The sequence below is a fragment of the Bacillus sp. EKM501B genome, from assembly GCF_011800505.1.
GTDB lineage: Bacteria > Bacillota > Bacilli > Bacillales > Bacillaceae_G > Bacillus_A > Bacillus_A cereus.
On the sequence record NZ_JAALFZ010000001.1, the window covers coordinates 632,465 to 747,807 of the forward strand.

Sequence of the window (115,343 nt, forward strand, 5' to 3'; positions counted from 1 at the left end):
AATAAAAGACTATTCGAATTTTAAAGCGTCTCCGTCAAATGATTCGTCAGCAACTTTAATTGAGTCAGTTGGACAGCCTTCGAATGCATCCATCATATCTTCAATTAATACATCTGGAATTTCAACGATACCTTGGTTATCATCTAATGTTACAAATGCAATACCTTCATCATCATAGTCATAAATGTCTGGTGCAGCAGCGCCACAAGCACCACATGCAATACAAGTATCTTTATCAACGATTGTATATTTTGCCATCTTTTTTCCCTCCTGATAATATGTATGTGAAAAGCTCGCCATAAAAATTATAACCTTATTGTAAAACGGTTTGTAAAACTTTTCAACATAAAATTATAATGATAATGCTTATCAATTAGAGTGTCAACTTATTTTTGAATTATGTCATAAGATTTTCAAAATACGTAAATATGATTTCGTTTGATACAATAGAATATATACAAGTATATAGTTCTTATATGATAAGTTTAATGAGCGAAAGTAGATAGTGTAATTGTACTGAAAAGAATGAAGTTAAGATTGGAAGGTGGAAGCGGTCATGCAAATACAATATACTTTGTTGCATTGTTTAAAACAATTGAATGGTGAAAGAACCGTTTCTTCTATTTATTATTTACTAAAGGGCAAACGTTCTTCGCAAACTTTACAAGATGGAAATATGTTCCGAATTTCTTTTTTGTTCGGAATATATAAATCATTGAATAGAAATGACTATGATGGTGAAGTTGCAAAGTTGTTGCAAGCGAATTTTATTCAAGAAATACATGAAAATACATATGTGTTAACACCTACGGGTAAAATGCAGTTACATAAATGGGGGGAAGTTTATGCTTTTCCGGCGCATTTGCATGGTTTACATTATGGTGAATTAGGTGAAACATTTTGGAAAAGATTATCATTAATTATTCAAACCATATCAAATTTACAACAGAATAATACGAAGTTTATCCCAATTCAGCAAGATACAGAAATAATGATGTGGGTGAAACGTTTTCTAACAGGAATACCATATAAGAGAAGTGAGTTGGCGAGAAAACTATGGACGGAAGTACATAATCTTTTAGAAAAGAGCAATACGATAGAAGCGACGATTGTAACATATCGACTAACGGGTTATGAACGTATTGGTTGTACATTGCAACAATTAGCAGAAATTACGAAACAAGATATATTCAGGGTGTATTTTTTATTTTGGGGTACAATGCATTTCTTTATACAAGAAGTTCGTGATAAAGAAAATGAATTTCCACTATTAGCTGAAATTATATCTTATCCAAATGAGAGAGCTGAATTATTTAGTTTATCCACGAAAAAAACATATAATTTTTGGAGACAAGGACGTTCTTTAGAAGAAATAGCGACGATTCGGAATTTAAAGGTTGCAACGATAGAAGATCATTTTGTTGAAATTGCTTTGCGAGAAAAAGATTTTTCTATTGAAATGTTTATGGAAAAAGAAAAGATAGACAAAGTAATAAAAGTAATTGAAGCATTGCAAACGCGGAAGTTACGTGTTTTGAAACAAGCGGTTGGAGAAGATATCTCTTATTTTGAAGTTCGTCTTGTATTAGCGCGGATGGAGGGTGTAAATGAAACTTGAAGAATATTTATATAAGTGGTTTGGATATTCTGAATTTCGTCCAGGTCAAAAAGGAGTTATTACAGATTTATTAGAAGGAAAAGATGTGATAGCAATGCTTCCGACTGGAAGAGGGAAATCTATGTGCTATCAGTTTCCGGGGCTTATGCGAGAAGGAACAGTGCTTGTTGTATCACCGTTATTATCTTTAATGGAAGATCAAGTGACACAATTAAAGTATGTTGTGAAAAACCGAGTAATAGCATTTAATAGTTTTCGGACATTAAATGAAAAAAGAGAAGCGATGAAAAAATTATCTTCATATAAATTTATTTTTGTTTCACCAGAGATGTTACAGTCGGAGTTATTAATTAGGGAATTGAAGAAAATTCATATTTCATTATTTGTTGTTGATGAGGCTCATTGTATTTCTCAATGGGGTTATGATTTTAGACCGGACTATAAAAAACTAAATGTAGTTATTGAAAATATTGGTTCTCCTACAGTATTAGCATTGACAGCCACAGCGACAAAAGGGGTACTGCAGGATATCGCAAATAGTTTAAATTTAAAGGGTGCCGCGGAACATGTATACTCTATTGATCGTCCTAATATTGCAATGGATGTGCAATTTGTAGAGACGATAGAAGAAAAGAAAGAGGCGCTTTTAGAGCAGGTGATGTATTTACAAGGGCCGGGGATTGTATATTGCTCAAGTAGAGCGTGGACAGAAAGGTTAACGGAATACTTGAGAGGGAAAGGTGTTACTGGTGTAGCTTTTTATCATGGTGGTATGGAACATGAAGAGCGTATGTTAATTCAACAGCAGTTTATGAACGATCAATTGCAACTTGTAATATGCACAAGTGCATTTGGTATGGGGGTAAATAAGGCGAATACGCGATATATTATTCATTTTCATTATCCAACTAATATAGCTTCTTACTTACAAGAAATCGGAAGAGCTGGAAGAGATGGCGAACCGAGTATAGCTATTTTATTATGTAGTCCGTTGGATCATGATTTACCAATTTCAATCATTGAGGATGAATTGCCAAGTAAGTCACAAATACAATTTTTATTTTCTTTACTACAAGAAAGAATGTTTCAAACGAAAGAATTACCAATAGAAGATGTAGAAGAAATTTGTTATAATGCAGCAAGATTTAATGAGCAATATTGGCGTTTCGTTCGTTATCATCTCGAACAGGTTGGAATTATACAACAACGAAGATTATTATTAGAAGGTTTGTCAGATGAAATTATGAACCGATTAATAGCTGAAGTAGAAATAAGGTTGCGTAATAAATATAGTGAGCTAGAAAATATGAAATCATGGATACAAGTTAAAGGGTGTAGACGTGAATATGTGCTGCAACAGTTCGGTTATAGGAAAGAGCAAGAGTTAATTAATTGCTGCGATTATTGCGGTATTATAAAAGAAGATTATAAAAAAAGACGAGCGCAACAATCGGATTTCGACTATAATTGGGAAACAGAGTTACAAAAGCTTTTCGGCCTAGAAAAGATGGAGGAATGATGAACATTCAAAGGCATAATGTTGAAGATATGAGTCCGCAGGAAATAAGGCTGAATCTATATATAACACAGTTAATTATTATCGGTATTGGCTGTTTACTGGCATATATATTATTTCAAGATGTAAAAGAAGTCTTTAATTTATGGAAATGGGAACCAGTATCTATACTTATTATAGGTGGTTTGTTAGCGATTGGTATTGTGTTATTAGATTATGTTGCAATGCGAGTGTTTCCGGAGTCTTGGTTTGATGATGGTGGTATTAACGATAAGATGTTTCGAGGAATGTCCGTTCTACACTTACTCGTTATTACGTTCTTAATTGGTTTTGCAGAAGAATTTTTATTTAGAGGTGTAGTACAGACTCATTTTGGAATTGTAATTGCGAGCTTCGTATTTGCACTGTTACATATTCGTTATATAACAAAGCCATTTTTGTTTTGTTTCGTCTGTTTCATTAGTTTTGTCTTTGGTTATGTATTTGAATGGACAGGAAATTTGTTTATAACAATCTTTGCACACTTTCTTGTTGATTTTATAATGGGACTCCAATTAAGAAAATAAATGGAAGGTGGTGGTGAACAACATGAGGAAACGAATTCCTGATTTTGAAGAGGAATTAGAAGTTGAGCGAGTGGAAGAAAAAGAAAGTTTACCGCCGCGTAGTGAAATTCATAGAAATAAAGAAAAAAAACAAAAGTTTAAAATAAATCACATTTTCGTCCGGGTTTTAACATTTCTATTCATTCTGCTGCCGATTAGTATTTTGTGGTACACGGATAAATATATTCAGGTGAAGGGTGATAGTAATAATGCCGGAAAAAGTGCGTTTGAAGTAATCTTCTTTGATTCAGCTAAATCTGAGTCGCAGAAACATTCTGAAAAAGTAATAACGCATACTGTGAAAGAGGGAGAAACTTTAGAAAGTATAGCGAAGCAATATTTTTCAGATGGAAATGGAATTGAAGTAATTAAAAAGTATAATAACTTGCAAGAAGATGAAGTGAGTGCAGGTCAAGAATTAAAAATTCCGATAAAAGATAAGTCCACAAAGCAAGAAAGCTAGTGAGTTAAGCGATCACCGTTTGTTATAAAAGCCTAGGATTATCTTTATGAGGAGGGGAGTCAAAATATGATATGGATTATATTATTCAGTACTCTCATAGGCATGGGGATTTTATTGCTTCTTGTGATGTATAAAGAAGCGATGCGTAATACGGTGTTGGAACATACTTTAGTATTTAAAGAATTTCCGAAAAGTTTTCAAAAAGTAAATGTGTTTTTTATTTCTGATATTCATAGAAGAGTCATTTCGAATTTGTTAATTGAACAAGTAAAAGGAAAAGTAGATCTCGTAATTATCGGAGGAGATTTAGCAGAGAAAGGTGTCTCTTTATCAAAAATCTCTGCGAATATTCAAAAGTTAAGAGAGATAGCTCCTGTATATTTTGTGTGGGGAAACAATGATTATGAGATAGAATATCATGAATTAGATGCGTTATTATTAGAAAATAACGTAAAAGTTTTAGATAATACAAGAGTGGTATTTGAGTCTGAATTAGGCGAGAAAATTTGTTTGCTCGGTATAGATGATGTTGGATTGCACCGTGATCGTCTAGATTTGGCATTGGCGGATTGTAAAGAAGATGGTTTTCGTATCCTAGTTAGTCACAACCCTGATATAATAAAAAAAATGTCTGGAAATGAACAGATTTCACTTGTGTTAAGTGGCCATACGCATGGAGGGCAAATCCGATTATTCCCATCTAAAAAATATTTAAAAGGTGGCGTATATAACCATTTAAATACGATTCTCTTTGTTAGTAATGGGTATGGAACAACATTGATACCACTTCGTTTCCGAGCACCTGCTCAAACACACATCATTACATTGTGCGGAGGGAAATGATGCCAACTCTTAATGGGAAATACAATATAAAAGCCGTTTCGAATATAATTGGAGTTCAGCCGAGTACGCTTCGTGCATGGGAAAGACGATATCAAATTATTGCCCCAAAGCGGAATCAAGCTGGGCATCGTTTATATACAGAAGAGCATATTCAAATTTTAAAATGGTTAATGGAAAAAGTTTCTTCCGGTATGATGATTGGACAAGCAGTTCGATTATTAGAAGAGAATCGTTTGCAGAGTACAGTTCAAAAAGAGATACATTTCGATAAAGAAGTTGTTTTAGTGGACGATTTGCTACAAGCTTTGTTAAAATTTGATGAAATTACAATTGCTGCATTATTAAACGAAGCTTTTAGTATATATTCAACAGAGAAGGTTGTTGCCAGTATTGTTCTTCGAGTGACAGACAAATTATTAACGTCAAAAAATAATAATGAGATTTCAATGGTGCAATTTCAATATGCACTATCATTTTTACAAACGCGTCTAGGGATGGTGTATCACAATGCCTCAATGTTTTCCTCTTTACACAAAGTTATTGTGTTAGAAAAGGATGCATTGAAAGGATTTATTTTTTCAACTTATTTACGCTTAAAAGGATATGAGGCGATATATATTAGGACAAGCTTAGCTGAAGATGGTATGTTATCAGCGGTAGAGGAAATACAGCCGAAATATGTATTTGTATCTTTTGCTGACGAACAAGAAATGAAAAAGACGATGAACTTTATAAATTTATTACAAGAAAAAAGGGAATCTCTTTTAGTTGGATTTATCGGAAAGCTAGGCGTTCTAAACCAGTTGGACATTGAAACAATCTTAATTGGTGATACGAAAGAAGAATGGGATGGATGGTTAAAAATGTCGGAATAGTTGTTCGAAAAGAACCATCTATTTTCTATTTCATATAATAAAAATTAGATGCATTGGTTACGTAGGGAGGGTATGAGATGAGGCTGGAACGATTAAATTACAATAAGATAAAAATTTTTCTAACATTTGATGATTTATCTGAACGAGGATTAACGAAAGAAGATTTATGGAGAAATGCACCGAAAGTACAGCAATTATTTCGTGATATGATGCAAGAAGCAAATAAGGAATTAGGGTTTGAAGCAGATGGTCCGATTGCAGTTGAAGTGTTTTCTCTACAAGCACAAGGGATGGTTGTAATTGTAACGAAAGAAAATCAAGAAATGGATACAGATGATGAGTTCCGTGACGAGTTTATTGAAATGCAAGTGACTCTAGATGAAAGTGAGCATATATTATATGAGTTTGCTACGCTAGATGACGTAATTAACCTGTCGAATCGCTTATATAACCTTGGTGTAACTGGCGGAAAGCTATATACGTGGGATGAGCGCTTCTATCTTTGGGTGGAAGAAGAGGAACAAATTCAATTGTTAAAGGCGGATTTTATAGCTATTTTAGCGGAATACGGTAATCCGTCTACAGCAACCATTTATCGCATCATGGAGTACGGTAAAGAATTAATGGATGTTAACGCGATAGAGCAAATACACAATTACTTCGTGAAAAAACAAAACCTCAGCTAATACAACATAGCTGAGGTTTTGTTTTTATTTGGAGAAGGGAAGGGATGATTGTAAATACTCGAACATACTTTTTGAAAATAAAATATGCAGTTTTATGGGAGTGTGGTTGATGAAAATAAAAAATATTTAAATATTTAAGTATTTTACTTTTCTAAAAGTAATAAAAGGACTATAATAATAGTGAAAACGCTTGCAACAGAAAATAGTTTGTATATATTTGTTAGCGTTTTCTATTGCATTCCAAATTTAAGGGTGTATACTAGGCAATGAAGGTTTACTAAACAAGTGAAATTACAGGGGGTTTACTTACTATGGTAGCCGAAAAGGGAACTCAAACAAAAACACAACAACAAAGGGAACAACATTTTGAACTATTGAATTCAACACAAATTGTTATTAGTGAAGCGTTAGAAAAATTGGGTTATCCAAACGAAGTATATGAATTATTAAAAGAACCAATTCGTATGATGACAGTGAAAATACCAGTTCGTATGGATGACGGGACTGTTAAAATATTTACAGGATATCGTGCACAACATAATGATGCTGTTGGTCCAACGAAAGGTGGAATTCGCTTCCATCCGAATGTAACAGAAAATGAAGTGAAAGCACTTTCAATCTGGATGAGTTTAAAATGTGGTATTGTTGATTTACCATATGGTGGAGGTAAGGGTGGAATTATTTGTGATCCACGTGAAATGTCATTCCGTGAGTTAGAAAGATTAAGCCGCGGTTATGTACGAGCAATTAGCCAAATCGTAGGACCGACGAAAGATATTCCAGCTCCAGATGTATTCACAAACTCTCAAATTATGGCATGGATGATGGATGAGTATAGCCGTATTGATGAATTTAATTCACCAGGATTTATTACAGGTAAACCGCTTGTACTAGGTGGATCACATGGACGTGAAACAGCAACAGCGAAAGGTGTAACAATTTGTATTCGCGAAGCTGCGAAAAAACGTGGCATTGATATTAAGGGTGCACGCGTTGTTGTTCAAGGATTCGGTAATGCTGGTAGCTTCTTAGCTAAATTTATGCATGATGCAGGTGCGAAAGTTATTGCAATCTCAGATGCTTACGGCGCGTTACATGATCCAAACGGATTAGATATTGATTATTTATTAGACCGTCGTGATAGCTTCGGTACAGTAACAAAGTTATTTAACAATACAATTTCAAACAAAGAATTGTTAGAACTTGATTGCGATATTTTAGTTCCAGCTGCAATTGAGAACCAAATTACAGAAGAAAATGCTAATGATATTAAAGCGAAAATCGTTGTTGAAGCTGCAAATGGTCCAACAACATTAGAAGCGACTAAAATTTTAACAGATCGCGGAATTTTACTTGTTCCAGACGTGTTAGCAAGTGCTGGTGGTGTAACAGTATCTTACTTTGAGTGGGTACAAAATAACCAAGGTTACTACTGGACTGAAGAAGAAGTAGAACAACGTTTAGAAAAAGTAATGGTAAGATCATTTGATTCTATTTATGAAACAGCACAAGTTCGTAAAGTGAACATGCGCTTAGCGGCGTACATGGTTGGCGTTCGTAAAATGGCTGAAGCAAGCCGCTTCAGAGGTTGGGTATAAAATATTATATCTTGAGAAAACGTGATTTCCTTTCGAGGGAATCACGTTTTTTTGTTGAAGTATTAAATGAGGTGTTGTATATGGAGAATGAAATGTTGGAACGAGTAGAACAATTAGAAGAAAAGGTTAATAGGTTAGAGGGAGAACTCGCAAGAACGATGAAAGCTCGCAAAATAAGTACCGTTCGGATGTTCGGGGAAGGGCTACTGTTTCTGATATTTGGTGTGGTTGTAGTAGGGCCGATTATTGCCGTTGTAATCTCAATTTTTACTTGGCTTGCTGAAAAATAAAATAAAAATAAAAAAGAACGCTTGTTCTACACGAACAAACGTGCTATACTCTCCTTAGATAAACAAAACGGAAATGATTTTAAGGAGAGATAAATGATGAAAATGACAGTAGACCAAAGATTTATGATGCCAGCAGATGTTGTAGAGCGAGTGGAAGTATTACGAAACAAACAAAGCAAGCGTGGCACATTATTACAATCGGTAAATAAATTTTTCGGTTTAGATACGAAAGAAGATTGTGTTTGGTTTTACGGTTTTTATGGAGTGGCTGTAAGTATCTTGTTGTTTATGGTGTTCACTTCAAATATTTTCGATTTTCTCTTCGCGTAAGAAATATGCGATAAGGACATTGCTACCGAATACATATATAAGGAAGTAAGGTAATCTTCTAGAGCGGGAGTTGGTAGCAATGGCGATGTTTCCTATAGAGCGCAATTATATTGGATATGGAAGTTCACGACCGGGGATTCCTCTGACTAAAGTGAGATTTATCGTAAGCCATGATACGGGGAATCCTGGAAGCAATGCGATAGGCAATCGAGATTACTTTAATGAATTACAACCGAAAGCTTCGGCACATACATTTATAGATGATAAAACAATATTGGAGATTATTCCTATAAATGAAGTTGCGTATCATGTTCGATATGGTGTGCCGACGGATAATGACTTATATGGCTATGACGCGAATAAGGCGGCCATTGGAGTGGAACTTTGTTATGGTGGTGATGTTAACTTTTGGGAAGCGTATAATCGTTTTACATGGTATCATGCGTATTTATGCCAAAACTTTGGCTTAAATCCGAAAAAAGATATCGTGTCACATAAAACGCTTGATCCAGCTAGAAAGATTGATCCTGAGAATGTATTAGGGAAACAAGGTATTAAATTTCAGCAGTTTTTAGCAGATGTCTATCGGATGTACGTTTCGTTTAGATGACAAATATATGAAAAATGAATACAATAAAGATAGGTGCCTACTGCTGTAAGTAGGTTTTTTCTTGTTTTTATAAATAGTGCATTGGTAGAAGACTAGGAGTGGACGAGTATGCAGAAAGAAACAGTTATTATAATCGGAGGCGGTCCGTGCGGATTAGCGGCTGCAATTTCGTTGCAAAAGGTAGGGATAAATCCGTTAGTAATTGAAAAAGGAAACATTGTAAATGCCATTTATAATTATCCAACTCATCAAACATTTTTCTCTTCTAGTGAAAAATTAGAAATTGGTGATGTAGCTTTTATTACAGAAAATCGTAAGCCATTTCGAAATCAAGCGCTTGCGTATTATCGTGAAGTAGTAAAACGTAAATCTGTACGTGTAAATGCTTTTGAGCGAGTGGAGAAAGTTCAAAAAGATGGAGAAGTTTTTCAGGTTGAGACGACAAAGCGTGATGGAAGTAAGGAAATGTATATAGGGAAATATATTGTTGTAGCAACTGGATATTATGATAATCCAAATTATATGAATGTTCCAGGTGAGGAATTGAAGAAAGTAGCTCACTATTTTAAAGAGGGGCATCCTTATTTTGATCGAGATGTAGTAGTTATAGGTGGGAAAAACTCGAGTGTAGATGCCGCGTTAGAACTTGTTAAATCTGGTGCACGTGTAACGGTACTGTATCGTGGAAGTGAGTATTCACCAAGCATAAAGCCTTGGATTTTGCCGGAATTTGAGGCGTTAGTACGAAACGGTACAATTCAAATGCATTTTGGAGCTCATGTGAAAGAGATTACTGAGCATACATTAACGTTTACAGTTGATGGTGAAGCTTTTACAATCAAAAACGATTTTGTATTTGCGATGACTGGTTATCATCCTGATCATAGCTTCTTAACGAAGATGGGTGTTCAGATTGATGAAGAAACAGGACGTCCAATTTATACAGAGGATAGAATGGAAACGAATGCTGAAAATATTTTCATTGCAGGTGTCATTGCTGCTGGAAATAATGCAAATGAAATATTTATCGAGAACGGTAGATTTCATGGAGATGCGATTGCGCAAACCATTGCATCAAGAGAAAAATAAAAAGGAGCTGTCGGGAAAATCTCGACAGCTCCTTTTTATTCGTGCATAAACATATTTTGAATGGATTCATGAGAATTTGTATTCTCTAATGCAACAAGTAATTTAATGCGTGCTTTTTGTGCATTTAAGCCGTATGTGAATACAATGCCCATATCTTTTAAGTGTTTACCGCCACCTTCATACGAATATACGTCTTGAACGATACCGTTGAAACAGCGAGAAACCAATACGACAGGAATACCTTTATTTAATAATCTTTCTAGGCTAGGTAGTGTTCTTGGAGGGAGATTACCTTGTCCAAGAGCTTCGATAACAATGCCGTCTACAGGAAGATTTTCGATTGCTGCTAATAATGTATCATCCATGCCAGCATATGCTTTTAGAACAACTACATTTTTAGACACTTTATTTATCGTATATGATTCGCGATGTACTAAAGCGTGATGGAAGACAACGCCGCGTTTTGTTACCATTCCAATTGGTCCGTATTGTGGACTTTGGAATGTTGCGACATTACTTGTATGTGTTTTCGTTACATTTGTAGCGCAATGAATTTCGTCGTTTAATACGACTAAAACACCTTTTTCTGCAGCTTCATCACAACTAGCAACTTTTACAGCTGATAAGAAGTTATATAGACCATCAGCACCTAACTCATTGCTAGAGCGCATTGCACCTGTCACTACGATCGGAATAGTTGCTTGTACTGTTAAATCTAAGAAATAAGCTGTTTCTTCTAATGTATCCGTACCATGCGTAATAACTACGCCATGAATGTTGTCTTGTTTTACTCTTTCATCAATGATGACTTGTAATTGTAACATTTCGCTCGGTGTCATATGAGGAGATGGTAGATGGAACACATCTTCAACGATTAAATCAACATCGCCTTCTAAATCAGGAATGAATTTTAAAAGAGGATTTTTTTTACCTGGTTGTACGACCCCAGTTTCTTTATCTTCCTCCATTGCAATTGTTCCACCTGTGTGTAAAACTAGGATTCTTTTCAATGCTTATACCCCTTTCAAGTAAAAAAATACATTTAGAACATAACATGTTTTGAGTAAATTCGACAATGGAAATGTATAAAAGTATGCCTCGAAAATGACAATAAAATTAACTGCTATATGTACGATGTATAAAATTACGAAACGAAATGTGCAAATATAGTATAGGAGGGAGAAATTACGGTGAAAAAGATGGAGAGAATTTTTATTCGTATATTAATAATACAATTCATTTGTCTTTCTGTTGTACAATTGTTATTTATACATAAGTCATCAGTGAAATATTTATCTAAAATTGTTTATTATGAGGGTGTTATGGTAAAAAACAAAGTGGAAATCTTGCAGGTGAATCGGTAGTTTTCATTTTCTTCTATGAAGGATTATGCTACAATAATTGAGGATTTAATGACGCGAAGCAAATGAGAAGAAGCAGGGTGAACACCTGCTTTTCGTTTTGTTTTATAAGTGAAAAAATGAGGTGTTACAATGGATAAACGAATTTCAATTGCTATAGATGGTCCAGCAGCTGCAGGGAAAAGTACAGTGGCAAAAGTTGTTGCGAAGGAACTTTCTTATGTTTATATTGATACAGGCGCAATGTACCGTACGCTTACATATGCAGCCCTTCAACAAAAAGTAGACATTGAAAATGAAGAGCAGTTAATGGAAGTTGTAAAGAATGTAAATATTGAGTTTCAGCAAGGAGAAAATACACAGCTTGTATTTTTAAATGGACAAGATGTTTCTGAAGTAATTCGTACACCTGATGTGACGAATCGAGTATCTATTGTAGCGAAACATCGCCTTGTTCGTGAAGAAATGGTACGTCGTCAGCAAGAGTTAGCGAAAAAAGGCGGCGTTGTAATGGACGGCCGTGATATTGGTACACATGTATTACCGGATGCTGAAGTGAAAATCTTTATGCTTGCTTCTGTTGAAGAAAGAGCGGAAAGAAGGCATTTAGAAAATTTAAATAAAGGTTTCGATTCTAATTTAGAGCAGCTAAAAGAAGAAATTGCTCAGCGTGATAAATTAGATTCAGAACGCGAAGTTTCTCCACTAAAAAAGGCTGATGATGCATTGGAATTAGATACGACTTCTTTATCAATTGAAGAAGTTGTCCAAAAAATTATGAGCATTGTTTCTGGAGTGTTTGCGAAATAAAGAAAGGGGATAATCCTCTTTCTTTTTTTGTTTAAATAGAAATGTAAAGGATACGTGAATTGTGAGTCTCTTTCCTTGACAAATGAGCTGATTTGTAAGAAGTTAGTTAAAGAGGAATAAAACTGTCAGAATATATTCGCTATTATATTTCAAAACATACTTTTTTCAAGCTGGTTTTGCTGTATACTATTTATATAGGTTTAATATATTTTCTTGTGAATGTTATTGAAAAAGAGTATGTGATGAGAAATTCTTAAACATGCAAATGAAAACTTTGTTTTCATTTCGTATATACATAAAAAATGCTTTGTCAATTCTGTAGGGAGGTATTTCCATGGTAGAGAAAATGAATGAAGAAGTTATGGATTCAAAAGAATTACAAGTTGGTGACGTTGTTACAGGTTCTGTAACGAAGGTTGAAGAGAAACAAGTGCTTGTAAATGTTGGATACAAAACAGATGGCGTAATTCCAATTAGTGAATTAGCTAACGTTCATATTGAAAAAGCAAGCGATGTTGTAGAATTAGATCAAACACTAGAGTTGAAAATTATTAAATTAGAAGAAGATGATCTTGTCTTATCTAAACGTGCTGTTGATGCAGAAAAAGCATGGGTAGAACTACAAGAGAAATTTACTTCTGGTCATGTATTTGATGTTACTGTAAAAGATATTGTGAATGGCGGATTAGTTGTGGACCTTGGTGTTCGCGGTTTTATTCCAGCTTCACTTGTAGAAGTACATTATGTAGAAGACTTTACTGACTATAAAGGTAAAACATTAGCGGTGAAAATTGTTGAATTAGACCGTGAAAAAAATCGTGTAATCCTTTCGCATAAAGCGGTAGTAGAATTAGAACTAGATTCTAAGAAAAAAGAAGCAATTTCTTCATTAAAAGAAGGGGACGTTGTTGAAGGAACAGTACAACGATTAACTGACTTTGGCGCATTCGTTAATGTTGGTGGAGTGGACGGTTTAGTTCACATTTCACAAATTTCACACGAACGTGTAGAGCAACCTTCTGAAGTGTTAGAGCAAGGTCAAAAGGTTAAGGTAAAGGTGTTATCTGTTGATGCTGATACACAACGTATTTCTTTATCAATTAAAGCAGCTCAACCAGGACCTTGGGAAAACGTTGCTGGCGAAATAAAAGCTGGAGATATTCGTGAGGGAGTAGTAAAACGCCTTGTTACATTTGGTGCATTCGTTGAGATTTTACCGGGCGTTGAAGGACTTGTACACGTATCTCAAATTGCAAATCGTCACGTGAAAAATCCGAATGAAGTATTGGAAATGGGACAAGAAGTAAAAGTGAAAGTACTTGAAGTTCACGTAGCAGAGAAACGTATTTCTTTAAGTATAAAAGAAGCGCTTGAGGAAAATAATGTAACTGAAGATTATAGTCAGTATGAGCCAAATGCTGATTCTGCTACTTTCCAATTAAGTGATATTATTGGTGAACAACTGAAAAAATTAAAGAAATAATGAGGGGTACAAGTGGTAAGGGCAAAACGTAAATTAGATCATATTGAATACGCTCTTTCTACTGGTCAGTCTCGTACGCATGGCTTTCATGATATTGATTTTGTGCATCAAAGCTTGCCAAATTCAAATTATGACACAATAACATGTGAAACAAAAATCGGCGAACTTTCACTAAGTTCGCCGATTTTTATCAATGCGATGACTGGTGGTGGAGGAGAGAAAACGTTACATATTAATGAGCAATTAGCATATGTAGCGAAACATCATAACCTTGCTATGGCTGTAGGTTCGCAAATGGCGGCGTTAAAAGATGAAAGTGAAGCTGCTTCTTATAAGGTGATCAGAAAGGTAAATCCAAATGGTATTTTCTTTGCTAATTTAGGTAGTGAGGCAACTATCGAACAGGTAGAGCGTGCCGTTGATATGATTGAAGCGAATGCATTGCAAATTCATTTAAATGTCATACAAGAGTTAACGATGCCAGAAGGAGACCGTGATTTTACTGGAGTACTTCAGCGCATTGAGAAAATTGTTTTAAATAGTAAAGTTCCTATCATTGTAAAAGAAGTTGGATTTGGGATGAGTAAGGAAACAGTGCAGCAGTTAGCGAACGTAGGTGTAACAGCAATTGATATTGGTGGGCAAGGTGGTACGAATTTTGCTGCTGTTGAAAATGAAAGAAGACAGCGAATGCTTTCTTATTTTAATAACTGGGGCATACAAACAGCAACCTCGATTATTGAAGCAACCTCTACAAATAATAACCTCTCTTTTATTGCATCTGGGGGCATACAAACAGCGCTTGACGTAGCGAAAGCGATCGCATTAGGGGCGAATACAACTGCGTTTGCTGGTTACTTTTTACGTATTTTAATGCAAGATGGTATCGAGAAGTTAGTGGATGAAATTGAGCTTCTACATACAGATTTGAAATTTATAATGACAGCTCTTGGTGCGAAGACGATAGAAGAGTTGCAATCTGTACCTCTTGTTGTAAAGGGTGAAACATATCATTGGTTAATGCAGCGTGGTATTGATACTGCGCATTATAGTAGGAGATAAAAAATCAACCGTTCGGTTGATTTTTTTTGTTCTATTCTTTTTCGTAATATAAAGTGGAGAAAGGAATTAGTATTATATAAAAATATCATTTCGTAAAAATTGCAATTGAAAAAGGGTTGAAAAATGTAGATGGTGTGTTGCCGAATTACTGGAGAGAACTTAATTTTTAATAGGAATAGGTGAAGATAAAAAGAAGTAATGGGAGGATATAGTGTGCGAAATATTATTTCAATATAAATAGAAAACATTAAACTGATTATGTAAAAGACGGTTTCGTACAATATTGAAACCGTCTTTTTGGGTTAATTAGTGCTGGTTTTGTTTTCGAGCCTGTTCTGGTGTATCAAGTCCAGTTGCACCTGGATATTGTAGTGATTGATCACGATCGGATTCAACGCGGCGTGATTCTCGTAGTTTTCGTTCTTGGCGATCTTTACCCATAATGAATAACACCTCCTTGTTAAAAGTGTTGCTGTTATAAGAAAAAACTATGCGTAAATAAAGTGGATTAACTTTCATAAAAAGTTCCCATAATGGAAAACATAGGAGGTGAAGTTGATGGATGGAAGTACTTTTTATTTTGTAGCTTGGATAGGGTGGATCATTGTAACCTTTTTTATGAAAAAGGACCTTATTCGGTGGAAGTTAGGCGCTTGTATACTGATTTTTATAATTTGCTCTCCGTTACATGTAACGATCGCCTCATTCGTGGTATCAGTAAATGCTCTTTTACTTTGTATTATTTCTTTTATAGGGATCACGCTATATTCTGTCTGGAAAAAATTATATAGCTTACTTTCGGCGCTTATTATTGCAATGTTATATACAAGTTTTCATCTGTTAGAAATATATGATCCGATTTGGATTGTGGTGGATAGAGTGTTTCTGCTAAGTAGTGGTCTTGTGTATGCATCGGTGTTATTGCATGGAGATCGCATATTACGATTATGTTCTCTATATGTAGGGATGTTACAAGGAGAGCTGCTAGTGACATTTATTTTTAGGAAATTGAATTTTCCATATGATTACGGTAGTTTAGCATTTTTTGATATCGTCGCCATTTCTACATTATTCATGGCAATATTGTTTTGGATTGCAAAAGCATCAGTATACATGGAACGGTTTAAGAGAAAAACACGTAAAAGAAAGGCGAGGGTAATACATGACTGAATATACACCAGCCATTTTATGCGGCGTAATAGCGGGGACAGTTACAAGGGTGCTAATGCTTCGGACGGATACACGGCAATATCCGACGAGGCTACATGGGAAAATTATTCATATTGCAATGGGGTTAATTGCAGCTGCTTTAGGAGCGATTGCAATCCCGTCTATTTTGAAAAAAGATTTTTCTGCCATTACATTTCTTACATTAGCAGCGACACAATTTCGTGATGTACGTAATATGGAAAGAAATACGCTTCAACAATTAGATGGGTATGAGCTCGTACCGCGTGGAAATACATACATTGAAGGAATTGCATTGGTTTTTGAAAGTCGCAACTATTTGGCAATGTTAACGTCGTTTGCAACGACGTTTGCGTATATAGGATTCCGTTCATGGATTGCAGGAGTAATTATGGCTATAATCGCATTTTTTATTGCGAAAAAATTAATGTCTGGTAAAAGGCTACATGATCTTGTTGAAATTGAGCACGTTCCGCTTCGTTTTGAAGGAGCGGGGCTTTATATTGACAATATTTACATTATGAATATTGGATTGCCAGCAAGACAAGAAGAAATTATGAAATATGGTATGGGTTTTATTTTAAAGCCGAAATCAATTGATGCGATGGTTACAATCTCAAATTTAGGGCAACGACAAGCTATTTTACACGATGTTTCAGTAGCGTTAGGGATTTATAGAGATTCTGGTACACCAGCGCTTGTACCGTTAGCAAAGCGTGATTTAGAGGATGGCAGGGTTGGGATTTTTGTCCTGCCGCAAGATCAAGATGCAGAGAAAGCGATAGGTGTCATAGGAAATGTACCAACGTTAGAAAGTGCTGTCCATATGTCATCGGAAGCCCCGAAAGGAAGGGGAGATAAGAGATGATGTTAGAAAGTGTTATTCTGGCAGTTATAACAACGACTCCAGAAAAATTTGCAGGTGGTGCTCCTTTATTCGTTTGCGAATCGACAGAGGAACTAGAATTTGTTGCAAATAATTTAGAGGCAATTTTAGATGGTATTGCACATCGCTTACAAGAGAATGTATATATTATTGTGAAACATTAGCAACGTGTGTTATAATGTGAGGTGTTTTGATACGTTGAGAAATATTCTGGAATGCAAATCCCTTCTTGCACAAAGAAGGGTTTTTTACATAATAAACAGAAGCAAGTTGAAAGGATGAAAGTATATGCCGAAACCAGTAATAGCGATAGTAGGTCGCCCGAACGTAGGGAAATCTACTATTTTCAATAGAATTGTTGGAGAAAGAGTTTCAATCGTAGAAGATATTCCAGGTGTAACGCGCGATCGTATTTATAGCGCTGGAGAATGGTTAAATCATGAATTTAACATTATTGATACGGGCGGAATTGATATTGGAGACGAGCCGTTTTTGACACAAATTCGTCAACAAGCTGAAGTAGCAATTGATGAAGCGGATGTTATCATTTTTATGACAAACGGTCGTGACGGTGTAACAGCAGCTGATGAAGAAGTTGCAAAAATTTTATATCGTTCAAATAAACCGGTTGTACTTGCAGTAAATAAAGTGGACAATCCGGAAATGCGCAGTGACATTTATGACTTTTATGCATTAGGATTTGGCGAACCATTCCCAATTTCAGGTACACACGGATTAGGGTTAGGTGACTTACTAGACGAAGCTGCACAACATTTTCCAAAGATTGAAGAAGACGGATATGATGAAGACACAATTCGTTTCTCTTTAATTGGACGTCCAAACGTAGGAAAATCATCACTTGTAAATGCTCTTCTTGGTCAAGAGCGTGTAATTGTTAGTAATGTAGCAGGAACAACTCGTGATGCTGTCGATACACCATATAGTAAAGATGGAAAAGATTATGTAATTATTGATACAGCTGGTATGCGTAAAAAAGGAAAAGTGTATGAAAGTACAGAAAAATATAGTGTACTTCGTGCGCTAAGAGCGATTGAACGTTCTGACGTTGTTTTAGTCGTTTTAGATGGTGAAGAAGGAATTATTGAGCAAGATAAAAAAATCGCTGGATATGCTCATGATTCAGGGCGAGCTGTTGTTATCGTTGTAAATAAATGGGATGCAGTGAAAAAAGACGAAAAAACAATGAAAGCATTTGAAGAAAATATCCGTGCTCATTTCCAATTCTTAGAATACGCACCAATTGTTTTCTTATCTGCAAAAACAAGAAAACGTACACAAACATTAATACCGGTTATCGATGAGGTAAATGAAAGTCATAGTATCCGTATTCAAACGAACGTATTAAACGATGTAATTATGGATGCGGTAGCGATGAATCCGACGCCAACTCATAATGGTAGCCGTCTGAAAATTTTCTATGCAACACAAGTTGCGGTAAAACCACCGACATTTGTTGTGTTTGTAAACGATCCAGAATTATTGCACTTCTCATATGAGCGTTTCTTGAAGAATCGCTTACGTGAATCATTTGGCTTCGTAGGAACGCCGATTCACATTATCGCTAGAGCAAGAGACTAATGGAGAGGATGTGATTTTATGACAAAAATCACAGTAGTAGGAGCAGGTAGCTGGGGAACAGCGTTAGCGATGGTATTAGCTGACAATGGACATGATGTACGTATTTGGGGAAATCGCCCAGAACTTATGGATGAAATTAATACGAAACATGAGAATAGTCGATATCTCCCAGGCATTACATTGCCAAGCACAATCGTAGCCTACTCTTCTTTAGAAGAAGCATTAGTAGATGTAAATACAGTACTGTTAGTAGTACCAACGAAAGCGTACAGAGATGTATTACAAGAGATGAAAGAAATTGTTACTGAACCAATTACTTGGATTCATGCGAGCAAAGGAATTGAACCTGGTACGTCAAAACGTATTTCGGAAGTGATTGAGGAAGAAATTCCAGAGCACTTAATTAAAGATGTTGTTGTACTGTCTGGACCGAGTCATGCTGAAGAAGTCGGTTTACGACAAGCGACAACAGTTACGTCTGCAGCAAAGCGTATGGAAGCGGCTGAGGAAGTACAAGATTTATTTATGAATAGTTATTTCCGTGTATACACAAATCCAGATATCGTTGGAGTTGAACTTGGTGGTGCGTTAAAAAATATTATCGCATTAGCTGCTGGTATAACTGATGGTCTTGGATTAGGTGATAATGCAAAGGCGGCATTGATGACACGTGGTTTAACAGAGATTGCTCGTTTAGGAAGAAAAATGGGCGGGAATCCGTTAACGTTTGCTGGTCTAACTGGTATGGGAGACTTAATTGTAACGTGTACAAGTGTTCATAGTCGAAATTGGCGCGCTGGAAATATGCTTGGAAAAGGACACTCTTTAGAAGAAGTGTTAGAAAGCATGGGTATGGTTGTGGAAGGTGTAAGAACAACGAAAGCTGCTCATGAATTGGCAGAGAAAATGGAAGTTGAAATGCCGATTACAGCTGCTTTATATGACGTGCTGTTCAATGGGAATAACGTAAAAGATGCGGTAGGCTCATTGATGGGGCGTGTTCGAAAACATGAAGTGGAAGCTATACCTGATTTACTGTAAAGAAAAGCGACAGAAGTACATTTGTACTTCTGTCGCTTTTTTATTTTTTGGGTCTTTTCACCATTTTTTCATTTTTGCATAGGATGAAGAGTAACTTGAGGAGAGGGTGAAAAGAATGGATAATAACATTTTTAATAATATTGAGAAGGAAGCGAAAGTAAATAAAGAGGATATTTTTAAATTAGCATCATCCGTGCAAAATGCGAATTTACGTGATGAAACTGTACTTCGTCAATTAATTCATCAAGTGGCTCTTATGGCGGGACGTGAAGTGCCGAAAGAGCAAGAGGATCAAATTGTAAAAGCGATTATTAATAATAATATGCCAACAGATTTTGGCTCGTTAAGCAAAATGTTTAAAAAATAAATTATGAGAAACAAAGAGTTTGTAGATTGCATATGATAGCCATGAAAGAATGGGAATAGAGCTGTTTTTGGGCATATTTGGTCAACCGAAGCGAGAGGTACAATCGCTTCGGTTTTATTTTTGTCTAGATTGGTGAAAAATGCTGGAAAACCTATTGATTAAAGTTATATATTCGCAATTTGTAGTAAAATGTTCTTTTTGTATTTGTTTAAAGATTTTAATTTGTTAAAATAGTATAAAAATAGATTGATAAAAAGGGGTGTGTATATGTCAGAAGGGCTTATGAAAATGTGGTTAGCTTTAGGGGCAATTGGATTTATGTTTTTTGCAGTAAGTTTTATTTTATTAAGTAGACATAAAATAAAGAATAAATTTTTGAAAGGGATTACAGCATTAGTAGCGTACACCCTTATGATTGTGTCAGGAATTGTTATTTTTCTTGTTGTATTTAGTGGACCTGTACAGCAGTAAATGGAATGGTCTCGAAAATACTACATACAGAGCAAATTAGATTAGTATGAAAAGGTGATGGTAGTGAAAAAATTACATATTATTTTAATATTTTGTTGTATGAGCCTTTTAACGGGGTGTCTGTATCCGAAAGAAAATATGAAGCAAAATGCGGTTCCTTATGAAGATCAGCTACAGGTTGTTCAAAAAGCTGTTGTGACATTTAAGGAGCAAAATGATGGGATATTGCCAATTAAGACGAGGGATATGAGTACACCTATTTATCAAAAGTATCCGATCGATTTTCAACAGATTGCCCCGCGTTACATACAAGAAGCGCCAGGGAATGCGTATGAAAGTGGAGGAGTATATCAATACGTATTAATAGACGTTGAAACAAATCCAACAGTAAAGTTAATTGATGTTAGGATGGCTGAACAAATTCAGGAACTATCTTTAAAGCTTAGGATGTATCGTGATGAACATCAATATCCACCTTTTAAAAAAGTAATTTCAGATGGTGTATATGAATTGGATTTCAAAAAACTAGGATATAAAGATGTGCCACAAGTGACAAGTCCATATTCTGGTAAAGGACTTCCTTTTGTAATTAATGAAAAAGGAGAAGTTTTTGTTGATTATAGAATCGACTTATATGACGCTTTGAAAAAAAATGAAGGGCAGTTTACGGAGGGAGAAGATATTCGAAATATACTTTCGAAAGGTTCCCCGTTTGTACCAGCTTATTCTTTACCGTACACAGTAAAGGATGGAGAACCAATTTTTTTAAAATGATAAGTCATGAACCTTTCTTTTAGTGAATAAGTTCTAGAAGAAAGGTTTTTTATGTTATACAACTTACGATGCAAACAAAAGATATTTTTTAATAGTCATATGAAATTGGACAAAATTATATGATATATTGTCCGAACTTCTAGAATACCATTATATTATATCAGATATTATAGGCAACGTTAGAGAAGGTATTAGTTGACTATAAACGCGGAATTATTCCCAAAAATTTTGAGGGAGGGAATCACTTGGAAAAGGTAGATATTTTTAAAGATATTGCAGAACGAACAGGCGGTGATATTTATTTTGGAGTTGTAGGAGCTGTTCGAACAGGGAAATCAACATTCATTAAAAAATTTATGGAACTTGTAGTTATTCCAAACATTGAGAATGAGTCTGACCGTCAAAGAGCGCAGGATGAATTGCCTCAAAGTGCTGCTGGTCGTACAATTATGACGACGGAACCGAAGTTTGTTCCAAACCAAGCGGTTTCTATCGAAGTAGATGAAGGACTTGAAGTGAATATTCGATTAGTAGATTGTGTTGGATATACGGTTCCTGGAGCGAAGGGCTATGAAGATGAGAATGGCCCACGCATGATTAATACCCCTTGGTATGAAGAACCTATTCCATTCCATGAAGCTGCAGAAATCGGCACGCGTAAAGTAATTCAAGAACATTCAACAATTGGTGTTGTAATTACAACAGATGGAACAATTGGTGAAATTCCAAGAAGAGATTATATAGAGGCAGAAGAACGCGTTGTAAATGAGTTGAAAGAAGTAGGAAAACCTTTCATTATGATAATTAATACGGTACAGCCGTATCATCCAGATACAGAGCAATTACGCCAAAGTTTATCAGAAGAATATGATATCCCGGTTATTGCAATGAGTGTGGAGAGTTTAAGAGAAACAGATGTATATAATGTACTTCGTGAAGCGCTATTTGAATTCCCTGTATTAGAAGTGAATGTGAACCTTCCGAGCTGGGTAATGGTGCTAAATGAAGGGCATTGGTTGCGTCAAAGTTATCAAGAAGCAGTTCAAGAAACTGTGAAGGATATAAAACGTCTTCGTGATGTGGATCGCGTTGTTTGGCAGTTTAGTCAATATGAATTTATTGATCGAGCGAGCCTAGCTGGCATTGATATGGGGCAAGGTGTGGCGGAGATTGATTTATATGCGCCAGATGAATTATATGATCAGATTTTAAAAGAAGTAGTAGGAGTAGAAATTCGAGGGAAAGATCATTTATTAAAGCTTATGCTCGATTTATCTCATGCGAAAATAGAGTACGATCAAGTGGCGGATGCACTGCGTATGGTTAAGCAAACAGGATATGGTGTAGCAGCGCCTGCATTAGCGGATATGAGCTTAGATGAGCCAGAAATTATTCGTCACGGTTCAAGGTTTGGTGTGAAGTTAAAAGCAGTAGCGCCATCTATTCATATGATTAAAGTAGATGTAGAGTCAACGTTTGAGCCGATTATTGGTACTGAAAAGCAAAGTGAAGAATTAGTTCGTTATTTAATGCAAGATTTTGAAGATGACCCGTTATCAATTTGGAATTCTGATATATTTGGACGTTCACTTAGCTCGATTGTTCGAGAAGGAATTCAAGCGAAATTATCTTTAATGCCAGAAAATGCTAGATATAAATTAAAAGAAACGCTAGAAAGAATTATTAATGAAGGATCTGGCGGATTAATTGCGATTATACTATAAGAAAAAATCCCTCTCACTGTAGAGGGATTTTTTGTTTTTTTGATTATAAAATAGAAAAATAAACAGTCATTATCTAATACATTGTTGTAAATTGTCAAGTTTCATCAGATTTTCACATTTTCAGAGTAACAATTTCCTTAAAAATATTGAATTATAAAGGAGAATCGTATAATATAGGCGTTGATAATGATTTATCTACATCTTTGTAGTATAGAATTTGCAAAAATTGCCTACAAATGAAAGTAAGACTCATTTTATGATCATTATACAGTCTTATCTTTGGGAGGAGGTGAATGGCATGAACAAGACAGATTTAATCAATGCTGTTGCAGAAGCAAGTTCCCTTTCTAAAAAGGACGCAACAAAAGCAGTAGACGCTGTTTTTGATTCTATCTTAGAAGCTTTAAAACAAGGTGATAAAGTACAACTGATCGGATTCGGTAACTTCGAAGTTCGTGAGCGTGCGGCTCGTAAAGGTCGTAACCCACAAACAGGTGAGGAGATTGAAATCGCTGCAAGTAAAGTACCTGCATTCAAACCTGGTAAAGCGTTAAAAGATGCGGTTAAATAATCCTTACATATTAACAGGGAAGAAGAGTTTCCTTTTTGGGAACTCTTCTTTTTGCTTTTAAAAACATAAATATGCTAGAATGTGTTCGTATCACTTTTAGGTTTTCGGGAGGGCTAGCGGATGGCAAAAGTTAATTTAGAACAAATTGAACATGCAGTACGCCTTATTTTAGAGGCGATTGGGGATGACCCAAATCGTGAGGGAGTACTTGATACACCAAAGCGTGTTGCAAAAATGTACGCAGAAGTGTTCTCAGGTATGCATGAAGATCCGAAAGAGCATTTGCATAAAGTATTCGGAGAAGATCACGAAGAGCTTGTACTAGTAAAAGATATACCATTTTATTCGATGTGTGAGCATCATTTAGTTCCATTCTATGGAGTTGCTCACGTTGCATATATTCCGCAAGGTGGAAAGGTGACAGGGTTAAGTAAATTAGCTCGTACCGTAGATACAATTGCACGTCGCCCACAACTGCAAGAACGTATTACATCAACAGTAGCGAACTCTATTATGGAAGTACTAGAGCCTCATGGTGTAATGGTAGTAGTAGAAGCAGAACATATGTGTATGACGATGCGTGGTGTAAAAAAACCAGGTGCGAAAACAGTAACGACAGCAGTGCGTGGTGTGCTTGAAAATGATGCTGCAGCGCGCAGTGAAATTTTATCGTTTATTAAAACGAAGTAAAGAAAAGCGGGAAACTGCTTTTCTTTTTTTTTTTAGTAAATAAATGATATAGTTTTAACTAGACAGAGTGAGATTAGAAAGATTGCTTACATGAATGGTAGGTGTAGCCAAGTTTTGGTTATAGAAAATAGAGTGTATGTGTTATAATAAGTTTTATGAATTAGAAAACAAGGGTGATTTTTTGTGTGTGACATCTACGGAGGGTATGCGGGTATAAAAGAAAAATTGATGGAGAAATTACGCCATCCTTACTTTATAAACTATATTGAAGAACCATTTATTGATGAAGAAAAGATAGCATTGTTATATGGTGCTTTAAAGAGTGCAAACTTACATATAGAACAAATTGAGCATTACGTAGTAACAATTATGCTTGTACAAATTGCGCTTGATACGCATGAAAGGGTATCAAATAAAGCAGGCGAGGAAGAGATTGAATTCCATAAATGTCGTCAATTAACAGTACTTGCAGGCGATTACTATAGTGGACTATATTATTATTTATTGTCTATGAATCGTGATATTGTTTTAATTCGTGCACTTGCTGAAGGAATTAAAGAGATAAATGAACACAAAATTATGTTATACCAAAAAGCGCATGAAACGACGGATGACATAATGAAAAGCATAGTAATGATTGAGTCTGCGCTCCTTCAAAAAACATGTGATCATTTTCAGTTATCACATTGGAAGCCATTTATCACATACGTATTAGGTGGAAATCGCCTTCAAAAAGAAATTCAATTGTATGCTGATAAGCAACATTCGCCTGTTTTTCAAGCTATGCAAGATGCTTTAGGGGATAAAGCAGAAGTAGTGATTAATGGTTGGATGAAGGAATTGAGAAAGAAAGAAAAAAATTTTTTAGAAAATCACACAGACATAAATGAAATAAATTCTGTGTTAAGGAATAAATAGAAGACATAAGCAATTTTACATTGGAAGAAGGTACGAGCATGCAACAATCAAAAGAAGAAAGAGTACATGACGTATTTGAAAAGATTTCTGATAAATACGATGTGATGAATTCTGTAATTAGTTTTCAAAGACATAAAGCGTGGCGTAAAGAAACGATGCGAATTATGGATGTACAACCAGGCAGTCAAGCGCTTGATGTATGCTGTGGAACCGCAGATTGGACAATTGCGCTAGCTGGAGCCGTAGGTGAACAAGGAAAGGTTGTTGGCTTAGACTTCAGTGAAAATATGTTATCTGTCGGTAAGCAAAAGGTAGAGGCGTTACAATTAAAACAAGTAGAACTTCTACATGGGAATGCAATGGAACTTCCGTTTGAAGATAATACGTTTGATTATGTGACGATTGGGTTTGGTTTACGTAACGTACCGGATTATATGCACGTATTAAAAGAAATGACGCGTGTAGTAAAACCAGGTGGAAAAGTAATCTGTTTAGAAACATCTCAACCAACAATGATTGGTTTTCGACAAGGGTATATTTTATACTTTAAATATATCATGCCGTTATTTGGAAAGATGTTTGCGAAAAGTTATAAAGAGTATTCATGGCTTCAAGAATCTGCTAGTACGTTCCCAGGGATGAAAGAATTGGCTCAAATGTTTGAGCAAGCTGGACTTGAACGTGTGCAAGTGAAACCATTTACTTTTGGGGTAGCAGCGATGCATTTAGGTATTAAACCAGAATCAAAATAGAAAAAAGAAGTTTTAGGTTAAGGTGAACAATATGAAGTTACAACTTATGTACTCTTTTTTACGATCGGATATTAATGTGATAGAAAAAGAATTAAAAAAGACAGTCGCTTCTGAACAGCCATTAGTAGAAGAGGCAGCATTACAGCTTATTGAAGCTGGTGGGAAACGAATTCGTCCTGTATTTGTGTTGCTTGCAGGGAAATTTGGAGATTATAAGTTAGATGCGATTAAGCATGTTGCTGTTGCGTTAGAACTTATTCATATGGCTTCTCTTGTTCACGATGATGTTATTGATGCTGCATTTTTACGACGCGGCAGTGCGACTGTGAATGCGAAATGGGGAGATCGTATTGCGATGTATACAGGGGACTATCTGTTCGCTAAGTCTCTTGAATGTATAACAAATATCGAAATTCCAGAGGCGCATCAAGCGTTATCACATACTATTTTAGAAGTCTGTAAAGGTGAAATTGAACAAATTAAAGATAAATACAATTATGACCAAAATTTAAGAACGTATTTAAGAAGAATAAAGCGAAAAACAGCATTATTAATTGCCGCGAGTTGTCAATTGGGAGCGATTGCTGCTGGTGCTAATCGTGATACGGTAAATCGTCTATTTTGGTATGGGTATTTTGTAGGAATGTCTTATCAAATTATTGATGACATTTTAGACTTCGTTTCTACAGAAGAGAAACTTGGAAAACCTGCTGGCGGAGATTTACTACAAGGGAATATTACACTTCCTGCTTTATATGCGATGGAAGATCCAGTACTTCGTCAGAAAATCACATCTGTACATGAAAATTCAACAGCAAGTGAAATACAAGAAATTATTGATGCTGTAAAAAATAGTACAGCAATTGATCAAGCATTTGCATTTAGTGAACGTTATTTACATAAAGCTTTAGAAATAATAAAACCACTCCCACGTGGAAAAGCAAAGTACGCATTACAAAATGTTGCAAAGTATATTGGAAAACGAAAATTTTAATGTTTATTCTAAAAAATAAAATAATCTCTCTATTTCAAAACTATTGCACAATTGTGATAAGGGTGATAATATGTGTGTGGGGATATACAATTACATACATAATTCAGAAGTGGAGAGATTTTTTATGGAAAAAACATTTCTAATGGTAAAACCAGACGGTGTACAACGTGCCTTCATTGGGGAAATTGTAGCTCGTTTTGAGAAAAAAGGCTTTCAATTAGTTGGTGCAAAATTAATGCAAGTCACTCCGGAAATTGCTGGACAACACTACGCTGAGCATAAGGAAAAACCTTTCTTTGGTGAGTTAGTAGACTTTATTACATCTGGACCTGTGTTCGCAATGGTATGGCAAGGTGAAGGTGTAGTAGATACAGCGCGTAACATGATGGGGAAAACAAGACCACATGAAGCAGCTCCTGGAACAATTCGTGGAGATTTCGGTGTAACTGTTGCGAAAAACATTATCCATGGTTCTGATTCTTTAGAAAGCGCAGAGCGCGAGATTGCTATTTTCTTTAAAGAAGAAGAATTAGTTGACTACTCAAAATTAATGAATGAATGGATTTACTAATTATTTTGAAATAATTTGTAAACGCTTTAATCACTGTGATAATAGTAAAAAGTGCAAGGAGAATAGGGGTATTCTTCTTGCACTTTTTTTATTTTCAGTTAGTTACGAAGTTTGAGCTGTTATGATATGTTGATATTTAAATTAGGCCTATCGGAAATATAGAATAAGAAAATGGTCGATTTATGATATAATTTCTTTAATATTTTTAGAATGATAAAAGTTAATATAGTGAGATAAATACATATACGAAAAGAGGAATAACGTATGCGATATATTACAGCTGGTGAATCTCATGGTCCACAACTTACAACGATTATAGAAGGTGTTCCGGCAGGATTGTCTTTAGTAGCAGATGATATAAACGAAGAGTTAGCTAGAAGGCAAAAGGGATATGGGCGCGGTAGACGCATGCAAATTGAAACGGATCAAGTGCAAATTTTAAGTGGTGTTAGACATGGAGAAACATTAGGTTCCCCTATTGCACTTGTTGTTGAAAATCGTGATTTTGCACACTGGACAAAAATTATGGGGGCGGAGCCTTTAACTGAGCAAGAAGAAAAAGAGATGAAAAGGAAAGTGACAAAACCAAGGCCTGGGCATGCTGATTTAAATGGTGCGATTAAATATGGTCATAGAGATATGAGGAATGTACTGGAACGTTCGTCAGCGCGCGAAACGACGGTGCGTGTTGCTGCTGGTGCGGTTGCTAAAAAGGTGTTAGCAGAACTTGGTATTAAAGTGGCGGGCCATGTAATTGAAATTGGCGGTGTACAAGCTAAGGAGATTACGTATAGTTCAATTGAAGAATTAAAGAGTATTACAGAAGCATCTCCTGTACGTTGCTTAGATGAAGAAGCTGGTAACCAAATGATGAAAGCGATTGATGATGCGAAAGCAAATGGTGATTCAATTGGTGGAATCGTTGAAGTAATTGTGGAAGGGATGCCAATTGGAGTAGGTAGCTACGTGCATTATGATCGAAAACTGGATGCGAAATTAGCAGCTGCAATTATGAGTATTAATGCTTTTAAAGGTGTCGAGATTGGAATTGGTTTTGAAGCAGCGCATAGACCAGGAAGTGAAGTTCATGATGAAATTCTGTGGGATGAGGAGCATGGATATACACGAAGAACAAATAATGCAGGTGGACTAGAAGGCGGTATGACGACTGGAATGCCAATTGTTGTGCGCGGTGTGATGAAACCGATACCTACACTTTATAAACCTCTTCAAAGTGTAGATATTGATACGAAAGAGCCTTTTACAGCGAGTATTGAACGTTCAGATAGTTGTGCAGTGCCAGCAGCTAGTGTCGTTGCAGAAGCGGTTGTGGCTTGGGAATTAGCGACAGCTTTAATAGAACAATTCGGATTAGATCGTATGGAACTAATTCGTGAAAATATTGAGAAACATAATGAATATGCGAGGGGATTTTAATGGGAAACATACATATTCAAACGAAATCAAAAGAATATGATGTACATGTTGGTAAAGAAGCGTTGTCAAACTTAACAACGATCGTTCAAAATATGCAGCCAGCGGTATCTAACGTAATGATCATTTCAGATGAAGCTGTTGCATCACTACATTTACAGACAGTTATCGATGCATTACAAGTAGAGCAGCACGTGTTTTCGTTTGTTGTACCAAGTGGCGAAAAAGAGAAGTCTTTCGAAAATTTCTATGCGGCTCATACGTCAGCTCTTGAAAATAAATTAGATAGAAATTCTTTAATTCTTGCACTTGGAGGCGGAATGATTGGAGATTTAGCTGGTTTTGTTGCTGCATCGTTTATGCGTGGTATTCGCTTTGTGCAGGTTCCGACAACTTTATTAGCGCACGATAGCGCAGTGGGTGGGAAAGTAGCGATTAACCATCCGTTAGGTAAAAATATGATTGGTGCATTCCATCAGCCAGAAGCAGTTGTATATCATACACCGTTTTTACAGTCTCTTCCTGAAAAAGAGTGGCGTTCAGGTTATGCAGAGGTGATAAAGCATGCTCTTATTGGTGATGTGGAGCTATACCATTGGTTAAAAGAAGAAGTGCGAACATTAGCGGATCTTCATGATGAGAAGTTAATCCATATATTAACGAAGGCGATTCCTGTAAAGGCAAATGTTGTGTCACAAGATGAAACAGAGAAGGGTGTACGTGCTCATTTGAACTTTGGACATACGTTAGGACATGCTCTTGAAAAAGAGCTAGGGTATGGAAATATTACTCACGGTGACGGTGTAGCGGTTGGAATGTTATTCGCCATATTTTTAAGTGAGCAAGTGTACAAGGTTGATCTTGCTTATGAAGATATGAAGCAGTGGTTCTTGAAATACGGCTATCCAAAAATGCCAAGGGATTTGAATGTAGAGCGCCTCGTTCAATTGATGAAACAAGATAAGAAAGCAAATGCAGGAGCAATTCATATGGTGCTTATGCAGGAATATGGGGTAGTGAATGTCGTATCTATTTCAGATGAGACTGTTCATATTGCGTTAGAGGCATTTCAAAAAGATATGGTTTAAAATGATAGCGAAGTGCTGTGAAGTGCTCATTTAGAGGTATTCTCGTAATAGTGACGGTTATGACAAAAGATTACAGTAAGGGGCTATAACCGTATTGTAATCAAATTGAATGAAATGACTGGGGGAAGAAAAATGAGAGTGAAAGAGCAATTGTTAACTTTGAGAGCGTATGTGCCTGGGAAAAACATTGAAGAAGTAAAAAGAGAATATGGTTTATCAAAAATTGTGAAATTAGCATCCAACGAAAATCCATTCGGTTGTTCAGCACGTGTGACAGAAGCATTAACTTCTTTAGCGAGCCAATATGCCCTTTATCCAGATGGATATGCCTTTGAACTTCGGACAAAAGTAGCGGAACATTTAGGTGTAAAAGCAGAACAACTACTATTTGGTAGTGGATTAGATGAAGTCATTCAAATGATTAGCCGAGCGTTACTACATGAAGGAACAAACGTTGTAATGGCGAATCCTACGTTTTCACAATATCATCACCATGCTGTTATTGAAGGAGCAGAAGTTCGTGAAGTATCACTTAAAGATGGTATTCATGATTTAGATGCAATGCTAGAGCAAGTAGATGAGAAAACGAAAATTGTATGGATTTGTAATCCGAATAATCCAACAGGTACATATGTTGAGAAACAAAAATTACTTTCATTTTTAGAATCAGTTCCTAAGTCGGCTCTCGTTATTATGGACGAAGCATATTATGAATACGCGGAAGCAGAAGACTATCCGCAAACATTACCACTTCTTGAAAAGTATGAAAATCTTATGGTTTTACGCACGTTTTCAAAAGCATATGGTTTAGCTGCTTTTCGTATCGGATATGCGATTGGGGATGCGAAGTTAATCGGACAGCTAGAAGTAGCTAGGTTACCATTCAATACATCAACTGTAGCCCAATCTGTAGCACTCGCTGCATTAGAAGATCAAGCCTTTTTACAAGATTGTGTGCAAAAGAATGCTGAAGGTTTAAATCAGTATTATGCATTTTGTAAAGAATATAACGTATTCTATTATCCATCCCAAACAAATTTCATTTTCTTAAAACTTGGTATACCGGGTAATGAAGCTTTCGAACGATTAATGAAAAAAGGATATATCGTTCGTTCTGGTGCTGCATTTGGTATCGATGATGGTATTCGTATTACTGTCGGTTTGAAGGAAGAAAATGATGAAATTATAGAGTTGCTGAAAGAGCTTGTAAATGAGCAAGTACAGAAAGAAGAAACATATTCTTAAGAGATTGTGAAGGCTCCTAGTATAGGAGCCTTTTTTATCGCATTCAAAATAAAGGTTGAAGACTGCTAATTAAGTTATTCTGTAAACCACGGTTTGTATGGCTCGATAATTAGTGAGAGAAGTTATTTGCACGGTCATAAAAGAAAGCGGTACAATAGAAGATGATGGTAAGGTATCGGTGTCATATCCGAACCTTTTGAACAATTAACTACTCTGTAAGAAGAAGTATAAGAAGAAGTATGCTCATTCTAAAGGTTGCGTTCTAACAGTGAGTTGCTTATGATAAATGAACAGAAGAGAATATTTTTTAGAATTAAAGGAGACGTTTATGCAAAAGTTTGAACAAGCTGTTTCATATATTGAAAATGGTGAAGCGGAAAAAGGATTACAATTATTAAAAGAACAATTAAAAATTGCGAATGATGAAGAGAAGTATGATATCGCTCGTTACTATCATACGCTTGGATTTACAGATGAGGCATTAGCAATTACTGAAGACTTACGTTTACTGTATCCAGAAGAAAGTGAATTCACTGTATTTTTAGCAGAATTATATATTGATCTAGATAAAGAAGATGAAGCGATTGAAGTGCTTCATGATATTCCAGAAAATGACGATTTATATGTTCAATCGTTATTACTTGTTGCAGATTTATTCCAAATGCAAGGTTTTGATGATGTAGCAGAGCAAAAACTATTAAAGGCGAAAGAAATGATGCCTGATGAACCTGTTATTACGTTTGGGTTAGCAGAATTATATAGTAGTAAAGGTGAAGAACAAAAGGCAATTACTTATTATGAATCGCTATTAGCGGAACATAAAGTAATGGGTGGTGTTGTGATCGCACTTCGCCTCGCAGAAACGTTAAGCGCGATCGGAAACTGGGAAGAAGCGATTTCTTATTATGAAGCAGGCCTAGAGGAACAAAAAGATATTCACTCATTATTTGGATATGCCTTTACATTATACCAAGGTGAAGAATATCAGAGAGCAATTGGTGCTTGGCAAGAACTAAAAGAATTAGACCCTGAGTACGCATCACTGTACATGTATTTAGCGAAAAGCTATGAAAAAGAAGGAATGCTTCAAGAAAGCTATGAAACGCTTCATGAAGGAATTAAAGTAGATGAGCTTTCAGTTCCATTTTATGTAGAGTTAGCGAACATTGCGGCGAAATTAGGGAAAATAGTAGAAGCAGAGGAAGTTCTTCAAAAAGCGCTTGAGTTAGATCCAGGGCATTTAGGTGCAACATTAAAATATGCATATATCTTAAAAGAACAAGAAAAGTACGAAGAGTTAATTGCAATTGTAGAGCGTGCTATTGATAGTGGAGAACCAGATACACAACTACTTTGGGATCTTGCGTATGCAAAAAAACAATTAGAAATGTATTCGGATGCATTAAAACACTATGAAAGTGCATATACTTCTTTTAAGAATCATCCAGACTTCTTAGAAGAGTACGGTTATTTCTTATTGGAAGAAGGAAAACGAAAAGAGGCGAAAGAAGTATTTACCCAGTTATTACAACTAGACCCGACACAAATTCATATTGAAGAATTGTTATATAATTTAGAGGATTTTTCATAAGTTGGAAGGAAACTGAATGCCGCTTCTTGAATCTAAAAAGAAAAGAGAAAGACAGAGGAGGGACTTAATTGCTATGAATACCCCTGTTTCTGTAAACGAGAAGAAGGATTTTGTAAAATGGTTTTTGAATAATTACCAACTGAAACAGCGTGAATGTGTATGGATTCTGAATTATTTAATGAGTCACGACCAATTGATGCATAAAGTCCACTTCGTAGAGCATGCAAAATATTGTCCGCGTGGCTTAGTGATGTCAGCGAATTGTGTGAAAGACACACCGTTTCACTTTTTTAAACAAAATGTTATGACAACAGATGCTGAAAAATCGTTTCATGATATTCGTTTAAATCGAGATGAGGATATTTATATTCAACTCAACTTTAAATCATCGTTTCAAAATGCGAATTATGTAGCTGTATTAGAAGAAAACCCATATCTACCAAAGCATATTGAAGTAAATGAAAAAGATCGTTTACTTGCAGAAAGGTTTTTGGAAGAAAGTGTATTTTCGTTTAGGAGAGAACGCCTTTTGAAACAAATTGACGAAGCGTTAGATAAGCAAGATAAGGAAGCGTTTCATAGATTAACGGCAGAGTTAAAGACTTTATAGAATTTATTTGGATTAATTAATTTTTACAAATTTCAGACTTTTATAAAGAAAAACTACCTATATTGGGTAGTTTTTCTTTTTTTACCTCTTTTAGTGTGGTTTAATATATATAAAGTGAAAGTTCTGTCATTTGTAAGTGAAGGAGGGAAGGGATTTGAAGTGGATTGTAAAAGATGTAGAACAGTTTGAGCAAGCAAGAGAGTATGTTGATACAGGAGTAATACCGCTGTTATCAATTTCGGCAGCAAAAGAAATGAAAATGGTTGTAGAACAAGGTGAATTTATCGAATTGTTGAGCACGGAATTGGAAAGAGAGTATAAAGGAAGAGTGCTTTTACTGCCTGCGTTTACGTATTTGGTAGAAAGTCAAAAGAATGAAAAAGGTCGTTTGCAAGAATGGACAAATCATTTACGAAGTGAAGGTTTTAAGCATATTGCTTATGTTACAAGTGATTTTTCATGGAAAGAGGATATGCAAGAGTTACAGGGAGATTTATTTTGGTTTCCTTCATTAGCGTTAGAACAATTTAGTGATCAAGCAAAAAGAGAAGTTATTCATGCGCATATAAAAAATATAATGGTGATGTTGGAAGAGAAATGGGGAAACTCGCAATAAACAGAAAGTTCTTATTATTATGAGTAGTATGATATTGACCTGTGCATGAGCGTATTATATCATGATAGTGTCCTAGTTTTTATTTTTTATATAATTTATCACGAGGGGACAATTTCTGATAGAGGGGGGAAATTTTCGTGAGCGACAAAGAACATCGCGTGTCAAGAAGACAATTTTTAAATTACACACTCACAGGGGTAGGAGGCTTTATGGCTGCCGGTATTTTAATGCCGATGACGCGATTTGCGCTTGATCCGGTGTTAAGAAAAGAAGCGGGAACAGATATGGTTGCTGTTGCGCAAGTAAAGGATATTACAACAGAGCCGAAGCGTTTCGATTTTAAAGTGAAGCAGGTTGATGGTTGGTACAAGTCTGAAGAACCAAAATCGGCTTGGGTTCATAAAGATGAAAGCGGAGACATTGTTGCGTTCTCTCCAGTATGTAAACATTTAGGATGTACAGTTAACTGGAATTCGGACAAAGCACATCCGAATCAATTCTTTTGCCCATGTCACGGGGGGCGTTATACAAAAGATGGGATTAACATTAAAGGTACGCCACCCCTTGCTCCGCTTGATGTGTACGAGTCTAAAGTGAAAGATGGAACGCTGTATCTAGGAAAAGCGAAGCCAAGAGGGGGTGCAAAGTAGATGTTAAATAAAATTTATGATTGGGTGGATGAAAGATTGGATATTACACCAATATGGCGTGATATCGCTGATCATGAAGTACCTGAACATGTAAACCCGGCACATCACTTTTCTGCATTCGTCTATTGCTTTGGAGGACTTACCTTTTTCGTTACTGTAATTCAAATTTTATCTGGAATGTTTTTGACGATGTATTATGTGCCTGATATTAAAAATGCTTGGGAATCAGTTTACTATTTACAAAATGAAGTTGCTTATGGGCAAATTGTTCGTGGTATGCACCACTGGGGTGCTAGTCTCGTAATTGTAATGATGTTTTTACATACACTCAGAGTTTTCTTCCAAGGTGCGTATAAAAAGCCCCGTGAGTTAAACTGGATTGTTGGTGTTCTTATTTTCTTTGTTATGTTAGGTCTTGGTTTTACCGGATATTTATTGCCGTGGGATATGAAAGCTTTATTTGCTACAAAAGTAGGGATTCAAATTGCAGAGCAAACACCGCTCATTGGTCCTTATATTAAAACATTACTCGCTGGTCATTCCGAAATTGTTGGCGCTCAAACATTAACTCGCTTCTTTGCTATTCACGTCTTCTTCTTACCAGCAGCACTTCTAGGTTTAATGGCCTTCCACTTCATCATGATTCGCAAACAAGGTATTTCCGGTCCACTATAAGAGATTGCTAAATTAAAGGGGAAAGAACTAAAGGAGGGAGATTATGCATCGCGGCAAAGGGATGAAGTTTGTAGGAGATTCTCGGGTACCAGTAGCTCGGAAACCAAATATTCCAAAAGACTATTCTGAATACCCAGGGAAAACAGAAGCATTTTGGCCGAACTTCTTGTTAAAAGAATGGATGGTTGGTGCAGTTTTTTTAATCGGTTATTTATGTTTAACAGTGGCGCATCCGTCGCCGCTTGAGAGAATGGCGGACCCAACAGATGCTGGATATATACCACTTCCAGATTGGTATTTCTTATTCTTGTATCAGTTATTAAAGTATTCGTATGCTTCCGGTTCATTTACTGTAATTGGAGCATTTATTATGCCAGGGATTGCGTTTGGAGCATTACTGTTAGCTCCATTTCTTGATCGAGGTCCAGAAAGACGTCCATTGAAGCGTCCTGTGGCAACTGGATTTATGCTTTTAGCAATTGCATCGATTATCTTTTTAACTTGGGAATCTGTAGCACACCACGACTGGGAAGCTGCAAAAAAACAAGGAGCAATTGTAAAAACAGCGCCAGTTGATAAAAATGATGATGGCTATAAATTAATGCAAAAAAATACTTGTTTAACATGTCATGGTGACAATTTACAAGGCGGGGCAGCAGCACCGGCACTGCAAAACTTAACTTTAAAGCCAGAAGAAATTGCTAAAATTGCGAAAGAGGGAAAAGGTTCAATGCCTAAAGGTGTATTTAAAGGTACGGATGAGGAACTGAAGAAGCTTTCGGAATTCGTTGCAAAGTATAATAAAAAATAATAAAAAGCTGACTACAAAATTTGTAGTCAGCTTTTCTATTTAGTTGGATGAAGTTTGTTATAATAGAGTAGGATTTAATGAATGAATTACTTTGCTTGAAAGGTGTTGGACATACGGATTGGTGTACTTGTATGCAATGTTAAGACAACGCTCGGTATTATTATTTTTATTAATTGTTAACATATTAGGTACAATTTACGGATTTATATGGTACGGAAATCAATTGAAAGAAACGTCACCTATATTTTGGCCGTTTGTACCAGATAGTCCTATGGCGAGTCTCTTTTTTGTCTTTGTTTTAATTGCTTTTTTGGCAAAGAGAAACTGGGGATTAATAGAAGCGTTAGCGATTGTAACTTTAATAAAATATGGTATTTGGGCTGTTGTTGTAAACGGGATTATGATTTACGTAAAAGGGCCTATTGGCCTTATGGGCTACATGTTAATGCTTTCGCACTTTGCGATGGCAGTACAAGGATTTTTATATGCTCCATTCTATCGTATAAAAAAATGGCATTTTATAGTAGCAGCTGTGTGGACGTTGCATAACGATGCAATTGATTATTTATTTTGGCAAATGCCGCGATATGGAATTATGCATTTGTTTGTAGAGGAAATTGGTTATTTTACGTTTTGGTTAAGTATTGCTGTACTATGTATTACATATTATTGTTGCTTACGTGAGCAAAGGAAACAATTTTCTTTATGATGGTTAGAACATTTAGGGGGAGAACATGGAGAAAAATAAGAGTGGTACAAAAATACTGGATCGATTGATTACTTTAGTTGTTTCATATAGCATAGCATTTTCTATTTTTGCACTCGCAACAACGGCAGTTATCTATGGAAAATGGCTGTATTATTTTGAAATTGATTTTTTAAATATTCCTGATTTAGCGGATATGACGAAGGATGAAATTAAAAGAAATTACGATGTGCTTATTACATATTTATCCCCGTTTTATGACGGAGCATTACATTTGCCAACATTAGATATGTCCACAAATGGCCGTATTCATTTTGTAGATGTTAAAAATATTTTAGTAAAGATTCAATATGTGATGTATGCGACAATTATGATTGCAGTGATAGGCGGAATTTATTTATTAAAAAAGAAAAATGAAAAGTTTTTACTGCATGGATCGATTTTAACAATCATTTTTCCGATAGCGCTTATGTTACCAATTGCTATTAATTTTGAAAAGAGTTTTGTATTATTCCATAAACTTTTATTTAGTAATGATTATTGGGTTTTTGATCCTGAAAAAGATCCAATTATATTAATGTTACCAGAAGAGTTCTTTATGCATGCTGCGTGTGCTATTTTATTATTCATTTTAGGTGGTAGTATACTTTGTTACAGTTTATATCGATATTTCGTAAAAAAGAAAAGGATGTCACAGAAAAAATTCTCTGCTTAAAGAGAATTTTTTTCTTTGTAAAATGATAATATATTTTTCGGTCTAGTTCTGTTCTATTCTTGTCCAAATTAACATATTTTGTACTAGTAGTTATAGGGGGGACCGGGATGAAGAGAACATTAATTGGATTGATAGCATTTCTAATTATAATGTTTCCGTTACGTATATATGCTGAAGAGTGGAATGAGCTAACAGGGTTGTTAGACGACTCGTTACAGTTAGTGAAGCGTAATGAAGATGAAAAAGCGGTACAAGTATTACAACATTTCTCGGAGCAATTTTTAATAAAGGGGAATGAAAAGAAGCAGGAAGTAACACCAGATCAAGTTAGAGTTATTTCTTTAGCTTACGATAAGGCGCAACAATCGCTCTCTGAAGAAGGTTTAGGTAAGCAAGCTAAAATTGATAATGTGCTGGCATTACAACTTGCTGTTGATGCACAAGTATCGAAATATCAACCACTTTGGATGGAAAGAGAAAGGAAAGTAATGGATGCCTTTTCTCAAATGGAAAAAGCGATGGAAAAAGAAGATGCTGGGCAGTTTCAACAAACGTTAAATACGTTTTTAAATGAATTCAATATTATTTATCCAAGCTTAATGATTGCTTTGCCAGAAAACGAGGTTCAGCGTGTAAATGTTCATTTATCTTATTTAGATGAATTTCGTAACGTTATGTTAAAAACGAAAGGCGGCCAAATGCAATTAGGGATTATTAAAGGGGATTTGCAAAAGATATTTCACACAGTAAAAAAAGATGAAATTGCACCCTCTCTCATTTGGTTTATGACAATTACTGGGGGACTTATTTTCTTCACATTAACTTATGTTGGATGGAGAAAGTATAAAGGAGAGAGAGAAAAAAGAAAAAGTAATGTACATTCTAAAAATAGATAATGCAATAAATAAAGATATGGATTGTAAGGTTTATTCATTGACAATAGTGGCAGAAGAAAATAGAATGAGAAGTACTATAATTAAAACTTCAATGGAGGTTCATGATGTTTTATTTAATTTACTTCGCGATCATAATGATCATACCGTTGTATGCACAGTCAAGAGTACGTAGTGCCTATAGCAAGTATTCACAAGTTTATTCAACATCAGGTATGACAGGAGCGGAAGTGGCTCGAAAAATTTTAGATGAAAATGGATTATACAACGTAGCTGTAGAAGAAACACCAGGTCATTTATCAGACCATTATGATCCAACCGCTAAGACGGTTCGATTATCAACAGATAACTATTATGGACATTCAGTTGCTGGTACAGCAGTTGCAGCACACGAAGTAGGACACGCAATTCAAGATGCAAAAGATTATAAATTTATGCGCGTTCGTCATTCGTTAGTGCCAGTTGCAAACTTTGGTTCGAATATGTCTTGGATTTTCGTCCTAATCGGTATATTTGCACAAATGTCTGGTTTGTTGTTATTAGGTATCATTTTAATGGCAGCAGGTGTTGTGTTCCAGCTCGTTACATTGCCAGTTGAGTTTGATGCGTCAAAGCGCGCAATGCAACAAATTGAAGCGTTAGGTATTGTATCAACAGATGAATATGGGCAAGCTCGTAAAGTATTAAATGCGGCAGCATTAACATATGTAGCAGCTGCAGCTGTAGCGGTATTTGAATTATTACGTCTCGTATTAATGTATACTGGTATGCAGCGTAGCGACGACTAAAGACTATCAATTTTGATAGTCTTTTTTTGTTGTATGGATTGAATTATATAATGTATTGCAAATAGAAATAATAGAAGTAATGCGGAAAGGCGGTGGGGGGAAATGAAATATCCAGACCATTTAGTAAAACAAGTGCAAGAGCGCGGTGCTCCTTATCAACTAGAAGGTTTTTTGAGTGGACAAGGTCCTGAAAATCCCAAATTTATGTTGTTAGGAGAAGCGCCTGGTGAAACAGAAATTCATAATGGGATTCCGTTTAGCGGGAGGGCGGGAAAACAATTAATGGATTTTTTAGAGCGTATTGATGTTACAAGGGAAGAAGTATATATTACGAGCGCTGTTCGAAGTAGACCTTATAAATGGCGAGAGAAAAAAGAACGAAATGGTGAAATCATACAAAAAAAGTATAATAGAACGCCAAATCAGGGAGAAATAGTTGCCCATGCGCCTTTGTTAGATTATGAATTAGAGAAAATACATCCGAAGCTTATCGTCACGCTTGGAAATATCGGTCTTCAACGTTTAACAGGAAAAAATAAAAAAATCACAGATGTACACGGGCAATTATTAAAACAGCCTATTCAAAAATTAAAGGATATGCAAAGTGCAGAGTTTACATGGTCAGAGAAAGAATATCATGTTTTTCCGACTTTTCATCCAGCTTCCATTTTTTATAATCGGAGTTTATTGGAGCTTATTCATGAGGATTTTGAGAAGCTTAAAAGACTTGTAATAAAAAACTAGAAAAGCTAAGGCGCTTTTCTAGTTACATTTAATTATGTAAAGGGTTTTTATTTTCATCTAACGTAAATCCTTCACCAACTACATCATGTACATCACTTACAGCGACAAAAGCATGAGGATCTACAGAAGTAATGATATTCTTTAATTTCACGATTTCATTTTTAGCAACAACGCAATACAATACGTTACGTTCCACTTTTGTATACGATCCAACAGCTTTTAAAAAGGTTGCTCCGCGCTCCATTTCAGATAAAATTTTGGCAGCAATTTCATCGTTTTTCTCTGAGATAATAGTCGCTCCTTTGGCAGCATAAGCTCCTTCTTGCATAAAATCAATGACTTTAGCACCGATAAAAACAGCAACTAGCGTATACATGCCCTCGCGGTATGATAAATAGGTAAGAATAGAGACTACGATAACGACAGCATCAAACATAAACATTGTTTTCCCCATACTCCAGCCAACATATTTGTGAGCTAGTCGTGCGATAATATCTACACCGCCAGTAGTCCCGCCATATTTAAATATTATTCCAAGGCCGATACCGATAAATGCCCCGGCGAATAAAGCTGCGAGTGTCATATCATTTTGCAAGTTTAAATGTAAGTTGAGTACTTCGTAACGCTGGAAAATCCATAGAAATAAAGATACGCTAAAGGTGCCAATTAATGTATATAAAAATGTCGTTCTGCCAAGTAACCTCCAACCAATAAAAAATATAGGGATATTTAAAATTAAGTTTGAGTAGGAAGGATCAAACTTAAATAAAAAATACAATAATAGTGTAATACCAGTAAACCCACCCTCTGCAAGGTGGTTTTCAATATTGATATTGACAATACCGAAAGAAAATATAGCGGAACCGATTAAAATAAAAATAATATTTCGCATCTTCAATTTTGATGTCATATAGAAATCCCCCTAATTATGTAATGATTGCATTGCTCCGCTGAAACAGTAAAACATAATAATAAGTAATTTCTAGTTGCTAGTGAAAATAGTAAGAACTTGATTGATGTGGGCTGATCTTTTGTGAAAAGCACAAAAGAAGGTTTCACTTTATCCCGCTCTAACGGCTGATAGGAGATGAAGCAAAGAAGAGGGGCAAACCAGCCGTAGGAACTCGATTAGTTCAACTAATCTTTTGCAAAAAGCGCAAAAGAAGTTTCACTTTACCCCGTACCAACGGCTGGTAGGAGATAAAGCTCTGAAGAAAGGCGAACCAGCCGTAGGAACCCGATTAGTTCAACTAATCTTTTGCAAAAAAACACAAAAGAAGTTTCACTTTATTATAGTCTATCCAAAAATGGGTCGCAAATAGGTGTTTGGCGGGGAATAATATTTGTCAAATCGCGATGAATTGGCTAACATGAAAGAGGAAGGATTAGAGGTGAATAGTATGGAAGCAAAAACGATGAAAGATATGCAGAAAGAAGTAGATGCATATATTGGTCAGTTTAAAGAAGGTTATTTCAGTCCGCTTGCAATGATGGCTCGTTTAACGGAAGAAATGGGAGAGCTTGCAAGAGAGGTAAATCATTATTATGGTGAGAAACCGAAGAAAACAACTGAAAAAGAAAGAAGTATTGAAGAAGAGCTTGGAGATGTATTATTTGTTATGATTTGTATGGCAAATAGTTTAAATATTGATTTAGAGACAGCACATAACATTGTAATGAATAAATTTAATACACGTGATAAAGATCGCTGGACACGTATTGATGAGGGAGAGAAAGAATAATGAAAGAAATTAAAGTAATTATCGCCGGACCAAGAGGACGTATGGGACATGAAGCAGTTCTTCTTATGGAAAGAACGGAACATTTTAATTTAGTAGCAGCAGTGGATTATAAGCATGGTGGTGAGAAGATTTCTGATTTACCTGGCATGCCAGCATTACATGCACCGATTTACGCTGATTTACATACTTGTTTAGATGAAGTAGAAGCAGATGTGTTGTTAGATTTAACAACACCAGAAGTGGGGAAACAACACGTTACACTTGCAGTTGAGCGTGGACTTCGTTCGGTTATTGGTACAACTGGATTTACAGAAGAAGAATTGGCACGTTTAACAGAGAATGCAAAAGAAAAAGCAGTAGGAACAATTATTGCTCCAAACTTTGCAATTGGTGCAGTTCTTATGATGAAATTCTCACAAATGGCAGCGAAATATTTCCAAGATGTTGAGGTAATTGAATTACATCATGATCAAAAATTAGACGCACCATCTGGTACAGCTGTAAAAACGGTAGAGTTAATTCGTCAAAATCGTGAATCAAAGCAGCAAGGTCATCCAAATGAAGTAGAGCAACTAGCAGGTGCACGTGGTGCAAATGTAGACGGTATTCACATTCATAGTGTACGTTTGCCAGGGCTTATTGCACACCAAGAAGTAATGTTCGGTGGAGATGGACAAATGTTAACAGTTCGTCATGATTCATTCAATCGTGCATCATTTATGTCAGGTGTAAAACTATCAATTGAGACAGTAATGAACCTTGATCATCTTGTGTACGGTTTAGAAAATATTATCGACTAAAGGGGAGACAACGGATGAAAATTGCCTTAATCGCACATGACAAAAAGAAAAATGATATGGTTTCGTTTGCATACGCATATAAACCAATTTTTGAACAACATGAATTATTTGCAACAGGAACGACAGGGCTTCGTATTATGGAAGCGACTGGATTAGTTGTAACAAGATATCAATCTGGCCCTCTTGGTGGAGATCAAGAAATTGGTGCAATGATTGCAAAGAACGATTTAGATATGGTGATTTTCTTCCGCGATCCATTAACAGCACAGCCGCATGAACCGGATGTGAATGCATTGCTTCGTTTATGTGATGTATATGCGATTCCACTTGCAACGAATATGGCAAGTGCTGAAATGTTAATGCACGCATTAGAGCGAGGAGATTTAGATTATCGTAAGTTAAGAAAATGAGGGGAACAATTATGAGTGGATTACATATATTAGCGTTTGGTGCTCATGCCGATGATGTTGAAATCGGCATGGCTGGTACCATCGCTAAATATACAAAGCAAGGGTATGAAGTAGGTATTTGTGATTTAACAGAAGCTGATCTTTCTTCAAATGGAACGATAGAGTTGAGAAAAGAAGAAGCGAAGGTTGCAGCTCGTATAATGGGAGTAAAAACGAGGCTGAATTTAGCGATGCCAGACCGTGGTTTGTATATGAAAGAAGAGTATATACGTGAAATTGTCAAGGTGATCCGTACATATAAACCAAAACTAGTTTTTGCGCCGTACTATGAAGATCGCCATCCAGATCATGCAAATTGTGCAAAGCTTGTGGAAGAGGCTATTTTTTCAGCAGGAATCCGTAAATATATGCCGGAACTTTCACCACATCGTGTGGAGTCTTTTTATAATTATATGATTAATGGTTTTCATAAACCGAATTTTTGTATAGATATAAGTGAGTACCTCTCTATAAAGGTGGAAGCATTAGAAGCGTATGAAAGTCAGTTTTCAACAGGGAGTGATGGTGTTAAGACACCGTTAACAGAAGGTTACGTTGAAACTGTAATCGCTCGTGAGAAGATGTTTGGAAAAGAAGTTGGAGTCTTGTATGCCGAGGGATTTATGAGTAAGAAACCGGTTTTATTACATGCTGATTTATTAGGGGGATGTAAATGAAATTAAAAATAGGTATTACATGTTATCCTTCTGTAGGTGGTTCTGGAGTTGTTGGGACAGAATTAGGAAAGCAATTGGCGGAACGTGGGCATGAAATTCACTTTATCACATCGGGTTTACCATTCCGGTTAAATAAAGTATATCCAAACATTTATTTTCATGAAGTGACGGTAAATCAATACTCTGTATTTCAATATCCACCATACGATTTAGCGTTAGCAAGTAAAATGGCCGAGGTTGCACAAAGAGAAAACTTAGACATTTTACATGTGCATTACGCAATACCACATGCAATTTGTGCATATTTAGCAAAACAAATGATCGGAGAGCGTATTAAAATTGTTACAACCTTACATGGAACAGATATTACTGTGTTAGGTTCCGACCCTTCGTTAAATAATTTAATTCGTTTTGGTATTGAGCAATCGGATGTTGTCACTGCTGTCTCGCATTCATTAATTAACGAAACACATGAGCTTGTAAAACCAAGTAAAGAAATTCAAACGGTATATAACTTTATAGACGAACGTGTATATTTCAAGCGTAATATGTCTCAATTAAAGAAAGAATACGGTATAAGTGAGAGTGAAAAAGTACTTATTCATATTTCGAATTTCCGTAAAGTGAAACGTGTGCAGGATGTTGTTCAGGCATTTGCTAAAATTGTTAAAGAAGTAGATGCGAAGTTGCTTCTTGTTGGAGACGGACCAGAATTCTGTACGATTTTACAGATAGTGAAGAATTTACATATTGAAGATCGCGTTTTATTCCTAGGGAAGCAAGATAATGTTGCAGAACTACTTGCGATGAGTGATTTAATGTTGCTTCTATCAGAGAAGGAAAGTTTTGGTCTTGTTTTATTAGAAGCAATGGCGTGTGGTGTACCTTGTATCGGAACGCGGGTTGGAGGTATTCCAGAGGTTATTCAACACGGGGAAACAGGATATTTATGTGAAGTTGGCGATACAACAGGAGTGGCAAATCAAGCTATTCAGCTATTAAAGGACGAGGAACTTCACCGTAATATGGGAGAACGAGCAAGAGAAAGTGTTTATGAGCAATTTCGCTCAGAAAAAATTGTTTCACAATATGAAACGATTTACTATGACGTACTAAGGGATGACAAAAATGGAAAGATTTAAAAAAGCTAGTTCTATTATTGAGACATTAAAGCAACAAGGACATGAGGCTTACTTTGTTGGTGGGAGCGTACGAGATCTTATTATCGATAGGCCGATTGGAGATATTGATATTGCGACATCTGCTCTACCAGAAGAAGTGATGGCTATATTCCCAAGAAATGTTCCTGTTGGTCTTGAGCATGGAACTGTAATTGTTGTAGAAAATGGTGAGCCTTATGAGGTAACTACTTTTCGAACAGAAAGCGAATATGAAGATTTTCGAAGACCTAGTAGTGTTCAATTTGTTCGTTCATTAGAAGAGGATTTAAAACGTCGTGATTTCACGATGAATGCAATTGCTATGACAGAAGAAGGCAAAATGGTTGATTTATTTGCTGGACAGGAAGCCATTCAACAGAGAGAAATTGTGACAGTTGGAAATGCTGCGGATCGTTTTCAAGAAGATGCCCTGCGAATGATGCGTGGTATTCGGTTTGTAAGCACGTTAGGTTTTTCATTAGAAATGAAAACGAAGCAAGCGATTGAAACGCATGGGCATTTGCTAGAACATATAGCAATTGAGCGTATTACAGTAGAGTTTGAGAAACTGTTAACTGGTACATATTGTGTGAAAGGTCTCAAAGAATTAGTAGAGACGAAGCTATTTTCTCATTTGCCATATTTACAAATGTCAGAAGAGAGACTGTTAAAAGCTACGCAGTATAAATGGGATTCTTTCGAAACGGATATTGAGGCGTGGGCATTTTTCTTATATTGTATCGGAGAAGAACATCCATCTGTCTTTTTACGTCAATGGAAGTTTTCGAATAAAAAAATAAAAGATATTGTTGCAGTTTTATTGGCAATTCGTACTAGAAAGGAGAAGGATTGGGATACAGTCCTTCTTTATAAAACGGGAATTCATATCGCTGAAATGGCAGAGAGAGTATATGAAGCGATGATTGAAAGCTATGACCCTACATCTGTTGAACGAGTACAATTAATGTTTCATGCATTGCCAATCCAGGAACGTCAAGAAATGAATGTGACTGGTAATGATTTATTAAACTGGGCAAACAAAAAGCCTGGTCCGTGGGTTGCTGAAATGCTTCAGAAAATCGAAGAAGCAATCGTACAAGGAAACGTAGTTAATGAGAAAGAGCGTATAAGGGAGTGGCTGCAAGGATGCAATCTACTATAAGAAAGCAGTTATTGCAAGTTTTTTCTGAAGCGGATGGCGAGTTTGTATCCGGCCAAACAATTAGTGATAAACTTGGTTGTTCAAGAACTGCTGTGTGGAAACATATGGAGGATCTGCGGAGTGAGGGATATGAACTTGAAGCTGTGCGCCGATTAGGTTACCGAATTGCAAGTAAGCCAGACAAAGTGACTGCTAATGAAATTCAGTTAGGGCTACAAACGAAGCGGATTGGTAGAACAGTGTATTTTGAAGAAACTGTTGAATCAACGCAGCACATTGCAGCAAAACTTGCTTATGAAGGTGCAGAAGAAGGAACTGTCGTTGTAGCAGAAGAACAAACAGCGGGAAGAGGTCGTTTAAGCAGAAAATGGCATTCACCAAAAGGAACAGGGATTTGGATGAGTATTATTTTACGCCCGTCAATCCCAGTTCATCATGCACCGCAACTTACTTTGTTAGCGGCTGTTAGTGTTGCACAGGCAATTGAAAAATGTACAGGTGTAAACGTAGGAATAAAATGGCCAAATGATATTTTAATTCAAGGTAAAAAGGCTGTAGGTATATTAACAGAAATGCAAGCGGATCCTGATAAAATTAATGCTGTCATTATGGGCATCGGTATTAATGCGAATCAAAAGCAAGAACATTTTGATGAAGAAATTCAGCACATCGCTACTTCATTAGCGATTGAATCAGGTAAGCCGATTGTTCGTGCAGAACTTATGCAACAAATCTATTTACAACTAGAAAAATTATATGAAGAATATTTACAAAATGGTTTCTCTGTCATTAAAATTCTTTGGGAAAGTTACGCTGTGAGCATCGGGAAAGAAATTACCGCTCGAACGATGAGAGAGACAATTACGGGGTTAGCAAAAGGAATCACAGAGGATGGTGTATTACTTCTGGAGGATCATGAGGGGAAAGTACATCATATTCATTCTGCAGATATCGAAATTAAGTAAAAGAAGTTCCTCTTTTGGAACTTCTTTTTATTTCAATAGTTTTGAGTTGAATTTGTAACATGATAATAAATTCTTTTCATATTTAAAGTTCATTTCAAAATAGCTTCCGTCGAGTTGACCTGGCATGTTATTTGACGATTACTTTGCCTGTCATTCCTTTAAGAAGATGGTATCGACATATTAATTCATATGTACCAGTATTTTTAGGTTTCACGGTAATATTCTTTTCTTTTCCTGACTGGACTACGACGTCAATACCGAGTTTTTTCACTGTAAAGGTGTGCTCGTTTTTACCTTTATTTTTCAATAGTAATGTTGTTGATCCTTCAAGCGGAATCGTGATGACATTTGGATTAAAGTAATCATCATTTAGTTCAACCTCAATCACTTTCGTTAAATCGGTGGGTTGTGTTACGACATGAACTGAGGCAAATACTTGGGAGGATCCTAAAGACATCCACCATACAATCATTACAAGCAAACTGCTGAATCGAAATAACCACCTGTTCATAGACATCTGCAATTCTCCTTTGTTAAGTACTTTCCTCAATTAACCTGCATCATTAGTTTAAGAGTTATACTATATAGTTAAATTGATTACAGAAAAAATTAACTTGGACTTTTTTAACATGCGTTGAAAAAACATGTATCTTTTCAGGATTGAATTATCCATAAAAACTGTATAGCATATATACTCTCGTGTTAAATTTCATATACCGTAATAAGAATAAAAAATTATTTTTTCGAAAAAATGTAGTAATTCCTTTTTGTAGTTTGCTATAATTAGTTCGAATGTGGGCAGTATCAGAGCGAACTGCACCATGATTCGAAGTCATACGAAAAATAATAACTTGGATTCTGCCTTGATCCAATAACGGACTGGGACAGAGGGATGAATAATGCCGACTAACACACAACCCTTCTGCCCTTTTATGGCCAGAGGGGTTTTTTTATATGATTTCGGCCATCTCCTCTCTCCTGCATAAAGGAGGAGTAGTTTTTGAAAACAAAAACAGATTTTTTGAAGATGAAAGAGCAAGGTGAGCCGATTACAATGCTAACGGCGTATGATTATCCATCTGCTAAATTAGCAGAAGAAGCTGAAGTTGATATGATTCTAGTTGGAGATTCTCTTGGAATGGTTGTACTCGGATACGATTCAACAGTACCTGTAACAGTAGAGGATATGATTCATCATACGAAAGCTGTACGCCGCGGAGCGAAAGAGACGTTTATTGTAACTGATATGCCATTTATGTCGTATCACGTATCATTACAAGAAACGATGGTGAATGCACGCCGCATCGTTCAAGAGAGCGGGGCACACGCACTGAAGGTAGAAGGTGCTGGAGAAGTTATATCGACGATTCAATATTTGACGAACGCAGGAATTCCTGTTGTAGCGCATTTAGGTTTAACCCCTCAATCTGTAGGAGTGTTGGGTGGATATAAAGTGCAAGGAAAAGATGCGGAGAGTGCAAAAAAATTAATAGAAGATGCAAAGAAATGTGAAGAAGCTGGTGCAATAGCACTTGTGTTAGAATGTGTACCAATGCAGTTAGCAGAACTTATTTCAGAGCAACTAACAATACCGACAATTGGGATTGGCGCAGGACAAAAAGTAGATGGGCAAGTGCTTGTTTATCATGATCTTATCTCATACGGCGTAAATCGTGTTCCGAAATTTGTGAAGCAATATACGTCTGTTCAAGAGGAGATTGTGCGTGGGATTTCACAATATGTTACTGAAGTAAAGACAAGGCAATTTCCTGAAGAAAAACATTCGTTCACAATGAAAGAGGAAGAATGCTTAGCGTTATATGGAGGAAAACAATAATGAAAATCGTAACTACAGTGCAAGAGATGCAGCAAATTACGAGCGAACTTCGTGCAAGTGGAAAGAGTATTGGTTTTGTTCCAACAATGGGTTATTTACATGAAGGCCATGCTACTTTATTACGTAAGGCAAGAGAAGAAAATGAAACTGTAGTTTTAAGTGTATTTGTAAACCCACTACAATTTGGCCCAAATGAAGATTTAGATCGATATCCTCGTGATATTGATAGAGATGAAAATGTAGCAAAAGAAAACGGTGTAGATTATTTATTTTATCCGAGTGTAGAAGAAATGTATCCAGCAGAACAAACAACAACGGTAGAAGTTGTGAAGCGCACGGACGTATTATGCGGTCAACAAAGACCTGGTCATTTTGCTGGTGTTGCAACTGTACTAATGAAACTATTTAATATTACGCTGCCAAAGCGTGCTTATTTCGGTATGAAAGATGCTCAACAAGTTGCAGTAATTGAAGGGTTTGTAACTGATTTCAATATTCCAGTTACAATCGTACCAGTTGATATTGTAAGGGAAGAAGATGGTTTAGCGAAAAGTTCTCGTAACGTGTACCTATCACAAGATGAACGTGAAGAAGCTCTTCATTTATACCGCAGCCTATGTATAGCGAAAGAAAGAATTGAGGCAGGTGAACGTAATCCCGAAATCATTACAAATCTTGTGAAAGAGTATATTGAGACGCATACGAAAGGCACTGTAGATTATGCAGATTTATATGCATATCCGTCATTAACAATGGTAGAGAAAGTCAAAGGAAGAATCATTTTAGCTATTGCAGTTAAGTTTGAAAATGTAAGATTAATTGACAATATAACATTAACAGTTAAATAAGGGGGAGCATCTATGTTTCGCACAATGATGAGAGCAAAGTTACATCGTGCAACTGTAACGGAGGCAAATTTAAATTATGTAGGTAGTATTACAATTGATGAAGACTTAATGGATGCAGTAAATATTGTAGAAAACGAAAAAGTCCAAATTGTAAATAATAATAATGGTGCTCGCTTAGAGACATACGTTATTAAAGGGGAACGCGGTAGTGGTGTTGTTTGTTTAAACGGTGCTGCGGCAAGGCTTGTACAACCAGGGGACAAAGTAATTATTATTTGTTATGGGCTAGTTACGGAAGAAGAGATTCATAAACAAGAACCAAAAATTGCAGTATTAGACGATAATAATCAAATTATTGAAATGTTAGGTGCTGAAAAAGCGGGTACGATATTATAAGTAGAAAGGCTATCTCCATTGCGGAGATAGCTTTTTTGTGCATCTTTTCATTAAGATGAGATAAAACGTGGTATAGTAACATTATATAAATTATTGTTGTTTGAAAGGTAAGAAATTGAGGTGTTACATATATGAGTAAGCGTTATGTCGTTGTTGATTTAGAGACGACAGGGAACTCCTGGAAAGATGGGAAGGATAAAATTACCCAAATTGCAGCTGTTGTAGTAGAAGATGGAGAGATATTGGAGATTTTTTCGTCTTTTGTTAACCCAAAGAGAGAGATCCCACCATTTATTACAGAATTAACAGGGATTGATGAAAGTCTTGTAAAACAAGCCCCGTTATTTCAAGATGTAGCCCCGATGATTGTTGAGCTATTACAAGGTGCGGCTTTCGTTGCGCATAATGTTCACTTTGATTGGAATTTTTTAAATGAAGAATTAAGGCAAGCTGGATATACAGAAATACATTGTCCGAAAATCGACACGGTTGAATTGGCTCAAATTCTTTTGCCGACAGCCGATAGTTATAAATTACGTGATTTAGCTAAGAAGCATGAACTAGAGCACGATCAACCACATCGTGCGGATAGTGATGCTCTTGCAACAGCGGAATTATTTTTACAATTTTTAAATAAAATTGAAAAGTTACCACTTGTCACGTTGCAATCGCTTTATGAATTAAGTGATGTGTTCCAAAGCGATATAGCTGATGTGCTTTCTGAAAATATTTTAAAGAAAGTAATGCACGGTAAAGAAGATATAGCGGAGTATGAAATACATCGAAATATTGCGCTGAAAAAGCGGAACTATTCCTTAAACCTTGGAGAAACGTGTTCATCAAAGTTTGATGCTTTCTTGAATAAAACGATGGATAAATTGGAATCACATATGCCAAAGTTTGAAAGAAGAGAAAGTCAACAACTGATGATGAAAGAGATATATACGGCGTTAAGAGATTCTCGTTTTTCACTAATTGAAGCGGGTACAGGAACAGGAAAGACTCTTGCTTATTTGCTTCCTAGTCTTTATTTTGCAAAGAGAAAAGAAGAACCTGTCATTATAAGTACACAAACGGTACAACTCCAACAACAAATATTAGAAAAAGAAATTCCGTTATTACAAAAAATAATGCCATTTTCATTTGAGGCAGCTCTTCTAAAAGGAAGAAAGCATTATTTATGCTTACATAAATTTGAGTATGCTTTGCAAGAGGAAGAAAAAAATTATGATATGGCACTTACGAAGGCGAAGATTTTAGTTTGGCTATTGCAAACTGAAACAGGTGATCGAGACGAATTAAATATTCCTGAGGGCGGAAAGTTACTTTGGAATCGTATTTGTAGCGATGCGTATAGTCCAGGCGGTATGCAAAGTAATTGGTTTAGTCGTTGTTTTTATCAGCGAGCGAAGAATAAAGCTTTATTTGCAGATATCGTTATTACAAATCATGCGTTATTATTTCAAGATTTTTCAAGTGAAGAACCGTTGTTTGCTTCATGCGAACATATTATTTTTGATGAAGCTCACCATATTGAAGAAGCTGCGAGTAGAACATTGGGTGAACAGTTCTCTTGTATGTATTTTCAATTGGTTATATCTCGTCTTGGGACGCTAGAAACAGAAGATGTACTCTCCAAAGTATATAAAATGATGAAAAAATCAGAGCAAGCATCTCGTTCAACTTTCCGTATGATAAGTTATAGTTTGAAGGAACTTAAGTTTGATGCGGATGAACTCTTCCAAATGTTACGTACTTTTATATTTAAACAAACAAAGCAAGAGCAAGGAACGAATAATATGCCGCTCATCTATAGGTATAACGCAGAACTAGAAAAAGGTAAGTTGTGGGATAGTATCGTCGAATTAACAAATCGTTTTATATATGAATTAAGAAGGGTAGTAACTGCTCTTGAGAAGCAAGTGGATATATTGCAAAGTAAGTTAGAATGGGAGATGCATGTTGTAACAGGTGAATTTATGCATTTAATTGAGTTGCTGAGAAAGATGGCAGAATCATTACAGTTACTCGTATTAGAAAAGAATTCGTATGTAACTTGGATGGAGACTGAAACGAAAGGGACGATTCATTCAACAGTTCTATACGCACAGCCTGTCCATATTGGTGAAAGATTTGCTGATGAATTTTTAACAGAAAAAAAGAGTGTTATTTTTACATCCGCAACACTAACAGTTAACGATACGTTTGATTATATAAAAGAGGAACTTGGTTTACATGATTTCGCTCCAAATACTTTAAAGGTTCCGTCACCATTTCGTTATGATGAACAGATGAAATTAATGGTTTCAACGGATGTACCTTTTATTAAGCAAGTAAGTAATGAGCGATATATTGAATCTGTATCGGAACATATTGCAAAGATAGCAAAAGCCACAAAAGGCAGAATGCTCGTTTTATTCACTTCGTATGAAATGTTAAAAGAAGCGTATGCGAATTTAAAAAATAATGATGAATTAGAGGGTTATTTATTACTCACCCAAAGTGTGAATAATAGAAGTCGAAGCCGCTTAATTCGAAAGTTTCAAGAGTTCGACAAATCAATTTTATTAGGGACGAGCAGTTTCTGGGAAGGAATAGATATTCCTGGAGATGCCTTAAGTTGTCTTGTTATAGTCCGTCTACCATTTACACCTCCTCATCAGCCGATGATGGAAGCGAAAGGTGAGTGGCTAAAAAATCAAGGTGAAGATGTATTCGCTAAATTAGCGCTCCCACAAGCAATATTACGTTTCAAACAAGGATTCGGCCGCTTAATTCGAACGAATACAGATACAGGAACGGTAGTAGTGTTAGATCGTCGTTTGACGAGTTCTTCCTATGGAAAACGATTTCTACAATCGATTCCTAACGTACCTCTTTATGAAGGACCATTAGAAGAATTGTTAGTACAATTAGAAGAACCATCAAATGAATAAAAATGGAAGAAAAATACGCCTGAAGTACTTATAAACTTCAGGCGTAAAAAATGTGGGTAGGAGGAATTTTATTTTTCTTACTTCTTGTATACAAAATGTGTTGGTTTTCGACTTGAAACCTTTTTTTGCTGTACATGTCCTGCTATAATAGATGGGTGATGAAGCAGGGGTTGTAAAGAATGTACTCTTATTGTAACCGCATTGCGTTCTTCTATAATTAGAAATTTTTGTGTAACGGAGGAGTTTTTTCATGGATAAGAAAATCGAAGTACTATCAACGACGCGTATTAAATATTCGTCGGATTTGTATAAAATTGTTGATAGTTTAAATCGTACGTTAAAAGAGCAGGACCTCATGTTCGGACTAGCATTAGACGAAAAAGATAAAGAAACAGCTGTATTTACGATTTACAGAACGTAGTGATACAATGAAAAAGTGGATCTTTGCAATCATTATTGTTATCGTTGCTAGCGGAATATATGGGGCGTATGTTTATAATAAAGCGATGGGAAAGAAAATTCCAAAAGAGTCGAAATTTGTAGAAATTGCTAAAGAAAAAGCAAAGCTTACAAAGGTGAAATCTGTTGATTATTACAACGGAAAATCTGCATATATAGTCGTGCAAGGTACAGATGAAAAGGGAGAACAACTTATCGTTTGGGTGCCTGAGAAAAAAGGGGATACTGTAGTAAGGAAAAAGAGCGAAGGTATTTCTGAAAAAGAGGCTATACAAAGAACAATAGAGCAAGTCGGCAATGAAAGTAAGGAATCAAAAAGTAAGCCGAAAGAGATTATGAAAGTGAAATTAGGCTTTGAAAATGATGTACCACTATGGGAAGTTACATATATTGATGATGACAATCGTTATAGTTATTACTATCTTGAATTTAAAGATGGAAAATTTTTAAGACGATATAGCATTGAAAAATAGATGTAGGGGGAACTACAAATGAAATTAGCAAAGCGAGTAGCTGCTTTAACACCGTCTTCAACTTTAGAAATTACAGCAAAGGCACAAGCATTAAAAGCAGAGGGTCATGATGTAATTGGATTAGGGGCAGGGGAACCTGACTTTAATACACCAGAGCATATTATGGATGCTGCACATAAAGCGATGTTAGAAGGGCATACGAAGTATACACCAACAGGTGGATTACAATCGTTAAAACAAGAAATTGTGAAGAAATTTACTCGCGATCAAGGTATTGCGTATGATCCATCTGAAATTATTGTATGTAATGGTGCAAAGCATGCATTATATACATTATTCCAAGTATTACTTGATGAGGGAGATGAAGTTATCATCCCAACTCCTTACTGGGTAAGCTATCCAGAGCAAGTAAAGCTTGCTGGCGGTAAGCCGGTTTATGTAGAAGGTTTAGAAGACAATGAGTACAAAATTACAGCAAAGCAGCTGCGTGAGGCAATTACAGAGAAAACGAAAGCAGTTATTATTAATTCACCGAGCAATCCAACAGGAATGATTTATAGCAAAGAAGAATTACAACAGCTTGGAGAAGTATGTTTAGAACATGATATTTTAATCGTTTCTGATGAAATTTATGAAAAATTAATTTATGGTGGCGTAGAATATACTTCAATTGCCCAGCTTTCTAATGCATTAAAAGAACAAACACTTATTATTAATGGTGTATCTAAATCTCATTCTATGACAGGATGGCGTATTGGATATGCTGCAGGAAATAAGCAGCTTATTAAAGCAATGACGAATTTAGCGAGTCATAGTACGTCAAACCCTACTTCAATCGCTCAATACGGCGCAATTGCGGCATATGCAGGCTCACAAGAACCTGTGGAAACAATGCGTCAAGCCTTTGAAGAGAGATTAAACATCATTTATGATAAATTAATTCAAATCCCTGGCTTTACTTGTATTAAACCGCAAGGGGCATTTTACTTATTCCCTAACGTAAAAGAAGCTGTAGCTTTATCAGGATATGCAACAGTTGATGATTGGGCAAAAGCTCTATTAGAAGAGGAAAAAGTGGCTCTTGTACCAGGTACAGGATTTGGTGCTCCAAATAATGTTCGTTTATCATATGCGACATCTCTTGAACAAGTAGAGAAAGCATTAGAGCGCATCCATACATTTATGAAAAGTAAAGTGCAAGCTTAATTTTATATTTCATTCATGTAATATAAAAAACCTCCCTATTAATGGGGAGGTTTTTTTGACGGATTGTGGCAAAAAGAAATAGCTAAAGGTGTGTTATACTAGAGAGCGAGGTGTTTGGTGATGAAAAAGAAAATGATGTTACAGTGGTTTGAGCAGGGAAGCATTGCAATTCCAAAATTGCTTATGATGCATTATAAAAAATTAGGTTTAAATGAGACGGAATTTATGGTTGTACTTCATGTACACACATTTTTAGAATCAGGTAATTCGTTTCCGACTCCTTCAGAGATTTCTGAACGGATGACGATAACGGAAATGAAATGTATGGAAGTAATTCAGACGTTGATTCAAAAAGGTTTTTTATCACTAGAAGGTGGACAAAGATCAGAAGCGATGATGTGCGAAAGTTATTCTTTACAACCGTTATGGGAAAAAATATTACATTTCTTAATGGATGAATCAATAGAGGAAGAGCAAAAAGAAAAAAAACAGCTACAAGTAAATTTATATACAGTATTTGAAAAAGAATTTGGAAGACCACTTTCGCCGTTCGAATGTGAAACGTTAGGGATGTGGGAGGACCAAGATCAACATCATCCAAATTTAATTCAAGCGGCTCTTAGAGAAGCTGTAATGAGTGGAAAACTAAATTTCCGATATATTGATCGTATTTTATTTGAGTGGAAAAAGAATGGAATTAAAACGGTAGATCAGGCTCAAAATCAAGGTCAAAAATTTAGAGCGAATCAACAAAGGGCACAACAAATGACAAAACAAGAGACGAAATTTACTGGAAAAGTGCCTTTTTATAATTGGTTGGAGCAGTAATATAGGAGGAAAAATATGCTTAACAAAACGCAAATCCGTTATTGTTTAGACACAATGGCGGATATGTATCCAGAAGCACATTGTGAATTGGTTCATGATAATCCATTTGAACTTGTAATCGCGGTGGCGTTATCTGCACAATGTACGGATGTACTTGTAAATAAAGTGACAAGAAATTTATTTCAAAAATATAAAACACCAGAAGATTATTTAAGTGTTTCTCTAGAAGAATTACAACAAGATATACGCTCTATCGGATTGTATAGAAATAAAGCAAAAAACATTCAAAAATTATGCCGAATGTTATTAGATGACTATAATGGAGAAGTACCGAACGATCGAGATGAACTTACGAAATTACCAGGTGTAGGAAGGAAAACAGCGAATGTTGTAGTTTCCGTAGCGTTTGGAATTCCGGCAATTGCTGTTGATACACATGTGGAGCGAGTGAGTAAACGATTAGCTATGTGTAGATGGAAAGACTCTGTGTTAGAAGTAGAAAAAACATTAATGAAGAAAGTACCAATGGATGAGTGGGGAGTTACACATCATCGTATGATTTTCTTTGGACGTTATCATTGTAAAGCACAACGACCGCAATGTGAGGAATGCAGACTGTTAGAAGTATGTCGTGAAGGAAAGAAGCGAATGAAGGTGAAATAAAGGATGGAACGAGTTATAGAAATACCGAAAGAATTTCACTGTTTACCATTTTTTAAAGAAAGTGTAAATTTAATTAAGTATCATACAGACAATTCTTTTGAAGAGATAATACAAAATACTTACTTTATATTTGATATTGAAAGACAGTATGAGCCATGGAAGGAAATTGAAAACAGCATTCCAGTGATGTTGAATGTATGGAAAAATAAGCATGAAGACATTGCTATACTGTTTCGAAATAGAAATAAGCAAGAGGCTGAGGGACCAATGATTCTTTTTTCAGCTCACTTGTTATCGGTTGTCTATTGGCTAAATGAACAACCTGTTCATAGTTTAAATGAAATGCAAATAAATACGAATAAATTAAAAGTGCAACCTGTTAATTTTATGGAAAGATATTCATTCATTATAAAGAAACCGAGTAATTATCATTCTTATATTCAATTAGCGCAGTTGTATATCGAAATAGAAAAGCTGTATGTAAAGAAAATGATAACAAAAAAGAAGTCCGCTTCTCGTTAAGAGAAACGGACTTCTTTTTTTGTATATTAGGACTCTGTTGTAACAACAGCACCGTCTGCGTGAGGTGTATCTCCTCCGGGATTTTGGTGTTGCTGTTCTTGTTGTTTCTTAGCCTCTTCTTCAGCTTTTTTCTTGGCCTCTTCTTCAGCTTTCTTCTTAGCTTCTTCTTCAGCTTTTTTCTTAGCTTCTTCTTCAGCTTTCCTTCTAGCTTCCTCATCAGCTTTCTTTTGAGCTTCTTCTTGCTGTTTACGTTGTTGTTCTTGCTGTTGCTGTTCTTGTTGTTTCTTAGCCTCTTCTTCAGCCTTTTTCTTAGTTTCGTCTTGTTTTACTTTATCTTCATTAGCCTTTTTCTGGGCTTCCTCATCAGCTTTTTTCTTAGCTTCTTCATCGGCCTTTTTCTTAGCCTCTTCTTCAGCTTTTTTTGCATCTGGAGTTCCGCCAGGCGCAGTGAAGGATGCACCAACTGCTGGGCTTGTGCCAGTACCTTTTTTCGCTACTACAGAGAAGCTGTAAGTAACACCTGGTTTAATACCACCAAGAGTAGCTGTCGTACCACTTATTGATAGGCTACCACTTGAACCGTCAGTTGCTTTATAGCTGGCTGCATATGCATCAACTTCTGCTGGTCCAGACCAGTTTAGTGTAACTGTGCTAGCGCCATCAAAAGTGACATTCAGACCACTAGGGGCATCTACTTTAATTTGTTTAATTGCATCTTTTTTCGCACCTTTTACGTATAACTCTCCGTTTATTTCTTGTACAGAAGAAGGACGTTCAAAGCGTGATTTATCTGTAGCGAATTTGCTCATCATTACTTGGAACATTTGCTGTGCAATTCTAGTGGAGCGATCGCTAACATAATTTTTTGGACCATCTTTTTCGTAACCGGTCCAAACAGCCATTGTGTATTGTGGCGTATATCCAGCAAACCAGCTATCTCTGTTTGCATCAGCTGGGATGTCATATTTTTGAAGAACTGATTCATCAAAGTTTTGTGTTCCTGTTTTACCTGCTACGTCAACACCTGAAACGTATGCTGTTGGACCTGTACCACCAGAACCAGGTTTTACTACGTCACGAAGAACGTCAGTAACCATATAAGCTGTATAGTCTTGCATTGCGCGATGTTCTTTCGGTTTAAAGCTTTTCTTTTTCCCGTCCGGGAAGGTTACTTCTTTTACGAAGTGTGGTTTATTATAGTTACCACTATTACCAAAGGTTGCATATGCACCTGCTACTTCTAATGGAGAACTATCGTTACTACCGATTGCTGTTGATTCGTAGACTTTTCCTTCTTTAAAGGTCATGCCTAAACCTTCAGCAAATTCTTTTGACTTATTAAGACCAACTGTTTGTGCTGTCTTTAAAGCTGGAATGTTTAATGACTTTTTCAAAGCTTCACGTAGTGAAACGTCACCTTTGTAACTCTTTGTTGCATTTTGTATTTTCTTACCATTGGAATACGTATACTCTGAGTCGTTTAATTGATGGTATGTAGACCATTGTAAATTTTCAATTGCCGGACCGTAGTCGAAAATTGGTTTCATTGTTGAACCAACTTGGCGTTTTAAATCAGTTGCCATATTATGACCTTTGAAAGTAGACTTACTTTCTTTACGTCCAGCACCAATTGCTCGAACTTCTCCAGACTGTGTATCCATAAATACGAATGACCCTTGGAATTGATCGTCCGGATACTTAATAAGATTGCCATCCATAATTTTGTCGGCGTAATCTTGAGCATCTTGATCAAGTGTTGTATGAATCGTTAAACCATCTGAACCGATATTTACATCAGGATATTCTTTTTCAACTTCTTTTACAACCGCATCTAAAAATGCTTGATACTTCATCTCAGTTACTTCTGAAGACGGTTGAAGGCCCTCAGTTACTGGAATCTTAACGGCGTTATTCATTTCTTCTTTTGTTATATAACCATGTCGATTCATTAATGATAATACGACATTACGACGATTTGTTGCTCGTTCAACATTTTCTTTTTTTGTTGGATCATAAATGTTTGGACCTTGGGGTAAACCAGCGAGCATAGCAGCTTCATGTAATTGCAAGTCTTTTAAATCTTTACCATAATATTTTTGCGCTGCTGTCGCAATACCGTATGAACGGTTACCTAAATTAATCTTATTTAAGTACATTTCTAAAATCTCATGTTTAGAGTATTGTTGCTCTAATTTGTAAGATAAGTACCATTCTTGCACTTTTCTTTTAGCAGTTTTGTCCATCGTTAGAAAGTAGTTTTTAACGACTTGCTGTGTAATCGTACTACCACCTTGGGAACCGAAACCACCAGTGACATTTTCCATAACTGCTTTTGTAGTTCGTTTAAAATCAATTCCATTATGATCATAGAAACGCGAATCCTCAGTTGCAAGAAATGCATTTTCAACTACTTTTGGAATTTGATCATAAGTAACATGTGTTCGTTTTTCAGCACCGTATTCATAAAAGAAATTTCCGTTTTTATCGAGAAACTTTGTTGATAAAGGATTAACAAGTTTGGATTTGTCTAATTTTGGAGCGTCCTTTACCATAACAAAGAAAGCGGAAACGCCGGCTACAAGACCAACGATACCAAGAAGTAGACAACCTATAAGGAATTTCTTGAAAAAGGAGCCTTTTTTCTTTGGTTTTTCTTCTTTATGTGTTTTTTTCTCTTGATTTTTCACATGATTTCGTTCTGTACGAGAACGATAATTATCTGACATTATACTTTCTCCTACCTTTCATTCTCTCCCCCAAAAGTCGAAAAAAGAGCCTTAGTGATGACTCTATCACGAAAAATAAACCATGTCTAGTACACGGATATAGTCAATCCGAGGGTGATAACCGCATGATAATAAGGATCCATGCTCTTCTATTTCTTCTTTCGTAATCGACTTGCGTCCACCAGTATTTTGACGATTCCAAAATGCAATAATATGTTTTGCATCTAGTAAATAAAATTCATCAAAAAGTGTAAATTTAATAATAACAAATGCAATTCCATTATGAGCAACCACTTGCTTCATATGTTCAATTTGATGAAGGTGGAAGTTTTGAAGTGGGAAACTAGTTTTATTTTTGGTTTCCTTTGCTTCAAAATCGATGTATTTCCCTTTGTATACACCGTTGTAATCTGTTGTAGAAGGTTGTTTAAAATACGCTTCTTTTACCACTGCAGCACTTCGAGCGGGGTAATCTACTTTTACAATTTGAAGAGGTGTAGGCTTTTTATGTACACATGCAATATTATGGGTTAAGTAATATTGATTTGTTTCATTCAATTCCTCTTCAAGGGACATACCTCTATTACTATAAGTATGTGTTTTTATAGGTGTTTTTTGAGGTTGTGAAGCTTGATTATACCTTTTTCCATTTGGGTAACGAATGGTCATAGTGTGTCCACCCCCAACTTGCTAAGAATTACTTACAAAGGTGATTATATCAAAAAATGAAAAAAGATGTGACCTTTTTGATGAAAGGTATGATGACTTATTTATGTTTACATGGAATGATTATATGAAAATTAAACAAAATCGAGAAAAAAATTTTTGTATAGAGGAAGAAAAAGCAATCATTCACAATATTAAAAAGAAAACAGAAATAGCTAATGTGGACAATATTTCTCGGACACAATCTTATCAAGAATATTATTTAAGAAATAGTGAAATCAGGTGGGCCTTTTTAGCGAGTATGGTTTCGAGAAATGCGGGCTGGAATATGACTGATTTAGAAGGGAGATATTATGCTACTGTTTTACCTAGAACGGTAAAAAAACATTTATTTCTTCTGTACGAACAGGCTAATTGGATTATTTTTTTAGATGCATTTCCTCAGCTATTATTGTATGAGGAAAGTAAGAAGAGACATGCACCTCTCTTTCATTTGTTGCAATACTTCAATGTATCAATTTTTATGGAAAAAGAATGGTTACTTTTCTGGGAAAGAAGAGATATGAATAGACTTATGACAGCGCTTATTATAAATGAACAAAATAAAATTCAAAAACCAGTCATTGAGAACACATATTTTAAAAAACATGTATTCCATACTGCACTTTTTAAAGTACAAGAAAGACTTCATATTAGTGCAGTTATCTTCCCAACAATTGAAGGGAGAATGTATGGGTTTTCGGTTTATCAATTTGAAACGTTACAAAAGCGTATAGAACTAGGAAAAAAATTAGCATGGTTATTGTTTCATCCAATTTATAATGGTTCGTTTTATAAGTTTGCACTGCAAACTACACATACTGGGTCTAGAGAAGATTATGAAGTTTACGCAAAGGAAACTCGAAAGTCTTATACGCCAACACTTAGAGATATTTATCCTGTTATTTTACATGAAGAAATAAAAATGAGAGATTGGTTTTGTGCAAATATGAAAATGAATGTGTTATTTGTACTTGAAGAACCTAAAGGGGAAGTTAATATAACAGAATGGTATAGAAGAAAGAGAGAACAAATCTATAGGCTATCTATCGTAAACCGTTTTGCTAAAAGGATCGATGAGTTCATGATATAATAAAAAAGAAGTCCCGTCTTCCATTTTGAAGACGGGACTTCTTAATTTGAAAAAATCCTGCTATGCGTGCTACAACTTTAATTTCAAAACGTAATGCTAGTAGGAGATTAAGGATGATTTGAAATTTAAATGTTCGTAATAAAGTCTCGCTTTATGTAGCAGGGAAGTTTGGACCATCTAGCTTTGGATTGCCAGTCTCGGGTTTATTTTGTTGTTTGTTTTGGTTTTTCTTTTTTTCATTTTTGTTCTTTGCCATTGTAATACACCTCCTTTTTGTATTGTTACCATTTCTATAAATGACATACGAAATGATTTCTTTGACGAATAACAACTAGTTTTGTCATGTGGGCAGGAGTGGTGAATCATTCGGCGAAATTACATGACAAAGGAAAAGCAAAGAAGGAGGCGTTTTGTATATGGCGATGGTTCAGAAGGAAGATGTAATGAAAAAAATGGATCAAATGTTAAGTTCTCTCGATTTGCTGGAAATGAATATAGGGATTAGAATGAATCATGCATTAAAGGATGCGAGTGAAAAAATATGTAATAAGATAGAAATAACAGAAATGCATATTGAACATATGGAAAATAAATTAGTGCATCACGAAGAAAAAGGGAATTGGGTGAAGACATTTCAAACCGTCGTAGTGAGTGCATAATAAGGTGGGAAAGAAATGAAGAATGAAGCATTAATACAGTCTTCAGAAAAACTCATGCAGTATAATAATGAAGCGAATGTAAAAAAAAGAGAACTAACTGAATACGACTTTTATAAGGATATGAAACCGTTTGTAGATATGGTAGATGAGGAATTAAAGAAGTGGAAAGAACTAGCTTATACGTGGATTAAAGAAGAAAAGCCAAAGTATATACATGTACAGCAAATTGATCAAGTATACGATAATTTACAAACGAATGTGTTGCAATGCTTTGTAAATAAAGGTAAAGGTAAACGATTCTTTGAAACACACCAAGCCATTTCGTATACTTTGCAAAATATAGTTGAGCAATGTAAATAACAAGAGGGAGAGCCCTCTTGTTATTTTTATGCTTCTGTCATTGTTGTAGGTTTTGTTGCGCCGTTTATTTCTAATTCTTTTATTAATGTTCGATAATCTGATATGCATATTTTTCCTTCGAGATACCAATGTCTCGCAAAGTCTAATAATTCATTTGCATTCTCTGTGCAATACCCCTTTTTTTGAGAAAACGCTTGTTTTAAATCCCCTAATACCATGTTGATTCCTCCCCCATGAGAATCTTCTTCTTAATTATCATAGCATGGAAGGGTTTTCTTTTTTAATTTTTTAAAAATTTAAACTTCCGACAAAAATAGACATATATTCCATCACACATATTATTTTATAGGTACATATTATATATGTAGAAACTTATGTGAAGGAGGAGAGAATGCATGTTTCAACAACCTAACGTATATCAGCAAACGAATCCATATGCACAGCAAAATATGTACCAATATAATACGGATACATATTTACGGTATAATATGTATCCTTTCGAGCCTTATTATGGAAATCAAAATTATTATCAACCGTTTGAAGTGTCCTTTATGAATCAAGCTCAACAACCACAACAGCAGCAACCTTATGTGAATCAAGCTCAACAATCACAAGCTCAGCAACCATACATGAATCAACCACAGCAGCAGCCTTATATGAATTCGCAATATTATATGCCACCACCATCGCCGTATGCTAATCAACAAGCGATGTTTTATCCACCAAAACAACCGTACCCGACGCAGGGTAAGCAAAAGCAACCACAGCCAAGCCAGTTTTCTAGTTTTGTTTCTCAATTTAAAACATCAGATGGTAACTATGATGTAAATAAAATGATGAATACAGCTGGACAAATGATGAATGCGATGAATCAAGTGACAGGTATTGTAAAGCAAGTTGGAGGCTTTTTTGGTAAGTGATGTTGAAGGATTGTCTATAAAAACAATGTAAATGAAATAAAGGACTAGACAAATTTCCTTGTAATAAATGGGTATATATAACAAACGGCTTTCTCTCTTTTCTCATACTGTAAAGTGTAATCAGATTTTTTTAACGAGAGAGGAGAGAAAAAACTATGCATCATTGTCATCCTTGCTTTGGAGGGCATAAGCCTACAGGACCTATTTGTACGACTGCTCCTGTCATTCATCCGACGAAACAATGCGTAACACACTCTTTTTCAACAACGGTGGTGCCACACATTTTCCCAACACATACAACACATGTACATCATCAACAAATTAAAAACCAAAACTTCTTCCCGCAAACAAATTCAAATGTAAATGTTGTGGACCCAATCGACCCAGGATTCGGCGGCGGATGTGGACCGTGTGGCCATGGTCATCATGGACATCATGGACATCACGTATCACCATTTGGTCCAGGACCAAATGTATCTCCGTTTGGACCAAACGTATCACCATTCGGACCGAATATTGGACCAAACGTATCACCATTCGGTCCAAATATCGGACCAAACGTTGGTGGAATGTTTAAAAAGTAAATGATATGTTAGAACTAGCGAAATGCTAGTTCTTTTTTTGTAATTGGAGTGTTGATATGAAAGTTATTGCAGTAACAGGATATAAGCCATTTGAACTTGGAATATTTAAAAATGATCATCCAGGGGTGGAGTGTATAAAGAAAGCGTTACACCGTAAATTAACCAATTTTGTAGAAGATGGTTTAGAGTGGGTTATAATAAGTGGCCAATTAGGTGTAGAATTATGGGCTGCTGAAGTTGTTTTTGAAATGCAAGTAGAATATCCAGATTTAAAATTAGCGGTATTCACTCCGTTTTTAGAACAAGAAGAAAATTGGAAAGAAGATAATCGTGAATATTATGAATTTATCCTTTCTCAAGCAGACCATGTTGATAGTATCACGAAACGGAAGTATGAAAGTCCAGAGCAATTTAAATTAAAAAATCAATTTTTTATTGAAAAAAGTGATGCGCTTTTAGCGGTATACGATGAAGAAAAACCAGGAAGTCCCAAATATATTGTAGAAGCAGCAAAGAAAAAAGGAGAAATAGAAAATTATCACAGTTATTTCATTCTTTTTTCTGATTTACAAGATATAATAGAAGAGGAACAGTGGAATAATGCAGAGTAAATATGTAATATAGTACTCGTATATATGATTGACAAAAAGCATTGTTTCTGAAAAAATTTAGTTAATGAAAGTTTTGGTAAAAATTTGAGGTGAAGAAAATGATTTCGGATAAAATTAAATTAACAGCGAAAGATATTTTAGAAAAAGAATTTAAAACAGGTATGAGAGGTTATCAGCAAGAAGAAGTAGACAAGTTTCTTGATATGATCATTAAAGACTATGAAGCTTTCCACAAAGAGTTTGAGCAATTAAAGCAACAAAATGCTCGTTTAAAGCGTGAATTAGAGGAACAAAAACTAGCAGTAACGCAAGTTCCACAACAACCTGTACAAACACCAGTTGCACAACCAGTTTATAACAACACGAATACGGATATTTTAAAACGCTTATCTAACTTAGAAAAAGCTGTATTTGGAAGTAAGTTATACGAATGATGTAAGGTGGGAAAAGGTTTAAGCATTTTACATAGAAAAAAACGTTGCAAAATCTTTTTGTTTCCACTATACTAATGGATGTCATAACGTTTGGGTAATCGCTGCAACGCCAACGTTGTAGAGGAAAGTCCATGCTCGCACGGCCTGAGATGGCTGTAGTGTTCGTGCCTAGCCAATTCATAAGCTAGGGTATTCTGGCTGTAATGCTGGTTTAACGGCAGGGAAAAAACCTAAGTCCTTTCGGATATGGTTTGACTACCTTTAAAGTGCCACAGTGACGAAGTCCTTGAAGAAATGATAGGAGTGGAACGAGGTAAACCCCACGAGCGAGAAACCCAAATAATGGTAGGGGAATCTTTTCCAAGGAAATGAACGACGGGAAAGGACAGGTTTTATAACCTGTAGATAGATGATTGCCACCGGAGTACGAGGCGTGGGCCGTTTGTAGTACAAAGGAACAGAACATGGCTTACAGAACGTTATGAACCAACTATGAAATAACTCAGCTCTCCTTTGTTAGAGGAGGGCTTTTTATTTGTATGAAGTTATAAAGTATGAGTTAAAATGGTTAATGAGAAAATTTTTCGTGAAATGTAATGATTAATAGGACCAATTGCTATTAATTATTGTTTGAATATACATAAGAGGTGAATGCAAATGGGAAAAGTTACTTTAATTGCAACAGCGGCAATGGGTATTGAAGCGTTAGTTGCCCGAGAAGTTCGCGATCTTGGTTATGAATGTCAAGTAGAAAACAGCAAAGTAACATTTGAAGCAGATGAAAAGGCGATTTGTCGTACGAATTTATGGTTACGTACTGCGGACCGTGTAAAAATTAAAGTTGGCGAATTTAAAGCAACAACATTTGATGAGCTATTTGAAAAAACGAAAGCATTAAACTGGGGAGATTATATTCCAGAGAATGGTGAATTCCCTGTTATCGGAAAATCTTTAAAATCTGAATTATTCAGTGTTTCGGATTGCCAACGTATCGTTAAAAAAGCTGTCGTTGAAAAATTAAAAACAACATATAAACGTACAACTTGGTTTGAAGAAGATGGCCCGTTATTCCGTATCGAGATTGCAATGCTAAAGGATATTGCGACATTAACAATTGATGCGAGCGGTGTTGGACTTCATAAACGTGGATACCGTATGGATCAAGGGGAAGCTCCGTTAAAAGAAACATTAGCTGCGTCTTTAATTAAATTAACAAACTGGAAGCCGGATCGTCCATTTGTTGATCCATTCTGTGGATCAGGTACAATTCCGATTGAAGCAGCATTAATTGGACAAAACATTGCACCAGGATTTAACCGTGGTTTCGCATCTGACGAGTGGGGCTGGGTAGGTAAACAAAACTGGCGTGAAGCTCGTCAAGAAGCTGAAGATTTAGCGAACTATGATCAACAATTACAAATCATTGGATCCGATATTGATCATCGTATGATTCGAGTTGCTCAAGATAACGCAGAAGAAGTAGGCTTGGGCGATTTAATTACATTTAAACAAATGCAAGTAAAAGATTTCACAACAAAAGAGGATTATGGCTACGTTGTAACGAATCCTCCATACGGAGAACGTTTAAGTGAAAAAGCACTTGTTGAACAATTGTACAAAGAAATGGGACAAGTATTCCGCCCATTAGATACATGGTCAGCGTATGTATTAACAAGCTACGAAGCATTTGAGAAGTGTTACGGAAAAGAAGCGTCGAAGAAGCGTAAGCTGTTTAACGGATTTATCCGTACAGATTACTACCAATACTTCGGAAAACGTCCACCGCGTAATTCATAGTATAAAACTCCTCCAGCGCGCATATACTGGCTATTATGTAATGCGTAAAGGAGGAAGTGATATGGATAATTTCCAATTATCAATGATTCAAAAAGCTATTCACCGTACGTATGATGAGCTCGGAAAAGAAGTGGATAGTCAAGATGCGATTGTAGATGAAATACAAAAAGCACAAGAAGAATATTTGTCAGCTCTTTCACATGAAACAGCGATTGATAAAAGGTATTTAAAGTCATTAATATAGAAGAAAATTTTCCTTTTTCGAAAGGAAAATTTTTTTTCGTGTATTTATATGTATGGCAACAGGGGAAAGTAGCTGCACACATATGAGTAGCGGTTGCTATTATCTTTTTATAGAAAAACTTTTTGGTTGGAGGCTAAGGATGTTTACTGAGAAGAGATTACCATTTGAAGTAGGAAAACAAGACAATTTTTATGATAAGTTGAATGAGTGGATTGGAGATGTGTTTTACGACATCCTTCCGGAAAAAGGTTTTGAAGAGCGTGATGAACAAATTTTTATGGCGTTTCAATTAGAGCGTGCTTTCCAAGAAAAGAAAGTTATGTTCGCAGAAGCGGGTGTAGGAACAGGGAAAACTATTGTATATCTTCTATATGCAATTTGCTATGCGCGTTATACTGGAAAACCAGCTATAATTGCTTGTGCAGATGAAACGTTAATTGAGCAGCTTGTGAAAGAAGAAGGGGACATTGCTAAGTTATCTGAAGCATTAGGGCTATCTGTTGATGTAAGGCTTGCAAAATCAATGGATAATTATTTATGCTTACGTAAACTTGAAGATGTTATGAGTGGACGAGCTCCAGAAGTAATTGAAGACGTATATTATGAATTACCACAATTCGTATTTGATCATGGTACGATGCAAAACTTTACTCACTATGGTGACCGAAAAGAATTTCCACTATTAAATGACGAAGAATGGTCAAAAGTAAATTGGGATTACTTCCAAGATTGCTTCACTTGTGATTCTCGTCATCGTTGCGGTCAAACTCTTTCTCGTGAACATTATCGTAAAGCAGCAGATTTAATTATTTGTTCTCAAGATTTTTATATGGATCATATTTGGACGTACGATGCTCGAAAGCGTGAAGGACAAATTCCATTATTACCAGAAAGTAGTTGTGTTGTATTCGATGAAGGACATCTTGTAGAATATGCAGCTCAAAAAGCTTTAACATATCGTTTAAAGCAAACGATGATGGAGCAACTTTTAACGAGATTATTACAAAACGATATTCGTGAAGAGTTTGCACATTTAGTAGAAGAAACAATTTGGCAAACAGAGCGATTCTTTGATGTGTTACAAGAAAACAAAAAAGAAATTGCCGGTTCTGATCGTTTAGAAATTACTGTGACAGAAAAAGTAACAGCTGAAGCAAAACGACTTTATGCGAAAATTGGTGAAGTCGGTGATGCGTTAGTATTTGAAAGTGAAATGCATACAGTAAATACGTATGATTTAAATATCGTTGATGAACATTTAGATGTATTAGAACATTCACTTCGTCTATTCATGCATGAGAAAAATGTAATTACATGGGGTGAAGAAGGTGATGGAGCCTTCACGTTAGTAATTATGCCACGTGCAGTTGAAGAAGTATTACAAGAGAAAGTATTCTCGAAGAAAATCCCGTATATCTTCTCATCTGCTACATTATCTAATAACGATTCATTCGCATTTACAGCAAATAGCCTGGGGGTAAAAGATTACTTATCATTCTCAGTTGCCTCACCATTTGATTATGAAGAGCAAATGGCAGTAAACTTACTATCGCATACGAAAGAAAATGAGTGGGAAAGAAAGTGTCAATATACACTTGAAAATATACAGAAAACAAACGGACGTACACTTGTATTATTCCGTACAACGCAAGAACTTGCAGCTTTTAAAGAATATGTAAGTAAAGAACAAATGTCAGTTCCGTTCCTATATGAAGGGGATCAAGAAATTAGTCAGCTCGTTTCTCGCTTCCAAAATGAAGAAGAGACTGTACTTTGTGCCGTTCATTTATGGGAAGGTTTAGACATTCCTGGTTCATCATTATCACATGTTATCATTTGGTCATTACCATTCCCTCCAAACGATCCTGTGTTTGAAGCGAAGCGTAAACATGTGAATGACCCGTTCTGGGATGTAGATGTACCATATATGATTTTACGTCTTCGTCAAGGGATTGGTCGTTTAATTCGTACGAGCGACGATAAAGGTGCTATATCAATCTTCTTATCTGATACAGAAGATGAGAAAGTGGTAGAAGCGGTGAAAAACGTACTACCGGTAGAAGGTAAAGAATTATAAGGAGAAAGCTTGGCGCTTGCCAAGCTTTTTTTCTATTATAAAAGGAATTTAGATTTCCGTGTCGAATTAAGTTTGAGGTAGAAAAGGGAGGTTTTTATACGATGACAGTAGCTACATATGAAGTAGAAAAACAATTTTTAACATATGTGAAGAAGATACAAAATTACGGAGAAGCATTAAGTTTAATGTTTTGGGACTTAAGAACAGGGGCGCCTAAAAAAGGTGTTGATCAACGTTCAGAAGTAATTGGTATGCTTTCATCCGAAGTGTTTGCTATGTCGACTTCAGATGAGATGGGGAACTATTTAACAGAGCTTGAAGCTTTAATACGTGAAGATAAACTTTCTGAAACGACGAAGAAAATGGTTGAAGAGTGTCGGAAAGAATATGATAGAAATAAGAAAATTCCACAAGCGGAATACGAAGCGTATGTGAAATTAGAAGCGAAAGCAGAGAGTGTGTGGGAAGAAGCTCGCGAAAAATCTGATTTCGAAATGTTCCGCCCGTACTTAGAAAAAATTGTTGAATTTAAAAAGAAATTTATTACATATTGGGGTTACGAAACATATAAATACAATACATTATTAGACATGTATGAGCCAGGTATTACAGTAGAAGTTTTAGATCACGTATTTGGTCAACTTCGTGAGCGCATCGTGCCGCTTGTAAAAGAAATCTCTGAGTCTAAAAAAGGATTAAAAACAAGTGCTTTATCGGAAAATTTTTCAAAAGAAAAACAAAAGAACTTTACATTAGAACTATTAAAGCAATTGAATTATGACTTTGAAGCAGGCCGTCTTGATGAAACAGTACATCCATTCGAGATTACATTAAATAGAGGGGATGTTCGTATTACGACACGCTATGACGAAAAGGATTTCCGCATGGCTGTGTTTGGAACAATTCATGAATGTGGTCATGCTGTATATGAACAAAATATTTCAGAGAAATTTGAAGGTACACCGTTATGTAGTGGAACATCTATGGGTATTCATGAGTCACAATCGTTATTCTTTGAGAACTTTATCGGCCGTAATAAATCATTCTGGAAGAAAAATTATGATTTATTAAAAGAGTATAGCAATGGTCAATTTGATGATATGTCAGTCGATGAATTTTATGATGCAATTAACGAATCGAAGCCGTCATTCATTCGTATAGAAGCAGATGAGCTTACATACCCGCTTCATGTTATGGTGCGTTATGAATTAGAGAAAGAATTATTTGATGGTACATTACAAGTGAAGGACTTACCAGCAGCTTGGAATGATAAGATGGAAGCATATTTAGGAATTCGTCCGGAAAATGATGCGCAAGGTGTATTGCAAGATGTTCACTGGGCTGGTGGCTCATTTGGATACTTCCCATCTTATGCGCTTGGTTACATGTATGCAGCGCAATTTAAGCAAAGAATGTTAAAAGACATTCCGAACTTTGATGCATTATTAGAAGAAGGAAACGTAACACCAATTCGTGAATGGTTAACAGAACATATTCACCAATATGGTAAAACGAAAAAGCCACTTGAAATTTTAGAAGATGTAACAGGCGAAGGCTTAAATGCAAACTACTTAGCCGATTATTTAGAAACGAAATATAAAGAGATTTATGAGTTGTAAAAAAAAGAGCTGCTTAATTGCAGCTCTTTTTATTAAAGGGGATGAGAGAATGGGGTATACATATACAGTAATGAAGCAAGAAGAAGCGGAGGAAATCGCGTATAACTGGCATTATGAAGGGGAATATTCTTTTTACGATATAGAGGCAGATGAAGAAGATTTAGCTGAGTTTTTAGAGGGTGAGAGTAGAGGGAATCATGTATTTTCTGTGAAAGAAAATGGTACTCTCATTGGGTTCTTTACGGTTTGTAAAATAAATAATGGAACGGTTGAGATAGGACTTGGAATGAGACCTGATATAACTGGCAATGGATTTGGTTTACAGTTCGTGAATGCTGGACTAGCTTTTAGCAAAGAAAAATACGGATGCAAATATATAACACTATCAGTAGCGACATTTAATGAGAGAGCGATAAAAGTGTATAAAAGGGCGGGATTTGAAGCGGTTGGAACGTTTATACAGAAAACAAATGGTGGTTGTTTTGAGTTCTTGAAAATGAACTATATATGTAAACGTGATTAAAAAACAGAGGGATCTTCTGTTTTTTTATTTTGATTTAGAAATATATGATACATATTTTTTACTTGTTGTAATTGAGAGTTTTGAAATTTTGGTAGAGGGTGTGTATGATAGAAGTTTAGTAGCAAATAGTAGGTTTAGCAAGGAAGGGTAGAGGTAGTATGATTACAATTAAAACGAAAAATGAAATAGATTTGATGCATGAATCTGGAAAATTACTTGCTTCATGTCATAAAGAAATTGCGAAAATGATAAAGCCAGGTATAACGACACAAGAGATTGATACGTTTGTTGAAATGTATTTAAAAAAGCATGGTGCCACATCTGAACAGAAAGGTTACAACGGGTATCCATATGCGATATGTGCATCTGTAAACGATGAAATGTGTCATGCGTTTCCGGCCGATGTTCCTTTAACTGAGGGTAATATTGTAACAATTGACACGGTAGTAAACTTAAATGGGGGTCTTTCAGATTCTGCTTGGACGTATAGAGTTGGAAAAGTTTCTGATGAAGCAGAAAAGTTGTTGTTAGTAGCTGAGAATGCTTTGTATAAAGGGATTGATCAGGCGGTAATTGGTAATCATGTAGGAGACATTGGCTATGCAATTGAAAGTTATGTAACAAATGAAGGTTTTTCTGTCGCAAGAGACTTTACGGGACATGGGATTGGTAAAGAGATTCATGAAGAACCAGCAATTTTTCATTTTGGGAAACAAGGACAAGGACCTCAGTTACAAGAAGGAATGGTAATTACAATTGAACCGATTGTAAATATAGGTATGCGATATTCTAAAGTAGATTTAAATGGGTGGACTGTACGAACGATGGACGGGAAATTATCAGCTCAATATGAGCATACAATTGCGATTACAAAAGATGGGCCAATCATTTTAACGAAGTTGTAATTGGGAATGAAAGAGTTTGCAAAACTCGAACAAAGATAGTGGTTTTTAAAAATTTGTACGTGTTTTTTTGATAAATGCTTTTCAAAGCATAAAAAGTACGTTATAATCCTTCTATAAAATAAATAGTTAGCTACACTCATATAATCGCGGGGATATGGCCTGCAAGTTTCTACCGAAGTACCGTAAATACTTTGACTATGAGTGAGGACGAATATAATTGCTTGTTTAGCATTCTTTTTTTGCGAAACTCCAAAAGCGCGTCTCTCACTTGTAACGAGTGGTGGCGGCTTTTGGAGTTTTTTTATTGCATAAGAGGGGGAACAAACATGAAAGTATTACAAGAAAAGATTTTGAACGAAGGAAAGGTTTTATCTGGTGACGTATTAAAGGTAGATGCTTTTTTAAATCATCAAATTGATCCAGTACTTATGCAAGAAATCGGAAAAGAATTTGCTAAACGTTTTAAAGAAGAGAACATTACAAAAATCGTGACGATTGAATCTTCAGGCATTGCACCATCGGTTATGGCTGCATTAGAGCTTGGTGTAAAAGTAATTTTTGCACGAAAACGTAAATCGTTAACGTTACAAGATAATATGTACGTTGCAAACGTATATTCATTTACAAAACAAGAAACAAATGAAATTTCATTATCTCGAAATCATATCGATGAAAATGATCGTGTATTAATCATCGATGACTTTTTAGCAAACGGTCAGGCTGCTTTAGGTTTAATGAGTTTAGTAGAGCAAGCCGGAGCGAGTATTGCAGGAATTGGAATTGTTATTGAAAAAGCATTTCAAGATGGAGGAAAGAAGCTTCGTGAACAAGGCGTTCGTGTTGAATCACTAGCAGAAATTGCATCACTTGATAACGGCACAGTTACATTTGTACAGCAAGAAACTGCGGAGGTGAAATAAACGATGAAGCAGCATCCATTTAAAATTGCATCGCTTGGTATGCAGCATATGCTTGCAATGTATGCTGGAGCAATTATCGTTCCGCTTATTGTGGGCGGTGGACTTGGTTTGAATCAAAAAGAGTTAACATATTTAGTCTCAATTGATTTATTAATGTGCGGCGTTGCGACAATTTTACAAGCACTATCAAATCGCTTTTTCGGTATTGGGCTTCCAGTTGTGCTTGGTTGTACATTTACAGCGGTTGGACCGATGATTGCGATTGGAAAACAATACGGTGTGTCTTCAATTTATGGAGCAATTATTGCTGCTGGGTTATTCGTTGTTATTTTTGCGAAATTATTTGGAAAACTTGTAAAACTGTTTCCACCTGTTGTAACAGGATCTGTCGTTACAGTAATTGGAGTTACACTTGTTCCAGCGGCAATTAATGATATGGCTGGAGGAGTAGGAAGTAAAGATTTCGGTAGTCTTGAAAATTTAGCATTAGCATTTGGTGTGTTACTATTTATCATCATTATGTATCGTTTCTTCGACGGATTTATTCGTTCAATCTCTATTTTGCTAGGTTTATTGTTCGGTACTATCGTTGCAGCGTTTATGGGGAAAGTAAGTTTGCAAGCGGTTGGAGAGGCGGATTGGTTCCACGGTATTCAACCATTTTACTTCGGTACACCAACATTTGAATTAACACCAATTATTACGATGATTTTAGTTGCTTGCGTAGGGATTGTAGAAGCAACGGGTGTATACTTTGCATTATCTGATATTTGCAATAAAAAAATCGGTGAAAAAGAATTAACAAAAGGCTATCGCGCAGAAGGATTAGCGATGGTGTTAGGTGGCATTTTCAACGCGTTCCCATATACAACATACTCTCAAAACGTAGGACTTGTTCAATTAACTGGAGTAAGAAATCGCGTTATTATTTATACTTGCGGTGGTATGTTAATCGTACTTGGTTTCATTCCTAAAATCGCAGCTATTACCACAATTATCCCAAAATCAGTACTGGGCGGTGCGATGTTAGCGATGTTCGGTATGGTTATGGCATATGGTATTAAAATGTTAAGTAGCGTTGATTTTGGTAAACAAGAAAACTTATTAATCGTTGCATGTTCTGTCGGAATTGGGCTTGGCGTAACAGTCGTTCCTACATTATTTTCACAACTTCCAGAAAGCATTCGTATTTTAACAGATAACGGAATTGTACTTGGAAGTGCGTCAGCAGTACTTTTAAATATCGTATTTAATATGGTGCCGCAGCGCAAAGTGAAAGTAGAAGAAGAGCCAGTATCTATGCAAAGTGCAGTAAGAGAAGCGTGAAAAAGCAAGGTCTCGTTATGAGACCTTGCTTTTCTTTTTAAGTGGCATTATTTTCCCGTACGTACCAAGACGCCAAATGTACTCAAGTGGCCCGTATTGGTAATGTGAAAGCCACCAGCGGCTAATAAAGATTTGTAACGTGTAGAAACTAATGCAGAATATTGGTCCAACCCATAATGGAGCAGGATAATAATTTTTAAGGAATAGACCAAATACAAGTAATGTAACAATTGTATGCGAGATGTAATTTGTTAATGCCATTCGTCCAACGTATTGGAATGGACGTAATAACGTTTGCCATTTTTCTTTTTGTAATAAACGCATGAGCGTGAAAATGTAGAATATGAATAACGTTTTTCCGCTAAACATTGTAAAGACCTGCATATAAATTGGTTCATAAAATGGTTTTGATAAGAAGTAACGGACCATGAAGAACCACATTGGTAATGTTAAAAGGAACATAATAATTTGCCATTTTTTAAGTTTTGGATCTAACTCTTTCGTGCGGCGGAAAATATCCTTTTTGCCGGCGTATAAACCAAGCAAAAATAGCCCAACTGTTTCTGGAAGCATAAGTAAATTTAATCCAATTCCATCAGCGTAAAATGCATGGAAACGATTTTGTATTTGTGACAGCCAGTCTTCTAATGGCATGATAGGTAAGGAAAAACCTAGCTCTTCCTTTGGTACCAATGCAACCGTAATACCAGCCATTAGCATAATGAATTGAAAAATACTCAATAAAACGATAGCCCATATTAAAATAGTACGAGGTTCTCTCTTATAAAATAAAAATAAGAAAAATCCAGCAATCGCATAAGTATGTAAAATGTCACCGTCCCATAAAAGAACGTAATGTAAGAAACCGAATAATAATAAAATAAGTAAGCGGCGAACAAACAAAGTTTTTGGGCGGTCGGTTTTCGCCTCAGCACGACTCATAAAAATATAAAAACCTAATCCGAATAAAAACGAAAAAATTGTATAAAATTTCGTTTGAATAAACATATCGTAAAATAGGCGAATATAGCTGTCTATCCCTTCGTAAATTCCTGAAAGATCACGTGAGTCAACCCCGGCGATAACAGGCCAATTCACAAGAAAAATACCTAGTACAGCTATGCCTCTAATAATATCGATGGAGTGTATCCTCTCGCCATGTGTGAGATTTTGCGTCATTTTTTTCCTCCTTGTTAAGTAATTCCCTTTTATTATACAAAATGTAAGATGGAGGGGATAGGCGATATTTCCATTTTTTTAAACTGTTAAGTTATGTAGGATAAGATATAATAAGAGTGCACAATAAGTTTTACCCTTTTTCAAAACAGGCAGTAAAGCTCCTTCTTATAAGGAGCTTTCTTTATGAAAAGTGTTGATAATGATTCTCTTTAATGATAAAATATATTTAAAATTGATAATCATTATCAAAAAAGGTTGGTGCGTAAGTATGGTATATACATTAGTAGCAGGTACAGTCGCTGTATATGCAGTTATTGCGAAGTATGTTTTAAATGGAGTAGGAACAGCAAAATGAGTGATATGACATAAAATCCCTTTCATTTGTAAAAAGAATGAAAGGGATTTTTTATTTTTAATGAGAATATGCTGAAAATTTAGTATGATAGTAAAGTGAAACTGTAATCAATGGGTAGGTGTAACTCTCACTGGTTATGAGCTCGCAATTAGCGGGAAAAAGTATATACATCTTGGATAAAGGGGAACAAGGGGATGACAAACATAGTACAGACAAACGGTATGAAAAAACTTGTTTGTTTTTATGAAGAGTGGCAAAAACACGGCGATGCAGAGAATAGTTTAAAGTTGTTTGAGGTGATTCAAAAATATAAACAAGAACAGCTTATGATAGCGTTCTGTGGTCACTTCTCTGCGGGGAAATCAACGATGATGAATCATCTATATAAAGCGCAGCTGTTACCAACAAGTCCAATTCCGACAAGCGCTAACGTTGTCAAAATTGAAAAAGGAATGGATCGTGTTGTTGTAACGGTTAAATCCGGAGAACAGTACGAGTATGACGGTGCATATTCAGCTGAAGAATTAAAACAAATTTGTAAAGATGGTGATGAGGTAATTGGTGTTCACATTTATCGGAATGATGCGCCAATTCCTGAAGGTGTTATGTTAGTAGATACACCAGGGATTGACTCAACAGATGATGCCCATCAATTAGCGACAGAATCAACGCTACATCTAGCAGACGTAATTTTTTATATGATGGATTATAATCACGTCCAATCGGAAGTGAATTTGCAATTTGTTAAAGAATTGAAACAACGTAATAAAACGGTTTATCTCGTTGTCAATCAAATAGATAAACATAAAGAAAATGAATTGTCGTTTGAGAATTATAAAGATAGTGTAAAGCAATCGTTCTCTAACTGGGATATTGAAGTAGATGGAGTATATTATACGTCATTACGAATGATGAACCATCCACATAATGAAATTGGAAGCTTAGAAACGTTAATTACTTCTATTATGAAAGAAAAAGAGCAGTATGTAAGGACTGGAATGGAGCGAGAAACAGAATATTTAATGGGGGAACATTTCTCGTTTATTGTTTCTGAAAATGAAAAAGCTCTTTTGAAATATGAGGAAGAGTTAGCATCACCACTTTCTATTTCAGAGGTAGTTGAAAAGAAGGAAGAGTTAACGGAAGCGAAAAATCGTGAGGCAAGTAAAGAGTCTCATGTGAGAAATGAATTTATAAAAGGCCTACAAGCTATATTAGATAACGCGTATTTAATGCCATTTGAAATGAGAGAATTGGCAAATGCGTACTTAGAAACGAAATTAACAAAGTTTAAAGTCGGTTTGCTATTTGCGAAAGGAAAGACGGAGCAAGAAAAACAAAGGCGTGTAGAGGCGTTTTATTCTGCCCTTCAAAAGACCGTTGAAACGCAGCTTGATTTTCATGTGAAGGAATTTATTGTAGCCTTTTTAAAAGAAGAAGGATTGTTCACGGAGGAAATTGGGAAAGACATATATGGGTTAGAAATTGCTTTCGGACCAGAAATGTTGGCTGAGGTAATTAAACAAGGCGCAGGTTTCACAGGTGATTACTTACTTCTTTATACAGCGGATGTAGCGAATGAACTAAAGAAGCGTTATTTTATAAAAGCACAGCAAATTTTTGATAAAAGTGCGGTCGTTTTAAAGCAAAAGGTGAGGGAAGCAGTTGCTCGTATTGAAGAAGAGATTGAAACATATACGATGTTGCAAACGGCGAAAGAAACACAATTACAATACAATAACAATTTGGCGGCATATGAAGCCTATTTACGAAATGTTTGGCACGATCATGTTGCTACGCCTGAAGGTTTGCAAATAGATGAGATATTGCAAAGGGAAAAGCAAATTGTTAGTGAGAAATTTACACTACAAGAGCAGGAAATCGTAAACGATAACGTAGCGATTCATGAAGAAGAGCTGAAAGGAACGGCGGCTTTAAATATTCAGCGGATATTAGAGAAAGTGAAAAAAGCTGAAACGATATTAGAGCCATTGCCAGCGCTGAAACATGTACAGCAAGAGGTAATAGAGAAAAGAAGACGTGTAGAAACAAAACAATTTACAGTAGCGTTATTCGGGGCATTTAGTGCTGGAAAATCATCATTTGCCAATGCCTTACTCGGTGAGAAAGTACTTCCTGTATCACCAAACCCGACGACGGCAACGATTAATCAAATTTTGCCGGTTACAGAGGAAAAACCACATGGAACAGTAATTGTTCAGTTTAAATCAAAGCAAGCGTTATTAGAAGATATGAAAGCTGTTTATAAGCTGTTTCATTATGAGATTGCTACGTTAGATGAAGCGTTAGCACAAATTGATAAAGTTATGAAATATCCTTCACCAACTGGGAAGCAAAAAACAACATTTAGCTTTTTACGAGCGGTACAAAAAGGGTATGATGCAGTTTCTACTTATTTAGGAGAACAAGTACAAGTTACATTAGAAGAGTTCTCTGATTATGTAGCGAATGAAGAGAAATCATGCTTCGTTGAGTATATGGAACTTTATTATGATTGTGCTTTAACAAGGCAGGGAGTAGCGCTTGTAGACACACCTGGAGCGGATTCTATCAATGCTCGCCATACGGATGTTGCATTTCAGTATATTAAAAACGCAGATGCTATTTTATTTGTAACATATTATAACCATGTATTCTCTCGTGCTGACCGTGAATTTTTAATTCAGCTTGGTCGTGTAAAGGATACTTTTGCCCTTGATAAAATGTTCTTCTTAATTAATGCTGCGGATTTAGCAGAGTCTGAAGAAGAACTTGAAATGGTAAAAGGTTATATCGCAGATCAGCTACTACAATACGGTATTAGAAATCCGCGTTTATTTGCAATTTCAAGTTTATGTGCGCTTGAAGAGAAACAAGGAAAGAATGTTGAAAAAGAGAAGTATGGTATTTTACAAAACTCTGGGATTACTAAGTTTGAGGAATCATTTACGTCCTTTATGATGAGAGATTTAATGCTTGTTTCTGTGCATGCTCTATATGGTGCGTTGCAAGGGGCAGATCAGCTTTTAGTAAACATGATAAAGGGTGCAAAGCAGGGGAATGAAGAGAAAGAGAAGCAAACGAAAAAATATGAAGCAGAGCGTGATCAACTACTTCATATCATTTCTTCATATAGTGTACTTGCTGAAGAACAGGCGATGCAAAATGAAGTGAAAGAGTTGCTTTATTACGTGCAACAGCGTCTATTCCTCCGCTATAATGATGTGTTTACTGAATTTATTAATCCGGCATCACTTCGAACGGATGGAAATGTGAAAACACAATTGCAACAGTGTGTTATGGAATTAGTAGCATTTATTCAGCATGATTTATTACAAGAAATGCGTGCGACATCATTACGCCTTGAAAAATGGATAGACGAAGCGATGAAGCGTGCAAAGGATGAAATTGTAGTGAACTGTAAAGTAGAAAATGAATCAATTTCTATGAATGGAACAGTGGAGTATGAATACAAAGATATTACACATAAAGAACCGTTCCCTTCAGTTGAAATAAAAGATTTCAAAAAAGCACTGGCACATTTTAAAAATGAGAAAAGCTTTTTTGAAAAGAATGACAAAGCTTTTATGCAAGAAGACGCTAAATCTGTATTAGAACCGCTCGTATCAAACTATGTAGCTGATGAAAAACATTTATTTGTTCATCATTATAAGCAAGAGTGGGATATGAAGTGGAATTTATTCCAAAAAGTGATGCAGCAAGATGTGATGAACTATTATGAAAGTATATTGTTTGCATTGGCTGAAACGATCGATGTATCTCTATATGAACAAAGTAAAGAACAATTGCAAAAGCAGTTAGTAGAGATTGAAAAAGAAATTTATGTTATATAGTCGTTATGAGAAAAAGATTCGTTCAATTTTCTTTTGAAGTACAGTATCTAAAGATTTTACAAATCCAGCAAATTCATCGGTAGAAATCATATGAGTAAGAACGAGTCGTCTGCCATCTGGTGTTTCACCGCATAAGACGAATGAAGAAAATTCATATGTTTTGTTTTCAACTACTAATTTTGGATAGGAATACGTGTCGCTTTTCTTCTTCTTTCCATCAATAGAGATGACGTTGCATTTTTTCTCATTGTTGTCCATGGTGAATCCCTCCTTTCTATTATTTATGGTAGACAAGGAGGGTTTAGAACAATAGAGAAGGGGGAATTTTTTATGTCTGTTGTAATAGAACGTATTCCAAAAGAGGCTATACCGAAGGCTTTATTGTTACTTGCGGATCCAAGTGAACGGCAAATAGCTACGTATGTACAAAGAGGATTAACATACGTAGCTAAGCAGGGGGGGAGCGTTATCGGTGTATATGTTCTTTTGGAAACAAGGCCAAAGACGATGGAAATCATGAATATTGCGGTTGCAGAGCATTTGCAAGGAAAAGGGATTGGGAAGAAGCTATTAAGGCATGCTGTAGAAACTGCTATAGGATATGGTATGTCAAAACTTGAAGTTGGTACAGGCAATTCTAGTGTTTCACAACTTGCTTTATATCAAAAATGTGGATTTCGTATTTTTTCTATTGATTTTGATTACTTTTCGAAGCATTATGAAGAAGAGATTATTGAAAATGGGATTGTATGTCGTGATATGATCCGGCTTGCAATGGAATTGAATAAAAACGTATAACTATTTAGGGGGAAGAGAAGATGGAAGTACATAAAGCAATTACAGCACATTCTCGTAAACAAAATGAAAGTGTAAAAGCATGTTTACAATTAGATGCACAGCGTGAAGCAGCTATTGAAGCTGCCGTATCTCTTGCGTCAAATGGGAAAGAATTTTCGGTTGATGTCATTAATGTTGTAACGAAGCAGATTAATGATCTTGCAAAAAATGGTGTTACCTTGCAGCGTAAATATGTTACAGAAGAAATGGTTATGGAGTATGTAAGTCGTTTGAAAGAGAAAGAAGGTCGTTAAAGATGATAGTTACAGTCGAATGGTTACGTGAGCATATAGAAGATGAGAATGTCCGTATAATCGATTGTCGTTTTGATTTAGCGAATCCTAATTGGGGTAGAGAAAAGTATGAAGAAGGACATATTCCTCATGCGTTATATTTTGATTTGAATTTAGATTTATCAAGTCCTATAGCAGAACATGGTGGCCGCCATCCTTTACCAAATATTGAGGAGTTTGCAGACAAGCTTTCGAAGGCTGGTATTGATGAACATACGACAGTAATTGCGTATGACAGTCAAGCCGGTGCAAATGCTGCTCGTTTATGGTGGTTATGTAACTATGTAGGACATGAGAAAGTATATATATTAGATGGTGGTTTCCAGGCTTGGAAAGAGAATGGACTACCGACAACAGCGGAAATTCCTGTTGCTATACGAAAAACATTCAAAGCTAATATACAAGATCATATGCTTGTAACGATGGAAACGGTCAGAGAGAATATCCGTGCAGGTGCGGATGTTACATTAATTGATTCAAGAGAGCCCAAACGTTATGCTGGTGTAGAGGAACTTGTCGATCATAAAGCAGGACATATTCCAACAGCGGTAAACCATTTTTGGAAGGATGGAATGTTGCAATCAGGACAATTTAAGAATAAAGCTGGGCAACAAGAACGATTCCAAAATCTGTCGAAAGATAAGGAAACCATTGTATATTGTGGTTCTGGTGTTACGGCATGTCCAAATATCGTCGCATTAAAATTGGCTGGATTCCAAAATGTTAAATTGTATGCAGGTAGCTGGAGTGATTGGATCTCTTATCCAGAAAATCAAATTGCAAAAGAAGAAGATTAATCACTTGCATGCAAAAATAATTTGTATTAAAATAAGGTCACAAGCAAGAGATTGCTCGAAAAACTTTGTATTTTACACATTGGAAACAATGTGATAATATAACGACAAGTAAATAATACATCCTGCGGTGTGCGTAACTTATTTATGTCTAAAACCGATGTTAGTTATACGGAAGCTCAATATTTAGCGACCATCATCAAGCCTTCCTTGTGGAGGAAGATGTACGGTAACTGTGAGGGCATCCACCTGCGAGTAGCGGGTTTTTGGACATTTACGAGGAGCGGCACGTGCGGGGGTCTTATTTCAACTAACCTTATATAAAATTCCTACGGTGTACGTAGCTTATGCATGTCTTAAACCAATAAGTTTAATATGGAAGTTCAATATTTAAATGTAGCTAACATGCCATCTTTTTAAGAAGGAAGTTACAAACATTTGTGAGGGCATCCACCTGTGAGAGCAGGTTTATGGACATCTAGAGAGAACGGCATATGTGGGGCTATATAAAAACCTTACGTTTTATACGTAAGGTTTTTTTGTTGCATAGATATATTAATATTATCTTGATTCACCTGTGAAGTTTCCGTAATAAATGTAGCACTTTCTGTCTTCATCAATCTCTCTTGAATCCAAGGAGAATTCCATAGAAATGCCGTCTCGCTGAATATATATAATATCTGAATGAAGAGATGGTAAAATTTCTTCGTAGTTCCATACATCTTGACTATCTACTAAGCTTGAACTCGTTTCACTTAGTTCTCTAATTTCAAAACCGATGTGGGAGTATGTAGGGTCTGAAGGGTCATTGGCGAAAACTTCTTTTTGAATATAAATAACTGCTGTTCCGTCTGGATCAACCGAAGTTGCAGTAACAACATAAGTATTTTTCTCTTTAATAAAATATTCACAAGTCATGCGTGCGATAATTTCAGAATTAGAAATATTGGCGTAGTTCCATAAAGCAGGATACCCTTTCGTTTCATCATTAAGTCGATATTCTAAGCGCATTTTATACCTCTTCTTCCTTTTTCTTCTACTTTATCATGCCATCCTATATAATAGGAATAGAATTTAAAAAGGGGAGTGCGAAGGTGACAAAAACGAAATGGCTAGTAGGTGGTGTCGTAACGTCTTTAATGACTGGCACTTTATTTGGTTGCGCACAAGATCTTCCCCCAAAACCGAATGATAATAGTTGTTCTGATTGGGATTGGGATGATGAACTTGGGGTATGGCAGTGTGATGATAGTAGTTCAGGTTATCGTGGGCATTATTTCTATGGTGGGCGATACTATCAAAATAAATCCACTTTTAAAAATTCATCGGCGTTTAAATCGTATCAATCGTCTACTGAATTTAAAGGTGGAATTGGAAGCGGTTCAAAGGGAGGATTTGGGGGCTAAAATATGTCGCAATACATAAGGGATCGAAAAGAATTTTATTTAAAATATCCGAATTTTTGGTCGGATTTATATGAATGTGAGTATAGTTTGTTTCATGTTTTTTCTATAACAAATCAGACTTTGGACCAATTACACTTAGCGACTGAACGAATGGGCAAAATATTTTTTAAGACTGCTAGACTGCTGCGTAATCTAAGTGACGAACAGCTTCTAGATCTTGGCTTTCCATCCCCGAGTTTATCATTCATTAGAATGAAAGGGCTTTATCCTGAATCTGTAATTTCGCGATTTGATTTTGCTGTAACAGAGGATAATAAAATCAAAATGCTTGAGTTTAATAGTGATACACCAACTTTTATTGTGGAATGTTTTCAAATGAATGGGAAAGTATGTGAAAATCTAGGCTATGATGATCCAAACTCGGATCAAGAACGATTGCTATCTTCTGGTGTAACGAAAGCAGTAATGGAAGCGACAAAGGGATTAGATAATCCAAATGTTGTTTTTACAGCACATCATGAACATATCGAGGATTGGAATACCACTATGTATTTAAGTCAGCTATGCCATGTTGAAAATAAAGTAGTGCCAATGTCAGAACTTAGAATTACAAAAGATGCTCTAGTTGATAAAGATGGGGCGAAGATTGATGTTTTATATCGCCAAACATATCCGATAGAAGATTTAATTGAGGATCAAGATCCTGAAACAGGAGATTTGGTAGGTGTGGAACTGCTGCAACTTGTAAAAGCCGGAAAGCTTTTTATAATAAATCCTTTGTCAGCATTTTTACTTCAGCCAAAATCAATTCAGTGTCTTATTTGGGGGTTAGCAGAAGAAGAGGTCTTTTATACAAACGAGGAACAACAGTGGATTAAAGAATATATGTTACCTACATATTTAGAACCAGATTTATTTTTAGGAAAAGGTTCTTTCGTTCAAAAACCTTCATTTGGTAGAGAAGGAGATACAATTACGATTCGCGATAAGGATGAAAATATTATGCTTCAAAATGCACATCAAACGTATAAAACTGCACTGCCGATATTTCAAAAGTATACAGAACTGCCAGTCGTATCCTTGGAAACAGAAAAAGGGATGGAGAAACTGTCCTATGTGTTTGGTTCTTTTTTAATTGCTGGAAAAGCGAGTAGTATCGGTATTCGCGCGGGAGAAAAGATTACAGGAAATGAATCGTACTATTTACCGGTAGGTATAAAAAGGAGGGGGAAAAATGATTAATTTTTTATTATATTTAGCAGTAACACTTGGACTTTTATGTATTGGTCTGTTCTTGATGGAAGTGACAACGAAAGTTAAGGAATTTAAGTTAATGGCTCAAGGTAATAAGGCGGTAAGCTATGTGCTTGGAGGGCGATTACTTGGGTTAGCTATCGTTTTATATTCGACAGCAGCTAATTCAATTTCACTTCTTGATATGATTTCGTGGGGAGCAGTTGGGATTTTGGCTCAAATTATCGTCTTTTATTTAGCTGAGTGGCTTACACCACGCTTTAATATAAACAAAAGTCTCGAAGAAGATAATCAAGCAGTCGGTCTTTTTCTTATGTTTTTATCGCTTTCAATTGGGATTGTAATCGCTGGTTGTATAACTTATTAAAAACTTTACGTTTAAACGTAAAGTTTTTTATTTTATCCCGCTATTTGCCGGGCAACCCGATTGGTGAGGGCTAATAATCAGTGGCGGATGAACAAAACCCCCACTGATTAAAGTTTCACTTTATATACGTTAGTTTGCCATACCATTTGAAAAAATTGTAGGCTACGGTTGACATCTATTTTAAATAAGAGTAACATTTTCAATGTAATGAAAATAAGTCTCTGTTAGGTGAGGCTCCTGTATAGAGAAATGCTACTGCCCAAAAATGTCGAGAGACGCCAATGGGTCAACAGGAATGATCGAATTAAGGTTTTTCTTAACGTAGCTGGTAATGTACCTATGCTATACAGTGCTAAAACTCGGTGAGGGAGAGGTCCGTAGATTTCTAATTATATTAGAAATCGTTTATTTGTGTATGTAATGGCCGCTACTCTCTTAAGGGTAGGGGTCTTTTTTGTTACCAAGCTATGAGTAATTTCATATTATAAACTATAAAATTAAACGAGGAGGTGAGGAGCATGTCAAATTCTGACTCGGTTCCGTTACCCATATACTTCAAATCAAAAATATATGATGTAGGCAGGAAACGATTTGTTCCTCCCTCTATATTTATCACAATATAGCGTTTATAAAGCGCGAGACACTTTCACAGTAAAGTGGATAAATTGAGAAACAAAGCGTTTCTTCCTATGTTGTAAAGGAGGAGACGATAATATGTTATATGCAAACAAAACTGTGGGTAACACGTCATATAAACTAAGTAAAAAATCAATAAAAGAACAAACAATGCTCCAAAAAAATAAAGATTTATTAATTGAAATTGCAACAAGAGATGTAAAATCTGTATTTGCATATTTTAAAACAACAAGAGACGGACTATCAATGAAAGAGGCACAAAAACGTATTCAAGTATATGGCCGAAATGAACTAACTTCAAAAAGAGCACTTCTTGCAGAAGTAATGATGAAGCTAGGTGGCATGATTCCAGGTTTTTCAAAACAACGTGTGTGTGATGAATTACAACGTGAAACGATTACTGTATCTAGAGTAGAATGTTCTAGTAGTACAGGGCTAAATAGTGAACTGAAAATGATGGAGATACCTGTGCAAGAACTTGTACCTGGAGATATGATTTTTCTTTCGGCTGGAGATGCTGTGCCAGCTGATGTACGTATTATTTATGCAGATGATTTATTAGTGAATGAGTCTGTGTTAACGGGAAACGAAGCGAATATAGAGAAGTTTGAGAGCTGCTATCACCTTGAACGTAAACGGTTTATTCCATTAAAACGGATGAAAGATTATAATCCACTTGAGCTTGAAAATGTATGTTTTAAAGGTTCGCATATTGTTAGTGGAAATGCAAAAGCTATCGTTGTTTCTACTGGAAAAAATACGTATTCAGGCATCTTGCATACTTGTTGTAGTAGAACGTCTTAATGTGTTAATGATGCTAAATATACAAAAACAATGTATAATAGACAAAGTTGAGCAAAAACGTAGAATGGTAATCTATTTATATAACCTTACGTGATAACGTAAGGTTATTATTTTTTTAATAGGAGAGGAATTATGAAAAAAGTATTATTAGTTGATGGTATGGCACTATTATTTCGTGCTTTTTACGCAACAAGTGTCTACGGACAATTTATGAAACGACAAGATGGAACCCCTACGAACGGGATTCATGGTTATATGAAACATTTATTAACAGCTACGCAAGCGATCGAACCAACACATATCGTTACATGCTGGGATATGGGAAGTACGACATTTAGAACAGAATCGTTCTCGAATTATAAAGCAAATCGTGCAGCGCCACCAGAAGAATTAATTCCTCAATTTGATTTAGTGCAAGAAATGACTGCAAAATTATCCATTCCAGTTATCGGTATGAAAGGCTACGAAGCCGATGATTGTATCGGTACGCTTGCAAAACAATATTGCAATGAAGCTGAAGTTTATATTTTAACAGGTGATACGGATTTACTTCAACTTGTTGATAAGAGCGTTACAGTCATGCTTCTGCGTAAAGGAATTGGAAATTACGAATATTACACACCGGAGAAAATCATGGAAGAAAAAGGTGTAGAGCCGTGGCAAATCGTCCATGCAAAAGCTTTCATGGGAGATACAAGTGATAATTATCCAGGGGTAAAAGGTATCGGTGAAAAAACAGCGTATAAGCTTATTCAAGAGCACGGAACAGTATCCGCTGTACTAGAAAATGTAGAATCATTAACAAAAGCGCAGCGTACGAAGATTGAAAGTGATTTAGAGAACTTAAATATTTCGTTACAATTAGCCCAAATTCACTGTGAAGTTCCAATTTCATGTTCACTAGAAGAAGGATTACACACAATGGATGAAGAAAAACTTAGATTTGTTTGTGAAGAAATGAATTGGGGAAGACCTGAAATATTAATAAATATGCTATAAATAGTTTGGGAAGAGGGATGTTGCATAAGTCGAACTTTGACTTGGTGACACCTTCTTTTTGTTTTTGTAAACAGTATTATAATAAATAAAATTATGTCGAACTCAATTTTAAATATATAAATATTTCGACAAGATATAATGATAAAAGTTGATGAAAATAATAACTTTTATCATGAAGTGAATTAATTTCAACATAGTTTTAGATAATCATTTTTTCGTGTTCACAAAGTTGTCAGAAAATAAACGAGATTTTCATATGAAGTTCAAATAGAATTCACAACAATCAATTATTATAAGAACACACAGATAATTCTTTATCTTTTATATAAACCATCCCCCAAGGAGGACAATGAAAATGAGAAAAAAAGTGAGAAAATCTTTTAAACAATTATTAATTGAAAATAAACAATCACTATTAAATAATAAAGAAAATATGAAAGAAATTGAAGAGAGAATTGAGAAACGACATGTAGCATATAGTGGTGCCAGTAATTAAATAAAATAAAAAAGATAGCCTATGTAGGCTATCTTTTTTATTTTATATTGAAAAAACGCTATTCAGCTCTTTAATTTTGTAAATATGCAAGATATTTTTATAGCGTTTTTCTATCAATATTACTCATTTTTCGAGGTTGAAATTGGTATATACCAATTTTTGAGATTTTCTATTCAAAATATTACAAAAAATGTTACAATACACTCAAATTTATACTATAAAATCATTTTAATATGAAAAATTGGAATGAAAAGAAAGGAGAGGAATATGAATAAAGATGTCGCTTTGAAATGATTATTATCATTTCATTAGGAGTTGATGTAAAAAGATGAAAAGATACGAAGAATTGGACTCTATAAGAGGGATTTCTTCATTAGTAGTAATGATTGGTCATCATTTAATGATTTTTTCAGCATTTCAAAATTACAGTTATGAAGATAATAAACCATTTGTTGTGTATCTATTAAAAGAAACGCCTGCTCGTCTAATTTTTAGTAGTGGTAACGAATCAGTTATTATCTTTTTTGTTTTGAGCGGATTTGTTTTGTATGAATCTATTCAAAAAAACTATAGTAGCTATGGGTCATACCTTTTAAAACGTATATGCAGAATATATATTCCTTATATTGTGGCAATAATTATAGCTATTGTATGCCAGATTACAATTAGTGAATATGGTATTTCTTATTTAAGTGAATGGTTTAATCGCTCATGGACGATTGAAAGTTCTTCAAGCTTAATCGCACAACATATTTTATTGGTTGGGAAATATAATACAGATGCATATAACGGTGTGATTTGGTCACTTGTCCATGAAATGCGAATATCAATAATTTTCCCGTTAATTTTGATGATTTGCTTACGAAAAACGTTAAGGTGTTCATTACTATTATTGTTTAGTTTTAGTATATGTTCTGTCGTAATATTATTTTTGTTTCGCTCGGGCTTAACATTAACAAGCTATGCATTAACATTGCATTACACAGTACTGTTTTTACTAGGAGCACTAGTTGCGAAGTATAAAAATAATTTAATAGTTTTTTATAGTAATTGTACTAAAAACACGAAAATTGCATGGTTTTTATTTGCGATTTTACTTTTTATGTATGAAGGGCTTATAGGAGAAATTAAAGTGCTCAATAATTTTATATTTCGAGACTACGTAGTGGCGATAAGTGCATGTTTATTTGTCATATTAAGTTTGTCAATATCAACTTTGTCGTCCTTGCTACATAATAAATATTTGTTATATTTGGGGAAGATTTCTTACAGTCTTTATTTATACCATATTATATCGTTGTTTTCCCTTATATACATGCTCCATGAAATATTACCGTTGCCTATTATTTTAATTTTTTCACTTGTTTTTTCGTTTATACTTGCAATGCTTTCGTATGTATATGTAGAAAAATTTGCATTCGGAGTCGGAAAGTATGTAACAAAACAAGTGGATAGAAGAGAGAAAGGGTTATCTGTAAAGAGTGAATTGCAGGATGTTATTCAGAAAAGGGCGGTGAAATAATTGAAGCAAGAAATGAGTATAAAAGATTTTCAACAATTACTGAAAAGAAGATTCGTAACGATTATTTTAACGATGTGTTGTTTAACCGCTTCTTTAGTTCTTATCTCTATGTATGTTTTAAAGCCGTCATATCAATATTCAACGCAAATTCTTGTTGGGAATTTAGATGAGTTTAATAAGGAAAATTCAACAAATAAAACACAAGAAAATAAGCAACTAGTAACATCGTATGTTGATATTTTAAAAAGCCCATTAATTATTTCAACAGTCAAAAAAACTTTGAAATTAGAGCAATCAAGTTATGAATTAGCACAAAAAATCTCGGTTGTGAATACGGACAACTCACAAATTGTAACTGTTACAGTAAAAGATTCCAATCCGAAAATCGTGAAAGACATTGTAAAGACATTGGCAGAGCAATCACAAAAAAGCTTTCAACAGTACACAAATGTACAAGGGGTGAAAGTATTAACTGATCCTGAGTTACAGGAACAGGCTGAAAAATTGTTTCCGAAATTTCAACTGATCATTCCTATTTCTTTAATTGTTAGTTTTTTTGTTGGGATAGGTTTAGCTGTATTTCGAGATTATTTTGATGAACGTATATACACGGAACAGGATTTAGAGAAAATAACAACAGTCTCTGTTATTGGTCACATAAATATGGAACCAAATAGAAAAAAGAAACCTACAGAGGTTGATAAAAAATCATCTATATATCGAGGTGAACATGTCGATGTTTAGGACAAAGAAGCAGCTGCCATTCAATTTGCATGATGATCTGATGAAAGAGCAGTTTTATACGGTGTATCACGATCTGAAAAAATCCGGAAAACAACTGTTCACAGTTAGTTCAACGAAGGACAGAGGTGTTGTTGCCTCGCTTATAGTAAATATGGGTCTAGTGTTTGCGGAAATGAAAAAAAAGGTGTTACTTATTGATGTGAATTTTTCTGACCCTAAACTACATGTATTATTACAAAGTGATCACATGATAACAGTAAACGATATAATAAGCTCTTCCTCCTGCAATTATAAATCTTTTTCTAGTAATTTGTCTAATTACTTATATTGTATTCCTGCAAAAAAAACAGTACATACAGGGACGCCTTTAGTTGCTATGGATGAATTTGATAATGCGATTGCTAAGTGGAAAGAAGATTTTGATTACATTTTCGTTTATTCTTCTGAAGTATTTGAACTTCCTGCTACGCACATTATTGCCGGGAAATGCGATGGAGTGGTTTTAGCAGTTAAAAAGCAAAAAGATTCATTACGTACAGTGCAAAAAGTAATAGCGGATATAAATAGGAAAGAATGTGAATTAATAGGTATAATTTTATATTCTTGAATGTGGGGGTAACGATCCATGATTCGTGAAACAAATCAAGCCAAGTTGTATACGATTCCGGCTCAAGAAAAGCCTAGCATATTGAATCGAAGTGTAAAACGCTTGTTTGATATTATATTTTCAATCATATTGTTACTATTAACAATACCAATTATGTTGTTCTTTTGTATTATGATTACCTTAGAAACATCAGGGGCTCCAATATACTTTCAAGAACGTTTAGGTATAAACGGGAAGAAGTTTAATGTATTTAAATTAAGGTCGATGGTAAAGGATGCTGAAATGAACGGACCACAATGGGCAAAAGAAAATGATCAAAGAATTACAAAAGTTGGATTGTTTATAAGAAAAACGAGAATTGATGAATTACCGCAACTTGTAAACATTTTAAGAGGAGATATGTCTTTTGTAGGCCCTAGACCAGAGAGAGAGTTTTTTTATAATGAGTTTGATGCGTATATTCCAGAATTTAAGGAACGTTTAATAGTAAAACCAGGCTTAACAGGATGGGCACAAATAAATGGAGGGTATAATCTTGATCCAAAGGAAAAGTTGAGGCTGGACATGGAGTATATTGAAATGAAAACATTTCGGATGGACATCCGTATTTTATGTAAAACCGTTTTAATTGTATTGAACGGTAATGGTGCAAGATAAATATATATGTAAACAAACAACATATGTAAGTAGGTTACTTGCAAAGGAGAACTTGTATGGGTAGATCTATTCTAAGCAATATTATCCATCTATTTTATAGTACGATTTTAGCTAACCTTCTTCAGGCCGTCAGTTTAATTGTTTTAGCAAACTTTTTTAACGCACAACATTATGGGATGTTTAGTGTTGCCATAGCAGTGACGTTTGTTATGTTATTTTTTACAGACTTAGGACTTAGTAATACGTTTCTTCGAGAAGGGGCAAAGGATGGAGCAGATTTAGAGCAGATTTTATCATCGTATATAAAAATAAGGATGATTCTACTTATTTTTATTTCTATCATCGGTTATATTGCTATTCATTATATGTATGCGGATAAAAATTTAATTTATATGATGATAAACGTAATGTTTTTCATGTTAATAGGATTAACTTGGCAAAACATAGGGATTGCCTATTTTCAACTGACGGAACGTATGAAGTATATAGCGCTCATAAAAGTTGTATCAGCATCAGTTGTCATTATAATTACATGTTTTTGTATTTTCGGAGAGTTACCGGTGTATGTAACAGCTCGCTTATATGCTTTTGGGTATATGATTGGTGGTTTATTCAGTATATATATCATGAGAAGAAAGACGAAAATGAATATGAAAGTCGTAATTCATAAAGCGTTATTTTGGCAATTAACTCCCTTTATTATTAGCGGTTTTTTAATAATGAGTACGCCACAATTAGCGCCTATCTTGCTTAACTATACATTGCCATTAAGTATGGTAGGTGTTTTTGCAGTGGCGTACCGGATGCCGGCAGCTTTATATCAAGTACCAGGGGTAATTGCAGGTGCATTTTTTCCGGTGCTCTTTAAGCATTATAACCAGAATAATATAGAAGAGCATACGAAATTAAATTTACTTCAAATTAAATCAATGGCGATTGTAGGAATATGTATGACGATCGGTTTATATCATTTAGCACCATACTTTATTTCTATATTTTTTCATGAAGAATGGAGGAATGCAGTAGAACCACTCCAAATATTATCATTTCTTATTGTGCTACAAAGTTTAAATATTGCCATTGCTGACGGTTTAACGACGAGTGGTTGTCAAAATAAGAGGACTGTTGTGCAGTGTGTAGCATTGGTGATAGGTGGGGTTATGCTTTATAGCTTTAGTAGTCTTGGTGGAGTGATAGGAGCGGCATACGCTATGGTTTTATTTGAAATAGTCGCTTTAGTGGGATATATAGCGGTAAGTGTAGTGAAGAAAAAAATTGTATTCCAAATTGTAATACCGTATACAATTTATTTTGGTGTAACCTTTATTGGAGTGCAATATATATTGCATACATATCATTTAATTGCGCTTGTTCTTAATATACTAATTGTAGTAGCTGCCATATTCCTATATGATTATGAGCTAAAAAAACTTCTTCTTTCTTTTATAAGAAAAATACGCAAAAAGGATTATATTACGAAACAGGGGATATAGCCTATGGAAAATAATATGAAAGTATCAATGGGATGGATTATTCTTCTAATATTATTTGTCATGTTAAGTAAATACAATTTATATATTGGATTTTCATTGAAGATATATATGATTTTTTTAGTCATATATTTTTGTTTAACAATTAAAGACTTTCATATTCAAAAGTTATATTTTCATGAAGTTATATTTTTACTGTTTTATTTCATTTATTGTTTAAGCGGAATTCTTTCTATGTATTTAAATGCTAGTATTCGTATGATTTTTGGCGTGCTACTCGTTTTAGGATGCTATTTTATAATGAGAAATTTATTGGGGAATACTGAAATAGTGGTACTTGAATCATCTATTGCTTATGTAGGAATAGTATTTAATGTTGTAAGTCTACTACTCTATATAATCGGTTTACAATACTTTAGTTTATACGGTGGAGAAGAGAGAGAAATTTTTGCTGGATTATTAGTTGATAGAGGATATCCACGGTTAATTGGATTGCTAGATGATCCTAACATTTTTATTTTCTATAATACAATATTTTTTATGTACTATATGACGAATTTGCAAAATATCACTAACATCTTAGGGTTAATTTTATGTGTTACGACGAGTCTATTAACCTTTTCAAGAGGGGGAATATTAGCGCTTGTGCTTGTCATTTTTGTATATATATGTATGTCTAGTTTCGCTAAAAAAATAAAAATAATTATGAGTTTAGTATTGTTTAGTGTAGTTATTTTTAGTTTATCGAATAGTGTAATGGGGGGCCAATTAGATGACATATTAAATAAACGAATTTCTGATTTTTCCCATGATAATGGAAGTGGTAGATTTACATTATGGGAAGCTGCTTTTAAATATTATTTATCCAATCCATATATCGGAATTGGTGCGTTTAACTTCTCGAATTATTATGAGTATCAATTTAATGAAAAATTATATGTACACAATACATTTTTAGAAATTTTGTCTGAGTCGGGTACAATTGGTTTTCTTCTATATAGTGCGTTTTTATTCATATTAATGTTTAAGTTAGCGCAGCATACTTTGTTTCGTGAAAAACCATACCTTCTATTGACTATGATTGCATTTTTATTTCAGATGATGTCATTGTCACTCATTATTAACGAAGCGTTCTTTTTATTTTTAGCAGTTGTTGTGAAGTATATTTCAATATATGAAGGAAGGGGAAAGATAGATGGTAAAATGTCTATCAGCACATAATAAGGCGCCTCATGTTTCTGTAATAACACCTTCTTATAATAGTAGACGATTTATAGGTGAGACAATTTTATCTGTACAGAATCAATCGTATGAAAACTGGGAAATGATTATCGTTGATGACTGTTCAACCGACCAATCTGCCGCAAAAATTAAAGAGATAATAGAAGGAGACTCACGTATTAGGTTATTATCATTAAAAGAAAATGTTGGTGCTGCTAAAGCTCGGAATTTAGCGATTCGAGAGGCGAGAGGAAGGTACATTGCCTTTTTAGATAGTGATGATATATGGTTGCCGCATAAATTGAAGACACAATTGTTATTTATGGAAGAAATGAATATTGCTTTTTCATATGCGTCGTATAGTTTAATTGATGAAAATGGTAATGAATTAAATCGCGAAGTGAGTGTACCAAAATCTGTTGACTATCATTATTTAGTAGGAAATACAATTATCGGGTGTTTAACGGTGATGATTGATCGTGAAAAAATTCCGTATGTCGAAATGCCTAGTGTACAGCCGGAAGATACAGCGTTATGGCTGAACTTATTACATGAAGGGCATGAAGCAAAAGGGATACAGCAAGTATTAGCGAAGTATCGAATTGTAGCAAATTCTGTTTCGAGAAATAAAGTTAGAGCAGCTTTTCGGTATTGGAAATTATTAAGGGACCAAAAAAGTCTTAATGCAGTGCAAAGCTTTTACTATTTTAGTAAGTATGCTTATCATGCTTATAAAAAAAATAAAATCAATGTAGTTGGGAAGACGCAATTATGAATATCCTGTTGATGACTGATAAATTGATAACTGGCGGAGCCGAAAATTATTTCTGTAAATTAGAAAATAATTTGCATTATGAGGATTTTAAGATTTATACAGCTGCAGGTGATGGAGAACTATATGAATCCCTTACTAGAAAAGAAAATTTTATCTTACTTAGTCGATGGAATCATTTGAGAAATATTTATTATTTACGAAACGAAATTTGTAAACGAAAGATAGAACTTATTCATGCAAATAGTTTGCGAATGGTATTATATGCTTTTCTACTTCAAAAGTTTATTAAAAAAAAGATGAAAATTGTTTATACGAAACACAATGTAACGATATTAGAAAAGAAAATGCCAACGCTTTTTCGGTATTTCATGAATAAATATGTGAACAATATTATTACAGTAAGTGAGTTTGAAAAGAACAATTTAATTTCAATTCATGTAGCAGAAGAAAAAATAAATACAATTTATAACGGTGTTGATATTGAAAAGTTTTTATTCCAGCAGAAAAAGAAAGAATCTACATATAAAATAGGGATATTAGCTAGATTATCCAAAGAGAAAAACCATCAACTATTTGTCAAAATTGCAAATGTGTTGAAAAAGAGAAATGATTTTATGTTTTATATTGCTGGTGATGGACCAGAGAAAGAATCGATTATGAAAGAAATAGAAAAATATGGATTGCAGCAAAGGGTGAAGATGCTAGGGAATATTTCAGAGCCGCATGAGTTTATAGGGAATATGGACGCCTTACTTTTATTATCTTTTCGTGAAGTGTTTCCAATGGTAGTAATTGAAGCGATGGCTACAGGGACACCAATTGTTTCAATAGATGTTGGTGGAATACATGAAGCGGTAATAGATGGAGAGTCAGGTGTTTTGATATCTGAATATTGCGAATCAGAATTCGCAAGTGCGCTTGAGGAACTACAAGGGAATGAAGAAAAGGTAACTGCTATTAGATTGAAAGCACGAGAGAAAGCAATGAGATATTTCTCGTTAACTAAAATGATAGAGGAAACGAAAAATATATATGAATTAAACAAATGACCGAGTAGGTCGTTTGTTTTTTTTATTATAGAAACTTTTAAGAGACAACTCACATATTATATGAAAAAGGTAATATGAGGAGTGAATTTATTTTGTCAGAATATATTTCATCCCAAGAAGATTGTGCGCCAGAAAGTAGCGTTCATATTGATTGTTTTGGCGCAGTTCCAAACTCGGGAAATGATAGCTCATTAGCAATTCAGCAAGCTATTGATTATTGTGTAGCGAATCGAATTTCGACGGTTAGAATTACAGGGATAAATACGTACAAAATTGTAAAGCCGATTGTTATTAAATCAAACGTAAGATTAGAGTTGGATCCTACCGTAACACTGCAAATTGATGGGGATTTTAATGCATTTGAGCTACAAAGTAACGCTTCGATAGTTGGTGGTACTCTTCAAGTTATAAATCCATTGTTTCAATCTGCTGTTATTTATGTTTCTGGTTCACAACAAATCGAAGTACCTAATCAATCTGTTATATCAAATATAAATATAATAAATACAACTCCATCGTATAAAGGAAAAGCTATACATTTTTATTGTCAAAAGGCATGGGATTTTATTAGTTTCTTTCAAGTTAAATTTATTCAAATTAAAAACTTTCAAACTGCAATACATTTGAAGACAGAATATATAAATGATATCAATACACCTTGCTGGATTAACGCCAATGTATTTCAATCTATATTTATTGATGGGTGTGTGTATGGGATTGAAGTAGATGGAAATAGTGATTTGCCAAATGAAAGTTCAGGAAATACGTTTCATGATATTCAAGTGCAATGTAGACAACAAACGGAAAAAGTAATTCGTTGTTCAGGTGCGTATAATACATTTGATTGTATGATCTGGGATACGTACCGGATGAGTAGTGAACAAATTGTTATTGAATTTTCTTCCAATTCTCATCGTAACTACCTTTTTTCAAATCTGCTTTCGACAACTATTGTAGATAAAGGACAATACAATGTTTGTAAGTCTACTTATGAAGAATCCCTACGAATTCAGTTACCTTTGACGTTAAATAGACCTCATTTAATAGGAAATCAAGATGATATTTTAGTAAATGCTCAGCAGAAATATAACGTTAAGCAAGTAAGTGGAAAAGTGCCGTACGGGGGAAATCTCACAAATTGCTTTAATTTAATAGATGAACAAAGTGTAAACTATATTGACGTTCCAGATAGTAATCCAGTTGTAATTGAAATGGATTTTACGAAAAAACCAATACAAATGTTAAATTGTTTTGGAATGTATTTTGGATGGGGAGAGAGCCCAAAGAAAATTAAAATTGAATATGCATTAAGTGCAACTGGAAGTTGGGTTATCGCGTTGGATGTTCCATTAAATGTTGGCGATACAATTATATCGAATATGAAGGCCAGTCAGTTATATAAAGTTAGAATTACATTAAGTGGTTATTCTCAAGATCATAAACGTTTTCGAATTAATCGTATCTTTGCAAGATCTTCTATGGAAAATGGGAGTGCTTGGTTAGCGACGACTGGCGGAAGAATGTTTGGAGATATTGAAATAGAGGCAAGTAAAGGTATAATCATGAAGACTGCTAGTGGAGTGAAATGGAAAGTTACTATTAATGAAGCTGGCCAACTTATTACGACTAAAATAACTTGAGATGGTGTTTAATCGTATATCCTTGGACGAGTTACAACGTAGTGGGATATAGGTAATGAAAAAGAGATTGTAATTTGGTTTCAACCAAACTACAATCTCTTTTTTGTTTCAATTACTTCCACCAAATCCAAGTCCAAAGGTAATTTCGTACATTTCGAGGAGTAATGCGAATGAAGCGTTCACCGTCAAAGAAGCAATTTAAATTTGGAAGTGCTTCATCTGGATTTTCTGGAACAAAGGTGACGATGTTTTCGTTACTTGTAACGGTTACTGTAATTGGTGGGTCGGTAGGCGAGTCTTGAAGTTGTAACGAAATATTGGCCGTATTTTTAAAGGGATTATTAACAGGGGGGCTTATCACTTGTACTGTGAATAACACGATAATTGTTTCGTTTGGTTCCAAATTAGTAGCGACTAGGAAACCGATATTCGGATTCGCTAGTGGAGAGCGTTCACCGTTAATAAAGACAGTGCCATTTATAAATTGTAAACCTGCTGGAATAGTATCTTGTAACGAAATATTTGAGAGTGAAATTTCAGAAGTATTTGTAATGCGTACCGTGTAATCAAAATATTGATTTAAATAAGCTGAGCTGACGGAAGCATTTTTCGTGACTGTTGCAGTTATAAATTGAACTGGTATACGAACGATATTTGAATTAACAATAAAAGTAATAATTGGATCCTGTGGTGTCAACTGAAAAGCAGCGGTAACTGTTGCAGAATTTATAATTGTACTGTTTGAAGGAATAGAAGTTGCGAGAACTTGAAATGTTATAGTTGCTACTTTACCTGCAAATAAAGAACCAATATTAATACCAGTGTCTGGACGAACATTTGGAACGGGAGTGCCGTTAATGGTTACGCTGTTTTCTATAAATGTTGTACCAGCTGGAATTGTGTCTATAACAGAAGTACTGATTGTAGGAATTGGGGAATGATTGAATACCGCTAATGTGAATGTAATGATATCTCCTATAACGACAATAGATTTGTCAGCTGTTTTTTCAATGCGAACCATCGGATCAATAACTGTCGTTGTAACGGTATTTGTTTGTTTTGTAATTGTAATAGGTGGTTTTGTTGGATCAATGATAACGGTATAGGAAACAGAAGCATCATTATTAATTGTAGATTGAAGAGTAGAAGAAGATATTGTCACTTGGAACGTAATAATAACAAATTCATTAGGAGCAAGATTTCCTAACGTAATACCATTTTCAGGATTCTCATTAGGCTGATTGATTCCGTTAATCGTAACACTACCAGCAACAAAAGTCGTATCTATTGGTACGGCGTCTATGGCAAGAAGGTCTTCAATCGTTACATTACCGCTATTCGTAATCGTAATTGTATACGTTAAAGTTTGACCAGGTAAGGCGTTTGTTACATCAGCAGACTTAAAAGCAATGACATTATCATTTTGGACAGTAGTTTTGACAGTATTTGTTGTAGTCGTATTTGTAACAGGTACGTTATTTGGGTTGACTATATAGTTAAAAGTAGTAATTGCGTTGTTGTTTAGTTCATTTGGTGTTGGAATAGAAGTCACAGTTACTTGGAATGAAACGATAGCATCTCCACCAATAGTTATAGTACCAATTGGTATGCCGCTTACTGGATTCACTCCTGGAAGAGTTTCTCCGTTTACAATGACGCTATTTTCTATAAACGTAGTACCTTGAGGAATAATATCTTGAATGATTACATCATTTACTGCAACATTACCGGTTTGATTTAGTGTAATCGTATACGTTAACGTATCACCAACCGTTGCAAATGCAAGGTCAACAGCTTTATTACTATTCAAATTCGCATGATTAATTTCTGTTAAAGCAGCTGATGAAATAATAGTTTCGGTAATAGGTGGTCGATTTGGTACCGTGTATTCATATTCAATTGTACTCGTGTTAGAGATTGGATTTGTTTGTGGAATCGAAGTAACCCGTACTTGGAATAGAATGGTTGCTGTCGTATTAGGCGGAATGTTATCAATTTGTATACCGTTAAGTGGATTGTCATTTGGCCGAGCGTTGCCATTCACGATAACACTATTCTCTATAAAGCTCGTATTTGCTGGGATGATATCTGTAACAATAATGTTTTCTACTTGTATATTCCCATTGTTTGTAATGGAAATAGTGTAAGGGATAATAGTTTGTAGGTCAGCATATTGGATAGGTGTTGTTTTTGTCGCAATTACATTAGCAGAAATAACTTCAGTGAAGGTAATATTGCTAGTGGATATTTGTTCTTCCACGTTTATTGTATAACGAGAAGTTGATTGATTTTGAACATGGCCGCTAGCAGGAAGAGCTACGACGGTAACAGAAAATGTGACTGGGATAGAAATATTAGGAGCAATCGTTCCTACAAGTATACCTGCACTTGGGTTGGCATTAAGCTGAGGAATGTTATTTACTAAAACGCTACCGTCAATAAAGGTTGTTCCATTAGGAATATTGTCTGTAAATACAACAGCAGTGGCATCCGTATTCCCTGTATTCGTTAAAGTTGTTGTATAAGTTAAAATGTCACCAATCGTTACAGAGGTTAAATCAACAGTTTTAAGTGAAACGATGTCAGCATCATTAATTTGAACAAAAGTAGTATTGGAAGTAGTAGATTTTTGAATTGGTGCAAAGTCAGGATTGAAAATAAAGTCGTAGACGACGTTTGCAGTATTAGGTGTTGGATTTACAGCAGGTAAATTCGTAACGGAAACTTGGAATGTTATTGTAGCCATTTGACCTGCTGCGACATTAGGAATGGAAAAGCCGATATTCGGATCTGCTGCAGGAAGTACAGTATTATTAACTACTACACTTCCTGGAATAAATACTGTTCCATCCGCTATAGTATCTGTAAAAAAGATGGAGTTAGTTGTAGCCGATCCATTATTTTGAATGAATACTGTATATTCAATGGTTTCATCAATGTTAGCTAATACAGTATTAGTGGACTTTGTAGCAATAAGAATAGCATCAATAAATTGTATGTTTGTAGCATTGGAAGAGGTCGTTTCTGAAATTGGTGGTGTGCTTGGGTCTGGTCGATACTCATAGTGAATGACGGCGATATTATTAATGTTATTTTGTGGCGGTATAGAGACTACGCTTACTTGGAACGTAACAATAATCGTATTATTTGGAAGAATTATATCAAGATTGATACCTGTAATTGGATTTTCGTTAAGTCTTGGTACGCCATCTACAAGAATGCTATTTGGAACGAATGTGGTGCCAGAAGCAATTGCGTCAAGTAGGAGAGTATTTGTAATAGGTATTGTACCAGCGTTTGTAACTGCGACTGTATATGTGATGATTTGACCGATACGTGTAATGGATCTGTTAGCGGATTTAATTGCACTAACATTTGCCGTCCGCACTTCAGTATTTACTGCATTTGATAACGATCTACGCTGAATAATTTGAGAACTAGGGTCAATTTGGTATTCGTACGAGGTGTCTGAAATATTAATGACTACATTGCCAACTGGTATATTTGTAAGTTGTACTTGGAATGAAATAGTGACTGTTTCATTTGGTTGTATCGTGCCGAGAGTTACTCCGTTTTCAGGATTAGCGCCAGGCTGAATTACATTATTTATTGCTAAGCTATCTTCAATAAATATAGTACCTTCTGGAATGTTATCAATGAACACGGTATTGTTAGCTGGAACGGTTCCTATATTTTGTAGTGTATTTGTGTAGGTAATAATTTGCCCGATTGATGCGAAAGTTATATCCGTGCTTTTAACAGAAATAATATTTGCGTTTTGAAGTGATGTTGTAACAATGTTAGAATTTGCAGAGCGATTCACTGGTGGGGCTGTAGGGATACTTACATATTGGTAAGTTGCTGAAGATTGATTTACAATTTCGGTTTCAGTAGGTGGATTATTTGTTTGCACTTGAAATAGTATCGTTTTGGAACTGTTAGCTGGAATTGTTCCAATCGGTATTCCGTTTTCAGGATTTACACCTGGCTGAAGGACACCGTTAATTGTGACACTATCGGGAACAAATGTAGTCCCAGCTGGGATAGAATCTGTGAAAACAATATTTATTGCGTCAACATTACCGATATTTTTCACTTCAGAAATATAAAGTATAGTTCCGCCAATATCTACAGTTGTTGGATTGGATGTTTTTGTAATTGTCAATTGTGCTTGCACGAAATTTGTAATGACGATATTACTAGTAGATGTTTCAGTAATAGGCGATTGCCCTGGGTCTGGTTGGATTGTATATGTTGTATTGGATTGATTTGTAATCGATTCTCGCGAGAATGAATCTTTAATAAGAATTTGGAACGAAATAAGGTGAGTAGCGTTTGCTGCTAAGGTAGGTAAAGTAACACCTACATTTGGATTGGCACCAAGTATAGTTGTTCCATTAAGTGTAAAACTATTTTCTACGAATGTAGTATCTTGGGGAATCGTATCTGAAAATATGAGATTCGTAGCTGGAATATTTCCGGTATTTTCTAGTGTTATTGTGTAAGTCAAAATATCACCTGTTGTTGTTTGAGGTGCATTGACTGCTTTTAAAGAAAGGATAGTTGCATCCGAAATTTGTGTGAAAGCAGGATTAGACGTAATTGTTCGAGAGATGATAGGAGCAGTTGGATCGGCGATAAAAGTATAGTCAATACGGGCTGTATTAGAAATTGGGTTCACGCTTGGTATAGATTGAACGATAACCTGGAATGTTACAGTGACGATTTCTGACGGTGTGATGGAGTTTAATGGTATTCCTACGTTAGGATCGGCACCTGGAACAGAAACACCACTAATGGTAACGCTATTCGGAATAAATGCAGTTCCTTCTGGGACCAAATCTGTTAAAGTAACTGTATTTGCAGTAGTATTTCCGTTATTTTGAACGACTACTGTGTAAGTGATTGTACCGTCAGTAGATTGTACGAGAGAATCTGTACTTTTAATTACGGATAACGATGCATCAACAACAGCTGTATTAACCGTATTAGACGAGGATGTTGCTGTAACAGGAGGTTGACTTGGATCGACAATATACGTGTAACTTGTAAGTGCTTGATTTATAATCGCTCCTTGCGGTGGAATAGAACTTGCAAGAAATTGGAACGTAATAGTAGCGGAATCACCTGGTGCGATAATACCAACTGGAATACCGAGAGTTGGACTTGCATCTGGAAGTGAAATCCCGTTGAGCGTAACACTATTTGGAACAAATAATGCTCCTTCAGGAACTCCGTTAATGAGTAATACAGAGTTTGCAGGGAAGTTTCCAGTATTCGTTAATGTTGCTGTATACGTAATTACATCCCCGATAGATACAATTGAACGATTTGCTTGTAAAACAGTTGTAACAGTCGCATTATTAATTTGTGTTGAAGCGCTATTAGAATTTATCGTGCCTGTAACAGGAGGAGAGGCCGGATCAACGATGAATGCGTATTGAATAGATGCTACGTTTGTAATCGGATTTGAAGGTGGAGTAGATGTAACTATGACTTGGAAAGTAACGGTTAAGGAACTACCTGCGCTAACTGTTCCGATATTCACTCCGTTATTTGGATTTGCGCCTGGAATGGTACTTCCATTTACAGCAAAACTATTTTCAACAAAGGTCGTTCCAGTTGGAACTGGGTCTGAGAAATTTACATTCGTAGCGTTTGTATTGCCGTTATTTTGAATCGAAACTGTATAAGTGATCGTATCTCCAATATTTGCAAAGGCTGTATTAGCAGTTTTTACAGCTGAAAGTATGGCTGTATTAATAGAAGTAACGAAGACATTCGTTTCCACATTGCCAGGCTGAGCCAGTAATGCATTGCCTACGTTATATTGGAAGTTAACAAATCCTAAGTTTTGGAGTTCAGGTGTGAACGTTGTTGGATTACTTACGATTTGTACTTGGAATATGATTGTAACAGTTTGATTTGGACTGATTGTATTTATGCCAACACCGTTAATAATCGAAGCGGATGGTAATGGAGTGCCATCAACAATAACTGATCCTGCAACAAATTGTGTCCACGATGGTAAAGGGTCTGAGAATATAGCGTTGTTAGCAGGAATATTGCCTGTGTTCGTAATAGTCGTTGTATACGTAATCGTATCACCAATCGTTGCAAAAGTTTTATCTCCTATTTTAATAGTATTTAAAATAGCACTTTCAATTTTTGTTGTAACGTTGTTAGAAATAATATTTTTTGAAACTGGAGGATTAGCTGGATTAACGATATGTTGAAAGCTAACGCTAGCTTGATTAGTAATTGGATTTATAGGCGGAATTTCATTGGCGATAATGTGAAATGCTACGATGACAGATTCGTTTGGCGCGATATCACCGATTGGAACGCCTGTAATGATATCTGCATTTGGGATGCTAGTTCCGTTCAGTGTAAAGCTATTCGGTTCAAAGGAAGTTCCGTCTGGAATAAGGTCGGTAAAAATAACATTCGTTGCACTCACATTTCCGCTATTTGTAATTGTAACGGTGTAGGTAATATCCTGCCCGATATCTACCGTAGATACATTTGAATTTTTTTGTGCAGTAAGGATAGCGCTATTAATTTGTGTTGTCGTTGTATTAGATTGATTGGAAGTTGTAATAGGTGGCTGGCTAGGATCAACGACATAATGATATGTGGTAGAAGCAGAGTTAGAAATGGGATTAAGTGTTGGAAGTGTAATAACAGTTGCTTGGAATGTAACGATTGCCGTATTACCACCATTAATGGAACCAATATTTACACCAGTTGATAAATCGGCGTTTGGAATGGTTTGCCCATTAGCTGTGAAACTATTTGGAACGAAACTTAAATTGCTATCAAGAATATCGATAATAGTTACATCAGTTGCGGTCACATTCCCGGTATTAGGAAGGTTAAGTGTAAATGTTATTGTATTACCAACATCCGCAAAAGTAAGATTTGCTGTTTTGGTGCTAATAATAGTTGCGTTGTTTATTTGAAGGAGTGTAGTGTTGGAAGTAGCTGCACTTGAAACGGGAGGATTAACAGGATCAACAGTAAATTCATACGTTGTTGATGCTTTATTTGGTGCTGGGTTACTAGGGGGAATATTGTTTACTGTAACTTGAAAGACGATGCTATATATTTCATTTGGTGGAAGTGTTGCAAGTAATACACCTGTATTTGGATCCGCGTTAGGTTGTAAAACGCCATCGACAGTTAATGTGTTAGGAACAAATGTGAGTCCACTTGGTAATGCATCTGTGAATACAATATTAGTTGCATCGGTATTGCCTACATTGGTAATAGAAGTAGTATAAAAAGCAGTTTGCCCGATATCTGCAAAGGATACACTTTCATTTTTGGTCATAGATAATATGGCTTCTTTAATTTGGGTTGAAACAGGATTGCTAATTGAAGTTTCTGCTTCAGGTGGTGAGACTAATTGATACGATGTTGATGAGAAATTTACAATTGGGTTTGCGGTTGGTAATGATGTTACAGTAACTTGGAACGAAACTGTTACTGTAGTCCCGGCTGTTATTGTCCCAATATTCACACCGTTCGATGGATCCGCCCCGCTTTGAGGAACTCCATTAATAGAAAATGTGTTTGCAATAAATGTAGTGACGCTTGGTACGGTATCTGTAAATATAACATTTTGTGCGGATGAGTTTCCATTGTTTGTTAAAACGACAGTATAAGTGAGTGTGTCTCCAATACGACTAAAGGATTTATCGACTTGTTTTAATGAAAGAATGTTAGCTGTATTAATCGTAGTAAACACTGTGTTTGAAGTAACGTTTCTTGAAACAATAGGTGCATTGGGATCAGCGATAAATGTGTAAGAAGCAGTAGCGGAATTGGCAATAGGATTTTGAACAGGGGTAGAAGTAGCGGTCACTTGAAATGCTATAGATATTGAGCTGTTAGGGGCAATTGATCCAATCGTTATGCCTGTATTAGGATTCAATCCAATTTGTGTGAGTCCATTTATTGTAACGCTATCAGTAATAAATGTTGTACCATTTGGTATAAGATCCGTGAAAGTAATATTAGTTGCATTTGTATTACCGTTATTCGTTAAAATTGTCGTATAGGTTATGGTATCGCCTAGTGTTACAAGGGTTTGATCGACCGATTTTACCATCGTTATCATAGCATCTAATACAGGATTTGTAGCAATATTCGTAGAAGTAGAGGTAGTAGCAGGAGCGCTGTTTGGATCAACAGTATAAGAATATAAAATTGTGTCATTACCCATAATTGAACTGGAAGGGGAAACGGAAATAACATTTACTTGGAAAGTAACAGTTACCGTTTCACCAGGAGCGATATTTGGTATATTTACTCCAAGTGCTGGTTGCGCACCAGACTGCTGAACGCTATTTATTGTGACTGAATTTGGTATAAAGGTAGTGTTAGCTGGAATAGCGCTTGTGAAAGTAATATTCGTTGCGGCTGTATTTCCGGTATTTCTAATAGTAGTTGTATACGTAATCGTATCTCCAACTGAAACTATAGATTTATCAGCACTCTTTTTTGTTGTTAAAATTGCACTATTAATAGTTGTCGAAACCGTATTAGATACATTCGTTTGCGATACGGCAGGTTGGCTAGGATCGACCACATGTGCAAATTGTACAGAGCTAGAATTAGAAATTGGATTTATACTTGGAATGTTTGTAACAAGTACGTTAAGAGTAATCACGGCCGTTCCATTTGGGTTTATATTTCCAATCTGAATTCCGTTAGCTGGATTTCCGATTTGCTGTGTACCAGAATCGTTTGTAAGAGTGCCAGATATGAATGTCGTTCCATCAGGTAAAGTATCCGTAAAAATTATATTTTGTGAAGTGACATTTCCAGGGTTACTTAATGTAATTGTATAAGAAATTGTATCGCCAATTGTTGCGAAAGTTTTATTTACAGATTTGATTGCCACAATTTCCCCAGAATTTATTTGTGTCGAAACCGGATTGGACGTCGTACTTCTTGAAACGAGTGGTAAGTTTGGACCTGTCATAAATTGATAATTAATGGAAGCGCTGTTTACAACCGGTGAGTTTGGTCCGCCTGGTCCAATTGTGAAAATTGGATTTGGAATGCTAACTACTTGCACACGGAAGGTAACGTTTATAAAATCTCCAGCAATAATATCCCCAATCGGTATCCCATTCGCTGGATTTACTCCAGGCAATAAAACTCCGCCTACTCGAACGCTATCTTCTATAAATACTGTGTTATTTGGAATCGGATCTGTAAAAATGATATTCGTAGCAGTTGCGTTTCCTATATTATCTAATAAAACAGTATACGTTAAAAATGAATTTCCAGGTGCTACGTCAGAAAATAGTCGATCTACACTTTTCGTTGCTTGAATAATCGCTTCGTTAATTTGAACTAAAGTTGGATTACTTGTAGCTGTTTCTATCACCGGCGGCTGGGTAGGATCAATAATGATCGAGTATGTTGTGCTAGATTGGTTCAAAGTTGGGTTTGTAGCTGGTATTGAGCCAACGATAGCTTGAAAGCTAATTGTTGTCGTTCCTCCAACTGGAATTGAGTCTAAAGAGATTCCGCTATCTGGTCTAAATCCAAGTTGTGGGATTGTATTAATTTGTACGCTATCAGGAACGAATGAAAGTTCAGGTGGTAATATATCGATAAAAACAGGTGTGTTTGCTGAAGTATTTCCGCTATTGGTGAGGATAGTTGTATACGTAATTGTATCTCCAACAGCAGCAAAAGCACTGCTTGCAGTTTTTGTTGCGATAACGGAAGCAGTATTTACTTGTGTAAAAGTTTTATTAGATTGAACTGTTCGTGAAACTGGCGGTTCATTTATATCTACAATAAAGCTATATTGAAGCGATGATTTGTTCGGGATTGGATTCGGGTTTGGAAGTGTTGTAATGTTTACTTGAAAACTGAGTGTAGCAGATGCATTTGAATTCAAGTTACCAATATTGATACCGTTTTGTGGATTTGCATTAGTAATAGTTGTTCCATTTACCGTAAAACTATTTGGAATAAACGTTGTACCATTTGGAATTACATCTGTAAAAATAACATTGTTTGCGGTAGTATTACCGGAATTAGTAATGGTAGAAGTGAAAGTAAGTGTATCTCCAATAGTAGCGAATGTTGAATTGACAGTTTTATTTATAGAAAGAGTAGCATCAATAATTGGAGTAACCGTTGTATTCGTAATTGTACTATTGACAGCAGGTGATTGGTTGGGATTCACGGTATATTCATAATTTACAAGAGCATTATTTGTTAATGTGCCACTAGGTGGTATCGCTAAAATTTGTGCTTGAAAAGTAATAAATACAGTATCCCCTGGCGAAATATCTGCCAAGTGAATACCAAGTGATGGATCTAATCCTGGTTGTGGGACATTATTGATCGTTACGGAGTTTTGGATAAATGAAGCTCCTGCACCAAGCCCATCCGTTAAAACAGTCGCACTAGCAGGAGTATTACCTGTATTTGTTACTGCAATCGTATAGGTAACGATATCGCCAATTGCAGCTGTCGGTGTATTCACAGACTTAGTAGCGACAATAGTAGCGTTATTAATTTGAGTTGTTATTACGTTACTTAACGTATTGGCGGATGCTGGAGGTAAGTTAGGATCTACGACGTACTGGTACGTTGTATTGCTTTGGTTCGGGAGTGGATTTGGATTCGGGATAGAATTTACTTGTACTTGGAACGAGATGAGCGTATTTGCATTCGGATTTATTGGATCAATGGCAATTCCACTTGCTGGATTTACATTAGGCAGTGTATTCCCGTTTACAGTAACACTATTAGCAATAAATGATGTCCCGTTTGGAATTACATCTGTAAATATTACATTTGATGCAAGTGTGTTCCCGTTATTCGTTAAAGTAGTCGTGTACGTAATAATATCATTTACGTTAGCAAACTGTTTATCTGCAGATTTAGTAGCGGCAATTGAGGCGTTATTAATAGTTGTCTGTACAGTGTTAGAAGCAACCATCTGCATCACAGCAGGTTTGGATGGATCATACGTATATTGGAATGTTGTGCCTGATTGATTTGTAATTGGATTTACAGCAGGGATAGTTGGTACAAAAACTTGGAATGCAACGGTGCGTGATGAATTCGCTCCTATTGTACCAATTGAAATGCCGGTAGCAGGATTTGCGTTAGCTACAGGGACATTATTAATCGTTACAGTATTAGGAATGAAGAGGGTACCCGCTGGAATGATATCTGTAAACGTTACATTAGCAGCAGGGATATTCCCGTTATTTGTTAAAATAGTCGCATATAGTATGACATCACCAACATCAGCAAAGTTTGTACTCGTTAGTTTTGTAGCAACGATATTAGCAGTATTAATTTGTGTAGTTACTATATTGCTAGCAGCGTTTCTAACAAGAGCAGGTAAATTTGGATCAGCGATAAAGCTATATTGAAGTGAAGCGCTGTTTTGAATTGGGTTTGGTGAAGGTAGCCCATTTGCACTTATTTGAAAAACAATCGTTGTAAAACCACCTGAAGGAATGGAGCCGACTTGAAGACCGGTACTAGGGTCTGCACCTAGTTGTAAAGCACCACCTATAAAAATACTATTTGGTACGATTGTGGTGCCATTAGGGATTATATCGGTAACAATAACATTATTTGCTATAGTATTTCCAAGATTAGCTAAATAAATTGTATATGTGATTGGTTGCCCGACATCGGCGATAGTTAAATCTACTTCTTTGACAATCACTACATTTGCTAAATTAATTTGTGTACTTACAGTGTTACTTACAGATGTTTCTACAGTTGGTGGATCGCCCGGATTTAGAATAAAACTATACTGTGTACTAGATGAATTTAATGTTGGGTTTTGTGTTGGTAAAGAGGTGACGGTTACTTGATAAGAGACAGTAAGTGAGCCATTAGCAGCAATGGAAGGTAGTGGAACACCTATATTTGGATCTGCGTTATTTTGGAGTACACCATTAATAAGAAAAGTGTTTGGAATAAAGGTAGTACCGTCTGGATTCGTATCTACGAAAGTAGGACTATCAGCAGAAACACTTCCTGCATTCGTCAAAGTAACAGTATAAGTTAATATATCCCCTACGGTAGCGAACGCTCGATCCACTGTTTTGGCTGAAATGACATTTGCATCGTTTACTTGAGTAAATGTAGTGGTTGAAGTAGTGTTCTTACTTACAGGTGAAGCGTTTGGATCAACAATAAAGTTATAGGAGATGGAAGCGCTATTTGAAATAGGGTTTGGATTTGGAATGCTAGTTATTACTACTTGGAATGAAGCTGTAATTGTAGTATTAGCATTGATGCTACCAATATTGATGCTAGTTGGTGTAACGCCTGGTTGAGTAACACCGTTAACTATAACGCTATTTGGTACAAAGGCGGTTCCATTCGCAATTGAATCGGATAGTAATACATTGTTCGCTGCAACATTCCCATCGTTAGTAAGAGCGAAGGTGTAAGTTAATACATCGCCAACTTCCGCAAACGTTTTATCTACAGATTTATTAGCATGGAGATTTGCTAGTCTAATTGTTGATGTAACAGAATTAGAATTTGCTGTCTTTGAAGTCGGTGGCAAATTTGGATTTACAGTATATAGATAAGAAGCGAAGGCATTATTAATGATAGGATTTTGGGTCGTAATATTGATGACTGTTACTTGGAAAGAAAGGGTAAAAGTAGCCCCGCCAGGAATTGTGCCGATAGGTAAAGCGACGAGAGAATCTACATTTTGCAAAACTCCGTTTAGTGTTACAGTACCAGGAGTTAATATCGTTCCATTTGGAAGTGGGTCTGTTAGTTGAACGTTATTAGCGGCCGTATTTCCACTGTTTGTAATAAGGATTGTATAACTTATCGTTTCGCCAATTGTGGCAAATTGTTTGTTAGTTGATTTTGTTAATGTTACATTCGCATTGTTAATTTGAGTGGAAACGAGATTAGAAGAAATGTTTTTTGTAACGGGTGATTGGCTAGGGTTGACGGTATATTGATAAGAAGCACTTGATCCGTTAGATACGACATTTGACGCGGGTATTGTATTTACTACTATTTGAAATGCAACATTTTTTGTTGTGCCGCTTGGGATGGATCCAATATTCACGCCGTTAGCGGGATTTACGCCCACTTGTGTCGTGCCATCTATTGTTAAACTGTTTAGAACGAAAGTTGTTCCAGTAGGGATGACATCTGTAAAAATAACATTGTTCGCATTTGTATTACCTGTAGCTGTAAAGGAAACGGTGTACGTTAGTGTATCACCAATATCTGCAAAATTTTTATCTACTGCTTTCGTCATTGTTACAGTAGCATTATTCACTTGAGTGGAGACAATATTTGTCTTATCAGTCCCACTTACTGCTGGTTGATTAGGTACAGGAATGTATTGATATGTTGTTGTTCCACTATTTAATATTGGGTTTGTTTGAGGGATAGAAGGAACGAGTACTTGGAATGAAATAGTAGTAGTGGAATTTGCGGCAATTGACCCAATTGATATACCATTAGCGGGATTTGCTCCAGCTTGAGTAACTCCGTTCACAGTTACACTCCCTGGAATGAAAGTAGTCCCGCTAGGAATCGGATCCGTATATATCACATTCGTTGCAGCGATATTTCCTATATTAGCTAAGGCAATACTGTAAGTTAATGTTTCACCAATATCGGTAAAAAGTTTGTTAACTGATTTTGTTCCATTAATATCTGCGAGGTTAATTTGTGTTCCAGCAGAGTTGCTTGTTGCAAGACCATTAAAAGTTGTTCCTCCGGCGATTGGTGTATATTGAAATGTAATATTAGCAGTGTTAGAGATAGGATTTTGACTTGGAAGAGAAACGACAGTAGCTTGGAAAGTTACTGTACGAGAAGCACCATTATTAATTGTTCCAAGAGATATACCAGCCGCAGGATTTGCATTTGTTTGTGGTACGTTATCTACTGTTACAGTGCCGGGTATAAAAGAAGTACCGCTAGGGAGACTATCTATAAAAATAGCGTTATTGGCAGGAAGAAGCCCGGTGTTAGGGATAGTAACTGTATAAGTGAGAATATCTCCAATTGCAGCAACACTTTTATTCACGCTTTTCGTCGCTTGTATATTTGGTGAGTTTATATTAATTTGTAAGCCTACTGTATTTAACATATATGCGTCTCCGTTAGTAGTTAAACGGATTGCGGCGGATACTTGTGAGTTTGTTAAATAAGGAGAAATATCAATGGAAGTAATGTCCCAGCCCTGTCTTCCTGCGGAGATGTTTGTACTTGTAGAAGCACTTTGATTTCGCGTTCCGAATGTCCCTGTTGTATCTAAGTTTCCTGCAGCATTATTAACTTGAGAACCGAAGAAATTATTTATAGCATTGTTTGGTCCAGATAAAGCATTTAATGAACTGAAATTTGGTCCAAATAAAGCTTGATCCCCGGTTAAATCTGCATCTCCTTCGGTAGAACTTAAAAATAATCTCCCGCTTACTGGTCCTCCTGAAGGTGTTAAAAATCCAGAAACAGATACATCGGCACTACCAGTTTCTGCAGAAACACGGTTACCAGCTACATAAATGGTTAAGTTTCTTGCAGGTAATGTCCCGTTTTGATAAGCGACAATGAGCGTCCATCCAGAAGAATTGATAGCCCCATTAGAAGCATCTAAAGGATCAACAAGTCCAGGGACAGAGCCGGTTGTATAAGAGCCAGATCCAGCAGCTTGAACGAGGGATGTTACATCTGCAGATCGTGTATAGAATCCAAATGTGACAGATCCAGAAACGAAAGTTTGATTTGAAGCTGTAATAGCCGAAGGGGTAATTGAGTATGTTGACACAGGTGTTGTGAAAGAAACAGGATTCCCTAAAATACTCGTAATGTTTTGATCACGAGATAAATAGTTTCCACCCCAAACGAGTTCTGCGTAAAGAATAGTACTACCAGCAGGGATATTTAAAATAGCGGTAGAACTATTTTGTGTATAGTTTAACGTTGTACCTGCAGGAAAAGTAGGTACTTGTAAAGCAGTATTCGTAGTTACGAATGCACCAATTGCACCGATTGTACCAGCACGGTTTTGATTGCTAATTTTACTTAAGCCTAAAGTATTACCTGTAATAGCGAGTGCGCCGTTAGTGGTGGTAGAAAATCGATTCGTAATGGGCATGTTGTCACCTCATTTACAATATAGTCTTGGTCAAAATAACATATGTGTGTGACAAATAAAGGGAAACATGTACAAGTTGATTTGATAATAATGATTTAAATGTCTAGATAAGGGGATGGAGTATGATTGAATTAGAAATTAGAGTGGAGCGTCTTAGGGAAGAAAAAACAGGTAATATTGTATCATTATCTTCTTATATTGGGTGGGATTATAACAGAGAAGAAATTGAGACTATTTTTAACGCAGGGATTGTATACGGTGTTTGGAATGAGAGAGAGGAACTAATTGCTAGCGCGGCAATAATATTATATGGGGAGAAATTAGCGTCTATCGGAATGGTGATTGTACATCCAGATTATAAGGGGAGAGGGATTGGAAAGATAATAACGGAAGCGTGCGTTAAAAGCGTATCAGCTCATACTCCAATTATGCTTATTGCTACGGATGAAGGGAAGCCTTTATATGAAAAGTTAGGATTTAGGGCAGTAAGTTATGTTTCTAAATACATATGTAACTCATACAATGCGAAAGATTATTGTGTAAGAAATGAAGATTATGTGATGAATTATGAAGAGGGTGATTTAGAAAAAATAATAAAAATAGATGAATATGCGTTTGGAACAAATAGAAAAGAGTTTTTAAAGAAAAGAATTATGCAAAGTGAACAGTGTATCGTTGTAAGGGACAAGGAACAAAATGTATTAGGTTACGGTTTAAGCATACAAACACCAGAAAATAAGATAATAGGGCCGGTTGTTGCTAAAAATGATGAGATGGCAATGAGAATAGTACATGATTTAGCAAGAGGGCATAATGGTAAATTAAGAATTGATGTACTAGAAGGAAAGAACGATTTCATGAAAGAATTAGAGATTGCTGGTTTTAAAAAAGTGAATATACCACCAATTATGATGAAAAATAGTAATCGGTTAATAAAAAGAAATAGTGAACTATATAGTATTGCAGCGCAAATTTTTGGATAAAAAAGAACCCTTTTAAATGAAGGATTCTTTTTTGAGCCAATTTAATCACGATATTGGTCATGAGTTGGCTGAAAGAGGTCTTCCCCGATATCTCGCACCATAGAAAAATGATCAACGTTATAATGACCGTGTAAAGTTTTATTGTGATGACCAATAATTTGTTCTGCAGACAATACGTTAGAATCAGTTGTTGAATGACCGTTTTTAATTAATGTAACGTCAAATCCTTGTACAGTTGCTGTCCTAACGGCAGTGTCAATGCAATGTTCTGTTTTACATCCGCCTATAACAATATGATTAATGTTTTCTTCTTTTAAAAGTTCAAGTAAAGAAGTACCGTAGAATGAATTGGTTGCTGCTTTATTAATAAAGATTGCAGACTGGGGTACTTGAATTTGATTATGTACTTCAAATCCTTCGCCACTACCAGAAGCAACATCGATATCTCTTACGAAAACAATAAGAGCATTTGAATCTATTGCTTTCTGGAGGGCTATATTTAGTGTAGATAATAGCTCGGTTTTACGAAAAACTTCATTTTCTTGCTCATTTCCATCAATTAATTCTTGCTGAGCGTCGATAATTAATAGTGCTTGTTTCATCGTGTCTCCCCTTTAATATGAAATAAGTTCCACTGTACATATTCCTTCAGATTATTAGAAAATCCTCCATTGTAAGAGAAGTAGAAGATTGATTTACAAAGTTGTCAAAGAAATTTCATTCTCATAGCGTGTAAAAACATGTATGATAGGAGATGGAGAATTTTTGAGTAGGTGGGAATAACATGCAAACAGTAGAAGATTATCTTTCATTCTTACATACGAAAGGATTTAAATTATCAGAGGAAGCACAAGGGTTTATTATGTTTGGACAAGGATATACTGGTGCGTCTGATGGGATTGTGAACGCAGCAATAGAAGCGACAATTAAACATCAATTGCAGTTTGATGGTAGTTATTTCGTTGCGTTATTAGAACGATTGAAAGAGGAAGAAATTACAGATAAAAAAAGCGCTAAGGCTTTTATGCGGAAGTTACAAGCGTAACTTCACGCAGCCTGCGCTTCTTTTTTTGTTTTGGAAGGTAATTCAACAAAAATCATGCCTAGAAAAATACATAGACATCCGATAATAGCAGAAATAGAAAGTTGTTCATTTGCAACGAGAACGCCTGTTAATGCAGCAAAAACGGGCTCCATTGCGAAAATAATTGCTACTCTCGTTGGAGAAGTGTGTTTTTGTGCCGATGTTTGAATGAAAA

The 115,343-nt window shown here is 35.6% G+C and carries 114 protein-coding genes, 3 other RNA genes and 2 riboswitches (1 of these 119 cut by a window edge); of the genes, 102 read left to right on the plus strand and 15 right to left on the minus strand.

The window, feature by feature from the left end; genetic code table 11:
- Nucleotides 1–9: 9 nt before the first annotated feature.
- Nucleotides 10–258 (minus strand): ferredoxin, encoded by a 249-nt coding sequence (locus HFD78_RS03330; protein ID WP_001151993.1) that lies wholly within the window; start codon nucleotides 256–258, stop codon nucleotides 10–12.
- 298 nt (nucleotides 259–556) lie between these two features.
- Between HFD78_RS03330 and HFD78_RS03335 the strand changes: the two genes are divergently transcribed.
- The 12 genes from HFD78_RS03335 (at nucleotide 557) to HFD78_RS03390 (ending at nucleotide 10,523) form a co-directional block, all read left to right on the plus strand.
- A complete protein-coding gene (locus tag HFD78_RS03335) occupies nucleotides 557–1,618 on the plus strand; it encodes a YpbB family protein (protein WP_001167013.1) in 1,062 nt (353 codons plus the stop codon).
- The gene (gene recQ, locus HFD78_RS03340; protein WP_000762979.1) at nucleotides 1,608–3,137 is read left to right on the plus strand and encodes an ATP-dependent DNA helicase RecQ; all 1,530 of its coding nucleotides are present in this window, start codon (nucleotides 1,608–1,610) and stop codon (nucleotides 3,135–3,137) included. Before HFD78_RS03335 ends, recQ begins: the two co-directional genes overlap by 11 nt.
- A complete protein-coding gene (locus tag HFD78_RS03345) occupies nucleotides 3,137–3,700 on the plus strand; it encodes a CPBP family intramembrane glutamic endopeptidase (protein ID WP_001025779.1) in 564 nt (187 codons plus the stop codon). The genes recQ and HFD78_RS03345 overlap by 1 nt, the downstream gene beginning before the upstream one ends.
- Before the next feature lie 22 nt (nucleotides 3,701–3,722).
- On the plus strand, nucleotides 3,723–4,202 hold the full coding sequence (locus HFD78_RS03350) for a LysM peptidoglycan-binding domain-containing protein (RefSeq protein ID WP_001231553.1): 480 nt from the start codon (nucleotides 3,723–3,725) through the stop codon (nucleotides 4,200–4,202).
- A gap of 66 nt (nucleotides 4,203–4,268) precedes the next feature.
- Complete coding sequence (locus HFD78_RS03355) at nucleotides 4,269–5,045, plus strand: metallophosphoesterase (RefSeq protein ID WP_000637796.1); 777 nt, start codon at nucleotides 4,269–4,271, stop codon at nucleotides 5,043–5,045.
- The gene (locus tag HFD78_RS03360) at nucleotides 5,045–5,920 is read left to right on the plus strand and encodes a MerR family transcriptional regulator (protein WP_001142653.1); all 876 of its coding nucleotides are present in this window, start codon (nucleotides 5,045–5,047) and stop codon (nucleotides 5,918–5,920) included. The genes HFD78_RS03355 and HFD78_RS03360 overlap by 1 nt, the downstream gene beginning before the upstream one ends.
- 77 nt (nucleotides 5,921–5,997) lie before the next feature.
- Nucleotides 5,998–6,606, plus strand: coding sequence for a genetic competence negative regulator (locus tag HFD78_RS03365; protein ID WP_001235402.1), 609 nt, complete (start codon nucleotides 5,998–6,000; stop codon nucleotides 6,604–6,606).
- A 311-nt stretch (nucleotides 6,607–6,917) separates the two neighbouring features.
- Entirely contained in the window at nucleotides 6,918–8,204 is a 1,287-nt protein-coding gene (gudB, locus tag HFD78_RS03370; protein ID WP_000225173.1) for an NAD-specific glutamate dehydrogenase, read from the plus strand.
- An 80-nt stretch (nucleotides 8,205–8,284) separates the two neighbouring features.
- Entirely contained in the window at nucleotides 8,285–8,494 is a 210-nt protein-coding gene (locus HFD78_RS03375) for a hypothetical protein (protein ID WP_000426768.1), read from the plus strand.
- 93 nt (nucleotides 8,495–8,587) lie between these two features.
- The gene (locus HFD78_RS03380; RefSeq protein ID WP_001983018.1) at nucleotides 8,588–8,824 is read left to right on the plus strand and encodes a DUF3961 domain-containing protein; all 237 of its coding nucleotides are present in this window, start codon (nucleotides 8,588–8,590) and stop codon (nucleotides 8,822–8,824) included.
- Between the two features lie 79 nt (nucleotides 8,825–8,903).
- A complete protein-coding gene (locus HFD78_RS03385; RefSeq protein WP_001240655.1) occupies nucleotides 8,904–9,434 on the plus strand; it encodes a peptidoglycan recognition protein family protein in 531 nt (176 codons plus the stop codon).
- Nucleotides 9,435–9,542: 108 nt separating this feature from the next.
- Entirely contained in the window at nucleotides 9,543–10,523 is a 981-nt protein-coding gene (locus HFD78_RS03390) for a YpdA family putative bacillithiol disulfide reductase (RefSeq protein WP_001168510.1), read from the plus strand.
- A 35-nt stretch (nucleotides 10,524–10,558) separates the two neighbouring features.
- Here HFD78_RS03390 and ansA read toward each other — a convergent pair whose 3' ends face one another.
- The gene (gene ansA / locus HFD78_RS03395; protein ID WP_000822026.1) at nucleotides 10,559–11,533 is read right to left on the minus strand and encodes an asparaginase; all 975 of its coding nucleotides are present in this window, start codon (nucleotides 11,531–11,533) and stop codon (nucleotides 10,559–10,561) included.
- 180 nt (nucleotides 11,534–11,713) lie between these two features.
- On the opposite strand from ansA, the gene HFD78_RS03400 reads away from it, so the two are divergent.
- From HFD78_RS03400 to HFD78_RS03415, 4 genes are all read left to right on the plus strand, one after another.
- Nucleotides 11,714–11,887 carry a YpfB family protein gene (locus HFD78_RS03400; RefSeq protein WP_000738057.1) on the plus strand — a complete coding sequence of 58 codons (174 nt, stop codon included), beginning with the start codon at nucleotides 11,714–11,716 and terminating at the stop codon, nucleotides 11,885–11,887.
- A gap of 129 nt (nucleotides 11,888–12,016) precedes the next feature.
- Entirely contained in the window at nucleotides 12,017–12,694 is a 678-nt protein-coding gene (gene cmk, locus HFD78_RS03405) for a (d)CMP kinase (RefSeq protein ID WP_000361257.1), read from the plus strand.
- A 334-nt stretch (nucleotides 12,695–13,028) separates the two neighbouring features.
- The gene (gene rpsA / locus HFD78_RS03410; RefSeq protein ID WP_000229559.1) at nucleotides 13,029–14,177 is read left to right on the plus strand and encodes a 30S ribosomal protein S1; all 1,149 of its coding nucleotides are present in this window, start codon (nucleotides 13,029–13,031) and stop codon (nucleotides 14,175–14,177) included.
- 12 nt (nucleotides 14,178–14,189) lie between these two features.
- Nucleotides 14,190–15,239 (plus strand): type 2 isopentenyl-diphosphate Delta-isomerase, encoded by a 1,050-nt coding sequence (locus HFD78_RS03415; protein WP_097862906.1) that lies wholly within the window; start codon nucleotides 14,190–14,192, stop codon nucleotides 15,237–15,239.
- A gap of 306 nt (nucleotides 15,240–15,545) precedes the next feature.
- Here HFD78_RS03415 and HFD78_RS03420 read toward each other — a convergent pair whose 3' ends face one another.
- On the minus strand, nucleotides 15,546–15,680 hold the full coding sequence (locus HFD78_RS03420) for a YpzI family protein (protein WP_000513900.1): 135 nt from the start codon (nucleotides 15,678–15,680) through the stop codon (nucleotides 15,546–15,548).
- 117 nt (nucleotides 15,681–15,797) lie between these two features.
- On the opposite strand from HFD78_RS03420, the gene HFD78_RS03425 reads away from it, so the two are divergent.
- The 29 genes from HFD78_RS03425 to HFD78_RS03565 all read left to right on the plus strand — a co-directional run bounded on the left by HFD78_RS03425 (nucleotide 15,798) and on the right by HFD78_RS03565 (nucleotide 40,351).
- A complete protein-coding gene (locus HFD78_RS03425) occupies nucleotides 15,798–16,409 on the plus strand; it encodes a YphA family membrane protein (RefSeq protein ID WP_000349098.1) in 612 nt (203 codons plus the stop codon).
- Complete coding sequence (locus tag HFD78_RS03430) at nucleotides 16,402–17,295, plus strand: YIEGIA family protein (RefSeq protein ID WP_000141596.1); 894 nt, start codon at nucleotides 16,402–16,404, stop codon at nucleotides 17,293–17,295. Before HFD78_RS03425 ends, HFD78_RS03430 begins: the two co-directional genes overlap by 8 nt.
- Nucleotides 17,292–17,477, plus strand: coding sequence for a capping complex subunit for YIEGIA (locus tag HFD78_RS03435; protein ID WP_000979059.1), 186 nt, complete (start codon nucleotides 17,292–17,294; stop codon nucleotides 17,475–17,477). The genes HFD78_RS03430 and HFD78_RS03435 overlap by 4 nt, the downstream gene beginning before the upstream one ends.
- A 124-nt stretch (nucleotides 17,478–17,601) precedes the next feature.
- Entirely contained in the window at nucleotides 17,602–18,912 is a 1,311-nt protein-coding gene (gene der / locus HFD78_RS03440; RefSeq protein ID WP_001125893.1) for a ribosome biogenesis GTPase Der, read from the plus strand.
- Between the two features lie 18 nt (nucleotides 18,913–18,930).
- On the plus strand, nucleotides 18,931–19,953 hold the full coding sequence (locus HFD78_RS03445) for an NAD(P)H-dependent glycerol-3-phosphate dehydrogenase (RefSeq protein WP_000161763.1): 1,023 nt from the start codon (nucleotides 18,931–18,933) through the stop codon (nucleotides 19,951–19,953).
- A 115-nt stretch (nucleotides 19,954–20,068) separates the two neighbouring features.
- Nucleotides 20,069–20,320: a stage VI sporulation protein F gene (locus tag HFD78_RS03450; RefSeq protein ID WP_000369754.1), complete on the plus strand. Its 252-nt coding sequence runs from the start codon at nucleotides 20,069–20,071 to the stop codon at nucleotides 20,318–20,320.
- Nucleotides 20,321–20,587: 267 nt separating this feature from the next.
- A complete protein-coding gene (locus HFD78_RS03455) occupies nucleotides 20,588–20,791 on the plus strand; it encodes a DUF2768 domain-containing protein (RefSeq protein ID WP_001289004.1) in 204 nt (67 codons plus the stop codon).
- A 63-nt stretch (nucleotides 20,792–20,854) separates the two neighbouring features.
- The gene (locus HFD78_RS03460) at nucleotides 20,855–21,565 is read left to right on the plus strand and encodes a hypothetical protein (RefSeq protein ID WP_000733112.1); all 711 of its coding nucleotides are present in this window, start codon (nucleotides 20,855–20,857) and stop codon (nucleotides 21,563–21,565) included.
- Nucleotides 21,566–21,810: 245 nt separating this feature from the next.
- Entirely contained in the window at nucleotides 21,811–23,289 is a 1,479-nt protein-coding gene (spoIVA, locus tag HFD78_RS03465; protein WP_000416519.1) for a stage IV sporulation protein A, read from the plus strand.
- Nucleotides 23,290–23,587: 298 nt separating this feature from the next.
- Nucleotides 23,588–23,860 (plus strand): HU family DNA-binding protein, encoded by a 273-nt coding sequence (locus HFD78_RS03470; protein ID WP_001043860.1) that lies wholly within the window; start codon nucleotides 23,588–23,590, stop codon nucleotides 23,858–23,860.
- A 120-nt stretch (nucleotides 23,861–23,980) separates the two neighbouring features.
- Entirely contained in the window at nucleotides 23,981–24,550 is a 570-nt protein-coding gene (gene folE, locus HFD78_RS03475) for a GTP cyclohydrolase I FolE (RefSeq protein WP_001151482.1), read from the plus strand.
- Between the two features lie 183 nt (nucleotides 24,551–24,733).
- Nucleotides 24,734–25,468, plus strand: a complete 735-nt coding sequence (locus tag HFD78_RS03480) for a heptaprenyl diphosphate synthase component 1 (protein ID WP_000332845.1) — start codon at nucleotides 24,734–24,736, stop codon at nucleotides 25,466–25,468.
- 38 nt (nucleotides 25,469–25,506) lie between these two features.
- The gene (gene menG / locus HFD78_RS03485; RefSeq protein ID WP_001187674.1) at nucleotides 25,507–26,220 is read left to right on the plus strand and encodes a 2-heptaprenyl-1,4-naphthoquinone methyltransferase; all 714 of its coding nucleotides are present in this window, start codon (nucleotides 25,507–25,509) and stop codon (nucleotides 26,218–26,220) included.
- 31 nt (nucleotides 26,221–26,251) lie between these two features.
- The gene (gene hepT, locus HFD78_RS03490; RefSeq protein ID WP_000776076.1) at nucleotides 26,252–27,214 is read left to right on the plus strand and encodes a heptaprenyl diphosphate synthase component II; all 963 of its coding nucleotides are present in this window, start codon (nucleotides 26,252–26,254) and stop codon (nucleotides 27,212–27,214) included.
- A gap of 124 nt (nucleotides 27,215–27,338) precedes the next feature.
- On the plus strand, nucleotides 27,339–27,785 hold the full coding sequence (gene ndk / locus HFD78_RS03495) for a nucleoside-diphosphate kinase (RefSeq protein ID WP_000415883.1): 447 nt from the start codon (nucleotides 27,339–27,341) through the stop codon (nucleotides 27,783–27,785).
- Between the two features lie 264 nt (nucleotides 27,786–28,049).
- Nucleotides 28,050–29,222, plus strand: coding sequence for a chorismate synthase (gene aroC, locus HFD78_RS03500; RefSeq protein WP_001269386.1), 1,173 nt, complete (start codon nucleotides 28,050–28,052; stop codon nucleotides 29,220–29,222).
- Nucleotides 29,222–30,307, plus strand: coding sequence for a 3-dehydroquinate synthase (gene aroB / locus HFD78_RS03505; protein WP_191968053.1), 1,086 nt, complete (start codon nucleotides 29,222–29,224; stop codon nucleotides 30,305–30,307). The genes aroC and aroB overlap by 1 nt, the downstream gene beginning before the upstream one ends.
- A gap of 132 nt (nucleotides 30,308–30,439) precedes the next feature.
- Entirely contained in the window at nucleotides 30,440–31,552 is a 1,113-nt protein-coding gene (gene hisC / locus HFD78_RS03510; protein ID WP_001264023.1) for a histidinol-phosphate transaminase, read from the plus strand.
- A gap of 328 nt (nucleotides 31,553–31,880) precedes the next feature.
- On the plus strand, nucleotides 31,881–33,143 hold the full coding sequence (locus tag HFD78_RS03515; protein ID WP_001168671.1) for a tetratricopeptide repeat protein: 1,263 nt from the start codon (nucleotides 31,881–31,883) through the stop codon (nucleotides 33,141–33,143).
- 73 nt (nucleotides 33,144–33,216) lie between these two features.
- Nucleotides 33,217–33,753 (plus strand): ReoY family proteolytic degradation factor, encoded by a 537-nt coding sequence (locus HFD78_RS03520; protein ID WP_001095925.1) that lies wholly within the window; start codon nucleotides 33,217–33,219, stop codon nucleotides 33,751–33,753.
- 154 nt (nucleotides 33,754–33,907) lie between these two features.
- Nucleotides 33,908–34,369 carry a YpiF family protein gene (locus HFD78_RS03525; protein WP_000871314.1) on the plus strand — a complete coding sequence of 154 codons (462 nt, stop codon included), beginning with the start codon at nucleotides 33,908–33,910 and terminating at the stop codon, nucleotides 34,367–34,369.
- Between the two features lie 137 nt (nucleotides 34,370–34,506).
- On the plus strand, nucleotides 34,507–35,019 hold the full coding sequence (qcrA, locus tag HFD78_RS03530) for a menaquinol-cytochrome c reductase iron-sulfur subunit (RefSeq protein ID WP_001280593.1): 513 nt from the start codon (nucleotides 34,507–34,509) through the stop codon (nucleotides 35,017–35,019).
- A complete protein-coding gene (qcrB, locus tag HFD78_RS03535; RefSeq protein WP_000932700.1) occupies nucleotides 35,020–35,694 on the plus strand; it encodes a menaquinol-cytochrome c reductase cytochrome b subunit in 675 nt (224 codons plus the stop codon).
- A gap of 43 nt (nucleotides 35,695–35,737) precedes the next feature.
- Entirely contained in the window at nucleotides 35,738–36,505 is a 768-nt protein-coding gene (gene qcrC, locus HFD78_RS03540; protein ID WP_000554603.1) for a menaquinol-cytochrome c reductase cytochrome b/c subunit, read from the plus strand.
- A gap of 118 nt (nucleotides 36,506–36,623) precedes the next feature.
- On the plus strand, nucleotides 36,624–37,214 hold the full coding sequence (gene lhaT / locus HFD78_RS03545; protein WP_025967075.1) for a lipoprotein heptaprenylglyceryl N-acetyltransferase LhaT: 591 nt from the start codon (nucleotides 36,624–36,626) through the stop codon (nucleotides 37,212–37,214).
- 25 nt (nucleotides 37,215–37,239) lie between these two features.
- Nucleotides 37,240–37,926, plus strand: coding sequence for a lipoprotein intramolecular transacylase Lit (gene lit / locus HFD78_RS03550; RefSeq protein WP_000414369.1), 687 nt, complete (start codon nucleotides 37,240–37,242; stop codon nucleotides 37,924–37,926).
- A gap of 107 nt (nucleotides 37,927–38,033) precedes the next feature.
- Nucleotides 38,034–38,822 (plus strand): sporulation protein YpjB, encoded by a 789-nt coding sequence (gene ypjB / locus HFD78_RS03555; RefSeq protein WP_000831583.1) that lies wholly within the window; start codon nucleotides 38,034–38,036, stop codon nucleotides 38,820–38,822.
- Nucleotides 38,823–38,923: 101 nt separating this feature from the next.
- Nucleotides 38,924–39,607 carry a zinc metallopeptidase gene (locus tag HFD78_RS03560; RefSeq protein ID WP_058839490.1) on the plus strand — a complete coding sequence of 228 codons (684 nt, stop codon included), beginning with the start codon at nucleotides 38,924–38,926 and terminating at the stop codon, nucleotides 39,605–39,607.
- 102 nt (nucleotides 39,608–39,709) lie between these two features.
- Nucleotides 39,710–40,351, plus strand: coding sequence for a uracil-DNA glycosylase (locus tag HFD78_RS03565; RefSeq protein WP_000876867.1), 642 nt, complete (start codon nucleotides 39,710–39,712; stop codon nucleotides 40,349–40,351).
- Nucleotides 40,352–40,379: 28 nt separating this feature from the next.
- Here the strand turns inward: HFD78_RS03565 and HFD78_RS03570 are convergent, their stop codons facing one another.
- A complete protein-coding gene (locus tag HFD78_RS03570; RefSeq protein WP_000202121.1) occupies nucleotides 40,380–41,261 on the minus strand; it encodes a YitT family protein in 882 nt (293 codons plus the stop codon).
- A gap of 490 nt (nucleotides 41,262–41,751) precedes the next feature.
- Here HFD78_RS03570 and HFD78_RS03575 point away from each other — a divergent pair, with 490 nt between their 5' ends.
- From HFD78_RS03575 to HFD78_RS03605, 7 genes are read left to right on the plus strand one after another with little or no spacing between them, the layout of a single operon-like run.
- Complete coding sequence (locus HFD78_RS03575) at nucleotides 41,752–42,093, plus strand: nucleotide pyrophosphohydrolase (protein ID WP_002108639.1); 342 nt, start codon at nucleotides 41,752–41,754, stop codon at nucleotides 42,091–42,093.
- Nucleotides 42,093–42,893, plus strand: coding sequence for a dihydrodipicolinate reductase (dapB, locus tag HFD78_RS03580; protein ID WP_000658810.1), 801 nt, complete (start codon nucleotides 42,093–42,095; stop codon nucleotides 42,891–42,893). Before HFD78_RS03575 ends, dapB begins: the two co-directional genes overlap by 1 nt.
- Before the next feature lie 14 nt (nucleotides 42,894–42,907).
- A complete protein-coding gene (gene mgsA / locus HFD78_RS03585; RefSeq protein WP_000684765.1) occupies nucleotides 42,908–43,303 on the plus strand; it encodes a methylglyoxal synthase in 396 nt (131 codons plus the stop codon).
- 11 nt (nucleotides 43,304–43,314) lie between these two features.
- On the plus strand, nucleotides 43,315–44,019 hold the full coding sequence (bshB1, locus tag HFD78_RS03590; RefSeq protein WP_000015673.1) for a bacillithiol biosynthesis deacetylase BshB1: 705 nt from the start codon (nucleotides 43,315–43,317) through the stop codon (nucleotides 44,017–44,019).
- Nucleotides 44,016–45,161, plus strand: a complete 1,146-nt coding sequence (bshA, locus tag HFD78_RS03595; RefSeq protein ID WP_000768305.1) for an N-acetyl-alpha-D-glucosaminyl L-malate synthase BshA — start codon at nucleotides 44,016–44,018, stop codon at nucleotides 45,159–45,161. Before bshB1 ends, bshA begins: the two co-directional genes overlap by 4 nt.
- Complete coding sequence (locus HFD78_RS03600) at nucleotides 45,148–46,341, plus strand: CCA tRNA nucleotidyltransferase (protein ID WP_000439316.1); 1,194 nt, start codon at nucleotides 45,148–45,150, stop codon at nucleotides 46,339–46,341. The genes bshA and HFD78_RS03600 overlap by 14 nt, the downstream gene beginning before the upstream one ends.
- Nucleotides 46,326–47,306 carry a biotin--[acetyl-CoA-carboxylase] ligase gene (locus HFD78_RS03605; protein WP_001192063.1) on the plus strand — a complete coding sequence of 327 codons (981 nt, stop codon included), beginning with the start codon at nucleotides 46,326–46,328 and terminating at the stop codon, nucleotides 47,304–47,306. The genes HFD78_RS03600 and HFD78_RS03605 overlap by 16 nt, the downstream gene beginning before the upstream one ends.
- A 127-nt stretch (nucleotides 47,307–47,433) precedes the next feature.
- On the opposite strand, the gene HFD78_RS03610 is transcribed toward HFD78_RS03605, so the two are convergent.
- Nucleotides 47,434–47,823, minus strand: a complete 390-nt coding sequence (locus HFD78_RS03610) for a cupredoxin domain-containing protein (RefSeq protein WP_000062393.1) — start codon at nucleotides 47,821–47,823, stop codon at nucleotides 47,434–47,436.
- A gap of 483 nt (nucleotides 47,824–48,306) precedes the next feature.
- Between HFD78_RS03610 and panB the strand changes: the two genes are divergently transcribed.
- From panB to HFD78_RS03660, 10 genes are all read left to right on the plus strand, one after another.
- Nucleotides 48,307–49,143: a 3-methyl-2-oxobutanoate hydroxymethyltransferase gene (gene panB, locus HFD78_RS03615; protein ID WP_000851108.1), complete on the plus strand. Its 837-nt coding sequence runs from the start codon at nucleotides 48,307–48,309 to the stop codon at nucleotides 49,141–49,143.
- Complete coding sequence (panC, locus tag HFD78_RS03620) at nucleotides 49,143–49,991, plus strand: pantoate--beta-alanine ligase (RefSeq protein ID WP_000707027.1); 849 nt, start codon at nucleotides 49,143–49,145, stop codon at nucleotides 49,989–49,991. The genes panB and panC overlap by 1 nt, the downstream gene beginning before the upstream one ends.
- A 12-nt stretch (nucleotides 49,992–50,003) precedes the next feature.
- Nucleotides 50,004–50,387, plus strand: a complete 384-nt coding sequence (gene panD, locus HFD78_RS03625) for an aspartate 1-decarboxylase (RefSeq protein WP_000490182.1) — start codon at nucleotides 50,004–50,006, stop codon at nucleotides 50,385–50,387.
- Nucleotides 50,388–50,518: 131 nt separating this feature from the next.
- Nucleotides 50,519–53,323, plus strand: coding sequence for an ATP-dependent DNA helicase DinG (dinG, locus tag HFD78_RS03630; protein ID WP_097862909.1), 2,805 nt, complete (start codon nucleotides 50,519–50,521; stop codon nucleotides 53,321–53,323).
- Between the two features lie 250 nt (nucleotides 53,324–53,573).
- Nucleotides 53,574–53,744 (plus strand): YpmA family protein, encoded by a 171-nt coding sequence (locus tag HFD78_RS03635; RefSeq protein ID WP_000358352.1) that lies wholly within the window; start codon nucleotides 53,574–53,576, stop codon nucleotides 53,742–53,744.
- A 7-nt stretch (nucleotides 53,745–53,751) separates the two neighbouring features.
- Nucleotides 53,752–54,255: a cell wall elongation regulator TseB-like domain-containing protein gene (locus HFD78_RS03640; RefSeq protein WP_000758739.1), complete on the plus strand. Its 504-nt coding sequence runs from the start codon at nucleotides 53,752–53,754 to the stop codon at nucleotides 54,253–54,255.
- 18 nt (nucleotides 54,256–54,273) lie between these two features.
- Nucleotides 54,274–55,461: an aspartate transaminase AspB gene (aspB, locus tag HFD78_RS03645; protein WP_000761571.1), complete on the plus strand. Its 1,188-nt coding sequence runs from the start codon at nucleotides 54,274–54,276 to the stop codon at nucleotides 55,459–55,461.
- Nucleotides 55,462–55,581: 120 nt separating this feature from the next.
- Nucleotides 55,582–56,289 (plus strand): DNA replication protein DnaD, encoded by a 708-nt coding sequence (gene dnaD / locus HFD78_RS03650; RefSeq protein ID WP_000728552.1) that lies wholly within the window; start codon nucleotides 55,582–55,584, stop codon nucleotides 56,287–56,289.
- A gap of 15 nt (nucleotides 56,290–56,304) precedes the next feature.
- Nucleotides 56,305–56,952 carry an endonuclease III gene (nth, locus tag HFD78_RS03655; RefSeq protein WP_000933034.1) on the plus strand — a complete coding sequence of 216 codons (648 nt, stop codon included), beginning with the start codon at nucleotides 56,305–56,307 and terminating at the stop codon, nucleotides 56,950–56,952.
- Nucleotides 56,953–56,955: 3 nt separating this feature from the next.
- Complete coding sequence (locus tag HFD78_RS03660; protein ID WP_000442653.1) at nucleotides 56,956–57,474, plus strand: YpoC family protein; 519 nt, start codon at nucleotides 56,956–56,958, stop codon at nucleotides 57,472–57,474.
- A gap of 26 nt (nucleotides 57,475–57,500) precedes the next feature.
- On the opposite strand, the gene HFD78_RS03665 is transcribed toward HFD78_RS03660, so the two are convergent.
- Together HFD78_RS03665 and recU are read right to left on the minus strand one after the other, a co-directional pair.
- Nucleotides 57,501–60,200 carry a PBP1A family penicillin-binding protein gene (locus HFD78_RS03665; RefSeq protein WP_001283100.1) on the minus strand — a complete coding sequence of 900 codons (2,700 nt, stop codon included), beginning with the start codon at nucleotides 60,198–60,200 and terminating at the stop codon, nucleotides 57,501–57,503.
- Nucleotides 60,201–60,266: 66 nt separating this feature from the next.
- Entirely contained in the window at nucleotides 60,267–60,869 is a 603-nt protein-coding gene (gene recU, locus HFD78_RS03670) for a Holliday junction resolvase RecU (RefSeq protein ID WP_000155598.1), read from the minus strand.
- 103 nt (nucleotides 60,870–60,972) lie between these two features.
- On the opposite strand from recU, the gene HFD78_RS03675 reads away from it, so the two are divergent.
- Nucleotides 60,973–61,998, plus strand: a complete 1,026-nt coding sequence (locus HFD78_RS03675) for a DUF2515 domain-containing protein (RefSeq protein ID WP_000495650.1) — start codon at nucleotides 60,973–60,975, stop codon at nucleotides 61,996–61,998.
- 151 nt (nucleotides 61,999–62,149) lie between these two features.
- On the opposite strand, the gene HFD78_RS29915 is transcribed toward HFD78_RS03675, so the two are convergent.
- On the minus strand, nucleotides 62,150–62,329 hold the full coding sequence (locus HFD78_RS29915; protein ID WP_001987054.1) for a hypothetical protein: 180 nt from the start codon (nucleotides 62,327–62,329) through the stop codon (nucleotides 62,150–62,152).
- A gap of 85 nt (nucleotides 62,330–62,414) precedes the next feature.
- Here HFD78_RS29915 and HFD78_RS03680 point away from each other — a divergent pair, with 85 nt between their 5' ends.
- Both HFD78_RS03680 and HFD78_RS03685 read left to right on the plus strand, forming a co-directional pair.
- The gene (locus HFD78_RS03680) at nucleotides 62,415–62,657 is read left to right on the plus strand and encodes a hypothetical protein (protein WP_070757132.1); all 243 of its coding nucleotides are present in this window, start codon (nucleotides 62,415–62,417) and stop codon (nucleotides 62,655–62,657) included.
- A gap of 15 nt (nucleotides 62,658–62,672) precedes the next feature.
- Entirely contained in the window at nucleotides 62,673–63,017 is a 345-nt protein-coding gene (locus HFD78_RS03685) for a YppE family protein (RefSeq protein WP_000786940.1), read from the plus strand.
- Nucleotides 63,018–63,043: 26 nt separating this feature from the next.
- Here the strand turns inward: HFD78_RS03685 and HFD78_RS03690 are convergent, their stop codons facing one another.
- Nucleotides 63,044–63,235: a YppF family protein gene (locus HFD78_RS03690; protein WP_000242652.1), complete on the minus strand. Its 192-nt coding sequence runs from the start codon at nucleotides 63,233–63,235 to the stop codon at nucleotides 63,044–63,046.
- Nucleotides 63,236–63,412: 177 nt separating this feature from the next.
- Between HFD78_RS03690 and HFD78_RS03695 the strand changes: the two genes are divergently transcribed.
- The 13 genes from HFD78_RS03695 to pbuX all read left to right on the plus strand — a co-directional run bounded on the left by HFD78_RS03695 (nucleotide 63,413) and on the right by pbuX (nucleotide 74,977).
- The gene (locus HFD78_RS03695; protein ID WP_097862910.1) at nucleotides 63,413–63,937 is read left to right on the plus strand and encodes a YppG family protein; all 525 of its coding nucleotides are present in this window, start codon (nucleotides 63,413–63,415) and stop codon (nucleotides 63,935–63,937) included.
- Nucleotides 63,938–64,092: 155 nt separating this feature from the next.
- Nucleotides 64,093–64,521 (plus strand): CotD family spore coat protein, encoded by a 429-nt coding sequence (locus HFD78_RS03700; protein ID WP_000546268.1) that lies wholly within the window; start codon nucleotides 64,093–64,095, stop codon nucleotides 64,519–64,521.
- A gap of 56 nt (nucleotides 64,522–64,577) precedes the next feature.
- Complete coding sequence (locus tag HFD78_RS03705) at nucleotides 64,578–65,132, plus strand: SLOG family protein (protein ID WP_000862914.1); 555 nt, start codon at nucleotides 64,578–64,580, stop codon at nucleotides 65,130–65,132.
- 98 nt (nucleotides 65,133–65,230) lie between these two features.
- Nucleotides 65,231–65,566 carry a cell division regulator GpsB gene (gene gpsB / locus HFD78_RS03710; RefSeq protein ID WP_000622431.1) on the plus strand — a complete coding sequence of 112 codons (336 nt, stop codon included), beginning with the start codon at nucleotides 65,231–65,233 and terminating at the stop codon, nucleotides 65,564–65,566.
- 86 nt (nucleotides 65,567–65,652) lie between these two features.
- An RNA gene (gene rnpB, locus HFD78_RS03715) (RNase P RNA component class B) lies at nucleotides 65,653–66,043 on the plus strand.
- A gap of 180 nt (nucleotides 66,044–66,223) precedes the next feature.
- A complete protein-coding gene (locus tag HFD78_RS03720) occupies nucleotides 66,224–67,363 on the plus strand; it encodes a THUMP domain-containing class I SAM-dependent RNA methyltransferase (RefSeq protein ID WP_087948099.1) in 1,140 nt (379 codons plus the stop codon).
- Between the two features lie 61 nt (nucleotides 67,364–67,424).
- Entirely contained in the window at nucleotides 67,425–67,607 is a 183-nt protein-coding gene (locus HFD78_RS03725; RefSeq protein WP_000368569.1) for a DUF3921 family protein, read from the plus strand.
- A gap of 139 nt (nucleotides 67,608–67,746) precedes the next feature.
- On the plus strand, nucleotides 67,747–69,684 hold the full coding sequence (locus HFD78_RS03730) for an ATP-dependent DNA helicase (RefSeq protein ID WP_000493699.1): 1,938 nt from the start codon (nucleotides 67,747–67,749) through the stop codon (nucleotides 69,682–69,684).
- Between the two features lie 101 nt (nucleotides 69,685–69,785).
- On the plus strand, nucleotides 69,786–71,303 hold the full coding sequence (gene ypwA / locus HFD78_RS03735) for a carboxypeptidase (RefSeq protein WP_097862912.1): 1,518 nt from the start codon (nucleotides 69,786–69,788) through the stop codon (nucleotides 71,301–71,303).
- Between the two features lie 49 nt (nucleotides 71,304–71,352).
- Nucleotides 71,353–71,826 carry a GNAT family N-acetyltransferase gene (locus HFD78_RS03740; protein ID WP_065704481.1) on the plus strand — a complete coding sequence of 158 codons (474 nt, stop codon included), beginning with the start codon at nucleotides 71,353–71,355 and terminating at the stop codon, nucleotides 71,824–71,826.
- A gap of 158 nt (nucleotides 71,827–71,984) precedes the next feature.
- A complete protein-coding gene (locus HFD78_RS03745; protein ID WP_000628415.1) occupies nucleotides 71,985–72,731 on the plus strand; it encodes a type I methionyl aminopeptidase in 747 nt (248 codons plus the stop codon).
- A 116-nt stretch (nucleotides 72,732–72,847) separates the two neighbouring features.
- Nucleotides 72,848–72,949: riboswitch (purine riboswitch) on the plus strand.
- A 108-nt stretch (nucleotides 72,950–73,057) separates the two neighbouring features.
- Entirely contained in the window at nucleotides 73,058–73,651 is a 594-nt protein-coding gene (locus tag HFD78_RS03750) for a xanthine phosphoribosyltransferase (protein ID WP_000866496.1), read from the plus strand.
- A 3-nt stretch (nucleotides 73,652–73,654) separates the two neighbouring features.
- Complete coding sequence (gene pbuX, locus HFD78_RS03755) at nucleotides 73,655–74,977, plus strand: xanthine permease PbuX (RefSeq protein WP_000809223.1); 1,323 nt, start codon at nucleotides 73,655–73,657, stop codon at nucleotides 74,975–74,977.
- Between the two features lie 15 nt (nucleotides 74,978–74,992).
- Here pbuX and HFD78_RS03760 read toward each other — a convergent pair whose 3' ends face one another.
- Nucleotides 74,993–76,156, minus strand: coding sequence for a DUF418 domain-containing protein (locus HFD78_RS03760; protein ID WP_000193171.1), 1,164 nt, complete (start codon nucleotides 76,154–76,156; stop codon nucleotides 74,993–74,995).
- Between the two features lie 190 nt (nucleotides 76,157–76,346).
- Between HFD78_RS03760 and HFD78_RS03765 the strand changes: the two genes are divergently transcribed.
- Complete coding sequence (locus HFD78_RS03765; RefSeq protein ID WP_002100871.1) at nucleotides 76,347–76,511, plus strand: hypothetical protein; 165 nt, start codon at nucleotides 76,347–76,349, stop codon at nucleotides 76,509–76,511.
- Nucleotides 76,512–76,705: 194 nt separating this feature from the next.
- Nucleotides 76,706–80,365, plus strand: a complete 3,660-nt coding sequence (locus HFD78_RS03770; protein WP_097862913.1) for a dynamin family protein — start codon at nucleotides 76,706–76,708, stop codon at nucleotides 80,363–80,365.
- A gap of 3 nt (nucleotides 80,366–80,368) precedes the next feature.
- On the opposite strand, the gene HFD78_RS03775 is transcribed toward HFD78_RS03770, so the two are convergent.
- Nucleotides 80,369–80,623, minus strand: a complete 255-nt coding sequence (locus HFD78_RS03775; protein ID WP_000369740.1) for a DUF3931 domain-containing protein — start codon at nucleotides 80,621–80,623, stop codon at nucleotides 80,369–80,371.
- Between the two features lie 72 nt (nucleotides 80,624–80,695).
- On the opposite strand from HFD78_RS03775, the gene HFD78_RS03780 reads away from it, so the two are divergent.
- The 5 genes from HFD78_RS03780 (at nucleotide 80,696) to ssrS (HFD78_RS03800) (ending at nucleotide 82,796) form a co-directional block, all read left to right on the plus strand.
- Nucleotides 80,696–81,163: a GNAT family N-acetyltransferase gene (locus HFD78_RS03780; protein WP_098584884.1), complete on the plus strand. Its 468-nt coding sequence runs from the start codon at nucleotides 80,696–80,698 to the stop codon at nucleotides 81,161–81,163.
- 20 nt (nucleotides 81,164–81,183) lie between these two features.
- Nucleotides 81,184–81,456 (plus strand): YpbS family protein, encoded by a 273-nt coding sequence (locus HFD78_RS03785; protein ID WP_000451818.1) that lies wholly within the window; start codon nucleotides 81,184–81,186, stop codon nucleotides 81,454–81,456.
- 2 nt (nucleotides 81,457–81,458) lie between these two features.
- Complete coding sequence (locus HFD78_RS03790) at nucleotides 81,459–82,292, plus strand: sulfurtransferase (protein ID WP_000637566.1); 834 nt, start codon at nucleotides 81,459–81,461, stop codon at nucleotides 82,290–82,292.
- A gap of 116 nt (nucleotides 82,293–82,408) precedes the next feature.
- A non-coding RNA gene (ssrS, locus tag HFD78_RS03795) (6S RNA) lies at nucleotides 82,409–82,591 on the plus strand.
- A gap of 21 nt (nucleotides 82,592–82,612) precedes the next feature.
- Nucleotides 82,613–82,796, plus strand: a non-coding RNA gene (gene ssrS, locus HFD78_RS03800) — 6S RNA.
- A gap of 54 nt (nucleotides 82,797–82,850) precedes the next feature.
- Here ssrS (HFD78_RS03800) and HFD78_RS03805 read toward each other — a convergent pair.
- Nucleotides 82,851–83,300: a hypothetical protein gene (locus tag HFD78_RS03805; RefSeq protein WP_001235520.1), complete on the minus strand. Its 450-nt coding sequence runs from the start codon at nucleotides 83,298–83,300 to the stop codon at nucleotides 82,851–82,853.
- An 83-nt stretch (nucleotides 83,301–83,383) separates the two neighbouring features.
- Here HFD78_RS03805 and HFD78_RS03810 point away from each other — a divergent pair, with 83 nt between their 5' ends.
- From HFD78_RS03810 to HFD78_RS03880, 15 genes are all read left to right on the plus strand, one after another.
- The gene (locus HFD78_RS03810; protein ID WP_000169031.1) at nucleotides 83,384–83,695 is read left to right on the plus strand and encodes a hypothetical protein; all 312 of its coding nucleotides are present in this window, start codon (nucleotides 83,384–83,386) and stop codon (nucleotides 83,693–83,695) included.
- Nucleotides 83,696–83,698: 3 nt separating this feature from the next.
- Nucleotides 83,699–84,937, plus strand: a complete 1,239-nt coding sequence (locus HFD78_RS03815) for a glutathionylspermidine synthase family protein (RefSeq protein WP_000084940.1) — start codon at nucleotides 83,699–83,701, stop codon at nucleotides 84,935–84,937.
- The gene (locus HFD78_RS03820; protein WP_000606857.1) at nucleotides 84,930–85,316 is read left to right on the plus strand and encodes a DUF350 domain-containing protein; all 387 of its coding nucleotides are present in this window, start codon (nucleotides 84,930–84,932) and stop codon (nucleotides 85,314–85,316) included. Before HFD78_RS03815 ends, HFD78_RS03820 begins: the two co-directional genes overlap by 8 nt.
- Nucleotides 85,317–85,529: 213 nt before the next feature.
- A riboswitch (M-box (ykoK) riboswitch) is annotated at nucleotides 85,530–85,695 on the plus strand.
- Nucleotides 85,696–86,030: 335 nt separating this feature from the next.
- Nucleotides 86,031–86,756: a P-type ATPase actuator domain-containing protein gene (locus tag HFD78_RS03825; RefSeq protein ID WP_000964949.1), complete on the plus strand. Its 726-nt coding sequence runs from the start codon at nucleotides 86,031–86,033 to the stop codon at nucleotides 86,754–86,756.
- A 132-nt stretch (nucleotides 86,757–86,888) separates the two neighbouring features.
- The gene (locus tag HFD78_RS03830) at nucleotides 86,889–87,755 is read left to right on the plus strand and encodes a 5'-3' exonuclease (RefSeq protein WP_000757075.1); all 867 of its coding nucleotides are present in this window, start codon (nucleotides 86,889–86,891) and stop codon (nucleotides 87,753–87,755) included.
- A gap of 355 nt (nucleotides 87,756–88,110) precedes the next feature.
- The gene (locus HFD78_RS03835; RefSeq protein ID WP_001228048.1) at nucleotides 88,111–88,251 is read left to right on the plus strand and encodes an FbpB family small basic protein; all 141 of its coding nucleotides are present in this window, start codon (nucleotides 88,111–88,113) and stop codon (nucleotides 88,249–88,251) included.
- Nucleotides 88,252–88,579: 328 nt separating this feature from the next.
- Nucleotides 88,580–89,773, plus strand: a complete 1,194-nt coding sequence (locus tag HFD78_RS03840; RefSeq protein ID WP_000833054.1) for an acyltransferase family protein — start codon at nucleotides 88,580–88,582, stop codon at nucleotides 89,771–89,773.
- Complete coding sequence (locus tag HFD78_RS03845; RefSeq protein ID WP_000807055.1) at nucleotides 89,774–90,517, plus strand: YveK family protein; 744 nt, start codon at nucleotides 89,774–89,776, stop codon at nucleotides 90,515–90,517.
- Complete coding sequence (locus tag HFD78_RS03850) at nucleotides 90,504–91,124, plus strand: CpsD/CapB family tyrosine-protein kinase (RefSeq protein WP_142331029.1); 621 nt, start codon at nucleotides 90,504–90,506, stop codon at nucleotides 91,122–91,124. Before HFD78_RS03845 ends, HFD78_RS03850 begins: the two co-directional genes overlap by 14 nt.
- 18 nt (nucleotides 91,125–91,142) lie before the next feature.
- A complete protein-coding gene (locus HFD78_RS03855) occupies nucleotides 91,143–91,781 on the plus strand; it encodes a sugar transferase (protein ID WP_000617651.1) in 639 nt (212 codons plus the stop codon).
- A gap of 56 nt (nucleotides 91,782–91,837) precedes the next feature.
- Nucleotides 91,838–93,274: an oligosaccharide flippase family protein gene (locus HFD78_RS03860; protein ID WP_000533743.1), complete on the plus strand. Its 1,437-nt coding sequence runs from the start codon at nucleotides 91,838–91,840 to the stop codon at nucleotides 93,272–93,274.
- A 3-nt stretch (nucleotides 93,275–93,277) separates the two neighbouring features.
- Nucleotides 93,278–94,492, plus strand: coding sequence for an O-antigen ligase family protein (locus HFD78_RS03865; protein ID WP_000429870.1), 1,215 nt, complete (start codon nucleotides 93,278–93,280; stop codon nucleotides 94,490–94,492).
- Entirely contained in the window at nucleotides 94,467–95,267 is an 801-nt protein-coding gene (locus tag HFD78_RS03870; RefSeq protein WP_000237694.1) for a glycosyltransferase family 2 protein, read from the plus strand. Before HFD78_RS03865 ends, HFD78_RS03870 begins: the two co-directional genes overlap by 26 nt.
- Nucleotides 95,264–96,316, plus strand: a complete 1,053-nt coding sequence (locus HFD78_RS03875; RefSeq protein WP_001023684.1) for a glycosyltransferase family 4 protein — start codon at nucleotides 95,264–95,266, stop codon at nucleotides 96,314–96,316. Before HFD78_RS03870 ends, HFD78_RS03875 begins: the two co-directional genes overlap by 4 nt.
- Before the next feature lie 92 nt (nucleotides 96,317–96,408).
- The gene (locus tag HFD78_RS03880; RefSeq protein WP_000006054.1) at nucleotides 96,409–97,956 is read left to right on the plus strand and encodes a glycoside hydrolase family protein; all 1,548 of its coding nucleotides are present in this window, start codon (nucleotides 96,409–96,411) and stop codon (nucleotides 97,954–97,956) included.
- 112 nt (nucleotides 97,957–98,068) lie between these two features.
- On the opposite strand, the gene HFD78_RS03885 is transcribed toward HFD78_RS03880, so the two are convergent.
- Nucleotides 98,069–113,101: a DUF11 domain-containing protein gene (locus HFD78_RS03885; RefSeq protein ID WP_097862914.1), complete on the minus strand. Its 15,033-nt coding sequence runs from the start codon at nucleotides 113,099–113,101 to the stop codon at nucleotides 98,069–98,071.
- Nucleotides 113,102–113,223: 122 nt separating this feature from the next.
- Here HFD78_RS03885 and HFD78_RS03890 point away from each other — a divergent pair, with 122 nt between their 5' ends.
- A complete protein-coding gene (locus HFD78_RS03890) occupies nucleotides 113,224–114,084 on the plus strand; it encodes a GNAT family N-acetyltransferase (RefSeq protein ID WP_061655913.1) in 861 nt (286 codons plus the stop codon).
- Between the two features lie 41 nt (nucleotides 114,085–114,125).
- Here the strand turns inward: HFD78_RS03890 and HFD78_RS03895 are convergent, their stop codons facing one another.
- The gene (locus HFD78_RS03895; RefSeq protein ID WP_097862915.1) at nucleotides 114,126–114,686 is read right to left on the minus strand and encodes a cysteine hydrolase family protein; all 561 of its coding nucleotides are present in this window, start codon (nucleotides 114,684–114,686) and stop codon (nucleotides 114,126–114,128) included.
- A 182-nt stretch (nucleotides 114,687–114,868) separates the two neighbouring features.
- Between HFD78_RS03895 and HFD78_RS03900 the strand changes: the two genes are divergently transcribed.
- Nucleotides 114,869–115,129, plus strand: coding sequence for a DUF6123 family protein (locus HFD78_RS03900; protein WP_001195212.1), 261 nt, complete (start codon nucleotides 114,869–114,871; stop codon nucleotides 115,127–115,129).
- A gap of 2 nt (nucleotides 115,130–115,131) precedes the next feature.
- Here the strand turns inward: HFD78_RS03900 and HFD78_RS03905 are convergent, their stop codons facing one another.
- Nucleotides 115,132–115,343 carry the final stretch of a DMT family transporter gene (locus tag HFD78_RS03905; protein ID WP_000712602.1) on the minus strand. The gene runs 694 nt beyond the window's last position, so only the last 212 of its 906 coding nucleotides appear in the window; its start codon lies off the right edge, out of view; it ends in the stop codon at nucleotides 115,132–115,134.

Bases quoted from the DNA above. Each gene is read 5' to 3' on its own strand.
- HFD78_RS03830 (WP_000757075.1), top strand. From the start codon at position 86,889: ATGAAAAAAGTATTATTAGTTGATGGTATGGCACTATTATTTCGTGCT.
- HFD78_RS03740 (WP_065704481.1), top strand. From the start codon at position 71,353: ATGGGGTATACATATACAGTAATGAAGCAAGAAGAAGCGGAGGAAATC.
- der (WP_001125893.1), top strand. From the start codon at position 17,602: ATGCCGAAACCAGTAATAGCGATAGTAGGTCGCCCGAACGTAGGGAAA.
- HFD78_RS03610 (WP_000062393.1), bottom strand. From the start codon at position 47,823: ATGTCTATGAACAGGTGGTTATTTCGATTCAGCAGTTTGCTTGTAATG.
- ypwA (WP_097862912.1), top strand. From the start codon at position 69,786: ATGACAGTAGCTACATATGAAGTAGAAAAACAATTTTTAACATATGTG.
- HFD78_RS03570 (WP_000202121.1), bottom strand. From the start codon at position 41,261: ATGACATCAAAATTGAAGATGCGAAATATTATTTTTATTTTAATCGGT.
- HFD78_RS03725 (WP_000368569.1), top strand. From the start codon at position 67,425: ATGGATAATTTCCAATTATCAATGATTCAAAAAGCTATTCACCGTACG.
- HFD78_RS03730 (WP_000493699.1), top strand. From the start codon at position 67,747: ATGTTTACTGAGAAGAGATTACCATTTGAAGTAGGAAAACAAGACAAT.
- ndk (WP_000415883.1), top strand. From the start codon at position 27,339: ATGGAAAAAACATTTCTAATGGTAAAACCAGACGGTGTACAACGTGCC.
- cmk (WP_000361257.1), top strand. From the start codon at position 12,017: ATGGATAAACGAATTTCAATTGCTATAGATGGTCCAGCAGCTGCAGGG.
- bshB1 (WP_000015673.1), top strand. From the start codon at position 43,315: ATGAGTGGATTACATATATTAGCGTTTGGTGCTCATGCCGATGATGTT.
- rpsA (WP_000229559.1), top strand. From the start codon at position 13,029: ATGGTAGAGAAAATGAATGAAGAAGTTATGGATTCAAAAGAATTACAA.
- recQ (WP_000762979.1), top strand. From the start codon at position 1,608: ATGAAACTTGAAGAATATTTATATAAGTGGTTTGGATATTCTGAATTT.
- HFD78_RS03850 (WP_142331029.1), top strand. From the start codon at position 90,504: ATGTCGATGTTTAGGACAAAGAAGCAGCTGCCATTCAATTTGCATGAT.
- HFD78_RS03565 (WP_000876867.1), top strand. From the start codon at position 39,710: ATGAAATATCCAGACCATTTAGTAAAACAAGTGCAAGAGCGCGGTGCT.
- bshA (WP_000768305.1), top strand. From the start codon at position 44,016: ATGAAATTAAAAATAGGTATTACATGTTATCCTTCTGTAGGTGGTTCT.
- HFD78_RS03815 (WP_000084940.1), top strand. From the start codon at position 83,699: ATGTCGCAATACATAAGGGATCGAAAAGAATTTTATTTAAAATATCCG.
- HFD78_RS03745 (WP_000628415.1), top strand. From the start codon at position 71,985: ATGATTACAATTAAAACGAAAAATGAAATAGATTTGATGCATGAATCT.
- recU (WP_000155598.1), bottom strand. From the start codon at position 60,869: ATGACCATTCGTTACCCAAATGGAAAAAGGTATAATCAAGCTTCACAA.
- HFD78_RS03435 (WP_000979059.1), top strand. From the start codon at position 17,292: ATGATGTTAGAAAGTGTTATTCTGGCAGTTATAACAACGACTCCAGAA.
- HFD78_RS03390 (WP_001168510.1), top strand. From the start codon at position 9,543: ATGCAGAAAGAAACAGTTATTATAATCGGAGGCGGTCCGTGCGGATTA.
- HFD78_RS03450 (WP_000369754.1), top strand. From the start codon at position 20,069: ATGGATAATAACATTTTTAATAATATTGAGAAGGAAGCGAAAGTAAAT.
- HFD78_RS03785 (WP_000451818.1), top strand. From the start codon at position 81,184: ATGGAAGTACATAAAGCAATTACAGCACATTCTCGTAAACAAAATGAA.
- HFD78_RS03420 (WP_000513900.1), bottom strand. From the start codon at position 15,680: ATGGGTAAAGATCGCCAAGAACGAAAACTACGAGAATCACGCCGCGTT.
- HFD78_RS03705 (WP_000862914.1), top strand. From the start codon at position 64,578: ATGAAAGTTATTGCAGTAACAGGATATAAGCCATTTGAACTTGGAATA.
- HFD78_RS03865 (WP_000429870.1), top strand. From the start codon at position 93,278: ATGGAAAATAATATGAAAGTATCAATGGGATGGATTATTCTTCTAATA.
- aroC (WP_001269386.1), top strand. From the start codon at position 28,050: ATGCGATATATTACAGCTGGTGAATCTCATGGTCCACAACTTACAACG.
- HFD78_RS03560 (WP_058839490.1), top strand. From the start codon at position 38,924: ATGATGTTTTATTTAATTTACTTCGCGATCATAATGATCATACCGTTG.
- HFD78_RS03375 (WP_000426768.1), top strand. From the start codon at position 8,285: ATGGAGAATGAAATGTTGGAACGAGTAGAACAATTAGAAGAAAAGGTT.
- aroB (WP_191968053.1), top strand. From the start codon at position 29,222: ATGGGAAACATACATATTCAAACGAAATCAAAAGAATATGATGTACAT.
- HFD78_RS03640 (WP_000758739.1), top strand. From the start codon at position 53,752: ATGAAAAAGTGGATCTTTGCAATCATTATTGTTATCGTTGCTAGCGGA.
- HFD78_RS03900 (WP_001195212.1), top strand. From the start codon at position 114,869: ATGCAAACAGTAGAAGATTATCTTTCATTCTTACATACGAAAGGATTT.
- HFD78_RS03890 (WP_061655913.1), top strand. From the start codon at position 113,224: ATGATTGAATTAGAAATTAGAGTGGAGCGTCTTAGGGAAGAAAAAACA.
- HFD78_RS03780 (WP_098584884.1), top strand. From the start codon at position 80,696: ATGTCTGTTGTAATAGAACGTATTCCAAAAGAGGCTATACCGAAGGCT.
- HFD78_RS03430 (WP_000141596.1), top strand. From the start codon at position 16,402: ATGACTGAATATACACCAGCCATTTTATGCGGCGTAATAGCGGGGACA.
- HFD78_RS03380 (WP_001983018.1), top strand. From the start codon at position 8,588: ATGATGAAAATGACAGTAGACCAAAGATTTATGATGCCAGCAGATGTT.
- HFD78_RS03520 (WP_001095925.1), top strand. From the start codon at position 33,217: ATGAATACCCCTGTTTCTGTAAACGAGAAGAAGGATTTTGTAAAATGG.
- HFD78_RS03820 (WP_000606857.1), top strand. From the start codon at position 84,930: ATGATTAATTTTTTATTATATTTAGCAGTAACACTTGGACTTTTATGT.
- HFD78_RS03680 (WP_070757132.1), top strand. From the start codon at position 62,415: ATGGCGATGGTTCAGAAGGAAGATGTAATGAAAAAAATGGATCAAATG.
- HFD78_RS03675 (WP_000495650.1), top strand. From the start codon at position 60,973: ATGTTTACATGGAATGATTATATGAAAATTAAACAAAATCGAGAAAAA.
- qcrC (WP_000554603.1), top strand. From the start codon at position 35,738: ATGCATCGCGGCAAAGGGATGAAGTTTGTAGGAGATTCTCGGGTACCA.
- HFD78_RS03455 (WP_001289004.1), top strand. From the start codon at position 20,588: ATGTCAGAAGGGCTTATGAAAATGTGGTTAGCTTTAGGGGCAATTGGA.
- panC (WP_000707027.1), top strand. From the start codon at position 49,143: ATGAAAATCGTAACTACAGTGCAAGAGATGCAGCAAATTACGAGCGAA.
- nth (WP_000933034.1), top strand. From the start codon at position 56,305: ATGCTTAACAAAACGCAAATCCGTTATTGTTTAGACACAATGGCGGAT.
- HFD78_RS03360 (WP_001142653.1), top strand. From the start codon at position 5,045: ATGCCAACTCTTAATGGGAAATACAATATAAAAGCCGTTTCGAATATA.
- HFD78_RS03875 (WP_001023684.1), top strand. From the start codon at position 95,264: ATGAATATCCTGTTGATGACTGATAAATTGATAACTGGCGGAGCCGAA.
- mgsA (WP_000684765.1), top strand. From the start codon at position 42,908: ATGAAAATTGCCTTAATCGCACATGACAAAAAGAAAAATGATATGGTT.
- HFD78_RS03825 (WP_000964949.1), top strand. From the start codon at position 86,031: ATGTTATATGCAAACAAAACTGTGGGTAACACGTCATATAAACTAAGT.
- qcrB (WP_000932700.1), top strand. From the start codon at position 35,020: ATGTTAAATAAAATTTATGATTGGGTGGATGAAAGATTGGATATTACA.
- gpsB (WP_000622431.1), top strand. From the start codon at position 65,231: ATGATTTCGGATAAAATTAAATTAACAGCGAAAGATATTTTAGAAAAA.
- HFD78_RS03805 (WP_001235520.1), bottom strand. From the start codon at position 83,300: ATGCGCTTAGAATATCGACTTAATGATGAAACGAAAGGGTATCCTGCT.
- HFD78_RS03685 (WP_000786940.1), top strand. From the start codon at position 62,673: ATGAAGAATGAAGCATTAATACAGTCTTCAGAAAAACTCATGCAGTAT.
- HFD78_RS03385 (WP_001240655.1), top strand. From the start codon at position 8,904: ATGGCGATGTTTCCTATAGAGCGCAATTATATTGGATATGGAAGTTCA.
- HFD78_RS03445 (WP_000161763.1), top strand. From the start codon at position 18,931: ATGACAAAAATCACAGTAGTAGGAGCAGGTAGCTGGGGAACAGCGTTA.
- HFD78_RS03635 (WP_000358352.1), top strand. From the start codon at position 53,574: ATGGATAAGAAAATCGAAGTACTATCAACGACGCGTATTAAATATTCG.
- HFD78_RS03700 (WP_000546268.1), top strand. From the start codon at position 64,093: ATGCATCATTGTCATCCTTGCTTTGGAGGGCATAAGCCTACAGGACCT.
- HFD78_RS03355 (WP_000637796.1), top strand. From the start codon at position 4,269: ATGATATGGATTATATTATTCAGTACTCTCATAGGCATGGGGATTTTA.
- HFD78_RS03350 (WP_001231553.1), top strand. From the start codon at position 3,723: ATGAGGAAACGAATTCCTGATTTTGAAGAGGAATTAGAAGTTGAGCGA.
- HFD78_RS03425 (WP_000349098.1), top strand. From the start codon at position 15,798: ATGGATGGAAGTACTTTTTATTTTGTAGCTTGGATAGGGTGGATCATT.
- HFD78_RS03770 (WP_097862913.1), top strand. From the start codon at position 76,706: ATGACAAACATAGTACAGACAAACGGTATGAAAAAACTTGTTTGTTTT.
- folE (WP_001151482.1), top strand. From the start codon at position 23,981: ATGGCAAAAGTTAATTTAGAACAAATTGAACATGCAGTACGCCTTATT.
- ypjB (WP_000831583.1), top strand. From the start codon at position 38,034: ATGAAGAGAACATTAATTGGATTGATAGCATTTCTAATTATAATGTTT.
- HFD78_RS03860 (WP_000533743.1), top strand. From the start codon at position 91,838: ATGGGTAGATCTATTCTAAGCAATATTATCCATCTATTTTATAGTACG.
- HFD78_RS03695 (WP_097862910.1), top strand. From the start codon at position 63,413: ATGTTTCAACAACCTAACGTATATCAGCAAACGAATCCATATGCACAG.
- HFD78_RS03365 (WP_001235402.1), top strand. From the start codon at position 5,998: ATGAGGCTGGAACGATTAAATTACAATAAGATAAAAATTTTTCTAACA.
- HFD78_RS03835 (WP_001228048.1), top strand. From the start codon at position 88,111: ATGAGAAAAAAAGTGAGAAAATCTTTTAAACAATTATTAATTGAAAAT.
- dnaD (WP_000728552.1), top strand. From the start codon at position 55,582: ATGAAAAAGAAAATGATGTTACAGTGGTTTGAGCAGGGAAGCATTGCA.
- HFD78_RS03335 (WP_001167013.1), top strand. From the start codon at position 557: ATGCAAATACAATATACTTTGTTGCATTGTTTAAAACAATTGAATGGT.
- menG (WP_001187674.1), top strand. From the start codon at position 25,507: ATGCAACAATCAAAAGAAGAAAGAGTACATGACGTATTTGAAAAGATT.
- aspB (WP_000761571.1), top strand. From the start codon at position 54,274: ATGAAATTAGCAAAGCGAGTAGCTGCTTTAACACCGTCTTCAACTTTA.
- HFD78_RS03690 (WP_000242652.1), bottom strand. From the start codon at position 63,235: ATGGTATTAGGGGATTTAAAACAAGCGTTTTCTCAAAAAAAGGGGTAT.
- HFD78_RS03330 (WP_001151993.1), bottom strand. From the start codon at position 258: ATGGCAAAATATACAATCGTTGATAAAGATACTTGTATTGCATGTGGT.
- hisC (WP_001264023.1), top strand. From the start codon at position 30,440: ATGAGAGTGAAAGAGCAATTGTTAACTTTGAGAGCGTATGTGCCTGGG.
- HFD78_RS03870 (WP_000237694.1), top strand. From the start codon at position 94,467: ATGGTAAAATGTCTATCAGCACATAATAAGGCGCCTCATGTTTCTGTA.
- HFD78_RS03605 (WP_001192063.1), top strand. From the start codon at position 46,326: ATGCAATCTACTATAAGAAAGCAGTTATTGCAAGTTTTTTCTGAAGCG.
- HFD78_RS03470 (WP_001043860.1), top strand. From the start codon at position 23,588: ATGAACAAGACAGATTTAATCAATGCTGTTGCAGAAGCAAGTTCCCTT.
- HFD78_RS03775 (WP_000369740.1), bottom strand. From the start codon at position 80,623: ATGGACAACAATGAGAAAAAATGCAACGTCATCTCTATTGATGGAAAG.
- HFD78_RS03855 (WP_000617651.1), top strand. From the start codon at position 91,143: ATGATTCGTGAAACAAATCAAGCCAAGTTGTATACGATTCCGGCTCAA.
- HFD78_RS03515 (WP_001168671.1), top strand. From the start codon at position 31,881: ATGCAAAAGTTTGAACAAGCTGTTTCATATATTGAAAATGGTGAAGCG.
- HFD78_RS03760 (WP_000193171.1), bottom strand. From the start codon at position 76,156: ATGACGCAAAATCTCACACATGGCGAGAGGATACACTCCATCGATATT.
- gudB (WP_000225173.1), top strand. From the start codon at position 6,918: ATGGTAGCCGAAAAGGGAACTCAAACAAAAACACAACAACAAAGGGAA.
- HFD78_RS03600 (WP_000439316.1), top strand. From the start codon at position 45,148: ATGGAAAGATTTAAAAAAGCTAGTTCTATTATTGAGACATTAAAGCAA.
- HFD78_RS03665 (WP_001283100.1), bottom strand. From the start codon at position 60,200: ATGTCAGATAATTATCGTTCTCGTACAGAACGAAATCATGTGAAAAAT.
- HFD78_RS03720 (WP_087948099.1), top strand. From the start codon at position 66,224: ATGGGAAAAGTTACTTTAATTGCAACAGCGGCAATGGGTATTGAAGCG.
- dapB (WP_000658810.1), top strand. From the start codon at position 42,093: ATGAAAGAAATTAAAGTAATTATCGCCGGACCAAGAGGACGTATGGGA.
- pbuX (WP_000809223.1), top strand. From the start codon at position 73,655: ATGAAGCAGCATCCATTTAAAATTGCATCGCTTGGTATGCAGCATATG.
- HFD78_RS03840 (WP_000833054.1), top strand. From the start codon at position 88,580: ATGAAAAGATACGAAGAATTGGACTCTATAAGAGGGATTTCTTCATTA.
- dinG (WP_097862909.1), top strand. From the start codon at position 50,519: ATGAGTAAGCGTTATGTCGTTGTTGATTTAGAGACGACAGGGAACTCC.
- HFD78_RS03790 (WP_000637566.1), top strand. From the start codon at position 81,459: ATGATAGTTACAGTCGAATGGTTACGTGAGCATATAGAAGATGAGAAT.
- hepT (WP_000776076.1), top strand. From the start codon at position 26,252: ATGAAGTTACAACTTATGTACTCTTTTTTACGATCGGATATTAATGTG.
- lit (WP_000414369.1), top strand. From the start codon at position 37,240: ATGGAGAAAAATAAGAGTGGTACAAAAATACTGGATCGATTGATTACT.
- HFD78_RS03575 (WP_002108639.1), top strand. From the start codon at position 41,752: ATGGAAGCAAAAACGATGAAAGATATGCAGAAAGAAGTAGATGCATAT.
- HFD78_RS03660 (WP_000442653.1), top strand. From the start codon at position 56,956: ATGGAACGAGTTATAGAAATACCGAAAGAATTTCACTGTTTACCATTT.
- panD (WP_000490182.1), top strand. From the start codon at position 50,004: ATGTTTCGCACAATGATGAGAGCAAAGTTACATCGTGCAACTGTAACG.
- HFD78_RS03345 (WP_001025779.1), top strand. From the start codon at position 3,137: ATGAACATTCAAAGGCATAATGTTGAAGATATGAGTCCGCAGGAAATA.
- HFD78_RS03895 (WP_097862915.1), bottom strand. From the start codon at position 114,686: ATGAAACAAGCACTATTAATTATCGACGCTCAGCAAGAATTAATTGAT.
- HFD78_RS03750 (WP_000866496.1), top strand. From the start codon at position 73,058: ATGAAAGTATTACAAGAAAAGATTTTGAACGAAGGAAAGGTTTTATCT.
- HFD78_RS03885 (WP_097862914.1), bottom strand. From the start codon at position 113,101: ATGCCCATTACGAATCGATTTTCTACCACCACTAACGGCGCACTCGCT.